A 108,416-nucleotide genomic window follows, 5' to 3' on the forward strand; every position below is an offset into this window, starting at 1 on the left:
CCTTCATGCGCTTCTGGGCATCATAAATCTCGGCATCCATCTCGAATTTGTCGGCGACCGGCTTGAAGCCTTCGACCAGCTTCTGCTGGTTGATCCCTTCCTCGGAGATGAAGGAGACCCGCATGAAGAACTTGCCGGTATCGAGATCGTCGAACTGGCTGGAATCAACGATGTTGCAGCCTTGATCGGCCAGATAATTCGCTATCGCCGCAACGATCCCGCGCGTCGATTGGCAGGATACCCGTAGAACATATTGTTTCATCTTATATCGCCCGATTGAACATCATGAAACGCCGCTCGGCGATGCCTATCGACCGCCTTCGGCAAGCAGCCGGAGAAACGTCTGCAGTTCCCCCTCGTCGATCACGACGAGGTGCCCTTTTGCCGGATAGACGCCCGAGCGGACTTCCTCGGCAAATTCCCGGAACGCGGCGGTGCGCTCATTCTGCAGCCGGTCATATTCGGCCGCAAAATCGCGATACACCTTGGCATGACGCGGCCGGTGCCCACGATTGCTGCCAAGCACGTCGTCGGCAAACAGGTATTGAGCATCGCATCCGCTTCCAGCGCCCATGGAAATCATCAGCATCGACGTCACCCTGCTGATCGCGGCGGCGACATCGCCAGGCACGACTTCGATCTCCGCGGCGAAGGCGCCCGCCTCTTCAAGCGCCTTGGTCTGGCGCCAGATTTCGAAGGCGCTTGCAGCGGTCTTACCGACGGCGCGGAAACCGCCCGTCCAAGTGGCCTTGGACGGAATGAGGCCGACATGGCCACAGACCGGAATGCCTTCGTCCCGCATCCGCCGGATCGTTTGCAGCCCGGCGGCGCAATAAACGGCATCCCCGCCGGCCTTCAGCGCCTTAAACGCTTCCCGCATATATTCTTCCGCCGAAACGTAATCGCCATATTCGAGCCCAGGAATGGCAAAGGGGCTCGGGGCCGCCTCACGGAATGCAGGCCCGAGCAGCGCCGGCGGCACGGACAGCATATCGATACCGGCCTTTTCCGCTGCTTCAGCTTCTTCCAGCGAGGTCACGCGCAACATGGTGAGCTGCCGCTGTCCCTTGAGTGCCAGGAGATCGGCGACCGTTGCACGATTGTGTTTTTTCATTGGAAACTCCTTGGGTAAGGGCTCGTCAGGCAGCAAGAAGCGATTTGAGTTTGACGTTACTCGCCGTCAGCGCTTCCGGATCGGGATGAGCGCGGGCTGCTATCAGCATTTCGGCCAGACGGATGTCGCGAGCGACGGCATTGCCGCGACCGATCCCGCTGGCTGCAAGCAAGCGGCCGGTCTCATCGAGATGGAAGAGGATGAATGCCTCCTCGCCAAGGTCACGCCGGAGCATCGTCGCAGCGCCGTCCGCCAGGCCGGCAATCTGCAGCGTCAGATCATATTGATCGGACCAGAACCACGGCACGGCGGAGATGCTGTTGCCTTCGCCCAGCAGATTGGCCGCGGCCAATGTTCCCTGTTCCTGCGCGTTGCGCCAGGATTCCAGGCGAACCCGCCGCCCGCCATAAAGCGCCACCGGAAAGGAACAGCAATCGCCGGCGGCGTAGATATCGGCTGCGGAGGTTTCCAGCCGCTCGTTGACGGCAATGCCATTGTCGAGTGCAAGGCCTGTTTTTTCGGCAAGCGCGACATTCGGCTGAGCACCGATGCCGATGAGCACGAGATCAGCGGAGATTGCCTCGCCGCTTGCCAGGCGGACAATCGCACCGGCCGCGCCATCTTCCACTGCCGCAATGGTTTCGCCGCAGCGAATGGCGACGCCTTCGCTCCGATGACGTTGCGTTATCACCTCTGCCACCGCCTCCGGTACGCCCCGCTTTAGGACACGCGGCAGGCCCTCGATCACGGTGACGTCGGCGCCGAGTTTGCGCGCCGTCGCCGCGAGCTCGAGACCGATAAAGCCGCCGCCAACAATGGCAATATGTCGACCGGGGAGAAGCGCTGCCCGCAGGGCCGAAGCGTCGGCGTGGGTGCGGAGCATCCGAATGCGCTCGCTGGTTCCTGGAATACCCGGAAAACCGCGCGCGGATGCACCGGTCGCGAGCAGCAATTTGTCGTAGCTGAGCTTTTGCCCGTCTGAGAGTGTGACGACTTTGCCGGCCGGATCGATGTCGGTTGCATGCGTGGCGAGCCGTAGGTCGATGCGCTGATCGGCGTAATGTTCCAGGGCGGCCACGAACTTCGGCTCATGGGCGAGGGCAAGGCTCTCCTTCGACAGCGGCGGACGTTCATAGGGCGCAACCGCCTCCGCTCCGATCAGAGTGATGGCGCCGTCGAAGCCCTTCTCCCTGAGCGCAAAGGCGGCGCGGGCGCCGCACTCTCCTGCTCCGATAATGACAAAATGCAGCATGGCTTTTCCCTCAAAGTGCAATAAACACGGTGCCGTCTTCGACCTTGACCGGATAGGTTTTGAGATTGATGCAGACCGGAGCGCCCTTGGCCTCGCCGGTTCTGTAGTCGAAGCGGCCGTTGTGCTTGGGACATTCGATGATGTTGTCCATCACCAGCCCGTCGGCAAGATGGACCTGCTCATGCGTGCAAAGGCCGTCGGTGGCAAAATAGTCGTCTTCCGGACTGCGATAGACGGCGAAGGTTCTGCCGCCGTGGTCGAAGCGCATGACGTCCTCCTCGTCGATCGCATCCGCCGCGCAGACTTCGATCCAGTTGCCGCTCATTCCTGCCTCCCTGTATATGCCGTTGTATGTGCCGTTCCTGGCTGTTGTTATTGTTTGCTGTTCTTGCCTGCTGTCATTGCGCCGCTTCAGCCAGCGTATTGTGGAATTCCTCTCGATAGGGCCGCGCCGTTGATGGCAATTCCCGCTTCAGGAAATAATCCTCGTTGCGCAACTGCCGCAGGAAGGCCGGGATCATTTCGCGGTAGCCCGACCAGATGGAGGGGTTCGGCTTCGGCAGATCGTGTTTGATCATCGCATGCAGCTTCGGCAGCGCATGATAGGGCACCATCGGGAACATGTGGTGCTCGACATGGTAGTTCATGTTCCAATAGATGAAGCGGCTGACCGGGTTCATCAGYACCGTGCGGCTGTTCAGCCGGTGGTCGATGACATTGTCGGCAAGCCCGCCATGCTGCAAAAGGCCGGTCAAAACATGATGCCAGGCGCCGTAGAGCCKCGGCAGGCCGATCAGCACCAGCGGCAGCAGCGAACCCATATAAAAAGCRGCSGCMAAGGTTACGACATAGATCGCCAGCCAGATGCGGGCRATGCGGATCGCCTTCGGCTGCTCCTGCTCGGGAATRAAGGTCTTTTTCAGCGGCGCTGACGATGCCGAAGGCATTACGGATCATGTCGAGCATCGCATAAAAGACATCGATGATGCCGAAGAAGTTCAGGATCAGCCGCAAAAGATCCGGCGGCCGCATGACGGCGATCTCCGGATCGCGGCCGACGATGACGGTGTCGGTGTGGTGGCGGGTATGGCTCCAGCGCCAGGTCACCGGATTGCGCATGATCATGAAGCAGGCGATCTGGTAGACCGCATCGTTCATCCAGCGGGTCTTGAACGCCGTGCCGTGSCCGCATTCATGCCAGCGGCTGTCGGAGGCCGAGCCGTAAAGCACGCCGTAAGCCAAAAAGAAGGGGACGCAGAGCCAGGAGCCCCAGAAAGTGATGCCGAGGCCGGCCAAGACCGCCATGCTGCCGAGCCAGATGATCGTGTCGCGGATGGCGGCGTCATCGGAGCGCTGCATCAGCGCCTTCATCTCCTTGCGGGCRATCTCGCTATGATACCACTCGGCCGCCGCCAGSCCGGTTTCRACGGCCTGCCGGCCGCTCGGCCCGAGCAGGCTRTARTCGCGTTTGATGGTCTCGGTCATTCCTGCCTCCCGCGATGCGCAAGGGCGCGCCGCCTCTGATGAGCAAGAGGATAGGTCGAGTTTTCGCTTGCCTCAATGCGGCAATGATGGAATCTATCATATTCCATCAATCCTCCATCTCATTGATGATGGAATACCTCAGGACCCACCATGCGCCGCCCCACCATCTCCGACCTCGCCAAAGCCTCCGGCGTCAGCGTCGCCACCATTGATCGGGCCTAGAAATCAGCCTGGAAGCAACCGGCGGAAGGCAGCGGCACCTGATTTGGGTCGGGCAGACACTTCTTCCTTCAAACATCCGGTGATAGAATTCTATCATTCTGGCGAAGTGGTTGTGATCTAGATGGCGTCCAAAATGGACAACCCGCCGCGATTTCCGACGAGCCGATATTTTCTTGGGAACCTTTTTCTCTCAACTCCATCCAATGGCCAGTTCCGACACGGGACCAACGGATCGAAGGATGGCGTTGCCTCCGATATTCGCTCCGGATCACCAACGAACGGGAGAAAATCATGTTTAAGCATATTCTTACCGCGACCTTCTTGCTCGGCCTCGCCGGCACTGCAGCAATGGCCGCCGAGACAAAAATCACCGATCCGCAAATCGCTCATATCGCCTACACCGCCGGGCAGATCGACGTAACGGCCGCTGAGCAGGCGTTGAAAAAGAGCAAGAATCCGGAGGTAGTCGAATTCGCCAAGACCATGGAGCGCGACCACAAAAGCGTGAACGAGCAGGCATTGGCGCTGGTCAAGAAACTCAAGGTCACCCCTGAGGACAACGACGTCAGCAAGTCGCTGAGTGCGCAAGCCAGCAAGGAACTCACCAAGCTCGATGCCTTGAACGGCAAGGCCTTCGACAAAGCCTATATCGAAAATGAGGTCGCCTATCACAAGACGGTCAACAACGCGCTCGCCAAACAACTGATTCCGTCGGCAAAGAACGCCGAACTCAAGTCGTTGCTGGAGACCGGCCTTACTCTCTTCAAGGAACATCAAATGCATGCGGAACATCTTGCCGCGACGATGAAATAAAACGGCAATGAGCGCGATGAATAGAAGGCATGCGCTCGCGGTTGTCGCGGGGTTGCTGGCGATGACGGTCAGCACGGTGGCAAAACCAGCCGAATATCAAATCGCCATCGCGAATATGAAATTCGGCTCCCTGCCTGCGGCGCTGCACGTCGGCGACGTGATCGTCTGGCGGAACGATGATATATTCCGCCATACGGCCACCGCGCGCGATGCCAGTTTCGACGTCGACCTGCCACCCAAGTCGCAAAAGAAGATGACGATCGAACGCGCGGGAGCCGTGAAATTCTACTGCCGTTTTCATCCGACGATGACGGGAGAACTGAATGTGCAGCCGTGAGGAACGAGAGGAGCCGAGATGATAGCCGCGCCCGCCGCAACCAAGCGACATCAGCCGGATCCCTCTTCCTATTCGGAAGCCGAACTCATCGCTCGCGCCACAGCGGGCGATGAGGATGCCATCAGGGTCATTGTCCAGCGCAACAATCAGCGCCTTTTCAGAACGGCGCGCGCTATCGTCGGCAATGATACGGAGGCGGAGGACGTGGTGCAGGCAACCTATGTGCAGGCCTTCATCAATCTGTCGGCCTTCCGCGGGAGTTCAAAATTATCAACCTGGTTGACGAGGATTGCGCTCAACGAAGCGTTGGCCCGGATGCATCGACGGCGCGATTTTACCGGGCTTGAGGAGATCGACATGCAGAGCAAGACGTCCGGCGGCGGTTTGTTATACTTCCCCTCCTCGCTGGCGTCAGCCGATCCGGAGGCTGAACTGGCTCGAAATCAGACGAGGCACCTGCTGGAACACGCGGTCGATGCCCTGCCGGACGAGTTCCGCACGGTCTTCATTCTGCGCGACGTGGAAGGTTTCAGCACGGAGGAGACGGCATCCCTCCTCGGCATCAAGCCGGAGACGACCAAGACGCGGCTGCACCGCGCCCGCAAGATGATGCGGCTCTCGATTGAAAAGCAGTTTTCCGGAGCATTCTCGGCCCTCTTTCCCTTCGATGGAGCGCGCTGCGCTGATATGGCCGATCGTGTGGTTACAGCGCTCCGCACCATACATGGCGGGAAACCTTCCGCGTCACCGCCAGGCGAAATCACTCGGTAATTTGCCGGGCTGATTGCCCGAGGCGTCGCAAGAGGGTGGCAGATCAGGACTTGGGGTTCACATGCGGCCTGCCGAGAAATGTCATCTCCTCGTGCCGCACTTTATTTTCATCATCCAAAATTGCGCGCCATATGCGGTTACCCAGTCGCAGGGAAAGGCGCTTCGTTCCCTCGTGATCTTCGGTACCAACCTCTACCGAAGAGGTGACAGAGCCGCGCTGCATATGGCGGCGAAACTCCGCGAGCGACAAACCGAACCGATCGGCGATCTCAAGGGAATCAACGATAAAATCCCCGTTCTGCGCCCGCTCGACAAACATTTGCTTCATCCCTTCACCAATAGACGCAGCCATATATCAAAACGAAATGGAGAACGATCTTTTATTGTCATTCTTAAAACAGAAATTATAGTTGACGCCCGCGAGCGGCTCCAATCGTTCGAAAATCAAGCGTGGAAAGCGCCGTTTGCCCTTCAATCCGCGCATCTCACCGAGACCTGCCCCAATCCAAAAGGCATATATGTCGATGATCAAGGACTTCAGAACGATCGCAGCCGTAAACGGGATCGCAAGCGATGCTGCCTTCGGCGCCGTGAACCCACCGCTCTATCTGTCGAGCAACTTCGCGTTTCGAGAATTCGAACACCCGCAGGCCTACGAATATTCCAGAACCTCCAATCCGACACGCGATCTCCTCGCCGATACATTGGCGAAGCTGGAAGCCGGTGCCGGGGCTGTTGTGACCTCATCCGGAATGGCCGCTGTCAATCTTGTCCTCAGTCTGCTGAAGCCGGGAGACCGGGTGATCGCGCCGCATGATTGCTATGGCGGCACTTACCGACTGCTTGGCGCCCTAAGAGACAAGGGCCATTTCGACGTGGAATTTGTCGATCAAAACAACGATGAAGTGTTGACCTCAGCCTTGAAGCGCGGCGCTTCCCTGGTCTTGGTCGAGACGCCGAGCAACCCGCTCATGCGCGTCGTCGATATCCAGGCCATTTCCCGGCACGTAAAATCCGCGGGAGCGCGGCTGGTGGTCGACAACACCTTCCTGTCACCCGCTCTGCAGCGACCCATTGCGCTTGGTGCCGACGTCGTCATCCATTCGACCACGAAATATCTCAATGGACATTCCGATGTCGTCGGCGGCGCAGTCGTTGCGGCACATTCGAAGGACATCGAGGATCTGAAAGGCTGGGCGAACATGCTCGGTGTGACGGGATCGCCGTTCGATTCCTATCTTACCCTTCGCGGCATCCGCAGCCTTTTTGCGCGCCTCGAACGGCAGCAGACCACCGCCGCAGCCGTCGCTCGTTTCCTCGCGGAGCGTCCGGAGGTCAGTGTCGTCCATTATCCCGGGCTGACCAGCCATCCCGGCCATGAACTTGCAACACGGCAGCAACTCGGCTTCGGCGCCATGTTGAGCTTTGAGCTCAACGGAGGGATCGAAGCGGTACGCCGCTTCGTGGCAGGGCTGACGGTCTTCACCCTCGCCGAATCCTTGGGCGGCGTCGAAAGCCTCGTCGCCCATCCGGCCAGCATGACCCATGTCGGCATGGGCGAAGAGGCGCGCCGCGCCGCCGGCATCAGCGAAGGATTGCTGAGGGTGTCGGTCGGCCTGGAAGCCGAAAAGGATCTGCTGTCGGATCTCGCCTTCAGCCTGACAAAAATCGGATAGTCCGGGCAACCGCTCCCTTCCGATGAAAGGCTCGCCAGAAGCACGTCAATATCCGACATCTACGGCGCGCGCATCTTCGCGGCAAACGCAAATCTCGGCACGATGGAGACAAGCTGCGCCGACAAAAGCGATATCACTGAAATCAATAGTAAGAAGCCTCCGATGTAGACCAACGGGGGCACATGATCGCTATTGACGAAGTGCGCATATATCTCCGTAAAGCCCCGATGACACATATAGATCGGATAGGAGAGATAACCGAGAAAGATACCAAGCGGCTGAAGCTTCTTCGGAATTTCCAAAAACGTGCCCGCAAGGACGATAAGCGGCGAAATGACGACGCAGAACAGCAGTGCAAATTTGAGCGAATAGGTCGGCAGGAATAACAAAACGAAAATCAAGAGGATCGGCAGGATCGCAAAATAGGTACTCGTGGGCGGCCTGTCCTTCTGAACCCTGAATATGATCATGCCGACGGTAAAGGAGAAAAAGACGCGAGCAAGACCGCCGTCGACCGAGCGCCATTCCCAGCCGAGGTCGAGGGACCCGTGCCGGACTACGGATGCGACGAGACAACCAAGTGAAACAGCAGCGAAAAGAGCCAGATATCGCGTTTTCATCCGGAAAAGCATCAGGGCGAATACCAGATTGACGAGCAGCTCCCAGAACAGCGACCAGGCGGGCCCGTTCAAAGGATATAACGGCCACAAATCCGTCGCGGATCTCGTCAGAAAGCTCGGGGATGGCAGCATGAACAGGGTCGAGATCAAGCTTGCGAACAGATCGCCGATGGTGTCGCCCGACGATTTCCAATGGGCCAGCAGTTGCACCAATCCGTAGAAGGTCCCGAGTATGAACAAGGGATAGAGGCGGGCGTAGCGAGCTTTCATAAAGGCTGCCAGCGGCATGCCGCCTGCGAGCTTTTCACTATAAGCCCTTGCAATGACGAAGCCGCTGAGAACGAAGAAGAAATCAACCGCGACATAGGCCAAAGGCGCATCGGGTCGTTGAAGATGATAGACAACGACCGCAAATGCCGCCAGGCCGCGCATCGCGTCAAGCGATGCATATCGGTGGCTCGTTCGCCCCTGAACCGGGCGCCGCGGCCGCTGCGCTGAGATGGACTTAGCGCCCTCTCCCGTCGCTGATAAATCGGATACCTCCACCGCCGGTCACCATTTCGCGTTGTTGGCGCCGGCGGCACCGAAAAATTCGCTGCGCAGGCCGCGATCGAGCGGACGAACGCGCCTGAGATTGCGAAGAAGCTGACGAGGTCGCCGAAGCGCACTGGTATTGAAGAAATAGGTCGAAAGGAGACTAGAAGACTTGCTGTGCGCGCCGCTGTGCCCAACCCTGTAGATGGCGCCGCGAAACGGCAGCGCCTCGAGCGGCGTGCCGCGGTCAGCCAATATGTTTCCGATACGAACATGGCTGCCCAGCATTGACTTCACATAATCCACATCGGCAGCCTCGAGTGTCGCCGGGAGATCATAGAGACGCGACTTTATGATCAACGATGTGCCGCAATAATTTGCGAAATCATCGTAATGCATGAGCAGTCGGCCGCCTTCGTTCCAAAGATAGCCCTTGTCGATCTTCCAGCCGTTCGCTTGGGGATGTTTGGCAACGTAACTGACGATGTTGGCGCTGACGAAATCGTCGTCGTCCACGATCATGAAAAACCGTGCGTCCCGGGCCGAAAGCATGCCGCTCAGTACGCGGCGCCCCTTGTCCAGGCGGAACGCGTCGTAGACCTGCTCTCTGTCTGCGCTATCCAAATCATGGAGCTGGTTCGGCGGAAATGTCACGCGCGCAACGGAAAATTGCGGCGGCAGATCCGGCAGGTCCGCGCCTTCGTTTGCAACGATCACGGCACTCCAGTCAGGATTGGATTGGCCGGCAATCGAGGCCATGGTCTGGGACAAGCGCTCCTTCAGGGCCGGCCAATCCTTCGCATTGGCCTGGTGTCGAACCGGAATGATGAACGTAACGAGTGGCATAATTCCCTCTTTTGCGGTCACATCAGCCCTGGCGCATCCGGCAGGGGCATTGGAATGGACAATCGGTTCATTCGCTCGGCCGCGGTGCCGAACGCAGGTTCATGATGGCTAACTGTGGCGCCGCCGGAGCATTGTCTTTACCAGGAAAAGAGCTCGCTCCCGGCAAAGGGTGAAGATCAGGCCTGTGTAGACGATTGCGCCGATTAGGATTTCGATCGCCAGGCGCGCGGCGGGGGTCCAGGCCTGCAGCAATGCCGAAGCGCCGAGCACCGCAGCCAGCATTCCGACATAGGCAGCAATAGGTCTTAGAAACTGGGCAAAATAGTTTCCGACGCTGAGCGCAATAAGGCGGGAAACCATCCAAAGCGTCACGGGCCAAAGCAGCAGCACTTCGAGCATCAGCGCGAAGACGATGGTGGTGACGCCATATGGATAAAGCAGCAGCACGGTGACGATCGTGACGATGTTTCGAACGAGCTGGTAGTAGAACCACCAGTCCGACCTGCCCTGGCTGGTAATCAAAGATGCCTGGACAACGCCTATTCCGCTCATCAATCCGATGACGCAGAAGAACCGCACCGGCCAGATCGCAGCCGCCCAGTGTTGTCCGAAAATCAGCGGAATGGCGTCGTCGGCCACGGCGGCAAGACCCATGAATGCCGGAAACGACACAAGCGAGCAGCCAAACGTTGCCATGAGGAATGCCTCACGGACCTTGTTCTGATCGTGCTGCAGCGACGACAGCAGAACGTGCGTGACCGAGGTCAGACCCCCGGCAACGACGTTGTTGATCATTTCGAAAAGCCGACGGGCGAAATTATAGATGCCGAGCGCGGCCGGGCTGACGAGCGTGCCTATGATGAGCTGATCAAGGCTCATGGACTGAAGGAAACGATTGCCGGACGCAAATACGCCGTAGTGCAGCAGTTCGCGAAGACTGCTCCACCTGATCCGCAGCCCCGGCAGCCAACCTGCGCCCCAGAAGGCGGCCGCGCATGCTGCGACAGGCGCCGCGATCTGCGCGATCGCCAGCGCCCAGAGGCCGAAACCGGCAAAAATCAACGCCAGACACACCAGGCCGGATACGACGGTGGCGATTGCGGTGCGGACGGCGGCAAGATGAAAGGACATCGTGCGGCCGATAAGGGCGTTGGGAACGACGATCATCATGTCGAAGAAAATCTTCAAGCCGACAATCATCAGCAGGCCGACGATTTCTTTATGGCCTAGGGCCTGCGCGATGTAGGGGGATCCTACGAAAAGGATGATGTAAAGGATTGCGGCCGATGCGAACGACAGCCAGAACACAGTATCGAGGTGGCTCTGTCGAATGGTCTTCTGTTGGATCAACGCTTCGCCAAATGCGGTCGGCCCAAGACCGGCGGCAAAGCTCACGATACTGAAGGCCAGCGCCACCAGGCCAAAATCCTGCGGCAGCAGATATCGCGACGTGACGATGAAGACGAGGCTGTTTAACGCCGTCGGTATCAGCGTGTCCAACGCCGACCAGAACGCCCCTTTCAGCGCCGCGCCAGACCGGTTCTCGCTCAGGTGCTCGAAGACGATTTCGTCCGACTCGAGAACAGCGCTTCCCGTTTCCCAGGACGACGGAGGTCTCAAGCTTTCATCCGATTCATTTGCGATGTTACAACTCCATCTGCTTCCCGCCGGCGCGAGCCGTGCGAGGTCACGAAAAAGCTGTGGGCTCAAATGGCGCCGAAATCGAATTGGTCAAGCGGACTTTTTGCGCGACGCAACGCATTTCGTGTTTTTTTGCTGCAACGCACATTCTGCGGCCGCATCGAGAGACGAATTGCCCTTCCCCACTATCTGCAGAAAGGCGTGGTCGTCATGCCATGCCTCAGGCGACCAATGGCGTTGCACTTTTGCTCGGCAGGAGACGCGCCATAGCGCTCAGAAGGTCGGTCTGCGATATCAGGCCAAGAACACGGTGGTCGGCGTCCACGACAATCACCGCATGCGTGCGTCCATCGGTCAGAACGGGCAATAGGGATAGTGCGGGATCGGCTGCGTCTGCCACGGCCGGCTTCGATATCGCGCCCGCGATGCTGCCAATGCTTTCGGAGAGTTCGCGCAAACCGATTGTACCGACCAGCCGACCTTTCGGGTCCTTGACCGGCAGCGTGCGGATATTGTGCTTCAGAAGAAGATGCCGTGCATGATCTGGCTCGGCGCCCTCGCCGATAGCGATGACGTCGCGCGACATGATATCGGCACAGCTTATATCCCCATGCGACCGCACCGCTGCCTGCAGTTCGACCTGCCGCAGCAAGCGGCTGAGATCCGCCCGATCGATGTCGAAGGTCTCGTCGAGCGCTGCGAGAGCGGCATCGACATCTTCTTCCCGGAAGCCCACACGCAAGACAGACGGAAGATCACGCGTCTGATGGGTATTCTCCGCCGGCTTTGCGACGACATGCGGATAGTTGCGCTTGGAAAATTTATGAAACAGCAGCCCGAGGCCCACAAGTATGCAGGAATTCAAGGCCACCGGGACGAACGGAAAGAAGAAACCCCAGCCCGCAACGACCGGTCCGCCGAGAACAGCAGTCAAGGCTGCGGCGCCGCCTGGCGGATGGAGGCATCGGGTGAAGGACATGGCGCCAATTGCAAGCGAGACGCCGACCCCAATTGCGATAATCGGATCATGAATGAGATAGGCTGCGATGATTCCCATCATGGCGGAAATGGTATTGCCGCCAATGATCGACCATGGCTGGGCAAGCGGACTGGACGGTACCGCGAAAAGAAGCACCGCGGATGCGCCCATCGGCGCGACGATCAGCGGAAGATGGGGTCCTTGTCCGAAAAGATAGCCGCTGATGACGCCGGTAAGGCCGATGCCAATCAAGGCACCAAGACAAGCCATCAATCGTTCGCGCAAGGTCGCCCCGGCAAGAATCGGCGAAAACAAGCGGAAGCGGCTCGGTCCCATCTTGCGGGAGTCAGGATGCTGCATGATAAAACCAGTTTTATGAAAGAATGGTTGTGAGTGGAAAAGGCGCGCCGGCTAGTTTGTCACCAACCTTATATCCCGGCTCTTTGCGGCGCTGAGGAGCTCGTGGAACGCTTCGAACGCGGTTGGCCGATCATTCCTGCGATAGATGAGGATCGTGTCGACTGATCCCAGTTGATGGGTCGGAGAACTCGCGGGCCAATGCATGAGATCGAGAACCGATTTCGGCATGACACCCGCCGCGCTCCCGGTCGCCACGCTGGCAAGGATCGCATGGTAGGAGCCAAGTTCCGTTGTCTGCAAGCCACTCGATTTTCGTGCCCAGTTTTCGGCAATCTTTCGATAGGTGCATCCGGGTTCCAGGGCGGCCAGCGACCCGACCCGCAAGTCGGCGGCGGATTGAATGGGCGGATGCCCCGACGGCAAGACGAGCAACAGATCCTCGACAAAGACGGGTTCTACCTCCAGCCGCTCAAGTTCGGCATTAAAATCCGCATCTTCGTCAAGCATCGTGCGGGGCGGACGGGCGATCAACGCGCAGTCCAATACCTCGCCAAGAACGTCCCGGGTGAGCTCACGCGATGCACCCAATGTCAGATGAAGCGACACATCGGGCCATATCTGATTGAATTGGGTCAGCGCTGCCGGCAATCGGCTCGCCGCCGTGCTCTCCATGGTTCCAACGCGCAATGTGCCCGAAGGCCGCAGAGGTCTGACAGCTTGCCGGGCTTCGAGCGCCAGCGCCGCTAGGCGATTGGCATAGACCAGAAACGTCTCGCCTTCTCGCGTTAGCGTCATCTTCTTGCCGTCGCGGCTAAAGAGCAGGACACCAAGACAATCCTCCAACTGCTGAATCCGTGTCGTTACATTCGACGGCGCGCGGCCGACGGCTTTGGCCGCCTTCGTTACGCTGCGGTCGCCGGCGACGGCGAGGAATATCTCGATCGATGAAAGGTCCAAAAAGATCTCGATTCAGGAATTAAATTACCATATCGTTCCCTATATAAAAATCATTGCCGCGGCTCAAGCGGGTTTTCACCTCAATCCATCAAACGAAAGGGGTAAAGAGCGGATGACAGGGTCCGATCGATCAGAGATGAACGAAGCACCCCATGAATACGCCTCACCGGCATGTATGCTGCACGAGGTCGATCCCGCTTATAGTGGCATTTCGCCGCGCTTTGCGACAAAGGCAGATGTCTTTGCCTGGCGAAAGATACAACGGCAAAGGCTGATCGATGAGCGCAAGTCATTGCCGGTGGCCGATCGCGAAGACTATACGCGCGCGATTGCAAGCCATCTTGACCGGATCGTCACCGACGTTGCCGGTAAACACATAAGCCTGTTCTGGCCATTTTTAGGGGAACCCGATCTCAGGGGATGGATGGCGTGCTTGACGGCTCGTGGCGCCATTTGCCTGTTGCCTGTGGTGGTCGCGAAAGCGGAGCCCCTGCGGTTCCGATCGTGGAAAATGGGCGAACGGCTTGAACGTGGAGTTTGGAACATCCCGGTGCCGGCGGACGGCACGGAAGCTGTTCCGGACATCGTCATAGCGCCGCTCGTCGGCTTCGACGCAGGATGCTTCCGGCTTGGTTACGGGGGCGGCTTTTTCGATAGAACATTGGCTTTTCTCAACCGCAAGCCCCTTGCCATCGGCGTCGGCTTCGAGTCCCAGAAGATCGACACCATTCATCCCCTTGCTCACGACATCCCCATGGATGTGGTGGTCACGCAAACGGCAGTGCGATACCGATGAGCTTTGATGCCGGCTATCACTTCGATTGGAATGCCGAACATAAAGGCAGGTAGACCTTCAAACAGGCAGTGATACATCGCGGCATCCCATTTACCTTTGCAAACAGGCGTTTCTCGCCATTGGCACATGGATTGCTTCTCTAGGCTCGACACCAGAAGAGGCGATATTTCATGTGGCATATTCTCCCCTCCCTGCTTTTGAGCATTTCTCTTGGACTGAGCTGGAACAGGTTCCTGCTCACGTTCACGAGCCGAACCGAGCGTCTTCAAAACCAGATGCCGGTAACGATTGTCGCCGCTGCCGTTAGCGTGTCCGCCCTCGCCCTCTCGATCGCCGATAAAGGATTTCTGCTGGGAGGAATGATTGTCCTGCTCGGTCTGGCACTTGCGACCATCAGCAAGGGTCTCCCGCATCCCGTCATCATAGTCGGACTTTCGGCTGTCAGCCTCGCCGCTTATCTGCAGTTCACGCTGCATGCTCTTTAACGGGGCCATCCCGCACCGTCGGTCGCAGCTTTCATGCTGAGTGAACAAAGCAAATGAGGTCGCGTTAACGGCGTGAACGAATTCGATACGGAAGCCGAGCGCGATGGGAAAAACATTCAAGGTTGGCGATCATGTGAGCTGGAATTCCGAGACGGGTCGCGTAAGCGGAACGATCACCAAGATTCACACCCGCGATTTCGATTATAAGGGCCACACGCATCACGCCTCCGCCGACGATCCGCAGTATGAGATCAAGAGCGATAAAACCGATCATATTGCTGCGCATAAAGGTAGCGCGCTTCATAAACTGCCGAAATGAGGTTTTCCGTTCGCTAAGTTAGGCTGACGCGACATACGGATGGTGCATCGGCAGCGGCTTCTTCGCCAGCTCATCGCTTCACGGTGCTGCCGGTCGAAGGCTAATGATCGCCTTCCAGGCTTGCGGCGATTAAATCCCGGTGATGGCGATGGACCCGCAGCATTTCGTTGAAAGCTGCCAACACTTCTTCGGCTACTTCCGTGTCGAGATGCCTGATGCGGAGCTTGGTAATGATTATCTCCTGGTCCGAAATGTGCTGCTCACCTTCCGCGATATGGCGCTCGGCCATATCAAGATCGGTTTGCGTGTAGGCCATTTCACTTCCTCAAGGGAGCTGCATCCCTGGGGGTGCAGCGGGTTTTGATTGAGGCGCACGATGGCTAGATCGACAGACAACGCGCGCCCCGCTTTTCTGACAACGGTTGAAGAAGCATGGATAACTTTTTCACACATTGCCGCCAGACGCGGCAGGGAACGTTGGAATAAGGCGCATGGCGTATTCCCTGCCGCGCTTTATAGAGAGTCGCCGTTGATTGAGTGGAAAGGGCGCGAGGTCAACGGCGGCTCTCTGACGGCCGCTTGATGGAGCGGCGCGTTGGCGATTCGAGGGACGAGCTCGCCGTGCACCGAACATCCGGTCGCTTCGTTTGTTCCCCACCGTGCATGCGATTTTACGCGCCATAACGAGGCTGAATTCCCACTGCGTCTTCCGATCTTGGCATCGAAGTCGGGCATCTCCTGGAACGCTGTGTTTGCCGAAGCGTTCAGCAAATCACTACCTGAGGAGTTCCCATGTCCCCCACTAAGTTCGTTTCCGCCTCTGATCTCGAACCTCGCAAGGGTAGCCCCAGCCCGAGATTGAGCGAAGACGAGTTCAAGCGACGCTTCCTGAACCAATTTCAGGGCCCCGCTTACGGCCAGCTACAGGTCGAGCTTTGGAAACTCGCATCCGCTGCTTGGGACGCCTACGCACATTCAAGAAAGAGCCCGAAGACCAGAAAGGCCGGCCCCGGCTTCGCCGATCCCAGCTATGATCTGGCGGTGGACTGGCTGGCGGCGCGGGAGGCCGTCGGCAATGCGCAGCAGCGGCATGATGACCCGAACGGCCCGGTCCGCCTCCTCCTTATCAACGGCTCCTCGCGCAGCGAACACACCTGCCCGGGCGAGGTGTCCAAAAGCTACCGGCTGATGGAAACCGCAAAGGCGGTCCTCGAACTGCAGCCCCGCGCCAACATCGAGATGCTCGATCTCAGCCGCTTGGCTTCCGAATATGGTCGACAGATCCATCCGTGCAAGGCCTGCTTTTCGACTGCGGCAGCCCTCTGTCATTGGCCTTGTTCCTGTTATCCCAACTATTCGCTCGGCCAGATCCACGACTGGATGAACGATATCTATCCGATGTGGGTCGAGGCGCATGGCGTCATGATCATCACGCCGGTTCACTGGTACCAGACCTCCTCCCCCTTGAAGCTGATGATGGACCGGCTCGTCTGCGCCGATGGCGGCAACCCGGATCCCACAAGCACTCACGGCAAGCACGCCAAGGAGGCTAAAGAACTGGAAATGAAAGGCTGGGCCTATCCTCGGCATCTGGCAGGCCGATTGTTTTCCGTGATCGTCCACGGGGACACGGAAGGCGCTGAGAACGTGCGCAGAAGTCTTGCCGATTGGCTGAAATCGATGGAACTCGTCCCGGCCGGCCCGCTTGCCGAGATCGATCGCTACATTGGCTACTGGGAGCCCTATGCGACGAGCCATGTGGCCTACGAAAAAGATCAGGCAATCCAGGAAGAAGTTCGCAACGCCGCTAGGACACTTTACGAAGCCGTCGCAGCCAAGCGTCAGGGACATCAGATTTCCGCCGGCGCCGATCTACCGCAATCGCGCCAGAAGTAGCCGACATGAATAGCTATGTCGTTACGCTCTTCATATTCGGCATCGTCGTGCTGCTGACGGCATGGCTGCCGATGGTCCTTAGGCGCAGGCCGCTCTCGTTTCCGATCTGCTGCGTCGCGATCGGGATACTTCTTGCATGGTCGCCATTCACGCCGCTGCCCCGCATGAACCCGCTCGAGAGCAGGGCGCTGGCGGAGCATCTCTCCGAATTCGTCGTGATCGTGGCCCTCATGGGTGCGGGATTGAAGATCGACAGACCGTTAGGCTGGGTAAGATGGGCAATCACCTGGCGGCTTCTCGGCATCGCCATGCCGCTTTCGATCTTCGCAATTAGCCTGCTTGGATGGAGCCTTCTCGGACTGGGAGCAGCTTCGGCGCTTCTGCTGGGGGCAGCACTCGCGCCCACGGACCCGGTGCTCGCCGCCGATGTTCAGGTTGGCCCGCCGCAAACGGGCGAGGAAGATGACATCAGATTTGCCCTGACATCCGAAGCAGGTTTGAACGACGGCCTGAGCTTTCCCTTCGTCATGGCCGCCATCGCCATTGCCTCCCAATCGGCTTCCGACTCCGGTGCCGGATGGATCTGGCACTGGCTCGCCGTCGACGTGCTCTGGAAGCTGGCTGCAGGGATCGGCATGGGCTGGATTGTCGGTCGGATCCTTGGATACCTGACTTTCAAGGTGCCAAAGGCGGGACGCATTGCCAAGACCGGAGATGGATTGGCTGCGCTCGCCTTCACATGTCTTGCCTATTCCGCAACGGAACTCGTTCACGGCTATGGCTTCGTCGCTGTTTTCGTAACGGCGCTCACTTTGCGCAGCGTTGAAAGACACAGCAGCTTCCATGGCGAGCTTCATGATTTCGGAGAGCAACTCGAGCGGTTGCTGATGATGCTCCTGCTTGTCTGTTTCGGCTCCGTTATTGCCGAAGGGTCGCTGCTGTCGCACGTCGATTGGCGGATCGTTGCCGTTGCCGTGCTGACCTTGGCTGTCGTCAGGCCGATGTCGGGATGGATCAGCCTGATTGGTGCCGTGCAGCCGCGTGCGGAAAAGGCGATCGTCTCGATCTTTGGCGTCAGGGGCCTCGGCTCGATATATTATCTTGCCTATGCTTCCGGAAAGGCTTCATTCGACCAGATCGAGGTGGTCTGGGATACGGTTTTTCTGATTATCCTGATCTCCGTTGCCATCCACGGCATAGCTGTCACGCCGGTCATGGGATGGATCGACCGCGAGCGAGGCGTCGACAGCATGCGACCCATGGGACGGCAAAGCCGTTGATCACCTCATGGCAGCGCCGGTCAGCGCCGCCTGGATTTCCTGTGCGCGGTGAAGGTGATGGAGAACGATCGGAAGCGTGGCAGCCGCGAAGCGCTGCATCTCGGCGTCCTCTCCCATCGATATTTCCCATGCCAACAATTGCGCCATCTTTTGATGATCGACGATCTGCGTCTTGATGTAGGCGACGTCATAGGACCTGTCGCTCAGCTTCTCCAATCGGTCGCGCGCGGCGGCATGGTCGGGATCCAACTCGTCCGGCAGTGGGATTTTCGCGTCGTCAGAAAGCGCCTTGAGCTTGCCATTGGCGTCGGTATGATCTCTGACCATCATATTGGCAAACTCTTTGACGGCATCGTCCTTTGCCTTGGCCACAGCCATCTGTCCAAATTCGACCTCGGCCAAGCCGCCCGCGGCCGCCAACTGGGCAAAAAGACGATCCTGATTGTTGGTCTGATGCGGTGCCGGAACGCCGGGCTCGGTCATTCTCGTATCTGCGCCCATTCCCGCAGGATTTCCGATCTGAGCAAGTGCAGGGCAGCCGCATGAGATCAAGGCGGCCAACGTAACGACATGGCGGTTCATGGCTTTCTCCACGGTTCCAGCTAAAGCGTCAGCATATATGCGACGAGATCGTCCTTCTCCTGCTGATCAAGCTTGACGCCGAGCACGAGATTGAAGAACTCGACGGTGTCGGCAAGCGTCATCAGCCGGCCATCGTGCAGGTATGGCGGCGAGTCCTTGATGCCCCGCAGCGTAAAGGTCTTGATCGGACCGTCCGGAAGAGCAACGAAATCATTGACGGTCTTGCCGACGGCGTAGAAGCGTTCAAGCTTCAGGTCGTGCATGTTGTTGTCCATGAATGCCGTTTGAGGGATATGGCATTCGGCGCAGCGCCCCTTGCCCATGAAGATGCGCTCGCCCGCGAGCTCGCGAGGTGTCGCGACGGCGGGATCCAGCTTGCCAAACGGATCAAGTTTAGGCGCGGGCGGAAAATCGATGATGTTCTGCATCTGCGCCATCATGGCGACCTGATTGGTGCGGTCCGGAAGATTGGCACCCTTGCGCGTGGCGCTGACATGATCGCCGTTGAAATAGGCGGTCCTTTGTTCGAATTGCGTGAAGTCCTCGACGGAACGCAATGAGCGCTTGGAACCATGGATCTGCTGGTTGAACAGCCCGCGCAGGCTTGTCGTGTCAAGCCGGAAGCGATCTGCCTGCGGCCGTACATCGGGAGTCAGATGGAAGGCGGCATTGGTATGGAAGTTGGCGTGACAGTCGAGACAGGCAACGCCCATGCTTTGGTCCGCGACCTTCCTGTCTTCCGTCTGATTGAACTCTTCCTGCGGAAACGGCGTCAGTAAGAGCCGCAGCCCTTCCATCTGCACCGGCGTGATGATGCCGTTCATCAGTTCGTAGAAGTTCTTGATCGTCAGCAATTGTCCCCGCGAGACATCGCCAAGCTCGGGATGGGTCGTAAGGAAAATGGGCGGCGGGAACTCGGGCGTCAGATTGTCCGGCAAATCGAAGTCGACGTCGAAACGGCGCAGATCCCTCATCTCCTGCGCGTGAATTTCATCGATCTCCCGGTTTGGGAAAACCTGCCCGCCGGTCGCCTGCTTCACATGCGGCAAGGGCATAAAGCCCTCCGGCAACAATCCCTTGGATTTGATATCGGCCGGTGTCATTGCAGCCAGCCCGTCCCATGTGACGCCCTCCGGCAATTTGACCCGCACACCATCCTGAACCGGTTTCATGCCTCCGGACATCATCACGCCGCCCATCGGTCGATCCGAAAGGTCGTAGCGCCTCTGCAGAAGATCGGCCTGGCGCTGCATAACCGCCGGTTTTTGCGCTTCATCGATTTTCCGTGCTTCGGAAAACGGCAGTGTTGGAAGCGGTCGATACGTTGCGTCGGGCGGTAGTGGGTCCGAAAGGGCACCGACGCCGACCCCAGCTACAGCAACGATCGCCAGCGGCACCGAGGCCAGCGCAATCAACTTTCCAAAAACGCGCATGTTCCCTCTCCTCCCCTTCATCCGGATCGCAATGTGCAGATCGCAAACGCGTGCGCAGATCAAAGACGCGGCCTCGAACTTTTCGCGCGGAGAAATGTTCCATCTCGAGCGATAACTCGGCAGGCGTGCAGAAAGCTCATGAATGATTTCCAGATAAGTTCACCAGAGGCTGGCTTGACGTCATCAATCATCGCGCATGCGGGCCTATCGGCGCCGTGCCCGCGATCGGCTTTGCCAAAGCTTCGAAAACGGCCGCCTTCGCCAGTGGAACAGATGCTGTATCTCCGCCGTTGTTGACACATCGAGATACTGGCTCCGGCGCAAGGGCGGTGAGACGCCGACAGGCTCAGCTCGCTTGCCTCCCCGGATGAAGCAACGGTTAAATTAAGCCACAGTCGCCGCTGCGTGCCAATGAGCGCCGACTGCCTGCGCTGCAGATGCGAAGAGGATGGAACCATGTCCAATGTTGTCAAATCAGGGGGAACCGACCCTAACAACGCCACCAGCAGCACGACTTTCGGCCGGTCAGTCGAAAGCCAGGCTCAGATGGAGGATGCCCAGCTGAAGGGCGCATCGACGGTCGGTGAACCGCTTAACGTTTATCGCCTGGTCCCGATCGCAGCGCCCGACGACCCCAATTGGCAAAACGCACCCTCGCATGGGGAGATCGTAGTGGCCGCCCGTACTGCCGGGGATGCGCGCATCGTCGCGGCGGCGCGTGAATTGGACTATATGGAGGTCGATTCAGCGCCGGCCGAGGACGTCAGTACGGCGAATGCCAGCGCATTCCGCAGCGAAAAGCTCTATACGGTGGTGGAACTCGAGCACGGCCGGCACGACTTGCGCCGCGGCATTCTGGCGGGGCAAGTGCGCACGGATAATATCAAGCCGACACAGTCATAAGGTCGCAGATGTCCTTGCGGACAATCAGACGACGGTCGTAACTGGCGGTCCGCACCAATCATTAACAGCTCAAGAGCTGGAGTAGCCCGGCTTGCGGCTACCCGATGCTGTACGGCGAAGCGATCACCAGAATTTCACACCAAGCCCGACGATCACGGCGTTCTGCTTGAGATCGACGTTCACGCCGCTGATATCCTTGCTCCCGAAGTCGGTGTAGCGGTATTCCAGGCGGCCGAAGACCCGATCGGTGAAGGCATAGTCAACGCCGGCACCAACCGTCCAACCGTTGAAGGTCTTGGTGTCTTTGCTGCCCGTATCGACAAATCCCCGGGTCGCTTCCCAGCCGCCTGTCGCATAGATCAAAGCACGGTCGAAGGCATAGCCAAGACGGGCGCGGACCGAGCCATCGATGTCCGTTCCGACCTCGACGCCAGGTGCAATGGTATCTTTGTTCCAGTTGTAATTCAGGTCCCCTTCCAGGCCGAGCACAACATTATTCTCAAATTGCCAATTGTAGCCGATGAAGCCCCCAACCAGGCCGCCGCTCAGATCTTCAGACCCGCTTGCGCCGGGAATGCTGAAATCACCATTGACCCAGTTGCCGCCGCCGCGAATACCCGCATATGGACCTGTCCAAGTGAAACCGACCGGCGTTTCAACGGCAGGCGCTTCCGGTGCCTGTGTGACAACATCGGCGGCCGACGCCGCACTGAAGCTGACGATACTGGCAATCGCGGTGGAGATGAGTAGCTTATGCATCGGTGTATCCTCGGTTTTGTTATGGAACCGGATATAGGTCGGCACCGTCGAAAAACTGTAGCAAAACTATCACACTTTAGGAATGAAGCATATTATCGCTGAAGCATTCTGCCCACATCGTCACCGCACTGCCGCACGGGCTTGGAACATTCTCCGTGGCTACAGGTTCGAAATTGCAACCACAGGAGAGCATCATGAAAAAGATTGCCATCACCGCCGCCGCTTTGCTGTTTGCAGCGCCTGTTCTCGCTCAATCGACCACGGAAAAAAGCGGCGCCAATTCGCCGGCCCCGAAAACTCAGGATTTCGTCAATAAGGCAGCAACAAGCGACATGTTCGAAATTCAATCCAGTCAGCTTGCGCTCGAACGCGCCGATGACGCGACAAAATCATTCGCACAGCAGATGATCACCGACCATCAGAAAACCACGAACCAACTGAAGCAGCTGGTAACGAGCGGCAAGGTAAAAGCGCGCCTTCCAACGACCATGTCTTCCTCTCAGCAGAAGATGCTCGTTAAACTCAAGGGCCTTCAGGGAGCCGACTTCACCAAACAATATCATTCGGAGCAGGTGTCGGCCCACAAGGAGGCTGTCGATCTCTTCAAACGGTATGGCAACAGCGGCAAGAATGCCGATTTAAAGACCTGGGCGGCAAGCACGCAGCCTGCTCTGGAACACCATCTGCAGATGGCGCAGGATTTGAATAAATAGTCCATATGTAAGCGGTATATCTAGATATGGCGCTCACGTTCGTAGCCTGGTCGTGATTGACTCCGACTGTCAGGATTTCGGACGGCCATGTCATGGCCTTCCGTTGCAGACTAGTCTCCGATCCGTTATACAACCTAAGTCGGAAAAGACAGACTTGGTAGTGAGCCCAAGTCTTTCGGTACTGAAGCTCTGGCCTCACGCATGAGGCTCCATGACGAATATCAGGCGCACCCAGGCGTCCAATTGTTTGTACGCAAAGTTCTCAAATGTAAGAAGCGCACCGGTCGAACATCGACGCTGGCGCAGTTTATGCTCAACCGCCACTCGAATCTTTATGATGTCGTAACTGCGAGAGCCGGCTCCGGAACAAAGTTAAACTTGCGAGGTTTGAGGCCGCCAAAGGAAGGACGCTCGCGATGGATGGCTTGCAAGTGCCGAAATGTGCGCTGGCGCGCGCTTGCCGCGGCTCGATCCTGGGCTTGTTCAGCCTCGGTCTTGCCTCCTGTTCGGGGGTCTTAAACCCGGTCGGCCCCGTTGGCGAGGGAGATGCTCAAATCCTGATCAACGCCACTGCGGTGATGCTGGCCATCGTCATCCCGACTATCATACTCGCCTTCTGGATGGCATGGCGCTATCGAGCAGCGAATACCACGGCGGAATACCTGCCTTATTGGTCCTATTCCGGGCGGATCGAAGCCGTCGTCTGGTCCATTCCAATCCTGACCATCATGTTCATCAGCGGTCTGATCTGGATCGGCTCCTACCAGCTCGATCCGTTCAAGCCCTTGCCGTCCAAGACCGCACCCATCGAGGTACAGGTCGTATCGCTCGACTGGAAATGGCTGTTCATATACCCGCATGAGGGGATTGCAACGGTCAACCAGCTCGTGATGCCGGCAGGGACGCCGGTCCATTTTTCCATCACTTCGGCGAGCGTCTTCAATGTCTTCTTCGTGCCGCGCCTTGGCTCGATGATCTACGCCATGCCGGGCATGGTTTCGCAATTGCACCTGCAGGCCGACGCTCCGGCGGAGCTCTGGGGCACGTCAGCCCAGTTCTCCGGCGACGGCTTCTCCGACATGCAGTTCCAGGTGAAAAGCGTGCCGGATGCGGACTTCAAGAATTGGGTGGATAGCGTCCGCAGTTCCGGCGCGACGCTCGACCAGGCCGCCTATACCAACCTGATGCAGCAGACCCAGCGCGTGCCGCCCTCGACCTATCGAGCCACGGATCCCCAGCTTTTCAATGCCATCGCCACCCAGAAGATCCCGCCGGGACCGGGACCGGAGCCCGAAGCGCCCGGGCATGCGGGACGTGAAGTTTTCACCGGCGGAAAGGATTGATCATGTTCGGCAAGCTCAGCCTTTCGGCAATCCCCTTGTCTCAGCCTATTCCGTTGATCACCTCTTTCGTCGTGATCCTCGTTGGCATCGGGGTGCTGATCCTGATCACCGTAAAAGGCTGGTGGCCGTATCTCTGGCGGGAGTGGATCACCAGCGTCGATCACAAGCGGATCGGCGTCATGTACTGCCTGTTGGGCATCGTGATGCTGATCCGTGGCTTCGCCGACGCCATCATGATGCGTACCCAGCAGGCGGTGGCAATCAACGCGCCCGGCTATCTGCCGCCCGAGCACTACAACCAGATCTTTTCCGCCCACGGCACGATCATGATCCTGTTCGGCGCCATGCCACTGGTGCTCGGTTTCATGAACTTCCTTGTGCCGCTGCAGCTCGGCGTCCGCGACGTGGCTTTCCCGACCTTCAACTCGGTCGGTTTCTGGCTGACTGCAAGCGGCGCTCTTCTCGTCAATGTGTCGCTCTTCGTCGGCGAATTCGCCCGCACCGGATGGTTGCCCTACCCGCCGCTCAGCGAAACGACCTACACGCCCGGCGTCGGCGTCGACTATTACCTCTGGGCCGTGCAAATTTCCGGGGTCGGCACTTTGATCACCGGGATCAACATCGTCACCACGGTGTTGAAAATGCGGTGTCGCGGCATGAGCTATTTGCGTATGCCGGTCTTCTGCTGGACCGCTCTCGCGGCAAGTCTGCTGATCGTCGCCGCTTTTCCGGTGTTGACCGCTACACTCGCCATGCTGACTCTGGATCGCTATGCCGGCTGGCACTACTTCACGAACACCGCGGATGGAAATCCAATGATGTTCGTGAATCTGATCTGGGCTTGGGGACACCCTGAAGTCTACATCCTCGTCCTGCCGGCCTTCGGCATCTTTTCCGAGATCTTCTCGACCTTCTCCGGCAAGCCGCTGTTCGGCTACCGATCGATGGTCGCGGCCACCCTCTTCATCTGCGTTGTCTCGATGATGGTATGGCTGCACCACTTCTTCACCATGGGCGCGGGCGCTGCTGTCAATACTTTCTTCGGAATCTCTTCAAGTATCATCGCCGTCGGGACCGGGGTGAAGATCTACAACTGGATCTTCACCATGTATGGCGGCCGTGTGCGCTTCGAAGTCCCGATGCTGTGGTCCATGGGCTTCATCTTCACGTTCATCATCGGAGGCCTGACGGGCGTTCTGCTGGCGGTCCCGCCGGCCGACTTCCTGACCCACAACTCGATGTTCCTGGTGGCGCATTTCCACAATGTCATCGTAGGCGGGGTCGTGTTCGGGGTCTTTGCAGGTCTGGAGTTCTGGTTTCCAAAGGCTTTCGGATTTCGGTTGCACGCGGGCTGGGGCAAGGTCGCTTTCTGGCTCGCTTTCATCGGCTTCTGGGTGACGTTCACGCCCCTCTACATATTGGGTTTGGACGGCATGACACGGCGCCTGCAGCACATCAACTTCCCTGAGTGGGCACCTTGGCTATACGTCTCCGTTGTCGGTATCGCCATTCTTATCCTGGGAATGATCTCGCAGATTGTGCAGCTCGTCGTCAGCATCCGCGACCGCGAGAAGCTGCGCGACGTTTCGGGCGATCCGTGGGACGGCCGTTCCCTGGAGTGGGCGACTCCCTCACCGCCTCCATTCTTCAATTTTGCCGTCACGCCGAATGTTGAAGGTGAGGAAGCCTATTGGGGCATCAAGCTGCGGGCCGTGGAAACCCAGCAGTTGTCTCCCGAACCAAAGTATGAACCGATCGAAATGCCCCTCAACAGCTCCGTCGGCATTTACACGGCGTTTTTTGCCACGGTCTTCGGCTTTGCGATGATCTGGTACATCTGGTGGCTCGCCATCGTGGCTTTGGTCGCCGCCTTCGTGGGATTCGTCGTGTTCGCCTGGCGTGACGTTCACGAATTCGAAGTACCGGCGGATGAGGTGGCGCAGGCCGAACGCGCCCGGCGGGCTGCGCGCGAAGCGCTCCTTCAGCGCGTTTCCCAGCAGGGGGCGCTGTCATGACAGACACAGGATTACCAGCCAGCGTCGAAGCTGTCAGACGCATTCGTGAAGACCCTCACCGGCTCGGCCATCGAGCCCATGGAGCTGAAGAACCTGTCGAAGGCGCCGGACATGGCACGACCGGACCGGCCCACAAACGGATCATCGTGGGTTATGGCTTTTGGATCTATCTGCTCAGCGATATCGTCTTGTTCTCCTGCTTTTTCGCGGCCTTCGCGGTGCAGCGGGGAGCAACCGCAGGCGGCCCGACGATCGAACAAATCGTCGATATCCGCAGGGTCGCCCTCGAGACCGCCATGCTGCTGCTGTCCAGCTATACCTGCATGCTGTCGTTCGCCGCCGCCAACGCCAGGAACCTGTGGCGGACCCAGATCTGGTTGGCGGTCACCGGGCTACTGGGGCTGATATTCGTCCTTCTCGAGCTGCAGGAATTCGTCGAACTGGCCAACAAGGGATTTACCCCGCAGCGGAGCGGGATGCTGACGTCGTTCTTCGGCCTGGTCGGACTGCACGGACTGCACGTCACCCTCGGCGGCCTCTGGCTCGCGACGATGATGGCACAGATCCAGGTCAAGGGCTTCCGCAGGGAAATCATGCACCGGCTGATCTGCTTCAACCTCTTCTGGCACGCCCTAGACATCGTCTGGATCGGTATTTTCACAATCGTCTATCTGATGGGAGCCGGCGCATGAGCAACTTTGAATCGGATCCGCACCTGCGCACCGGCATCATGGACCATCGGGAAGATCATTCCCCGGGCGACGAACCCCTCGAGGACAGCGGCCATTGGATCCGCAACGCGAATCTGGGCCTTGGATTCTCCATCGTTCTCACGGTCGCCGCCTTCCTTGTCGCCGGCTCCAATCTCATCTATGCCCCGGCTATTCCCGTGGCTCTGCTCGTGCTCGCCATTGCGCAGATGGGCGTGCATCTGGTGTTCTTCCTCCACATCACCACCGGTCCGGACAACACCAACAATGTGCTGGCGCTGGTCTTCGGCGTTCTGGTGGTCTTCCTTATCGTCATCGGATCAATCTGGATCATGGATCACCTGCACGAGAACATGCAGCCCGTGCCTATGGAGCAGATGATGCAGATGCAGCAATAGGCGTGGAACCATCGGTCAAGGTTCACCTTTGGACGGAAATAGTGGAGCGCAATAAGAACATTTGCGGCCGCTCGCAGTTGGAGTGCCGACGCTCTCGACAGCAGCCCCCATTTCATTGACCATGGCAATATGTGATTGGCGGCAAACATGGGATACAGCCCGCAGATATTTGCAGTCCTGCTAGCCGCTGCCATAGCGATGAACGCCCTTGCGCTCTTTATCGGAGTATCGCCTTAGGGGCCGGTATCCGCGTTGAAGCCCTTCTGGTTGCCAATGCAATTTCCGCCGCCAAGCCGTTTGCCGCGGCGCTCCAACTCAAGCCTCGCATGCGTGCCGGAAACAGGGCTCGATTAGCGGGGTCTCGAAACCGCAGCCCGATGTTGCGACGGCGTCTGCCCGAAAGTGCGCTTGAATGTTCTTGTGAACTGCGACGTGTTTTCGAAGCCGACATCCAGCGCCACCTCGATAAGAGGCGCCTTCGAGCGTGCAAGGATCGACTTTGCTCGCTCCATGCGGACACGGTTATAAGCTTTGGCAGGAGACATTCCCGTTTTTTCGAGGAAGATTCTCTCCAGTTGCCGCCGTGACAAACCGACCTTGGCAGCCAGCTTGGGGATCGGCAGGCTACCATCTACGAACTGTTCCATTGCGATCATCGCCGCCTTTACGCGGGCATCGTCATAGTCTTCGTACAATGGACGACGGGGCTGTATATCCGCGGTCGTTCGGGCCTTCTCGATCTGAAGGACCTCCAGCGCATTTCGCTCCGCGTCACGGCTGATGTATTTCCTGACGAGCAATGCCGCTAGGTCGGCGGCGCTGCTGCCGCCTGCGCAGGATCCCCGCTGGCGATCGAGATTGAACAGTCGGTCGGAACGGACCTTGAGATCAGGAAAGCGCTCCCGAAATCCCTCGTAATGCAACCAGCTTACACAGGATTCGTGCCGCTTCATCAGGTCCGCCGCGGCGAGAATGAACGACCCGGTGCACACGCCGATCAGCGGCACCTTCTTGGCGTCCGCTTGCTTGAGGTATGCGTAGGTCGCCTCGTCGACAGGGTTTTCGACGGTCAAAAGGCCGCCGACAACCACAATGTAGTCGAACCTCGACGGATCGACGAGGTCCGACGTCGGGGCAACCTGGACGCCGCAGCTTGAGGTGATGAGGTGCCGCGTGCTGCCGAGCACCTGCCAGTCCGCAAGGACCCTTCCGGAACGATCCTGTTTGTCGCTTGCGAGCCGCAACGTATCCACGAAGAGCGCGAAGGCGGACAATGTGAACGACCGCGCCAGGATGAATCCTACCTTGAGACGGCTGGCGGACGTGCTGGCGTCATCGTCCGGCCGATATTTCTCAGGCATCTTTCTATCCCCCCCTGCCGCTTCTGAAGACCACGAAGACTTTATCGGATCTGGAAGCCGTATGCGAGCGGATCGCGATCGTCGACAAAAATCGTGTTGTGGCCGATAACGCGCGCCCAGCCTCCGACGCTCGGAAGGATGCCCTGATAAGCGCCGATGTTAACGTCCGCTTCGATCCGGCCTTCGAAAATGGTTCCGATCAGGCTTTCATGACGATATTTCGATCCGACGGCCAGATGTCCCTTTGCATGCAATTGCGCCATCCGCGCCGACGTGCCGGTGCCGCCCGGCGACCGATCGATGGCCTTTTCGCCGTAGAAGACTGCGCAGCGGCCATCGGAGACATCGTTGACCGGGCGATCGCACCATATCGCGTGATGGACCCCGCGAATACGGGGATCATCCGGATGGATCGGATCGCATATATCTGCAAGAGCCTCCCTGAGTCTCTGGCTGCAGCCGACGATGTCAGCGGCACTCATCCCGTCGAGACCGCTCCAGTTTTCCTGCGGCTCCACGACGGCATAGTAGTTGCCGCCATAAGAAATATCGACGCGCAGACGTCCCATGCCAGGTACGTTCACTTCAACGTCCGCTTCGTGAAGATAGCTCGGAACATTGAAGAGCCGGACGGAATCGACATGGTTTCCACTGGTTTCAAAGGTAACGTCGACTCTCCCGGCAGGGGTTTCGATCGAGAGCTTTCCGGGTTCACGCGGTTTGACTAGGCCTTCCTCGATCGCGGCGGTCACGAGCCCGATGGTGCCCGCCCCGCACATCGGCAGACAACCGCTGACTTCGATGAATAGGACTGCAATGTCGCAATCGTCGCGATAGGCCGGATATATGATCGCGCCGGACATGATGTCATGTCCCCTCGGCTCGAACATGAGCGCCTTGCGGACCCAATCATGATCTCGAAGGAACATCTCGCGCCGCTCGCCCATTGGTGCGTGCGCCAGAAGCGGCCCGCCGCCGGCAACAAGCCGCACGGGATTTCCGCAGGTGTGGGAGTCGATGCAGAAGAAGCTGTGACGCATTCTCAAAGTCTTTCCGCTTAGGCGCTCTTGGCCGGTGAACGTGCGCGTCCCTGAAGCGCACCTTTTGAAAGCCTGTCGAGCAGGATCGCGATGGCAACGATGGCGAGCCCGGCGCGCAGGCCAAGACCCATTTCCATTCGGGTCAGGCCTCGGGTCACCTCGGCACCCAACCCACCGGCCCCGACAAGCCCGGCAAGGACGACCATCGCCAGTGAAAGCAGAATGCACTGGTTGAGGCCGACAAGCAGGGTGGGCATTGCAGACGGTATTTCGATCTTGAGCAGGATCGCACGCGGCGGTGCGCCGGTTGCCTGGCCGAGTTCGAGAAGATCCCTCGGCACCTGATTGAATGCCAGCGTCGTCAGACGAAGCATCGGCGGCACGCCATAGATGATCGTGGCGATGATCGCCGGCACGCGGCCGAGACTGAAGATCATGACAGCCGGGATGAGATAAACCCACGGCGGTACCGTTTGCATGATGTCGAGCACCGGCCTTATGGCGACCTCGAAGCCTTTGCGGCGCGAAGCAAGGACGCCGAGAGGAAAGGCAATCAACACCGAAATAGCGACCGCCACCGTTACCAGTGCGAGTGTCTGCATAGACGCAGCCCAAAGCCCCGCCACAAGGCAGAAGGCAAGAGCGACGGCTGTTACTACAGCAGCTCTGATGTTGATCGCGAAGGCGACGATAAGGCCTGCAGCGACAATGAACGCATAGGGAGGCGGGTAGAGCAGCGCCGATTCCAAAGCGCCAAGCACTGCCTCGACTAGCTTGGTAACGGCGTCGAAGACCGGATGGAAGTTGGTGTTCAGCCAGTCGACGGCAGGAGCAAAATATAGACCGGGTGAGAACCGAAGGAGGTCGAGGTTCATCTTGCACCTACCTTGGTGCGGCGGGCCGCACTCTGTGTCAATCTGTCGAGCACCATGGTTAGAATGACGATCGCGATCGCAGCGTTGATCGACGTCGCCATGTCGAGCGTGCGCACCGCGCCGTAGATGGTTTCGCCGAGGCCGCCGGAACCGACGATGCCGGCGATCACCACCATGCCGAATGCCATCATCAAGCTCTGGTTAACGCCTGCCATCACGCTTGGAATTGCAAACGGCAGCCGGATTTTCGTAAACATCTGCCATGGGGTCAGACCGCTTGCCTGGCCGAGTTCGATAAATGCGGGCGGCGTCATACGGATGCCGAGCGACGTCAAGCGAATGGCAGGGGGCGCTGCGACGACGAAGGTCGCAACCAGCGCGGTTGCGGGGCCAAAGCCAAGAAGCGCAATGGCAGGAAGAAGGTAGATATAGGGAGGCAGCGTCTGGATGAGATCGAGGATCGGCTCCAGAAACCTGTCAAACCACTGCAAAAACCCGGCGACAATCCCCAGCGGGATTCCGATCATCAAGGCGAAGATCGTGGCGGTGGTGACGAGAGCAAGGGTGCTCATGGTTTCGTTCCAAAGACCCATGACCGCACAGAAGAAGAGAGCCAGGCCGGCGAGAAGACCGGATCCGAGGTTGATCAGCCGCCAACCGAGCAGCGCTCCGATAATCGCAATGACATAAAAAGGCGGCAGTTGAAGGAGCCAGAGAACGCCGTTGTAAGTTCCCTCCAGAGCCGCCCTTAGTGGGTCGAACAGCCAGTCGCCGTTGTCGCTGATCCAGCCTAGTGCGTCGTCGGTCCAGGCATCGAATGTATCCGCAATGACCGAGATGTCCATTTGCGTCCGTCCTCTCAGGCTGTCACATGTGGTTGCTCTGGGGATCCGGCGACACCGCGAAGCAGCCCGCGGGTCGTGACCACGCCGACGATGGAACCATTATCGACGACGGCCAAAGCATCACGCTCCGATTTCATCGTGAGATCGATGAGCTCGCCGATATCGGCTTCCGGAGTGGTTTTGAGGAGCGTATTCACGTCATGCTGTGGCTGCAGGCTCGTATATTCTGCGATCGGCTGCATCATCGAATGCGCCTTGACGAGATGAACCCTGGATATGCCCGCGACGAAATCGGCGACATAAGCGTCGGCGGGCTTCGTGACGATCTCTTCTGCGGTTCCGACCTGGACGATGACGCCGTCCTTCATGATGGCGATCCGGTCACCAATACGGATCGCCTCTTCAAGGTCATGCGTGATGAATACCGCGGACTTGCCGAGCGATTTCGTAAGCTGCCGGAACTCGTCCTGCAACTGGCGGCGAATGAGCGGATCAAGCGCGCTGAACGGCTCATCCATGAGAATGATCTCGGGATCGGCGGCCAATGCACGGGCAAGGCCGACACGTTGCTGCATGCCGCCTGACAGTTCCGAAGGATATCGCGACGTCCAGTCGGAAAGGCCGACCTTGTCGAGCGCCGTGCGCGCCGTTTTGTTGCGCTCGTCCTTTCGCACGCCCCGGACTTCCAAGCCGAATGCGGCATTTTCGAGGACCGTGCGATTGGGGAGCAGGGCCACGCTTTGAAAGACCATGCCGATGTTCCGCGCACGCATGTCGCGCAGTTCCGCAGCATTGAGCCGGGCAATCTCCTTGCCCTTGATTGCGATATTGCCAAGGCTCGGCTCGATAAGCCGGTTAAGGAGGCGAACCAAGGTTGATTTGCCGCTTCCGGAGAGCCCCATGATGCAGAAGATCTCGCCGCGGCGGACCTGGAGGCTGGCATCGGCGACACCGACGACGCAGTTGAATTCGTCCAGGACCTGCTTTTTGGAAAGGCCGCGCTCTGAAACGGCTTTCACGGCAGCCGGAGCACGGGCGCCGAATATCTTCCAGACGCTCCGGCAATCGACCAGGATTTCGTTGGCGTTATTCACGACAGTGTTCATTGCGTTCCCCGAGGGTCAGTCCATTGCCGACCTGTTTGTGCTCGTTGAGAGATGCGGGCCGCCAAACGGCGACCCGCCGTTCACATCATTCGCTCTTGATATTCTCCCAGCGCTTCAGGAGGTCGGCATGGCTTTCGATCCAGGCTTTGACGGCGTCATCCATCGTCTTTCCGTCGCTGACTGCGCCATTGATCGCGGTGATATCGGCAAGCGGCACATAGACGCTGGCGATGACTTCGCGGGCATGGGGGTGTTCCTCGGAAAACCCCTTCTTGCCGATCCAGTAGTAGCTCTGCGGCGGCGGGAAGATACCCTTCGGATCCTTGAGGAACTTGACCGGGTATTTCTGCATCATCCAGGACGGTTCCCAGATCGTGACAGCGACCCATTCCTTGCGGTCGATCGCCGACTTCAGCGCAGCGGTCATGGCGGCAGTGCTGCCTTCGACGAGCTGCAGCTTGAGACCGTATTGCTTGACGGCATTGGCAGCGTCGCGCATCAAACCCGAGCCCGGCTCGATGCCGACGATTTTGCCGCCGAACTTGTCGGCATTGTCGTTCAACTGATCCATCGAGTCGATCGTCACATAGTTCGGTACGGCGATCGCCTGGTACAGACCGTGCGAGACAGGCGAGATCTTCTCAAGACGCTTCTTGTTTTTCTCCCAATAGTCCTGCGCTACATAGTCGGTCTGAGATGCGAGGATCTGGATATCGCCCTTGCTGAGTGCTGCATAGGCAATGCCCCATTCGGAGAACGGCACGACCTTTACGGTGTAGCCGGCATCCTCAAGCACTTTTTTGGTGATCCCGGTGATCGGCGTCAGATCTTCCCAGGACATCGTGCCCACGGTAATGCTCTTCTCTTCCGCATGCGCGGAGAATACGGTCATTCCGACCATCGCAGCGGCGCAAAGCGCCTTCCACAAAGCCTTCATTATTCTTACTCCTAGTTCTCGTTCCCATTCTTCTAAAGATCAGCGCTTGGCCCGATCCTCATTATTGCGCGGCGACGGATCATCCCTCGCGGCCTGCACGCAACTCCTGAAAGCGGATGACCGAATTCGCGCCGAGCCATGCGATCGGCTCGGGCGGCAGCTTGCTCGGCTCCGGTTGGTTTCTGTATTGGTCGAGTTCACGGCTATTGGCCCCAGCCGCCAGATCGGCAGCCATCATCCCGGCCAGCGTGCTCTTGACGGTGCCAAGACCATTTTCGCAGCACGCGGAATAAAGCCCTTCTTCGACCTCGCCAAATGCCGGCACATGGTTTCTGCTGAGGCACAGCGCGCCGGCCCAGCTATATTCCATCGGCAGGTCTTTCAGCCCGGGGAAGCGGGCATCGAATGACCGGCGCTGTTCGGCGGCTATGCCGGCAACCCGCCTGTCCGACACTCGGAGGTTCGGATCGTATGTAAACCGCGTCCTGACGACGATCCGCGACAGTCCATTTGTGGTGATCTTGCGAAGGGTCGCGCCCATCGGATCGGCCGGCAGCAGCGCCCAGCGGTCAACGCCGGAAACCTCGCCTCCGAACTCGTTCTGGGAGAAGGCGGCGGTCATGGACGCGTAGGTGAAGATATGCATTAACCGCCCGCGGAAGTGGCCGAAGCTCTCAATATGGCCGTTCACACCCAGAATGACCTTCGGTGCGGACACGGAGCCGCGGTTTGACCTGGCCTTCCAGACCTTTCCTTCGCGCGAAAGTTCCAGCACCGGCGAATGTTCGTAGAGACCGACTTTCGATCGCAGGCCGCGCGCAAGGCCGCGGATATAATCCGCCGGCTGGATCATCACGGCCCCTGGCGTATAGAGCCCTCCTCGATAATAGTGCGAGCCGGTCATTTCCCGCATCTGATCGGCATCGAGGACGCGATAGTCTTCGCCAATCTTCTCGAGGGACTTTCTGTAGTTCTCGTTAAGCCCCAAGCCTCGGTCCGACGCGGCCGCGTTTATCTTGCCCGAGGGATCGAATGTTTCCCCGGATAGGCCATACTCGGCCGCGACATCAGCGGCAAAGGCAATCGCCAAACGGTTATGTCTGATCTCTTCCTTGGTGGACTGCTCGTCGGCAACCGAGTACTCGCCGGATGAGAGATTATGGGGAACATCGATCATGAAGCCGGAATTCCTGCCGGCTGGCCCCTTTGCGAGTTCACGAGCTTCAAGAACAACGATCTTGTCCTGCGGCCGCAACTGCGAGAGGCGCCGCGCCGCCGATAGCCCGGCAAATCCTGCGCCGATGATCAGCCAGTCGGCGGTGACGTCGTGATCAAGCGCCACAGCGGGATAGGCGCGTTCGCTGATCGCCTCCCATCCCGAAACGCCGGTATCGATCGGCAAGCGCTTGATCACATGTCGGGTCATCGGATGGCCTCATCCACGGAGCGTTCCGAAACATCGATCCAGATGGTCTTCAGTTCGCAATAGTTGTCGTGGGCAAAGATCGACTTGTCGCGGCCCCCGAAGCCGGACTCCTTGTAGCCGCCGAACGGCGTGCTGGCATCGCCTTCGCCGAAGCAGTTGACGGTGACGAGACCCGCACGGATCTCCCGCGACACGCGGATCGCATTGCGCAGGCTGCCCGTATAGACCGACGCCGTCAGGCCGTAATTGGTGTCGTTGGCAAGCGTGATGGCTTCGCTGAGGGAATTGAATGTCGTAACCGACAGGATCGGCCCGAAGATCTCCTCCTTGAAGAGGCGGCTGGCGGGTGTGACGCCGTCGACGACCGTGGGTTCGATAAAGACGCCGCTTTGTGTTTCGCCGCCAAATGCCACCGTAAGCTTCTCGCTCCTCACGTCATCTAGGAACGAGCTCACTTTTTCAAAATGGCTCTTGCTGACCAGCGCACCGATGCGGTTTTCCGGGTCGAGCGGGTCGCCGGTCTTCCATTCGCGCATATAGGCGCCAATTCGCTTGAGGAGTTCGTCCTTGATGCTGGCGTGAACGATGAGGCGCGACGAGGCGCTGCAGTTTTCGCCCATGTTCCAGAAAGCGCCGTTGACCACCTGTTCGGCGACGAGATCGAGGTCTTCGGCGTCTTCCAGCACGACGGCCGGGTTCTTGCCGCCGCATTCGAGCACGACCTTCTTGAGGTTGGAATCGGCAGAATAATGCAGGAAGCGACGGCCGGTCGGGGTCGAGCCGGTGAAGGCCACCATGTCGACATCCATGTGCAGGCCGAGCGGCTCGCCGACCTCCCTACCGCTGCCGGTGACGACATTGAAGATACCGGCCGGAATGCCGGCCTCATGGGCAAGCTCTGCGACACGCAATGTCGTCAGCGTCGTTTCCTGGGCGGGCTTGACGATCACCGAGCAGCCTGCGGCGAGTGCCGGCGCGATTTTCCAGGCAAGCATCAGCAGCGGAAAGTTCCACGGCAGCACGCATGCGACCACACCGATCGGTTCACGAACGACCATCGCCAGTGCATTGGGACCAACGGAATTCGTATTGTCATAGAGCTTGTCGATAAGCTCGGCATGCCAGCGGATCGTGTGGATAGTGTCCGGGACATCGACGGTCTGGCACTCACGGACCGGCTTGCCGCTGTCGACGCTTTCCAGGACGGCGAGCTCGTGGCGGTTCTCTTCCAGCAGCTTTGCGAACTTCAGCAGCACTTCTTTGCGCTCGCCCGGGGTCCGCTGACGCCAGCGGCCATCGTAGAAGGCCTGCTTGGCCTTGGCGACCGCATGGTCGACGTCGCTGGCGTCGCAGGCCGCGATCTCGGCTAGCAAATCGCCAGTTGCCGGATTGGTGGTCTTGAACGTCTTGCCCGAATTGGCCGGGCGGAACGTCCCATCGACGAAAGCATTCGTCGGGAACTGCAGGCCGGCGGCGATCGCCTTGTATTCTGCTGCGGTCAAGGGTTCATGCATAGTTGGCTCCCGCGGTGATCTGGGCGACCGTGCGCTTCAGCGTCGCAACGACGGTCTCAAGGGTTCGCTTTTCGTCCGTGGTCAGGCCGCGCAGCGGTGCGCGGACCGGACCGGCCTTCAGGCCCATAATCTCGCAGCCATGCTTGATCGACTGCACGAACTTGCCGCATTCGAGGAAATCCATCAGCGGTAACATGGCGGTCATGATCGCCCGGCCCTTGTCGAAATTCCTTTCGAGGACGCAGGCCTCATAGAGCGCGACATGCTCGCGCGGCAGGAAGTTGGAGCCGGCGCAGACCCAGCTCTTGGCCCCCCAGGCAAAAAATTCCAGCGCCTGGTCGTCCCAGCCGCAGGAGAGCGCAATATGCGGAAACTTCCGTGCCAGCAGATGCAGGTTGCCCATGTCGCCGGAGCTTTCCTTGATCGCCTTAACGTTCTTGGACTTGCCGACGCGGGAGAAATATTCCTCACCCATCATCACACCCATGCGGGCGGGATAGTTGTAGAGCATGATCGGCAGATTGGCCGCGCGATCGACGGTCAATGCATGAACCGCGTTTTCCTTCTCCGTCGGCAGTGCATAGGGCGGCGACGACACCAGGATGGCATCGGCGCCGATCTCCTTTGCCGCCTTTGCGTATTCCACGGAATCTTCGGTGCGCGTCGCGCCGGTGCCGATGACGAGCGGCAGCCGGGTGCCGATCACCTCCTTGGCGTAGGCGGCAAGATCGAAGCGCTCCTGGCAGCTCTGGGCGTAATATTCGCCGGTCGATCCGCCGACGATGATGCCATGCACGCCAGCCTCGATCAGCGACTCCAGCACCGCCGCAAAGCCCTTCCTGTCTATCTGCCCATCCGGGCTCAGCGGCGTCACCGCAGGCGTATAGATGCCTTCAAACTTCACGATGATTTCTCCAATGATTGCGCACTCGGACCGCCGATCAGCGCGTCCGCCTTAAGTCCTTGTGGTGCTATGAACATTTCCATGTTCTCGCGGGACAGCTCCCAGTGCTCGAAGACCAGATCGACGACGGCGTCTTCGTCTTGAGCACCTAAAGCCTCGATGAAGCTGTCATGGTGCTCTACCGCCACCTGCAGGCGGCGCCTCATGTCCTGGTTTCGCGGACGGAAGAACGTGTGCCCGATGCGTGCGTGATCGATCAGGAGTCGGCCGAGGCTCGGCTGCAGATAATCGTTCGCCGACATCTCGCCGAAGATTTCATGGAAACGGTTGTTCTCAAGAACCATCGTAAACGCATCCATGTCCTTGCTGGCTTGGCGAAAACGCTCCTGCGTCTGCTTGAGGTCAGTAAGCTGCGATTGTTTGAAGTTCTGTACCGCGAGCCGGCCGATCGCGGCGTAAATCATCGGCGCCACCAGGAAGAAATTCCGCAGTGTCGCGTGGTTCATCGGAATGACGCGTGCCCCACGGTTCTCGCGAATATCGATATAGCCCTCCCCCGCCAGACGCCGGAAGATGTCCCGAACCGGGGTGCGCGAAAGGCCATAACGCGTGCTGAGGCTTGCCTCATCGAGATCGGCATCCGGATCCAGCTCCATCGTCAGGATTTGACGCTTCAGGTCTTCGTAGAGGCTGCTCTTAACGGTCTTCGCCATGGGAAAACTCCGGTCCGCTTCTTCCTGATGATGGGGATCATGGCACGCGCCTTCGTTTAAGTCAACAATTGTGTACTTTATGTACACAATGAAAATGCATGCAAAATACAATTCTGAAAGGATGCGGGGAACCCGCGCCAAAGGCGAATGCTCGATCTCTGCTGGCGTGAGAGAACCGGCTCCGGTGTTTAGCAGGATGGGTTTCATCATCGCGCAGCCGCCAGGCTTGGCGCTCGCTCTTTAAATAAATCCTAGGCTTTTCTGAACTTTAGAACCTGCTGATCGGCGCCAGGTCCGGAGCGCAGTCATCGCAAGGAACTCCGCCTCACGGGCTGCGTTAACTCGCGACATGCCTCATGCACGAGAAAGAGCCCCATGGCGATCCGCGGTGAGCAAGGCCTTCATGAGATCAATTAATTTCGGAAAACGCCCTCCGACTCTGATTTTGATCGGCTTGCTGCTTTACGCGGGTGTTGCGACATCGGCTTTGGCGGCGAATGGAGAGAAGGCCGCCACGCCCTCCGAGGGCCTTTTCCTGACGCAAATTATCATCCTCGTCATTGTTGGGCGATTGCTCGGCGAACTTATGGTGCGCATCGGGCAGCCGTCGATAATGGGCCAAATCATTGGCGGCGTATTGCTTGGTCCGTCGGTTCTCGGGGAAATTTTCCCTGATGTTCAGGCCATGCTGTTTCCAGCTGGCGAAGCGCAAAAGAGTATGATCAATGCGGTGGCGCAGCTAGGCATCCTGTTTCTGCTTCTGCTGGCGGGCATGGAGACCGATTTGGGGCTGGCGAGACGGATGCGGCGCGCGGCATTTGGCGTCTCGTTCGCGGGCATCGCCGTTCCTTTCGTCGCGGGCTTTGCGCTTGGCGAACTCCTTCCGGCCAACCTGCTTCCTGACCCGGAGAAAAGGCTTGTCGCCTCACTGTTCCTCGGAACGGCGCTTTCCATCTCGTCGGTGAAAATAGTCGCGTCGGTCGTACGCGAAATGGACTTCATGAGGAGGAACATCGGCCAACTGATCGTCGCATCGGCCATCATCGACGACACGGTCGGCTGGGTTATCATCTCGGTCACTTTCTCCCTTGCGGCAAAAGGAGCCGTCGAGCTGCCGACGCTTGCAAAGAGCGTGATTGGCACCCTTGCGTTCATGGGCGTAAGTTTCACGATCGGACGACGTATTGTGTTCGAAATCATCCGCTGGACGAACGATCGATTTAAAAGCGACCTGCCGGTCCTCAGCGCCATTGTCGCGATCATGGGCGTCATGGCGATCATCACCAATCTAATCGGCGTTCATACGGTATTAGGCGCATTCGTCGCCGGAATCCTCGTCGGACAATCGCCCATCCTGACACGTCAAATAGACACGCAGCTTCGAGCGCTCACGACGGCTTTGTTCATGCCGGTATTCTTTGGCCTCACCGGTCTTCAGACGGATCTCACCGTCCTGCAAAATTCAGAGATTTTATTGCTGGCGGGCGGCTTGATCGTCATCGCCAGCATCGGGAAATTCGGCGGCGCATTCCTCGGTGGCCGTTTTGGAGGCTTCTCGAATTCGGAAGCCATTGCGCTTGGCTGCGGGATGAACGCCAGGGGTTCCACCGAGGTGATCGTTGCTTCCATCGGACTTTCCGTCGGCGTCCTTGATCAACGCTTGTTTTCCATCATTGTGGCGATGGCCGTCGTCACAACGATGATCATGCCGCCGACTTTGAGATGGGCGCTTGCGCGGCTGCCGGTTCGGGCAGAGGAACAGAACCGGCTGAAGAGCGAGGAATTCGAAAAGGCGAGCTATCTCTCCAAATTTGAACGCATATTGCTGGCGGTCGATCGCTCCGGAAATGGCAACTTGGCCTCCAGAATATCCGGATTGCTAGCCGCGATCCGGCAGATGCCTGTAACCGTGCTGCGCATTGACGATGAAACAGGGCGTGAGCCGAGCGGCGAGCCGTCGAATGCAGACGGAGTCGAAGCATTTGTGGACCAAGTCAGGGCAACGGCCACGAAAGCGGTGGCGCAATCGGATACCGATGTTGCCACACCCGCAGACGTCCACGTCACCGGAAGAAAGAAAAACGGCGATTTAGAGCGAGCACTTTCCGAGAGCGCCGAACAAGGACACGACCTGATGATCATCGGGGCGGAACCGGCCGTTGCCGATGCCGGAGGGCTCGACGAGCGTTTTACAAAGATGACATCTTCGTTTCAGGGCACCGTAGCCATCACCTTCAGCAGAGGGTGGATACCGGAAAACGACGACGAGCTTCGCATCCTCGTTCCCGTCTCGGGGACGGAACGCTCCACCCGCGCCGTCGAGTTCGCTGCGGCAATCGCAAAAGCGGGGGGCTGTGACATGGCGGTCGTCTACGTCACCGATCCACAGCAGCTTGTCCGGATGCCCCGCCTCAGCGATATGAGCGATCGTCACGACGAAGCCTTCAAACGGGTCGACGAAATTGCCGCATATTATGGCCTCGACATTCGCAAGGCGGTTGAGCGAGGAACATCGCCGGAGCTGGCCATATTGCGAAACGCAAGGCGCCGTCGCGCAAATCTGATTGTACTGGGCGTCAGCCGGCAGGCGGGCACAAGGCTTTCCTATGGAGGGATTGCCAATTCGCTGATCGATGCGGCCGACAGATCGATCGTCGTCGTCGAAGCTGAAAAATGACATCGCGATCGCAATCTTTCTTCCCCACACTGACGATCTCTCGTCGCGCAGTGATCCCTTCGGCGACGTCGCAGTCAACGCCGCTTGGTACCGCATGACGCCCAGGCGCATCTTTTGGTCGGGTCAAGCGTTACCGCAAAGCGATGGGCAGTCTGACGGAGTAGCCCGATGAGAAAACGTGTCCACGGTGGCGGACCGCAACACACGCATTCCTTATTTCGAATTGGCAGCTTTGCGATTGCCGCCTTGCTTGTGACCCGTGCATTGGGGAAGCGAGCACATGTCGAGACCGCGTCTGCAAATGCCGCTGACCACGAGTTCCATCCGGAGCTGGGGCGACGTGCAGCCGTTCCGGAGCACATACCGCCCCGTGGCTTGCGCGATGTGTTCTGGCGTGTCGTCCACGAAATCAGTGACGATCGCATTTCGCTCGTTGCGGCAGGCGTGACCTTTTACCTTCTACTTGCCCTCTTTCCGGCGCTTGCAGCACTTGTCTCGCTCTATGGCTTCTTTGCCGATCCCGCGAGCATAAGCGAGCATCTGCGCTCGCTCTCCGGCCTCCTGCCGCCCGGCGCCTTTGACATGATCGCCGATCGACTGAACGATCTCGTCCAGCGGCGAAGCGGGACGCTGAGTGTTGCGTTGCTTCTTGGTTTGGGGGTGGCCTTGTGGAGCACGCATAGCGGAACATTGGCGATCTTCGACGCGATGAACATTGCTTATGAAGAAACAGAAAAGCGCGGGCTGGTCCGCCTCAATCTCGTCGGGCTCTGTTTCACGCTCTGCGCAATACTGGCGGCGATCTTGGTCATCGGATCGGTCGCCATCATGCCGCTGCTTCTCTCTCTTCTTTGGCTCGATCAGTGGAAGGAGAACCTCGTGCTAATTCTGCGCTGGCCAATCCTGTTGATCCTCATGATCATTGCGGTAACGGCAATCTACCGGTTCGGTCCGAGCCGCGAACCCGCGAAAGTTCGATGGCTCACCTGGGGTGCTGCCCTGGCAACCATTGGCTGGATCGCCATGTCCTTGCTGTTCTCTGTCTATCTCAGGAATTTTGCAAACTACGACGCGACCTATGGCACGCTTGGCGCCTTGATCGGTTTTCTGATCTGGATCTGGCTGTCCGTCGTGATCCTGTTAGTTGGGGCGGAAGTCAATGCGGAACTGGAGCATCAGACGGCGGTCGACACGACGGTCGGCCCTGCACTTCCCATGGGAAGTCGCGGCGCTGAGGTCGCCGATACGATTGGTAAATCGTCCGCTTGAGAGGCAACGAAACAGGCGGCCAATGCCGCGGTCCAAATGTCTGGATTGAGCCGCAAAAACCTGCGTCGCGGCCGGTTTGTCCCGAGCTTGATCACGCAGCCGCAGAAAATGCTTAGCGGCTTTCAAAGAAAGGAAGAAGGGAATTCGCAAGATCTACCGGGTTCTCTTCCGCGACATGGTGGCCGCTGTCGATGCCGTGGCCTTGAACGTCCACTGCCCAGGAGCGCCAAATTTCCCTGGGATCGCCAAAGAAGTCTTCGAGATCGTCGCGTATCGACCACAGACAAAGCAGTGGGCATTCAACCCGCCTGCCCTCGGCGCGGTCTTGCAATTCGTGCAGGCGATCGACGGTCAACCCTGCCCGGTAATCCTCCACCATTCCATGGACGACAGCGGGATCGTGGATCGCCGTCATGAGATCGGCATAGGCCTCCCGACCCATCAAATCAGGCTTGATCGCATTATACCAGGCCGTCGGATCAGCATTGATCGCCCTCTCGGGCTTCTCCGGCTGGGCAAAGAAAAACCAGTGGTACCAGTCACGCGCAAAGCGCCAATCGATCCTCTCCAAATGTTCGATGATCGGAATGCTGTCGATTACTGCGACCTTCGTAACGGCATCAGGATGATCCATCGCCAAGCGGAATGCCACATAGCTTCCGCGATCGTGCCCGGCGACTGCAAACCGGTCATATCCCAGCCTTCTCATGAGTTCGATGCAATCCCCAGCCTTGGCGCGCTTTGATGAGTTACGGCTGTCGCTTGTATCCAAAGGTTGGAACGACTTGCCGAAACCTCTGAGATCGGGGCATACCACTGTGAAATGAGGGGAAAGAAAATCGGCGATCCGGCCCCAGGTCATATGGGTTCGGGGATGGCCATGTAGAAGCAGCAGCGGCGGACCGTATCCTCCGTAGCGAACACGCAGAGCGCCAGTCCCGACGTCGATCATGTCGAGTTTCATTCCATTGAACATGAATGTCCCCGCGTTTGAAAATCGGGATGCCCAAGCACTGGATTTTTGAACTGTTGCGGACGGTTCTTAGAGACATCGAACGCACATCCTTCACTTGAAATGCATGCGCCGAGCCGTAGTTCCAACTGGGGTCTTCCTTCGCTAAACCGCTTGTCAGTTGAGAGGTGGGAGTCTATATAGTCATTATAGTCACTCTAGTCATGAGGCAACAATGCGGCCGTCTTCACCAAGCGAGGAAACGTGGACCGTCGCCAGCGCGAAGGCAAAACTTTCCGAGGTCATCGAACGCGCGCAAGCGGTGCCACAGACGATTACGCGGAACGGCAAGCCAAGTGTGGTTGTCGTCTCCGCCGAGGAATGGCATCGCAAGACTGCGCGTAAGGGGACGCTTGCCGAGTTTCTGATGGAGTCGCCCCTGCGTGGCGCCGATCTGGACCTAAAACGTCAACGCGACGACCCACGTGATCTTTCGCTGTGAGACTTCTTTTAGACACCGATGTCCTGTCCGAGGTGACAAGGCCGCGACCTGATGCACATGTCCTGCGATGGCTTGATAGCCTCGATGAGGATCGGTCATTCATTAGCGTCATCTCGATAGCCGAGATCCGGCGTGGGGTCGCACTGATGGATAGCGGGCGGAAGCGCGACACGCTGGCGGAATGGCTAGCCACGGACCTGCCGCAGCGCTTCGAGCAACGTGTCCTGCCTGTGACCGAACCAGTGGCCACGGCTTGGGGCGACCTGATGGGACTTGCAAAGCGAAGCGGCCGCGGCCTCTCGTCAATGGACGGCCTGATCGCCGCCACGGCGATTGCTTACGATCTCACTCTTGCAACGCGCAACATAAGAGATTTCGAAGGTTTTGGCGTTGAGTTGTTCGATCCCTGGGTCGGATGACATCGCATGGATGTGGGAGTTGATCGGGAATTGCGGGCCGCGTGCCCAGCAAGCACGCGGCCATTCCGCTCGGCCAATGAGGCCGGCACCCGGACAAACTTATTACGCGACGCTCCGCGGCATGCGCGCGACCGACATAAGCGGTTGCGCCACTTGGTCGAGCAACTGCCCTGCATTCTGCTCCTCGCCTAAGGAAATCGTGAGCAGTTGAGCAACGGTCGGCTGCGAAAGCTGCAAAGCCAGATTCCTGGCTGTCGTATAGGCGGCGATCTCGTAGTGCTCGACGCGAAGCGCGGCTCCGATCAGGGCGAGATCGGCAGGGGCATCTTCCTTCTTCTTGCCTTCGGTCATGACCTCCTCGCCTTCCTCGACAAGACCCGCCATGCCCTTGCACGGCTTGGCTCGAGAAGGTGCTCCGAGGATCTTCAGGCATTCGTTGAGGCGTTCCACCTGGGCGTCGGTTTCCTGAAGGTGAGTTTTCAGCAGAGTTTGCAACTGTCTGGAGCGCGCTGCCTTTTCCATGTTGGGAAGGGCCTTGAGAAGCTGCTTTTCGGCATGCAGCAGATCCCGTAGCTCGTCTACCAGCACTTCCTGAATTGCCTCCGATCCTTCCACACGAGCACTTTCCGCGTGAACGCCTGCTCCGCCGTCCTTGGCCGGCTTCATGGCCTGGAAGGCCGGAGCCTCGACAAATTTCCAAGGTTCGCCTTCATTCCACGGGCCCCTCGTATCCACTTCGCCATGGTCTCCTTCTCCGGTGGAATCGTTGAAGAACTGATCCACGAGTTTCGGCGTGGGTGCGATCCTGCCGACACTGAGCGGCGGCTTACCCATGCTCTCCAGAGCAAGTGAGAAAGCTCGCATGTGGGTGATTTCGCGGGTCATCAGGAACTGCAGAGCATCCTTGGTGCCGGGATCGCGACAGAAATTGATCAGCCGCTCATAGACGATCTTGGCGCGGGCTTCCGCCGCAATGTTGCTGCGCAGATCGACGTCGAGTTCACCGGTAATCTTGAGGTAATCCGCGGTCCATGGATTACCCATAGAGTTGAAAAGATTTATGCCGCCGCCGCCGGCGATGGCAATCAAAGGATCGGCCTCGGCCTCCTCCCTGACGGACTTCATCGGCTTCAAATGCATGCGCGCCAAGCAGCCGACGATCTCCAGATGACTGAGTTCCTCGGTGCCGATATCCATCAAAAGATCTTTGCGGCCTGGATCCTCGCAATTGAGGCCCTGGATCGAATATTGCATCGCAGCCGCCAGTTCCCCGTTGGCGCCGCCGAACTGCTCAAGCAGCATATTGCCGAATTTCGGATCTGGTTCATCAACCCGCACAGTGTACATAAGCTTCTTGACGTGATGATACATGATAGCCTCGCTGGACAAAGAATTGCGCCTAACAAGGGAGAGCTCTCGAAGTTCCTCGCGTTTCTTTATTCTTCCAGCCGAAAAAGTTGGCCCGCAGACGCCTGCTGGCGTCAAATGCGAAGGGGAAGATCGCGCAGGCCGCAGCACGACATGCACGGCGGCCTCATCAAAGCCACCATTCAGATCGGCCGCAAGACCGCCAGGCTTCGCGCTTGAAGCTGCAAGCTCTTGTCGGCGATTGCTTCAGTTCCCGTCGCCATCGGATCTGATGTGGTGAGTTCCAAGATCCAGCGCCTGTCATCCGGCAGGTCGAAACTGACGTCTTCGTCCTGAGGATTGAAGAGGAGAAGCACGTCGTCCCACCCTTCCTCGAAGGGCTGGTTGCGCGACAGCCGCAGTCCAATGGTCGTGCTTGCCTCGTCATCCCAATGCTCTTCGGCAAATTCGCCACCACCGGGATTGAGCCACGTAACGATCAAGCCGTCGCGCCAATTCTCCCGTCTGAAGATTGAATGATCCTGTCGCAGGGCAATCAGCCGCTTGGTGAAGGCGCGCAGGGCTTCGGCGCTCTCGTAAGGGTCTTGCCAATGTAGCCAGCTAAGTTCGTTGTCCTGGCAATAGCCGTTGTTGTTGCCCATTTGGCTGCGGCCGAATTCGTCGCCGGCAAGCAGCATCGGTGTCCCATGCGAGAGGAACAGGGTCGCCAGGAAATTCCGCTTCTGACGCTCTCGCGTCGCATCGATGCCTTCGTCGTCGGTTGGCCCTTCCGCACCATAGTTGAAACTGCGATTGTCGTTGTGGCCGTCCTCGTTGTTCTCGCCATTCGCCTCGTTATGCTTGTCGTTGTAGGAGACGAGGTCGTTAAGGGTAAAGCCGTCGTGGGCCGCAATGAAATTGACGCTCGCCCATGGTCGGCGCCCGCGCAGGTCATAGACATCGCCCGAGCCGAGGATGCGCGCGGCAAACTCTCGTGTCGTGCCCGGGGTACCATTCCAGTAGTCACGGATCGTATCACGATATTTGTCATTCCACTCTGCCCAGCCCGGCGGAAAGCCGCCCACCTGATAGCCGCCGGGGCCGATGTCCCACGGCTCGCCGATAAGCTTGATTTTGGAGAGGACCGGATCTTGGCCAACCGCATCGAAAAAGCCGCTGCGCTGGTCAAAACCCTGCGGTTCCCGACCGAGAATGGTGCCGAGATCGAAGCGGAAGCCGTCAACCTCCATCTCTTCGGCCCAATAACGAAGCGAATCCGTCACCATCTGCAGTACGCGAGGGTGCGACGTATTGATGGTGTTACCGGTGCCCGTGTCGTTGATGTAATAGCGAGGCGTGTCGGGCATAGTGCGATAATAGGAAAAATTGTCGATGCCTTTGAACGACAGGGTCGGGCCGAGCTCGTTTCCTTCGGCCGTATGGTTGTAGACGACGTCCAGGATCACCTCGATACCGGCATCATGGAAGGTGCGCACCATTTCGCGGAAGCCTGCGAAACCTCTCGGACCGTAGTAGCGGGAAGCCGGGGCAAAAAAGGCGAGCGTATTGTAGCCCCAGTAGTTGCTGAGCCCCTTGTCGAGCAGGTGACTGTCGTCGGGAAAAAAGTGGATCGGAAGCAGCTCGATCGAGGTAATGCCAAGGCTCTTAACGTAATCGACGATCGCTCTTTGGCCGAGCCCATCAAACGTACCGCGTAGCTCCTCCGGAATCGCCGGATGCAGCATCGTCAGTCCCTTGACGTGAGACTCGTAGAAAATCGTCCGCGACCAAGGGACGCACGGTTTTTGGCTTGAAGCCTTGTCTTTCCCGTTGAAATCGACGACGCGGCACTTGGGCATCGCCGGCGCACTATCCGTCTCGTCGAAAGATAGATCCTTCAGTTCGTCATCCAGAATGTAGGCGAAATTCGCTTGTGACCACGCCACATTGCCCACAAGCTCGCGGGCGTATGGGTCGACGAGCAACTTGTTCGGGTTGAAGCGATGCCCGCTCTCCGGATCAAACGGTCCATGGACGCGATAGCCGTAGAGAGCACCGGGCTGCAGGCCTGGAACATAGCCATGCCAGATCTCGTTGGTAAATTCCGGCAGGACGATCCGCTCGATTTCCTGCTTTCCGGTCTCGTCGAAAAGACAGAGTTCAACCTTCTCCGCATAGGCGCTGAAAAGCCCGAAATTGACGCCCTCGCCGTCATAGTTGGCTCCCCGACGCGTGAAATCGCCCGGTTCGGCTACGTATCGTTTTCCGTCCTGTGTCATGGAAGCCTCTTTGTTGGTGCAACCACAAACACCGCAACGTGACGCTTTGTTCCGGCGATATGAAGGCTGCGAATTAGCCGGCAAGCTAGTCGGGCGTGACGAGAAACGAGATGGGGTGATCTTCAAACAACCGCGCTGCCGAAATATCGCCCGTAGGCAGCGATTTACCCGTCAGCAGATCGCGCGTTTGCCGGCCGAACCGTGGCGGTATTGATACGACCGTGCCCTGCCAGTAATCAGATCCGGTCCTGCCGGCATCGACCAGCCGCGGGACGATCGTGATTGCCGCCTCTTTCTCGCGAGTTCGCGCGAAGGCGACGAGATTGTCAGACCGCTCTCCTTTGACCTCAAGCGGCAGATAGCCGCCCTCGAGAAAGAGTTCGGGATGGCTGTTGCGGTGGCGCAGGACGGTTCGGATGATCTGGCGTTTCAGGGATATTGCCCACGGCTCTTCGAAGGGCGATTGATTCTGCCACGTTCCGACGGGCCGATGATCGATTGGCCGTCTGTTATCGGGATCGACCATGCTGAAGTCGAGACCCTCGGCGCCCTGGTAGATATCCGGAATGCCGGGGGCCGTGAGCTTGATCAACACCTGAGACAAACTATTCAAGTAGCCGAGCTTGATAAATGGCCGCATCGTCTTTTCGAAGTCGCTCATGAAGCCCTGGTTTTGAGGCGAAAGCAAAGCGCGGGCATAATCCACCACCGCCTTTTCATAGGCGGGCTTTTCATCCATCCAATCGGTTCGCAGCTTTGCCTCGCGCATCGCCTTCAGCACATAGGCAGCGAACCGATCTTTCAGTTCATCCCTATCGCTTTGCTCAATATCGGCCGGCCAGATTCCGGCGAGCGCCTGATACAACATCCATTCGACATTCGGTTCCGGCGCCGGTCCGTCTGGAAGATCGGTGCGAAAGGCCGCATTCAAAGCACGCCACCGCGCAACACCTTCGATCCAGACCTCAGGGTGCTGCGAAAGGCTGTAGAGACGTGCACGCGCGTCTTCTCCGCGTTTCGTATCGTGCGTCGACGTGGCGGAAAGCCCATGAGGCTGGCGCTTCATTCGGCCCGCCATCGATTGGTGGAAGGCCGCAACGCCTCGCGGCAATATCGCGGGTTCGCCACCCACCTCATTCATCGCGATAAGAGGCGTGTACCGATAAAATAGCGTGTCTTCGACAGACTTTGCCATGACCGGACCGCTGAGTTGCTGAAATCTCGCGCGGAACTCCACAGCCTGGTCATCGGCGATTTCTCCACGCAACAGGCTTTCTATCGCATCCAGCGCCTCCACTGTCGGTAATTTGGTGCGCGCCTTATCGACGGCGTTACGAACGACTGCTTCATCTTCCGCAGACAGGCCCCCGCGGTAGCCATAGGTGCGATAGACCGGAAATGCGGCCAACAGCTCCCGAAGCGCCGAGGATATCTCCGATTCGGTCAGCCCAGGAAAGCTCAAATGAGCGAGCTTGCTCAGACGAGCTGTCTCGCCTGCGAAATTACGCTCGCTCATCAGGAGCTTCGCGTTGCGCAAACCAGTCGGAAAATCGGCATGCTCGTTGTCGACGATCTGGTACGCCGCTTCGATTTTTTGCAGGCCATCTCCTGCAACGAAGAGGTCTGGCATGGCGGAGATGAATTCGTATCCGGTGGTTCCGGACACGGGCCAGTTTGCCGGCAAGATCTCGTCAGGACCAAGGATCTTTTCGACGACGATGAACGTGTCGGCACCGACCGCGCGCCGCAGCCGTTCGAGGTAGGTTTTGGGATCCGCCAGCCCGTCGATATGATCGATGCGCAAACCTTGAACTTGCCCGGAACGGACCAATTCGATCGTCAGCCGATGGGTCGCTTCAAAGACCCGCTCGTCTTCCACCCTTATGCCGATCAGCCCTGCGACCTCGAAGAAGCGGCGATAGTTGAGGTGCCGAGCGGCATCCTTCCAATACAGCAACTGCCAGTACTGCTTCTCGATCAGCTCATTCATCTTGGCTGCATCCCTCGAGAAAGCCTGCAGTCGCTCCGCATTTCTTCCTGTCTGCGCCATCACAAAGCTGGCGCTGTCTTCGGAAAGCGGGAAGCAATTGTCGAAATAAGCCAATTGCAACAGATCCTCGGTGGCATCGTAGCGCAGTTGAAGCTCACCAGCAGCGAGAGCTTCTTCGACGGGCTTTCCAAGCTGCGGCAATGTCAGCTTCTCGCTCCAGTCGATGTCGAAATAGCCTGCGTAGACGCTCTTCGGCCCGTGTCGCAGAACATCGCGCCACCAGACGTTTTCCAGCGAGGCGGCCATGTGGTTCGGAACGATATCGATGATGAGGCCGAGCCCAGCTCTCTGCAAAGTTGCCGTCAAGGTGTCGAACCCTTTTCGGCCGCCTATCGTCGGATCGATCTCGTTTGGATCGGTGACGTCGTAGCCGTGCGTCGAACCCTTCGTGGCGGTGAAGATCGGCGAGGCGTAGAGATAACTGATGCCGAGGTCTTTCAGATAAGGAACAAGCTCGCTCGCCCGCTCGAATGTAAGATCGCCGCGAAATTGCAGGCGGTAGGTGGAGGTCGGAACACGCATGGCTTTCCCTTGCATAAGAATGGCTTCTATCAACGGAGCCGAACAAGATCTGTTCCGGCGCAGGAACACTCGCCGACAAGATGCGTTGGAGAATCCGCAGAGTTTGAAGCGACTGACATGGAGGCGATATGCAAGACAGCTTCACCTTCGGGCCCGATATCAAAGCGCTTAGCGTCACATTCCGGCTATGGGCGCCATTGCAGGACCGCCTGAAAGTCAGGATCGAGCGCCGCGGCGAGTGGGAGATGCGACCGCAGCAAGACGGTTGGCATGTTGCCGAAGTCGCCGAGGCACGGCCGGGCGATCTTTATAAGTTCATTCTTCCCGACGGCACAGAGGTGCCGGATCCAGCCTCCCGTTTCCAGCCTAACGATGTTCATGGCCCGTGCGAATTGATCGATCAGGCGTTCGAATGGCGCGTGCAGCATTGGAACGGCCGGCCTTGGGAGCAAATCTTCATTTACGAGCTGCATGTCGGAGCCTTTACGGAAGCCGGCACTTTTCTGTCGGCCATCGAAAAGCTGGATCATCTGCAGCGGCTCGGGATCACTGCGATACAGCTCATGCCGCTCAGCGATTTTCCGGGTCGATACAACTGGGGCTATGACGGCGTTCTACCTTATGCGCCGGATAGCAGCTATGGCCGCCCCGAAGATCTGAAGATGCTCGTTGATGCCGCCCATGAGCGCGGCATCTGCGTCTTTCTTGATGTCGTCTACAACCACTTTGGACCGGAGGGAAACTACCTGCCGCTCTATGCTCCGATCTTCAATGACCGGCACAAAAGCCCTTGGGGCAACGGCCTCAACTATGATGGCGAGGGTAGCCGCTGCGTTCGCGATTTTGTCATTGAAAACGCGATCTACTGGTTAGGTGTCTTTCGCATGGACGGACTGCGGTTCGATGCCGTTCACGCGATGAAGGACGACAGTGATCGCCATATTCTCAAGGAGCTGGCAAACAGTGTCAGGCAAGCGTTTCCCGAACGCCACATTCATCTCATCCTTGAGAATGAGGACAATAATTCAGATCTTTTGGCCCGCGACCCTGATGGCAAGCCCCAGGACTTCACGGCTCAATGGAATGACGACATCCACCACGCGTTTCACGTCGCGGCGACCGGCGAGACCTTTGGCTACTACCAGGATTATGCTGATTATGGAGCGCATCTCGGCCGGGCGCTTGCCGAGGGCTTCGTCTTTCAAGGGGAACATATGGGCTATCGAGGGCGATCCAGAGGATCGCCCAGCGCCGGTCTGCCGCCAACGGCCTTCATTTCATTCATCCAGAACCACGACCAGATCGGCAACCGGGCAATGGGTGACCGCATGGTTGCGTCTCATTCGATCGATGCCATGAAGGCAATAGCGGCGATTTATCTGCTCTCGCCGCAAATCCCGATGTTGTTCATGGGCGAGGAATGGGGGACCACCGCACCCTTTCCCTTCTTTTGCGATCTCGGGGAGGAGCTGAACAGCAAGGTGAGACTTGGCCGCAAGGAGGAACTGTCGCGCCTGCCGGGCTTCGATGCAGAGGACGCGCCCGACCCGACCAGCGAGGCCACGTTTCGAAGCGCCAAGCTGCCTTGGGACGAGCTGGAAAACGACAATGGTCTCAACGCGTATTATGAGCGGCTGATAACCCTCAGGCGCGAAAAGATCGTGCCGCTTCTCAAGCACGCGCAGGGTCATTCCGCCGTCCACAACGAGGATGGGCCGTTGCTGCGGGTTACGTGGCGGCTCGGCCAAGCAACTCTTGGTCTTGTTGCCAATTTGTCGGATAAGGCCGTTGCCGCGGCAATTCCCGCCGAGGCACAGACATTCTTTCAATCAGGGAGCATCTCGACCGGTCAAATCGGCGCTTGGACGGTCTCCTGGGGTCTTGTCGAACATTCAGAATGAGTGACCGATATTCCCGATATCGTCGGCTTCAGGTTTCAACAGTGCTTCAACGCTTCGGACAGGCGGTGACAAAGCTGGTTGTCTTACGGTGGCGGTCGATCAGTCTGCGCGCGAGTTGCAGGCCGCTCTTCCCATCGGAGAGACCGACATCTATCAAGACTATGTCCGCTCTCGGGGCATAAGCGGGCGCTTGCTCCACGGTGGAAGCCGGACCGAGGGTGGCGAGACCGGCATCGGCCGCTATCGTCTTGAGCTGATGAGCAACGATCGCCTCGTCTTCTACGATCAGTACCTTCATATTCATCCTCCACCTACTTCAAGATGAAGCTTTATGCTTTTTCTGCCACTGGAACATATTTTGGTGGCTGCAGTTGCGTTCTCCGCGACTGCGATCAATCATAAGTGTCATGCGGCTTGCTGTCAGGTCGGGAACTCCGGGCTTGCGCCGACGTTAGGAACGCTCGGGAGGATCGGCCATGACGGACGAAAGAACAAATTGGATCAGCGCTCGCGCTTATGATCTGTGGGAACGAGCTGGGCGCCCCCAAGGCAAGGATCGAGAGCACTGGCTGCAAGCTGTCGCTGAACGCGAAATGATGGAGCAAACGCGAGCATCGCATGATGGTGCAGAAGTGCTTGCGCGCTATGCCGGGACTGCCCAGATCAAAACTTCAAAACCGAACCGCCGCCATAAGGTTGTGATCGTCGAGGATGAATCGATCCTAGATCTCAATGCTGCTCGCCGCCAACGGAATAGGCCGGCGGATGGCATGCCGGCGCCGAGCGGAACGACCTCAGTTAAATATAGGGTCGGCAAGAAATAAAAAGCATCTCCGTTGATTAGCCGCCAATCATCAGCTTGACGACTTCCTCATGTGTCGTTTCGCTGATCTTGCGCTCTCCCGCAACGATACCTCGGCGAAGGACGACGATGCGGTCGGATACGGCGAAAATATCCTGCAGATTGTGCGAGATGAAGATGACGCCGCGGCCCTGTGCCTTCAGTGATTTGATCAATGCCACGACCTTGCGCTGTTCCGGCACACCGAGCGCTGCGGTCGGCTCGTCCATGATCAGAATACGGGCATTCCAATAGACGGCACGCCCGATCGCGACTGCTTGGCGCTGGCCGCCGGAGAAGTTGCTGACCGGAGCATCAAGCCTTTTCACGTGGAAATCGAGCTGCGCCATCGTGGCGCGGGCAGCGTCCGCCATCGCCTTGCGGTCGATGACGGGCAGGAAGCCGAAGAGCTTCTTCATCGGTTCGCGCCCGAGGAAGATGTTGGAGCCGATCGTCAGATTGTCGGCGAGCGCCAAATCCTGATAAATCGTCTCTATTCCCTTTTCCCGCGCATCCTGCGGAGAGGAGAAGGTGACCGGCTGCCCCTCAATCAGGATTTCACCGGCCGTTGGCGGATAAACGCCCGAGATTGTCTTGATCATCGTCGTTTTGCCGGCGCCATTGTCGCCTGCCAGCGCTACGACCTCGCCGGGGTGAACAACCATGGAGCAATTGTCCAAGGCCTGCACGGCGCCGAAATAACGCGACAGATTCCGGACTTCGAGAAGAGGCGCTGCGCTATTCATCCTGTTTTGCTCCGCTGAACCGGCGCTGCGCCTGGTCGATGAGCACCGAAATGATGATGACGATACCGACGGCGATGAACTGCCAGAACGGCTCCACATTCATGAAAACCAAACCGTACTGTATGACGGCAATGACCAGCGCCCCCGCAATGGTGCCGATGATCGTGCCCGAACCGCCAAACAGGCTGGCGCCGCCGATGACGACTGCAGCCACGCTGTCGAGCAGCAGCGGTTCGCCGGCCTGGGCCGCACCGGCGGTGAAGCGGGCGGCATAGAGCGCGCCGCCGAGACCCGCGCAGATCGCCGAAAGCATGTAGAGCCGCAAAAGATGGGATTTTATATCGATGCCGGCCCGCCGTGCCGCCTGTGCATTGGCGCCGATCGCATAATTATGCTGGCCGAAACGTGTCTGGCTCAGCAGGTAATGCATGATCACTACGAAGACCAGGGTGACGATGACGAGATAGGGAACACCGTAGAAGCGGCCATTGCCGAGCTCGGCGAAATAGGAGTTCTTGACCGGCACGGTGGTGCCGCCGGCAAGAAGAAACGCGGTCCCGCGCGCAACGCCGAACATGCCGAGCGTGCCGATGAATGGCGGAACCTTAAGACGGGAAATCAGAAGGCCATTGATGCAGCCGGGCACCGTGGCGGCAGCCATTGCGACGAGTATGCCGAAGACCATGGCGATAGGCAGCGGCATGTAAAGGCCGACCATGTTGGTGACATGCGCGGCAACAACAGCAGCGAGACCCATGATGAAGCCCGTCGAAAGGTCGATACCACCGGATATAATGACGAAGGTCTGACCGATGGCGAGCAGAAGCGGTGCCACCGCAAAAACGGCGACCGACTGCCAGTTGAAGGCCGAGCCGACAAAGGTGCCGCCGAAATCGACACGTGCCCAGATCTCGAAAATCACGATCAACGCAGCAAGGAAAAGCCATGCGCGCAACTGTGCGATGCGATTGACGATGGTTTTTGCTTGATCGCCGTGGTCCGCCTCAGGCGCCACGTGTTGGTCCGCCTCGCGGGCCTCGATATTGTCGATGCTCATAAATCAACCCGAACTCGAGCGAGGACGCAAACACACCGCCCCACTGGTCCCTCTACTATGGTCAAGGATGCGCCTCGCCCTTGAGCGAGGCGCAGACATCATCCGATCAGTCGGAGTAGATGAATTTCGCGACGTTCTTGTCGGCGACATTCGACTTGTCGATGACGGTGAAACCGGTGCCGATGGAGGTCGGGATCGAGTTGCCGGTCAGATGGGCGTAAGCTGCCATCACGCCGAAGTAGCCGATTTCCGCCGGATGCTGTGCAATCGCGAGATCAACCAAACCGGAATTGATATTGTCGACGATTGTCGTCGGTGCATCAAAGGCAACGACGCGGATCTTGCCCGTCTGGCCCGCCTGCTGTACCCCGTTTGCGGCGCCCAGAGCGGAAAACAGATTGGCACCGAAAACGCCGTCGAGGTCTGAGTTGCGGGCGTAGACGGCCTGAAGCTGCGACGCGGCCTTGTTGGCATCGTCGTCATTGTACTGTGTTTCCAGGACGGTGATGTTCGGATATTTTTTCATCTCGTCCTTGAAACCCTGCTCGCGCTGGTCCGTCGTCGAGATGCCGGGTTTGACGTTTGAAACGTAGACCTTGCCTTTTTCACCGACAGCCTTTGCAAGCGCCCGCGCCGCTATTGCCCCACCGAGAAGGTTGTCGGAGGCAATGTAAGAAAGCGGAAAATCGGCGTCGCCACTGCCGGTTTGATAGACACCGGTGCCGATGAACGTATCGACGGTGATGACGGGGATACCCGCATCGACGGCTTTCTTCAGCGGCTGGATCAACTGATCTTTATCGGTCGGCGCAATGAGGATGGCATCCGGTTTCTTGGCAATGACGGCATCGAGAACTGGAACCTGTGTGACTGGGTTGAAGTCGGATGCGCCTTGGAACATGAGCTCAGCACCCACCGCCTTCGCGGCGGCTTCGGCGCCTTTGCGCATGGTGATATAAAAGGCATCCGTCGTCAGACCCGGAATGAGGGCAATGGTAAATTTCTTGTCTTGTGCCTTGACGCTTCCGGCGACAGCCGAAACACCGGTGGCAAGCGTCGCCACAGCCGTGGCCTTGAGAAATGAACGGCGCTCCATAATTTCCTCCTCTTGAAACCAGACCTCCCCTGTCCGGCGCAATGGATAATCAGCGGCTTACCGCGGGCCGTCAAGTAATTTTTTTCTGTAAATAATTTCTACTATCCATTTGAAATTCCTAATTAATCAGAGGGATTGGCAAAGCATCGGACTCTGCCGCCGACGAGATGTCGCACGGCGGTTTCAAGTCAGGTCGAGCTTTTGTCGGCCGCCTAGGAGGCGGCTATTTTTCATGTCTGACCAAATACCTTCGAAATCCAGGCAGTGACGTCGTCCATATCCGGTTCCTTCGTTTGGTCGACGATCATCGATGGGCCGCATTGCATGGGTTCGGCGCGATCCGCGAGCGCCACCAGTTCTGGTATGTATTCAGCCCCAGGATGACCAGGCAGCCTGTCTTTCAAGCGACGGCCATACCGGTCCCCGGCCACGGCGCCAGGGACCTTGCACCAAAGTTCTGCGACGCGATCGACGCCAGCTCCTTTGATGTAGGCTTCCAGCACGGTTTTGGGCTGAAAGCCGAACCATGCGTCGATAATAAAGGTGGACCCAGCGGGGGCCTCGCGAATTGCGGACCAAATAGCCTGATAACTTGCCTTCCCCAGTGTCCGATTGAACTCTCGGTCGACGCCGCCAATGTGCTGCAGGAAGGGATCCTTGATGCCATCGAGGGAAAGGACCGGCCATCCGGTGCGCTGCGATAGCAATTTGGCGAGATGGCTTTTGCCCGACGCCGGCACACCGTTGACCAGCACAACATTCTTTTCTGTGCAACCGAAAGTGCCTGAAAACGCCGACAGGCCAGCGCCGATGACACCTGCGTCATCTCGGAGTTTGGCCGGAAGGATCGTCGGGCGAAACCATGGCGCCACGGCCGGAAGATCTGCGAGGGCTTGCACAGCGTCGGAGCCGAGGCCCCCTCCCAATAGGATGACTTCCGGATCCATGGCAGCAGCTATGTTGTCAAGCGCTATACGCAGGGGTGCTGCCCAAGCGTGTAACACCGCCCTGGCCGGCGCATCTCCGTTCTTCGCCATTTCAAAAATGTCGGCAATGGATGCGGCCGACAGCCCAGCTTCGTTTATATGCCGGCGCAGCGCCGTTCCCGAGCTGAAGGTTTCGACGCAACCGCGTCTGCCGCACGCACATTCCGGACCATCCTCTCGAACGCAGATGTGACCGAACTGCCCTGCAGTCCTATGGCCGTGATAGATCCGCCCATCCTGGGCAACCGCGCCACCGATCCCGGTCCCTATCGTCAGCATCGCGACGCTTTGAAAACCCTTGGCAGCGCCGATACTCATTTCGGCTATGAGGGCCATGCCGCAATCATTCTCGATGACGACCCTCTTGCCAAAACTTGTCTCCAACTGATCGACGAGGTCCATGCCGGCCAAATTCAAGATGCCGCCGGACAGGACCGAACGGTTTGTAATGTCGACACGGCCGGGAATGCCGACGCCAAGACTAACGACATCAGCCGTGTCGAGTTGTTTTACCATCGCCTCAACGCGCTCGAAGACCTGCCGCGGGTCGGCCGGTGTCCGCTCCGACAGCTTTTTGAGGATCTCGCCTCGCTTGGAGACGAGAGCTGTGCGAATATTCGTGCCGCCAATGTCGACGCCAATGGCTAATTCAGACATCTGCTTTCTGGCCCTGGTCGGACTTAATGCCTTTGAAATGTGCTGATATCACCGCTTGAATTTCACGTAGCCGCGGAACAGCAACCGTTTCCAACCGGTCCCTCGTGATAGAACGATCGAGGGAGATGCAGTCTTTCCATAAGGATCTACCGGCGATGACGCCGGACGCGCCGTTGCGCATGGCATCCTCCACCTGTTGCAGGAACGTCGAGTGGTCGACACCGGCCGACAGTACCGCCCAAGGCACATCCCCAGCAACCTTTGTGACTTCCGCGCAGGCTTCGGCAGTTCCAGGATAGGGAATCTTTAAAACCTTCGCCCCGCAGTCCAGGCAAATCTTGCTTCCGCCGACGACGAGCGACGGCAACTTCGCCTTATAATCCGCTTCATCTTCGTCATCGAACCTGTATGTCAGGAATTCGACGACCAACAGCAGGTCCTCGCGGGCGAAATCCTCGATGCAGTGGCGCAGGATTTTGATGTTGTGGCTATTCGCGTCATCGCGGTCGGCGCGGAGATAGACCATGATCTTGCCGCCAGTGGCGCCGAGCTGACGGACACGGCGGGCCGAAATGCCGGAAACCAGCTTGGAAAGGCGATATCCTTCTGGCGAGGTGTCCCAACCTGAGGCATCCAGGCCGATCAAAAGTGCGGTATCGCGTCTGATAATCCGGTCGTCGACCAATGCCGGAACAGCACAGATCGGATCGACGAGAACACACGAGGCCTTGCTAGCAAGGAACATGGCGATATCAGCCTTCGTGTCGCCTAGGGTCTTGTCGGAGATAGCAGCTTGTTCCTGTGGATCGCTTGCGAGCAGGCTGCGCATGCCGCCGCGCTGATCGCAGGCGATAACCATCATGGCTCCGTCATGGCCGCAAATCTGCTGGTAACCTCGCATTTCGGCTGTCGTCAATCGCGACATCTAATCCTCCCTTTAGCCCGTCCCCAAACCGGATGCGAAAGCGCGTCCCATCCCAAAATTTGAAGGGATGGCAGCGAAAACATGGAGAGCGCTCATGAGCCTGCATAATCGTTGCGAAACCGGCTATTTTGAGCGATAACACCTCACGCGCCCAATGTGTAACACATTGCAGAAAGGAATTTCAACCTGAATTCGTCTCAGTCCCAGGAGCCTGCAACGAACCGTGCATTGCTGCATACCGTTGCGAAGCTGCATTACCAATCCGATATGTCGCAAGTTGATATTGCTAAAAAGCTTGGATTATCAACGGCTACTGTCTCGCGGCTGCTCCAGAAAGCGCGCTCGGCCGGGATCGTTCGAATTGAGGTGATCGATCTTTCCCCGTCGGAGGATCTGGGTGCGGCGCTTGTTGAAGGCCTGGAGTTACGCAGCGCCGTCGTGATCGAAACGCCATCGTCAAACATCCTCAGCGCGCTTGCCCCACCGGTCGGAACAATGCTGCAGCAGGCTGGATTGCGATCGGGTTCGACGCTTGGTATCGGCTGGGGACGGGCTGTTCGCGAAGTTACCTTTGCAGGCCTGCCACAGTTGCCGGGCATTGCAACCGTTGCCCTCAATGGGGGAATGCAGCAAGCAGCGCCGCATTTCCAAATCAACGAGTTCGTGCGTCAGGCCGCCGAGCAGATGGGCGGAACTCCGCATTTCCTGCACGCCCCTTACATTTCATCTTCGGAGCTGCGCAACGCTTTCCTCGCCGATCCCACGGTTCAGCAGGTAACGTCGCTGTGGAACAAGCTGGATGCCGCGATCGTCGGCGTCGGCCTAACGCACGTTGCCAATCCATCCGAAGCGACGGCAGCCCTTCCCGGAGAAAAGGCGCTCAGCCATGCGGCCGGCGATGTTCTGCGCCACTATGTTACCGAGGCGGGCGAAATTCTTCATTGGGATGGCGAGGAGCGTATGATTGCCGCCAACCCGCAGCAATTGCGGCGTATTCCCTTGTGCATTGCGGTTGCGGCAACACCTGCCAAGGCGCCCGGCATCATCGGCGCTGCGCGGTCGGGCATGATCAACGCTCTGGTGACGGACGCAAATACTGCCCACGCCATTCTCGATCGTCTATCCGCCGCCGACAAAAGTTGAGAACGGTCTTCGGCAACGCCTCGCGCCGCCAGCTTCTTATGGCTTGTATTTACGCGTTAATTTATATGTTTTCGCGTGCAATATTTTTGCGTGACACAAAGCTCAAAAAACCTTGCTTGGAATTTACGTTTACCAGTTGCGCGTCCTTCCACGCAGACGCATCATTGGCGAGTACACTGATTTGAAAATGGTCGATTCTTGATGGAAAAGCTGACGCATAAGACTATGGAGGACTTTGCAAAGTCCTGCGGCGTCTCTCGCCCAACCCTTTCCAAATATTTTGACGATCCGACGAGCGTGAAGCCGGCGACGCGCGCGCAGATCGAAGCCGCGCTTCGTGCGTCGGACTATCAGCCAAATCTTTACGCTCGAAATCTCAATCGAAAGAGGACCCGCAATGTCGGCATTCTCGTTCCGGCCCTCACCGACCCTTTTTACACCGAGATGGTCAACCGGCTGGAATTGCGGCTGCGGGATGAAGGTTATTGGCCGATCGTGATCTCCTCGCACGGCCTGCCGGAACTGGAGGTCGAGGCCGTCAGCACCATGCTGTCATTGAAGGTGGCAGGTGCGATCGCCGCCCCGCTCGGGCAGAAATCCGATCCGCGCGCCTTTGAAAAACTCACACAGAATGTTCCCCTCGTCTATTTCGATACCTACATCGAGGGGAACACGCCATTCATCGGCAACAATAATTACCAGAGCGTCTCGACCATCGTGGAATATCTCTGCCGATCAGGAGAGGCGCCGGTCTATTTCGACATTCCCCACGTCAATCATAACTCCCCGGAGAGGTTGGCGAGTTATATCGCCACGATGGAGGCTTCTGGCCATGCGCCCAAGGTAATCAAGTCCATTGCCGCCTATACATGGGATTTCGAGCGCGTCGGCTACGAGCAAATGGACGCGATGCTCAAAGCGGGGAAGCCGTCATTCAAGACTATCCTCTGCGCCAATGACCGACTTGCCTTCGGCGTGATGGCTGCCGCTTTTGCCCATGGGCTGAAGGTCGGACGCAAGAACGGCGACGATCTGCGCATAGCGGCTCATGACGACCATCCATTGAGCCGCTACACCTGTCCGCCGCTGACGACGATGGCGCAGGATTTTGCGTCCATGACGGCACGCAGCGTCGACACGCTGCTGAAGGTTCTCGGAGATACAGACGCGCCGGTTCAGACGATCGCAGACAAAGTCTCGCTGGACGGGATGCTGGTCATGCGGCAATCGGCGTGAAGCGGCCCGTCTCTAATCGGGACTCCCTTCAAAGCTCCGCCACACCGTAACCGCCTCCTCCACCGCCTGCCGCGCGGCGGATATGAATCTTCCCATCGACACAAAACCATGTATCTGGTCCGGCCAAAGGCGCGCCACGACCCGAACCCCACCCGCCTGCAGCCGCCGCGCATAGGCGGTGCCTTCGTCGACGAGGATGTCGTGTCCGGCCGTGGCAATGAATGCCGGCGCTACCGCGGCAACAGTTTCAGCCAGCAAGGGTGAGACCCTCCAATCCGCGACATCGGCTGGCGTGCGGACGTAATGGTCGCGAAACCATTTCATCGTCGCCGCTGTCAAACCGAAGCCTTCGGCGTAGCGGCGATAGCTGTCGGCCGTCTGGCTGGCATCCGTATTGGGATAGAAGAGCAGTTGCGCAGCAATTGGCGGGGCATCGCCTGAACGCGCCATCAAAGCCAGCACAGCCGCAAGATTACCGCCTGCGCTGTCGCCGACAACCGCGATGCGTTTGGGATCGATGCCGAGATCCGCGGCAGCCTCGGCCATGAATTCCAGCGCCGCGGCGCAATCCATCAGTCCGGCGGGAAACTTGTGCTCCGGTGCCAGACGATAGTCCGGACAGACCACGGTGCATTTGGCGAGGTTGGCGAACCATCGGCAAATCTCGTCATGCGAGTCGAGATTGCCGATCACCCAGCCGCCGCCATGAAGGTAGAGAAGACCCGGACCATTCTTGGAAAGGGATCCGATGCCGCGGTAGATGCGCACGGTGATCGGACCGTTCGGGCCGGTCATCTGGCGATCTTCTACGGAAGCAACCGCCTCCCGCGCGCCCTGAAGCGCCGGGCTGCCGGCACTATAGGCAATGCGGGCCTCCACGGGTGTGCCGTCTTCAAGCGGCCGAGCCTTCACCGCCCTACTGATATCGAGAACGAATTGCGCACCTTCGTCGAGATATTCTGTCACACCACACCTCCGTCCGCCGATCAGGCGAGAAAACTGCGCGCTTCTTCTTCGCCAAGAAGAGGCGGCCGCGTCAAGCTGCCGCCGACGCTGACCGACTGCCCGCTTTGGCCGGAGGCGAGAATAGCCTCCATGATCTCAAGCACATGGAGAGCCAGTTCCCCGGATGCGCGCGGCGGCCTGTTTTCCGCAAGTGCGCGTGCCAAGTCGGCAACGCCGAGCATGCGGTAATTTGCCCGGTCCGGCGCGGCAAACGGCCAGTTTCGTTCGCCGTAAGGTTCGCCATCGCTTTCGAAATTGCGCCACTCGGCCCCTCGCTCCGACAGAGAGACCGTGCCGCCGAACGTATCTGGATCGGGCAGGCGCAGCGAGCCTTCGGTGCCGTGCAACTCGATCGGATGGTTGGAATGGCGAAAGACATCCCAGGATGCGCCGAAGTTGACGGTCGCGCCGGATTGAAATTCGAGCAGCGACAGAACGTTGGTCGGCGTGCCGACCTTGAACCGCGTATTGTGGAAAGGACCTTCCGCGGTTATGAGGCGTTCGTCCTGGCCTTTCGTTGCCATCGCCATGACGCGCACCACAGGTCCGAGCAAATTCACCATCATGGTCAGGTAATAGGGTCCCATGTCGAAAACCGGACCGCCGCCGGGCTGATAGTAAAATTGCGGATTGGGGTGCCAGTGCTCCATGCCGCGTCCCATCATGAAAGCGGTGCCGGTGACGGGGCGGCCTATCGCACCCTCCTCCATCAGGCGGCGCGCCCGCCGGCCTGCCGCGCCTAGGAAGGTATCGGGCGCTGAGCCGAGCAGCAACCCCCGGCTCTTCGCCTCGCCCACCAAAACCCGACCCTCGGCAGCCGATGTTGTCAGCGGCTTTTCCGTGAAGACGTGCTTGCCGGCGGACAACGCCGACATGGTGACGTCGAAATGCACCGCAGGCACAGTCAGGTTGAGAACGAGATCGACCTCGGGATCTACAAGTAGCTGATCGACGCTTACGCTGCGAATGCCGAATTCCCGTGCGCGAAGAGCCGCAGCGTCAGCCGATATATCGGCGCAGGCCCGCAGTTCAATACCGGCAAACAGCGCGGCATTGCGGAGATAGGTCATCGATATGTTGCCACAACCGATGACCCCAACACCAAGTTTTTCCATCATTTTTCCGCTCATTTTTTAAGAATCCTCCCTGAACCGGACAACCGATATGCCCCAATGGGCGAACCGACCCAATGCAGCCGAAAGTGATTTAAAGCATCTTATTTCTTGACGCGCGATAAATTTTTATCAAACATACGCCAATGCTGGCGCGGAGAATTTCGGAGGACGCCAGTTTTTCCTGGGAGGGAAACATGAGCGATTTTAAGAAAGCGCCGGCCGCTTTGAATGTGGCCGAAGGTTCCGTAATGCTCGACCGTCGCCAGTTGCTGCTCGGAGCCGCGGGCGCGGCTACCCTCGGTGTCGCATCAAGTCTTGGAATGCGCACTGCGCGAGCCGCCGATCGCACCGAGATCAGCTTTGCCAGCGCAAGTTTCTTCGGCAAGGAAGGTATCGGCGATCTCGTCAAGGCCTATAATGAGTCGCAAGACCGCATCAGGGTCAAATTCATCGAACTCCCACCGCCGAGTTCGTCGACCGAGGTCTATCAGGGCCTGATCCAGCAATTGGCCCGCCGCAATGGAACGCCCGACGTCTTCAGCCAGGACGTGATCTGGATCGCCGGCTTTGCCGCAGCAGGCTGGGCGTTGCCGCTCGATGAATATTTCCCGAAGGACAAGCGCGGCGATTACTTTCCCGGAACCGTTGCTGCCTGCACGTACAATGAAAAGCTGACTGCACTTCCATGGTTTGTCGATTCCGGCATGTTCTACTATCGCAAGGACCTCGTGGATAAGCATGGCGGCAAGGTTCCAGAAACCTGGGACGACATGGCAACCATGGCGGCCGCTGCCCAGAAGGCTGGCGATGCCAAGTTCGGCTATCTCTGGCAAGGTAAGCAGGCAGAGGTCCTCATCTGCGATGCTGTTGAGGTCATCACCTCGAATGGCGGCTCCATCCTGGCAGCCGACGGCAAATCGTCTGTAATCGGCGAGAAGGCCGCGGTCGAGGCGATCCAGTTCCTTTACGACACGATCAACAAGACGGAGATCAGCCCGCAGAACGTTCTTTCGTGGGATGAAGAGCCTTCCCGGCAGCCCTTCACCTCGGGCGAAGCGATGTTCATGCGCAACTGGTCCTACGTCTATCCGATCGCGCAGGACCCGAAAGCCTCGCATGTCGTCGACAAGGTCGCCGTTGCGCCGCTGCCCCATTTCGCCGGCAGCAAAAGTGCGGCGTGCCTCGGCGGTTATCAGCTTGGCGTCAACGCCAACTCCAAGAAGCGGGAAGCGGCGATCGAGTTCCTGACCTGGATGTCATCTCCGGAAACGCAGACCCGTCTTGCCCTAAATTTCGGCCTCGCGCCCTCGCGCCCCGCAATCTTCGAAAATGCGAAGCTGAAGGCCGAGCAGCCGTTCATGGCAAGCCTTCAAAACGTCTTCACCGGAGCCACGCCCCGGCCGATCACTCCGCAATATGCCAAGGTGACGCTGGCGCTGCAGTCCAGCATTTCCAAGGCTCTGGTCAGCGGCAATGTCCAGGCTGAGCTCAAGGCTGCCGCCGATCAGATCAACAAAATCGTTGCCTGATATGGCCACTACATTGACGGCCCCCGCCGACAGCAGGATGCAAAGGTCAATGGGGGCGCTTCCGAGCGCCCTCTGGCCTTGGCTCCTGCTGTTGCCGGCCTTCATGTCGCTCGGATCGGTTTCCTTCTATCCGATCATCAATGGTGTCTATCTTTCCTTTACCAACCGTTCCCTGATTACGCAGGACAATGATTTCGTCGGCTTTGCCAACTATCTGCAATTATTGGCGGACCCGCCGTTTTGGAATGCCTGGTGGCATACGATCTGGTTCACCGCCGCCTCGACGGGGCTCGAGACGCTGATCGGCCTGGCTATGGCACTGATCCTTTGCGAGCATTTCAGCGGCCGCGGTATCGTCCGCGCGGCGATGCTCGTTCCCTGGGCTATGCCAACCGTCGTCACCTCGAAAATGTTCGGATGGCTGTTCGACGGACAGCACGGCATCATCAATTTCATCCTGCTCCACCTCGGTTTGATCGATCAGAATGTGAACTGGTATGGCGCACCCGAAACCGCCCTGACGACGATTATCCTTGCCGATGTCTGGAAAACGACGCCGTTCATGGCATTGCTCCTGCTAACCGGCCTTCAGACCGTTCCGAAATCGTTGATCGAGGCCGCCCGTATGGACGGCGCCGGGGCCTGGACGATCTTCTGGAATATCCGGCTGCCGCTGCTGCTGCCGACCCTGCTGATCGCCGGTCTTTTCAGGGCGCTGGATGCATTTCGCGTTTTCGATCTGGTCTATGTGCTGACAGGCGGCGGTCCGGCCGATTCCACGGAAACGCTTTCGACGCTCTCCTATAAAGTGCTCTTCTCGACACTGCAGTTCGGCTACGGTTCGGCCGTTTCGACCGCAATGTTCATCACCGAAGGCGTGATTGCGCTGGTGTTCTGTCTCTTCCTCGTCAGGCAGCTAAGGAAGACGACATGAACGGCAGTCGCTCCATCGTTCAGAGTGTCACGATCTATGTTGGCGCACTTCTCATCCTCGTCTGGTCCGCGGGCCCGTTCCTGTGGCAGTTCTCCACGTCGTTCCAACTTGACAAGGCACTGACAGAAGGGACGCCGTCGCTCATCCCGCATCCCTTCACGCTGGAGCATTATTACAATGCCTTCGTGGAAAAGGGCCTGCACCATTATGTCTTGAACTCGCTTATCGTATCGCTCGCGACCACGGCTCTCTGCCTGATCGTCGGTTCGCTTGCCGCCTTTGCGCTGTCCCGTCTCGATGTGAAGGGGCGATTTGGAATTCTCATGGTCATCCTGTCGGTCTCGATGTTTCCGCAGATCGCGCTTGTTGGACCGCTCTATCTGATCGCGTCCGATCTTGGCCTTCTGGATACTTATCGAGCCCTGATAATCACCTATCTGGCGCTTGGGCTGCCGCTCGTGACCTGGGTTCTGTTCGGCTATTTCGAAACGCTGCCACGGGAGATCGACGAAGCCGCGCGCATGGATGGCGTGGGGGTGATCGGCCTGCTTTGGCATATCATCCTGCCGATGTCCCTTCCAAGCCTCGTGACCACGGGCCTGCTTGCGTTCATCACCGCCTGGAACGAGTTTCTGTTCGCGCTCGCCTTCACTTCGGACAGCGACAGCCAGACCATTCCGGTGGGCATCGCCAATTTCACCAACCAATACTACGTGCCCTGGGGAGACATCGCCGCCGCGTCAGCGGTCGTCACCGTGCCACTGATTGTTTTGGTCCTCTTCTTCCAACGGCACATTATCGAAGGCCTGACGCAGGGTGGAATCAAGGAATAATGACATGACCAAGGATTTGAAGGTCGGCTGCCAGACGTTCACATGGGAAATGCTCGGCGACGCTTGGACCGGAACGCCGGACGACCTGCTCTCGGCGATTTCGGCCGGCGGTTACTCGGGCATCGAAATTACCAACACGATGATCGGCTATTACGGTACAAAGCCCGGCGAATTCGCCAGGGCTCTGGAGGATAAGGGGCTGCAGCTCATATCCTTCGCCTTCGGCTCAAAAAGCGGCTTCACCGTTGCCGACGCGGTGGAAAAAGATTTGGCGACAGCGCAGCGCTGGATCGATTATGCCGCACAATTTCCGGGCGCGCTCATCTCTATCGGCTCGGCCACCATCGTCTCCGAAGGGCCACGCGACGACAAGTTCGCCATCGCCGCCGAATTCTACAATCGCGCCGGCGCGCTCGGCAAGGCATCCGGCGTCGAGGTCGCCGTTCATCCGAGTTCGCATCACAACACCTTGCTGTTCAACCGAGCCGACTACGATCAGATCTTCGCATTGCTCGATCCCACACTGGTCGGCTGGGTTCCCGACACCGGCCATATCCTGCGTGGACATGACGATATCCTCGACACGATGCGCACCTACCGGGATCGCATTCGCTATCTGCACCTGAAAGACGTCGACGCACACGGCCGATGGGCAATGCTCGGCAAAGGCGTTCTCGATACGGCCGCAGTGATCGACCTCGTTTCACAGGCACCGCGCTTCATCGGATGGCTGGTGTTAGAAGAGGAATCCGAGACGGCCGCGGCTGACCCTGCCGCAGCCGTAAAGGCGAACCGCAAAACGATGCGCAGCTACGGCGCTTAAGGAAGAACATCATGATTGAGAAGGAAAATCGTCGTCTTCGCGTGGGGGTCCTCGGCTGCGGCCCGATTGCCCAGTTTGCGCATCTGGAATCCTGCGTGAAGGCTCGAAATGCCGATCTCTACGCAATCTGTGACGCGGCGCCCGATCTGCTTGCGCGTATGGGAGCGACCTACGAGCCGCAGAAGATGTTTGGCGACTACGACCAGATGCTGGCCGACCCCGATCTGGAAGCGGTCATAGTCGCCACCTCGGACGCCTATCATGTGCCGATGTCCATCAGGGCGCTTGAAGCCGGCAAGCATGTGCTCTGCGAAAAGCCGATCGGCGTTTCGGTCGAGGAAGGGGAGCAGCTTACCGAGGCCGTCAGGCGCTCCGGCAAAATCCTGCAGGTCGGGCACATGAAGCGTTTCGATCCAGCGCTTCAGGCCGCGCGCAACTTCGTTCACAATGACATCGGCCAGATCTTCGCGCTGAAGGCGTGGTATTGCGATTCCACCCACCGCTACACCAACACCGATGCCGTGCAGCCACTGCCGGTTACCAGCAAACTTGCGCGAAAACCGGCCGGCAATCCGAAAGCCGATCTCCGGCAATATTTCATGCTGGCGCATGGTTCGCATCTGGTCGACACCGCCCGCTTCTTCTGCGGCGATATCGTCGCCGTGCGCGCCCGCCTTCTCGAGCGTGCAGGCGCCTATTGCTGGTTCGTGGAAACCGAATTCGCCAATGGCGCCCTCGGTCATCTCGACCTAACGGTCGCCGTCCGCATGGATTGGCACGAGGGTTTCCAGCTTTACGGCGAAAACGGCTCCGTTCTCGCAAAGACCTTTAATCCCTGGTACTTCCGCTCCAGCGAAGTCGAAATCTTTCATGAGAAAGATGCAACGAGCAGGAAACCTCTCGGTGCCGATGGGCATTTTTTCCGCCGTCAGCTCGAAGGCCTTGCCGATACAGCGCTGAAGGGCGCGCCAATGCGCGGCGCCGATGTCGAGGACGGTATCGCCTCCATCCGCGCAATGGTGGCGATCGCACGGTCCGTGGAGACTGGCGAGCGCGTCGAACTCGCGACCGTGACGGGAGCCGTCTGATGCAGGTCGGGATATTCGCCAAGACGTTTCCAGGAACCGATCCTTTGAACGTGCTGTCGGCGGCGCGCCACAGCGGCTATGCCTGCACGCAGTTCAATTTCGCCTGCTGCGGGCTGCCTCCCATGCCGGATGCCGTGCCCGAAGCCGCCATGACGGCGATCCGCGCGGCGGTCCACGCAACGGGCGTGTCCCTTGCCGCCTTGTCCGGAACCTACAATATGGCCCACCCTGACATGACGGTGCGGCAAAGAGGTCTCCGCCAACTCGCGGTCATCATCGAGATGGCGGAGGCACTTTCCATCCCGATCGTCACGCTCTGCACCGGCACGCGCCATCCCAGTGATCAATGGGCGCATCATCCTGACAACGCTGATCCCTCCGCCTGGGCCGACATGGCGGCAGAGATGTCGAAAGCGCTGGCGCTGGCAGAGGACCATGGCGTCGATCTCGGCATCGAGCCGGAGCAGGCGAATATCGTGCGATCGGCTTCAGACGCCAAGCGGCTGATCGAAGAGATGGGATCGAGAAGGCTGCGCATCGTCCTTGATCCGGCCAATCTTTTCGAAAGCACAACGCCGCTTGAAGCCCGCGCCATTGTCGAACGCGCGGTCGAGACCGCAGCCGGGCACATCGCCATGGCACATGCCAAGGATCGTTATGCCGACGGACGCTTTGCTACCGCCGGCCAAGGTATCGTCGATTTTCCCGATTTTGTCGCACGGTTGAAAGTTGTCGGTTTCGATGGTCCGCTCGTCACGCACGGACTTTCGGCAGCCGAAGCCCCCAGCGTCGCTGCCTTTCTCAGGGAATTGGTCTGATGGACGGAAGCGCGGCGTTCATGCGTGATGATGCCAGCCTTTCCGTTTTCGACAGCGGGCGAGGGTTGCCGGTCCTCTTTCAGCACGGCCTCGGCGGCGATGAAGCGCAGGTCGCGCAAACCTTTCCAAAGGGACAGGCGCGGCGCATCACGATCGAGTGCCGCGGACATGGTGCTTCGTCGCTCGGCGACATCAGGCCCTTTTCACTTCGGATATTTGCCGAGGATGTGCTGGCCGCCGCGACAGATCGCGGATTCGAACGCTTCGTTGCCGGCGGTATTTCCATGGGGGCAGCAATTGCCCTCTACCTCGCTCACCACTACCCGGAGCGCGTCGCAGCGCTCGTTCTCGTCCGTCCCGCCTGGGCCTTTGCCGCCGCGCCGGCCAATCTGGAGCCGGTCCGCCTTGTTGCGGCTTTGCTCCGATCGCATCCGATCGAGGAAGCCCGGGAGCGCTTCGCCGGTTCCGACATCGGCATGCACATACGCGCGAACGCACCCGACAACTTCGCCTCACTGCTCAGCTATTTCGACCGGCCGAATGCGGTCGATTTTGCATCCGTGCTGGCCGATATCGCGGCTGACGGTACGGGGGTGACACCGGAGAAGGTTGCTGCCCTCGCAGTCCCTACCCTCCTTATCGGCAACGAACAGGACGCGATCCATCCGCTGGCCTGTGCGCAGACTCTTGCCAATACCATTACCGAGGCGAGCCTTGTCGAAGTTACTCCCAAGGCGGCCGACAAGGCGCGGCATTTCGCCGAAGTTCAAGATGCCATCGCTACCTTTCTCGCATCCAAGACGATCCGGAGCCTTTTCCCATCATGACACTCAAGACCCTCTCAGGCCCGGCGGCCATCGCAGCGCTTCCCCGAAACCGGCTGCTCGGCGAATTCTCGCTGTGGTCGGCCGATCTTGCCAACATGGAAGCAGATCTTAAGCGCATAGAACCCTATGCCGACCTGCATCACATCGACGTCGCCGATGCGCGCTTTACGCCGGGATTCCTTTTCTTTCCGGATTTCGTCGCGCGCATCGCAAAGGCAACCGCTAGGCCGATCCATGTTCATCTGATGGTCGAGGCGGAAATCGTCGAAGAGCAAACGCGTCAGTTCATCGAAGCGGGTGCGGATCTCATCAGCGTTCACGCCGAAAACGGCGAAGCGGGTTTGCGCGCCATTGCGCTGGCAAAGGAGCTCGGCGCCGAAGCCGGCGTCGTCCTGCGATTGGAGACCCCCGTTACAGCCGTGCGGCCGTTCATCGACCATGTCGCCTTTGTCACCCTGCTTGGCACATCGATCGGCGTCAAAGGGCAAAGCCTTTCCGAAAAGGCCTGCGATCGTCTGCTCGAAGCGCGCTCGCTGCTGAAACAATCCGGCCGGGAGGATCAGGTGATCCTGGCGGCCGATGGCGGCATTCGCGAGCAGACCGTGCCGCTGTTGCGCGCGGCCGGAGCACAAACAGTCGTGCTCGGATCGCTGGCCTTCGGCGACAAGAACCTGGCCGAGCGGATGGCTTGGCTCCATGGATTGGAGAGCCGGCTTTCGTGAAAAAAGTTGCCCTCGCATTCGATCTCGGTGGGACGGAGCTCCGCGCTGCGCTGGTGGACAGTGAGGGAAGCCTCCTGTCATTTTCCGCCGTACCGACCTATGCGGCGGGAGGACCGGCTGCGGTGATCCAGCAGATCGAGTTGCTGGCGGCCGCCGCGCTAGCGGAAATGCCCGATCTCACTCCGGTCGGGATCGGGATCGGCGCCCCCGGCCCGCTCGATCCGGAGGCCGGTATCGTCATTGCCCCGCCCACCCTTGCCGGATGGCACGAGGTGCCGCTTGCCGACATTCTTTCCAGCCGGTTCGAACTGCCGGTGCGGCTTGAAAACGACGCCAACGCGGCGGCACTTGGCGAATGGCGGTACGGCGCCGGCCGCGGCGCGCGATCGATGGTCTTCGTCACCGTATCGACCGGCATTGGCGGCGGCGTGATCGCCGATGGGCGGACCTTGCATGGCAGGCGCGGCCTGGCTGCGGAAATCGGTCACATGACGATCACGAGCGAAGGCGAGCGATGCTTTTGCGGTGCGATCGGTTGTTTCGAAGCTGTTGCCTCCGGAACAGCCCTTGGCAGGCGGGCAACGGCGCGGACCCGGCAATCCGACGGCTCAATGCTGCGAAGCCTATCGGCCGATGGCGAAGTGACCGGGCGACACGTTGTCGATGCCGCGCGAAATGGCGACGCGCTGGCGCTGGAACTGCTGAACGCGGAGGCTCGCTGGCTGGGGATCGGCTTCACCAATTTGCTTCACCTCTACTCCCCGGACATTCTGGTGATGGGCGGCGGCATATCTCACGGCTTCTACCTTTTGCACGACACCATTATGGCGACGGTCCGCGAGCGCGCCATGCCGGCCTATCGCGACGTACCGACCGTTCCAGCGCAACTCGGGCGTCACGCAGGCCTGATTGGCGCGGCCAGCCTTATCCTCGGAGACGAGACGTCTCATCCTTTGGAAACGCCCCTATAGATGATGCGCCCGTGCAGGACTTTCTCCGGCCGGAGGGAGTCGATATCAGGGTGCGATTCCGGCTATACAACTAACATGTTAGCCTGTATATACTGACAGCTCATCTGGAGGAACGGAACTTGTCTCGGAAATTCGGTCTGTCAGTCGCGCTTACGACGCCCTTCGATACCAGCGGCGATATCGCGATCGGCCCAATGATCAAACAGGCAGAGCTATGCCTTGCGTCTGGATGCTCGAGCGTCACGCTTTTCGGCACCACCGGCGAGGGCTCCTCCATCGGAACGCAGGAGCGTGAAGAGGTGCTCGGCGCTTTCCTGGAAGTAGGGATAACGCCGAGGCAGATCATCGTGGGCGTGATGGCGGATTCCGTCGAAGATGCCGCCGCACAAGCGGGATCGGCGCTGACGAAAGGCGTTCGCAATATCCTGCTTGCACCGCCTTTCTATTTCAAGAACGTCAGCGACGAAGGACTGTTTGCCTGGTTCTCCGCCGTATTCGCCCGGCTGGCGGATAAAGCGCGTGATATCATCGTCTATAATATTCCTTCGATTACCATGGTGCCGCTCTCCGTAGCGCTGATTAGCAGGCTACGCAGCGCCTTTCCCGGCATCGTCATCGGCGTTAAGGACTCCTCGGGCGATTGGCCATATACGGAGGCGCTGTTGAAGGCGCATGGCGATCTCATCATCCTGATCGGCGACGAACGCCATCTCGCCAGGGGCGTCCGCTTGGGCGGTCAGGGGGCGATTTCCGGCATGGCAAATTTCGTGCCCAACGAGGTCCGGCTGATGGCGGAAGAGGGAAAGGATGATCCGCGCGTCGTGGATTTTGTTCCGGAATTGCTGAAATTCCCGGTGACTGCGGCCGTCAAAGTCATGGTAGCACACGTCTCCGGGGATGAAATCTGGCTTGCGGTTCGCCCGCCGCTCGTTTCAATATCCGGCGAGGGGCAGACTCATCTTGCCGGCGCCTTTAATGCACTTTTCAGATCCAAGGCGGCTTAAGCGAACCGGAGAGGTACGGATGGACGGTGTGAACGAGCAGCCGACATTACGGGAAAAAGCCTATGCAAGCTTTACCCATCATCTGCTTGCTCGCGATGTACGGCCCGGCGAGTTCGTCTCGCAGCGCAGGCTTGTGGAGCTCACCGGCCTGCCGCTTGGCGCCATCCGTGAACTCATTCCCCGGCTCGAAGCCGAGGGCTTGATCAAGACCGTGCCGCAGCGCGGACTCCAGATTGCCCATATCGATCTCAATCTGATCCGCGAGGCGTTTCAGCTCCGCATCTTTCTGGAAAAGGAAGCCGTTGCACTCTTCACCCATACGGCTTCGGACGAAACGATCGCTAAACTCTTGAAGCAGCATCGCGATATCGCCGCAGCCATCCAGGCGGGCGATGGCTCTCAGGAGCTTGAGGTCCATGCGCAATCGGTGGACTGGGGCATGCACGATGCCTTCATCGACGCGCTCGGCAACACGATTATTTCGAACGCCTATCGCGTCAATTCGATCAAGATGCGGCTGATCAGCCAGGACCGCTTTCGGATCAACGGACATGTCGGGCCCGTCATGAACGAGCACCTGCAAGTACTTGAGGCGATTGAAAGACGATCCGCGGAGGATGCAGTCGCATCTCTCGTTTCGCACATCAACGGGGCAAGGGATCGTGCATTGAAGATTTGAATGAAACAGGCCGCAAATGAGGAGATTTCGGCCAAAGGAGGAGGATCAGCATGTCATCGTCATTCATCAATCCCACACGCCGCCACTTTATGGCGGGAACGGCAGCCTTGGGCGCGGCAAGCATGCTCGGCGTGCGCACGGCATCGGCAGCGGTGGACTGGAAGCGGTTTTCAGGAACAACGCTGGAAGTCAACCTCGTCAAAAGCCCGCGCAGCGAAACCATCCTCAAATATCTCAGCGAGTTCGAGGCGCTGACAGGCATCAAGGTGAATGCCGAGGCGACGCCCGAACAGCAGCAGCGCCAGAAGACGACAATCGAGCTCAGCTCCGGAAAACCGAGCTTCGACGTCGTGCATCTGAGCTACCACGTGCAGAAGCGCCAGTTCGAAAAGGGCGGCTGGCTCGCCGACATCAGCGGCTTCCTGAAGGATCCGTCCTTGACGGACCCGTCGCTGGTCGAAAGCGATTTTGCCGAGGCAGGCCTAAAGTTCGCCAAGGATTCCAATGGTGTCCTGCGCTCCCTGCCCTTCTCGGTGGATTACTGGATCGTCTATTGGAACAAGGCCCTCTTCGAAAAGAAGGGCCTCACATACCCGCAGACCTTCGAAGAAATGGCCAATGCCGCCGAAGCGCTCACGGACAAGTCGACCAACACCTACGGCTTCGTTGCCCGCGGCCTCAAGAACGCCAACACGCCGGTCTGGACAGCCTTCATGCTGGGCTACGGCATGACGCCGCTTTCGCCGGACGGCAAATTGCGCACCACGTCGCCGGAGGCGATCGAGGCTGCCAAGCTCTATCAGCGCCTAATGACCAAAGCTGCACCTCCAGGCGTCTCCGGTTTCAACTGGGCCGAGTCTCAGTCTGCCTTCCTACAAGGCAAGATCGGCATGTGGTTCGACGGCGTCGGCTTTGCACCGCCGATCGAAAATCCGGAAAAATCCCGCGTCGTCGGTCAAGTCGGTTATAGCGTCATTCCCAAGGGCCCCGCCGCACAGGCGGCCGCCACCTTCGGCGACGGTATCGGCGTGACGGCGGCGAGCCAGAAGAAGGAAGCGGCCTATCTCTTCTGCCAATGGGTCGTCTCGCACGACATGGGTGCACGGCTGCTGCAGGCTGGCGCCGGCGTGCCGTTCCGCCAGTCCGTTCTCGAGGATCAGAAGGTCCGTCAAGGCGTCAAGATGCCTGGGGCCTGGCTCGACGCCGTGGTCGGCTCCGGCAAGGTCTCCGCGCTCGGCCTCCCGGTCATCATACCGGTCACCGAGTTCCGCGACATCTACGGCGTGGCGCTCACCAACATGATCGGCGGGGCAGACCCGGAAAGCGAACTGAAAACTGCAACCGCACAGTTCGAGCCGGTGCTGGCCCGAAGTGAGGGGTAATGGCATCCGTGCACATCGAAGATACTTCGGCGACCACCCCCAAGGCGAAGAGCAAGCCGAAAAATCGGCTTGCTCCCAACTATTGGCCCTTCGTCATTCCGGCCCTGGTGGTCATTGCCGCGGTCATCGTTTTTCCGTGGGTCTTCACCCTATGGATGAGCATCAATAGCTGGACGCTAGGGCAATCCCAAAGCTTTGCGGGCTTTGCCAATTACGTCCGCCTGGCAACCGACGCCCGCTTCTGGGAGGCGCTGTGGCACACGGTGCTCTATACCGGGCTTTCCGTCATCGCGCCGGTGTTCTTGGGCACACTTGCCGCTTTGATATTCGATGCGCAGTTTCCTCTCCGCGGCTTTCTGCGCGGCATTTTCGTCATGCCGATGATGGCGACGCCTGTCGCTATCGCGCTCGTCTGGACCATGATGTTCCATCCGCAGCTCGGCGTGCTGAACTATCTTTTGTCCTTCGTCGGCATCGGTCCGCAGGAATGGATCTACAATCAATTCAGCGTCATTCCGTCGCTGGTTCTGGTCGAGACCTGGCAGTGGACGCCGCTTGTCATGTTGATCGTGCTCGGCGGCCTCGCAGCGGTTCCGCGCGAACCTTACGAGAGCGCTGAGATCGACGGTGCAAATGCATGGCAGAAGTTTCGCTATCTTACGCTGCCGATGATCGCGCCCTTCCTGATGATCGCCGTTATCATTCGCAGCATCGATGCGGTCAAAAGCTTCGACATCATCTATGCGATGACGCAGGGAGGGCCGGGCACTGCCTCCGAGACGATCAACATCTATCTCTACAACACCGCCTTTGCCTACTACGACATCGGCTACGGCTCGGCCATGGCGGTCATCTTCTTCATCCTCATCGTCGTGCTCTCCTTCGTCCTGCTGATGGCGAGACAGCGCGCGAACTGGTCGGATAGGTAGACACTTCGATGAAACGCAAGACGCTCGACCGGATCGGTCTCTTCTTCGTGGCGCTGGTGATGGTGTCGCCCGTCATCCTATTCTTCCTGTGGATGATCTCGCTCTCGTTGAAATACGAGATCGATAATGGCGCCTATCCGCCGATCTTCATTCCAGAGCGCTTTGCCTGGTCGAACTACGTCAAGGTTTTCGAGGAGAACAATTTCTTCCTCTATTTCTGGAACTCCATTCTGGTGACCGGCGCCGCGACCTTGCTCGCGCTACTGATCGGCGTTCCCGCCGGCTACGGCATTGCGCGCCTCAAGGCGGAAAAATCGGCGATCGTCATCATGATCGCGCGAATGACGCCCGGCCTTTCCTTCCTTATTCCGCTGTTTCTGCTCTTCCAGTGGCTGAACCTCTTGGGAACGCTTTGGCCGCAGATCATCATTCATCTGGTCGTGACGGTCCCGATCGTCGTCTGGATCATGATCGGTTATTTCGAAACAACGCCAATGGAGCTCGAGGAAGCGGCCGCCATCGACGGCGCAACCCCGTGGCAGATCTTTCGGCTTGTCGCCCTGCCGATCGCCAAGCCGGGAATCGTCGTCGCCTTCATCCTCTCGGTCATCTTCTCGTGGAACAACTTCGTCTTCGGCATCGTGCTCGCCAGCCGCGAGACGCGCACCTTGCCGGTCGCCGTCTACAACATGCTGTCGTTCGAGCAGGTAAGCTGGGGGCCGCTTGCCGCGGCGGCTCTAATCGTGACGCTGCCGGTGCTGGTGCTGACGATATTTGCGCAGAAGCAGATCGTTGCCGGCCTGACCGCCGGCGCCGTCAAGGGCGGTTGATGGCGAATAGCTTCGATGAAGCTCAGATTAACGCCACCGTCAGGTGTCGTTCATTCCCCCGGAGTTATCTTTGAACCAACGTCGCTAAGGGACGTTGTCACATAGTAAAAGTAACCGGAGGAAACTCATGAACAGGTTCTTCATCGCGTCTGCAATCGCCCTCGCTTCCCTTGCAGCCACAACTCTCCCATCGCAAGCTGCTTCGGTAGTCGTGACGACGGATGGCGGCGGTCCTTATTATCATCATCGCCATCATTACCAAGACCGCGATGACTGGTATTATCGTCATCATCGCCACCACTGCTTTACAAGGGTGGAAAAGGGATGGCACCACGGTCACCGAGTTGTAACAAAAGAGCGAGTCTGCCGCTAATCGCATTGTGTCAGGCCCGACCTAGTGCCGGGCCTGACGTGAAGCCTGTCTGAGCTTTTAAATGCCGCCGATGATGCGTCAGTAGTCCCAGAAGGCTGGTACCCAGCGAAAATGATCGCCATCAATCGCGACCCGTCCGACCGAGGGGAACGGCAGGTGGGTGGCGACGAGTTGTTCGCCGGTCGTCGCCAGCTCCCTCAAAAGACGGACCCGAACGCGGGCGGCCTCTTCGGGGTCGTGTTCGAAGCCATTGTACCAATCGGGGTGCTCGAACCCGACCGCGAACACGGCATCACCGGCAAACATCAGCCGATCGCCGCCGGATGTCACTCGGATCACGCTGTGCCCTGGAGTGTGGCCGCCGGTGCGATGGACGACCACCCCCGGGGCCACTTCGAATTCATCATCGAACAGCCGCAGGTGGCTGCGGTATTCTTCCGCAAACCGCTTGGCTGCCGCTCTGAGCGCGTCCGGGAAGCCCGGCGGCATGGAGACGCGGGAGAAATCGGGCGCCTCCCAGAATTTGACCTCAGCAGCCGCCACGTGGATCCGCAAATCCGGACGCAGCCGCTCCTTCACCCCCTCGACGAGCAGCCCGCCAATGTGATCCATGTGCATGTGGGTAAGCACCACGTCGGTCACGGATCCAAGATCGATGCCGGCGGACTCCAGCCGCCTGATCAACTGCCCGGCCCGCGGCAAGTTCAAGTTCGGGTCCAAACCCAGTCCGGCGTCGAGGAGGATCGTCTGCCCGCCGCTACGAACCAGGACCACGTTCAACGCCCAATCGATAGCGTCAGGCGGCAGGAACATGTCATCCAGCCAGGCGGCGCGAACGGCCGGATCGGCGTTGTGTGCCAACATCGCGGTTGGCAGCGGCAGCACGCCGTCGCTGACCACCAGCACCTCAATGTCACCCACGCGCACCGCGTAGCGCGACGGAACCAACTCTTCAGGCCCCGCTTTACCGGGGTGTGAAGCGGGGTTCATATTCGTCTCTTGCTTACCATCCATTCGAGGTCTTGTTTCTGCCTGCGACATGATGCTCTCCTGTTTTGCGTGATAAGGATGTGTCGCTCACGAGCCACGTCGCGGACTCTATGGGGAAGGCTGTTGTTGATCGAGCTACACCTGGGGATGGAGCGGACTATGCTCTCGGTGGGCTGCCGCGAAGATTTGGCGTGAAGAGGCTGGTATGAAGGCGTAGACGCCCTCGCCCGCCAAAGGGTGCCCCGCGCTCAGCGTTCGCTCGAAGCCGCTCGGCATCCTCGCATCGGTGACACTTTCGAGATGGTCTTTCGAACAGGAAGGATGTCAGGAATTCAGCGCGCTGTTCAGATCATGCAGCCCGACCATCAGTATCATGGGGTCGAACGGCGAAGGCAGGAAGCCGACTGCCTCATAAAAGGCGCGCGCATCATCGGAAATCGCATGCACCAGCAAGCTGCGGATACCGATGATTTCAGCGGCATGGAGCAGGCGCAGCCCTGCGTCGCGCACCAATGCCCTGCCGATACCGCGCCCCTGATAGGACCGGTCAATAGCAAGGCGGCCGAGGACGGCAACCGGAATCGGGTCAGGCATGTTGCGTCGGAAACGACCTGGTGCTTCCGGCTGCTTTACGGCGCCTGAAGCGAGCGCATAATAGGCGATAACGCGGTTACCCTCGCATGCCACGAAGGTGCGCGATGCGCCGCTTGCCTGATTGGCGCGAGCGCGGCGCCGCAGCCAGTCATCGAGTTGAGGAAGGCCGCAATTGAATTCTGCCAACTCGTGATTGTCGGCCAATGGTGCCGGTGCGCTGAGCGTCACGCTTCATCCCATGGGGCTTTGGTCAACATGGTGCGTTTCAGATGCTCATTGGGCTTTGGGGGCGCATCGAGCCGGGCAAGGTACTCTGCATAAAGTTCGGGACTGACCGTAAAGATGGTGCGGTCGAGCAGCACTTCTTCAGCGCGGCGTTCGGAAGCTTCCAGCATGAAATCCGTGCGCGTCTTGCCAAGCAGCTCGGCCGCACGGTCAATCAGGTTACGCGTTGCCGGCTTGATGCGGATATTCAGTGGCACACTGGCCTCTGGATTTTTACTGGTGTGTGACGTGGACATGGCAAATTCCTATTTTCACCCAAGTCTAGCGTAACGACATTATCGTTACAAGGGGATGTGATGCTGTCATTGCGTGCTTTGCTGCGTTTCATGTTCGCCGTCGCCTCGCATGCTGCCCTGCCGGCTCAGATTTCGAGCGGAGTCACTTGACATCTCCCTCAACCTCCGGCTGGCTTTGAAAAGTCAAAATGACGCGGCACGCGAAGCATTTTGATGTTGACTGGGGAGGTCAGCGATTGAACCGTCCGGTCGACCGGCCGGACCAAGGGAGGAGTTTTCATATGCTAAGGAAAGCTATTACCTTACTCACTGCGATTTTCATTGCCGCAGGGGCGGGCTTCATTTCGACGGCATGCGCGCAGGGCAAAACCTATTATTGGATATCGCACGGTTCTCCGGCGGATCCTGTTTGGACCTATTTCCTGGCCGGAGCCAAGCTTTGGGCGGAAGACACCGGTAACAAGGTCAACACATCGTTCCACAACGGCGATGTTCCTGCGCACCAGGAGGCCGTAAGGGCTGCGATTTCGGCCGGGGCTGCCGGCATTGTGACCACCAGCCCGGATCCGGGCAGCCTGGTCCAAGTTGTCAAGGAAGCCAACGCTGCCAAAATCCCGATCATCAACTTCAACACCCCCGATCCGCAGGCAAGCTTCAACGCCTATGTCGGGGGCGACAACAAGACCTTCGGCCACAACTGGGCGCAGTATCTGGTCGACAAGAAACTGGTGAAATCCGGCGACTTCGTCTGGATGCCGGTGGAGGTTCCCGGTGCGACTTACGGCGTACAGGAAGAAGAAGGAATATCCAGCGTCTTCAAACCGCTGAACATCACCTGGGAAATCACGGACTCCACGTTAGACCAGGCTGAAATCATCACCCGCATGTCGGATTACCTCACGGCCAATCGCACGAAGGTCAAGGCAATCATCGGCCTTGGCGACCTCGTAACCGGAAGCATCAAGCGGGTGTTTGATCAGGTAGGCGTAAAACCGGGCGAAATCCCCGTCGTCGGCTGGGGCAACTCGCCCGATACGACGCAGGAAGTCCTAACCGGTTACGTGAATGCCGCCCAATGGCAGGATCCCCAGGCAACCAGCTATATGGCTCTATCGATGGCAGCCATGGCGGCCAACAAAATCCCGCCTGGCTTTAACATCATCACCGGTGCTCTTTATGAAAAGGACAAGGCCGAAATCTACGACAAAATTCTCTCGGGCAAATAACGTCGTCGAAAGTCGTGACTGGCTGCGCCACCCGGTTCAAACCGGGTGGCCCATCCCAATCGGTGGGCACCAATGCAACATTCCCTTGTTCAACGCTTCGTTTCGAAACCCGAATTCGGTCCGCTCGTGCTGCTGGTCCTTGAGCTTGTGATCTTCTGGTCATTCAATTCGGACTTTCTCTCACTTCCAAACATCAGCAACACGCTCTCGTTTACTGTCGAACTCGGGCTCATCGCCTTGGCGATGACCCTGCTGATGACCGCAGGCGAATTCGATTTGTCCGTCGGATCGGTGTTCGGCTTTTCCGCCGTTTTGATGTGGACTGTGTTCAACGGCAATCTGATGCCGCTCGGTGCCGCCTTCCTTGTCACACTCGCGCTTAGCCTGGTTATTGGCTTCGTTAGCGGGTGGTTCGTCACAAAGCTGAATATCCCGTCCTTCCTGGTCACACTGGGTATGCTGCTGGTGGTGCGGGGCACGGCCCTCTATATTACCGACGGCTTTCCCCAGCACACCTGGACAGCCAGCAATAACTGGTTCGCCAGTGTCGTGGCTGGCAGCTTCTTTATCGGCACTTTCCGAATGTACATGTCGGTGCTGTGGTTCGCGCTCGCAGCATTCGCCGCGCATATTGTTCTCACTCAAACGAAATTCGGCAATTGGATACAGGCTTCCGGCGGCAATCCCAACGCGGCGCGTGCTCGCGGCGTCAATGTTAGCCGGACGAAGATCTACTTGTTCATGGTATCTTCGGCCATGGCCTCGCTCGCCGGGGTGATCAGCTCGATCCGTACATCGGCGGCAAATCCGAATAGCGGCACGGGCTACGAGCTCGAGGTGATCGCGATGGTCGTCATTGGCGGAACGGTGCTGACGGGCGGGCGGGGAACAATCATCGGAACGGTGCTCGGCATCTTCATTCTGCGCATCATGCGAAACGGTATCGTGATGGTGGGGGTACCGGGGCTTGCCTACAACATTTTCATTGGAGCGATCATCCTTGGCATGATGGCGCTTCATTCATGGCTTGAACGCCGGCACAACGCGGGAGTGTAGACCATGGCCGAAGACCTCGTTCGGATGGAGAAAATCAATAAATTCTACGGCCGTATCCACGCGCTGCGCGACGTCAGCCTTGCCATCAAAACGCAGGAGGTCGTCGGATTGCTTGGCGACAATGGCGCTGGCAAATCAACCCTGATCAAGGTTCTATCCGGCGCCGTACAGCTGACGAGCGGGGAAATCATAATCAAAGGGAAAAAGGTCGAACTTAAAAACACCGCCGCGGCGATTGCGAATGGAATTGAAACGATTTTCCAAGATTCCGCACTTGTCCCGCAGTTGTCGGTCGCCCGAAATCTCTTTTTGGGGCGGGAGCCCATCAAGGGGAGCCGCTTTTTTGGCCGGCTGGATCAATCCGCAATGAACGCGTCTGCGCGAGACCTATTGAAGCGGGTCGGCATCACCAAGGATATTCCGCCGGAGACCGCGATCGCCGCGCTATCGGGAGGCGAGCGCCAAGCGGTCGCAATCGCCCGCGCCATGCAGTTTGACAGCGATCTGATTATCCTGGATGAGCCCACCAACAATCTCGGCGTTGCCGAAACGCAGGGCGTTCTGCGTTTCGTGCGCGAAGCGCGCGATACCGGCCATTCCTGCATTTTCATCGCCCATAATATCCACCATGTGTTTCAGGTGGTCGACCGCATCATTGTGATGCGGGGCGGAAGGGTTGTCGCAGACGACATCGATCCGAAAAAGACGACAATCGCCCAGGTCGAAAGGATCATTACCGGCGAGGAAATGCTGAACGCCATCAAGGGCTGATTGGCTATCCGCCGTCAGCTATAAGCACCTACCAGCGACTTGACCAAGCCTATGATTTTAAGCCTGGTCCGCTGGTCTTTAATCCTGGAAAATGCGCGGTTCAGTTCGATCCCCTCCCCCGTGGCGAGGAAACCGGCCAGGTCATTCCCGGCGCCGAAAATTTCTTCCCCATTAGTTTCTCGCGGCTCGGCGACGCCCTCGAAGAAAAACGAAACCGGCACGTCGAGGCAATCCGCGACGCTTTGCAGGCGGCTGGCGCCGACCCGGTTTTTACCTTTTTCATATTTCTGAACTTGCTGAAATGTTACATTAAGCCCTTCCGCGAGCGTCGTCTGGCTCATGCCCAGTATGCGACGGCGCATTCGGATGCGTCTGCCTACCTCGACATCTATCGGGCTTGGATCCTTTTTATTGGGCCTCATATAGACGGTTCTCCCTTTCTGGCAGACAGTGCCTCGCGATTTACGACACAGCTATGTTGATGGGAATAAGACTGGTCGCTGCGCCGCGCTGTTGAGTTCCCGCTTACTGCCTACGACGTTGAAAATGTTGACTCCATTTCGGCGGAGGCTTGCTCAATCGAAAGTCTGGTGGTCGAAAAGACCGCCCATCGAACCTGGGGAGTCGATGGGCGGGGGGCTGCTCTGGGAACTACTGTCGTCATGATCGCAGGTCCCACGACTATGACTGCCTTGCCGGATGCCAAACTTCAATGGGATTACGCCATACCATGATCTTGCATCCCGTTTTCCTGCGTATTCGGGATAATATTTGCGTTATGCGAACATAGGGGCCGGCGAGCCCCCAACCGAATGGCCGTCACAACGCCGGCCGCTGTGCAAACAATAGACTCAGCAATGTCCCGATGGCACCTACTTGGCGCCTCGACGCAGTTTCGCCGCATAGGACGGCATCTCACCGTATGAGTGCTGATAGAGCGCTGCAAAACGTCCCATATGGGAAAATCCCCAGTTCCGCGCGACTTCGGCTACTGACAGAGAGTTACCTGGATCTGAGAGTGTTTTGCGCACGCCTTCCAGGCGAATTGTCCGCAGATAATTTAGAGGCGTGGTGTCCTTGAACTGCTGAAAAGCGGCCTGCAGCGCGCGCACGCTTGTCTCCGCAGCCGCGGCTACATCGGCGATAGTCATTGGAGACGAAACGTTGGCATGCATATATTCGATAGCTCTCTTCAAGCGCTTCGGTATTGCGGGAGAGCTGGGTTTTGCCAGCCGCGTAGAATAGTTATTTGGGACAGTCTCCAGCAGCGCGATCATCATCGCCTGCAACAGACGCTCGACGAAGGTCGAGGAGGGCTGATGCTCGTCGCTGACGTCCAGGCAGTTCCAAATGAGATTTCCCAGTGCCATTATCCGCGAACCGTTTGCAGTTGCCAGATCGACGGTTTCGGCGAAATCGATGTCGCCGACGGCCGGCGCATCAAGCAATTCGCTCAATTCACGGATCATGGCGGACTTTTCGAATGCGATGCCGATGTGACTGCGGTCTTCATGAAGGACCAGTCTATCGAAGCGGGACATGTCACCCACAAGGCCCACCGAAGGCTCGGACACGAGCTGCTTGCGGCCCGCGTCGATCGCCATAATCCCTGATGACGGAAGGTAAAGAGCATATGCGTCCGGGCCGCTGGAGAGCGTGACCCTCATTCCGGAATGGCACCGGCCATTCCAGACGCTGCAGCGTCCTACGGCGTAATGCCGGTCTTCCACGGAGATCAAAGAGCCTCTCTGAAGCGGCTCGACCTTCGCAGGCGACAATGTCCTTGCGTAGTGCTCCGTCATCTCGTCGGCATCGGCGTCCACGATCTTGAAGACGGAATGACTGACGTACTTCATGAATTCCCCCGAAAGACCGATCCCAGGAGAGCACTTTCAGCGTCACGCCAACGTCCGAGAAGCACGCGATGGATCGGTTCTTATTGCCCCTGGCTGCTGACCGAAGCGCGACTGCACCCTTGGCAGAGACACTGTTCAATATACTACCTACAATCAGCAATGCTCCCGCCGGCACGCGCGCCTTCATGCTTCACAAGAAAATGAGGGCTTGCCCACATGCATTTGAATTCACTTATGCTTTTCGGCTCCCCTGCAGCGCTGAAAATCTGCTGTCAAAGTGACCTCCCTTCGTGGCACGAATATTGGAATAATGAAAGATAGAAAAAATATAATAGAAGCGGTCAAAATGTGACTTCTGGAATGTATTTTAAGCATTAAATAATGCTGCGCTCATGTAGTTCGGCTCGGGCAAGCATGTCTTGACTATGATTTTGTCGGAGAGCGCTGCATTCCCCACGACGGTATGCGATCAAGGCCCGACGCAGCACCTCCGCGGCCCGGAATTCATTGTCTCCGCCTACCGGGGCGTTTCACTCGGCACGACTTATTCTGGCATTCGGGCTTGCGAGAAAAGGCTTGAAGACCGAGGCGATCTTCGCAAGAAATCCTTTGCTGAACGATTCCAGGACTTCCGCATTGGCATCGTAGTAGAATGAGACTTCCGCCAGATCGTGATTGAATTTCGATACGGTAATCCATGCATCTTTCCACTCACGAATGCCGGCGCGGCGGCATTCGAGTTGCGGAATTTCCAAGGCTGTCTGGTCGGAGCGGGGCGGGGTTCCAGAAATGGCTAACAGGATAAGGTTTGTCTGATTGCCCTTGGGAATCGCAAGAACCATGCAAACGGGCCGGCCTTTTCGTCCTTCCGTTTCTCCCTTGTCGCGTTGCTAGGCCCAGAGATAGGGGTAACGGATCACGGAACCGATGGCCGGGACATCAGCCATTGGCGTCACGCCCTTCGTCTATTAGTCGGTCAAGCTCAGGAACGATCATGGCCGCGAGGTCTGCGGGGGCTTCGTTCGGTCCATAGACCCTGCGCGGATCGCCTCGGCGTTTCAGGGCTTCAAATTCGTCGAAGGTCATGAGAACATACCTTGGCTTACGATGCTGCGTGATTGCGACCGGCTCGCGATCCGCCGCCATGGTCACCGTCTTGATGTCTCGCAACAATTCCACTGTCGAGAATTTTTCCATCGTCACGCTCACTTCGACTTATACAAAATATACAAATTATTCGACTATTTTGCAATCCGCGCAATTTCGCCCGTAGCGTCCAGCGGCGTCATTGAAGGCAGTAACATAGAGACGTTGGAAGGGAAGCACGCGCATGACGTCGCCGACGTGCACACCATGGCACGAGTGTCTCAGCAGACAAGAATCCTTACTTGCAATAACGAGCCTCTTGACGGAATGTTATCGATAACATAGCCTCTTCTCACCTGAACTTTGGGAGGAGCAGGATGGACCACGGAAAGCTGCTCGAATTTTGCGACATCACCAAAGAATTTGGTGGAACGCGCGCATTGTCGAATGTTTCGCTGGATCTGAAGCCGGGAGAAATTCTGGCGCTTCTCGGTGAGAATGGCGCGGGAAAGTCGACCCTCATCAAGACGTTGGCGGGCATCTACAGGCCGGATGGCGGACAGATCCTGTTTCGCGGCAAGCCATATTATCACCGTCCGCCCCGGCCAAACCAGCGCCAGCCGATTGCCTTCATCCATCAGGATCTCGGATTGATTGAATGGATGACCGTCGGTGAAAATGTTGGTCTTGCGCAGGGCTATTCATTGCGAGGCAAGCTGATCGACTGGCGAGCAACCGAACGCCGCACGGCGGAAGCCTTAAAGCTCGTCGGATGCGATTTCGATCCGTCGACGCGCATCCAGGAACTGACTCGAACCGAAAAGTCCCTCGTGGCGATTGCTCGCGCGCTGGCCGTCGAGGCGGATGTTCTCGTTCTCGATGAACCGACGGCGAGCTTGCCGGCCGATGAAGTCGAGAAGCTGTTTGCCGCCATTCGCCCGCTCAAGGACCGCGGCGTTGCGATGATCTATGTCTCACATCGGCTGGACGAAATCTTCAGGATCGCCGACCGCGTCGCCGTGCTTCGTGACGGCCAACTGGTCGGGCAAAAGCCGGTTTCCGACACCTCGCCGGATGAGCTGATCCGAATGATCGTCGGGCGCAAGGCAGACCAGTTCTTCGTCAAGGCCGACCAGACCGCCGGCCCTGCCATCGTCTCTGTAAAAGCTCTTAGCTGCCGCGGCGCCGGACCGGTGTCCTTCGACATTCGCCAAGGAGAGCTCCTTGGTCTTGTCGGATTGAGAGGCGCGGGCCAGGAATTGATCGGGCGAGCCCTCTTCGGCTGCGAACCCTCCAATGGAACGGTCCTGCTGAACGGTGCGAGCCCTGATCTTTCCAGCCCGGTTGCAGCCATGGCCTCGGGTATCGGACTGATTGCCAGGGATCGAACGGAAGAGTCCGTCGCCATGTCCCTCAGTCTGAGGGAAAATACCTTTCTCAATCCCGGCGCATCCGGCAGGGGTATGATGTCCTTCCTGCCGCCGCAGCGCGAGGCCGAAATGGCCTATTCCCTCGGCAGCCGTGTCGGCCTTAGACCCAACGATCAGAACCTTGCGATCGAAGCCTTGTCCGGCGGCAATCAGCAGAAGGTGGTCGTTGGAAGGTGGCTCGCGACGGGCCGGAAGCTGTTGATCGCCGAAGATCCGACAGCCGGCGTGGATGTCGGCGCCAAGGCGGACATCTACAAGCTGATCGCAGAAGCCGTGGAAGACGGGCTGGCTGTGCTCGTCGTCTCCACGGACTTCGAAGAAATCGCTCATATCTGCCATCGCGCCCTGGTGTTCTCACGCGGCCAAATCGTGCGGGAACTGAGTGGCGCCGACTTAACAACACCGGCGGTCATCGCCGCGGCATCCGCGTCCGAAGCGGCCTGAATCAGGGAGGAACCTCATGCAATCGATCGAATCCAATGCGCTCGAACCCACCAGCGGCGAGCTCGCGGGGATGAGCTTTGGCCAGAAAATTCAGCGCCTCCTGCCGGTTTATGGCCTTGTTATTCTCACCGCCTTGCTGATCCTGCTGTTTTCCATTCTGCTGCCGCAGACCTTTCCGACGCTGCTCAATGTGCGTTCGATCATCTCGGACAAGACGATCATCGCGATCCTATCGCTTGCTGCGATGATCCCGATGGCGGCAGGGCGCATCGACCTGACGATCGGTTACGGCATCGTGCTCTGGCATGTCCTGGCGATCAGCTTGCAGACAATGTTCGGCCTGCCCTGGCCGGTGGCCGTCCTGATCGTCATCCTGCTGGGCGCCCTCACCGGCTTCCTCAACGGGCTGCTGGTGGAAATCGCCAAGATCGACAGCTTTATCGCAACGCTCGGCACCGGTACCGTGCTCTACGCCGTCGCTTTGTGGCACACCGGCGGACGACAGGTCGTCGGCATGCTCCCGCAGGGCTTTTATGCGCTCAACGGCACGATGGTCTTTGGGCTTCCGATCACCGGGATCTATGTGCTCGGCCTCGCCTTCATCATGTGGATCGTGCTCGAATATCTGCCGATCGGCCGTTACATCTATGCCATCGGTGCCAATCCGAAGGCGGCCGCTCTGAACGGTATCCCGGTCCGCCGCTTCGTCATCGGCGCCTTCGTGACGTCGGGAACGCTCGCTGCCATCGCCGGCGTGCTGCTTGCTTCCAAACTGCGCATCGGTCAGGCCAGCGTCGGGTTGGAATATCTTCTGCCGGCCCTCGTCGGTGCTTTCCTCGGATCCACGACCATCAAACCCGGCCGCGTCAATGTCTGGGGCACCATGATCGGCGTCATCATTCTGGCCGTCGGCATTGCCGGTATCCAGCAGTTCGGGGGCTCATTCTATGTTGAGCCGCTCTTCAACGGCGTGACCCTGCTCGTCGCCATCGGGATCGCCGGTTATGCGCAGCGTCGCCGCAGCCATGCCGGACGAATGGCTCCGGCACAAAAACCCCAGTTATCGGCGAAGGCGACCGACAACTGAGGATCATCTTGACCTAATTTTCAAAGGGAGGAGACGAAATGAAACGCAGATTTTTCCTGCAGGCGACCACTGGTCTATTGATCCTGTGCGCAGGCCAGGCCTATGCCGATCCGATGGCGGATGCGAAAGCCGTCGTCGAAAAATATGCAACGCCAGTCACCAAATGGGACGGCCCGACCACCGGCCCGAAGGCACAGGCCGGCAAGACCATCGTCGTATTGGCGGGTGACCTCAAAAATGGCGGCATTCTCGGCGTCAGCAATGGCGTCGAAGAAGCGGCAAAGGCCATCGGGTGGCAGGTAAAGGTTCTCGATGGCGCAGGCTCCATCGGCGGACGCACGGCGGCCTTCGGTCAGGCGATAGCGCTGCAACCCGCCGGCATCATCATCGATGGCTTCGATGCCGTCGAGCAGGCGCCCGCGCTGGAACAGGCAAAGGCCGCCAAGATCCCGTTGGTCGCCTGGCATGCCGGCCCGGTCATCGGTCCCGACGACAAGAGTGGCCTCTTCGCCAATGTCAGCACCGATGCGATGGAAGTCTCGAAAGCGGCGGCCGACTGGGCCTTCGTCGATGCCAAGGGTAAGCCGGGCGTCATCATCTTCACGGATTCTACCTATGCGATCGCCATCGCCAAGGCGGATAAGATGAAAGAGGAGATCGAGCGGCTGGGCGGCAAGGTGCTCGAATATGTCGACACCCCCATCGCCGAGACATCCCAGCGTATGCCGCAGCTAACCACCTCGCTTCTGCAGAAATATGGTGATAGCTGGACTCATTCGCTGGCGATCAACGACCTCTATTTCGACTTCATGGGTCCGTCGCTCGCTTCCGCCGGTAAAAGCGGCACCGATGCGCCGATCAATGTCGCCGCCGGCGACGGCTCGCAATCGGCCTATGAACGCATCCGCGCCGGTCAATTCCAGAAGGTCACGGTGGCGGAACCGCTGAACCTCCAGGGTTGGCAACTCGTCGATGAACTCAATCGCGCCTTCGCCGGTGAAAAATGGTCCGGTTACCTCTCGCCGCTGCATGTGGTAACGGCAGACAACATCCAGTCGGATGGCGGCCCGAAGAACACGTTTGATCCGGACAACGGCTATAAGGATCAATACAAGAAGATCTGGGGTAAATGATCCCTTTTCGAATTCGAGAACAGCGCGGCCTTCGGGTCGCGCTGAGCCCGCCGATAAGCAGAAATAACGGCTCTGCATACGACAGAAGGTTCGAACTCTTCGATGATATCAGCCTTCGATGAAAATGAGCGCCGGTGTTTCAAGTAGTGTGCGGACGCGTTGCACGAAGATCGCCGCATTCCACCCGTCAACGATGCGATGATCGAAGCTGGATGAGAGGTTCATCATCTTGCGCGGCACGAACTGAATGCCGTCCCAGACGGGCCGTGTGGCGATCTTGTTGACGCCGATAATCGCCACCTCCGGATAGTTAATAATGGGCGTGGAGACGATGCCCCCGAGCGCCCCAAGCGAGCTGATGGTGATCGTCGAGCCGGAAAGCTCTTCACGTGTTGCAGTGCCGGATCGCGCCGCCTCTGCCAGCCGGTTCATCTCGGCCGCGCAATCCCAAATGTCGCGTGCTTCCGCATGCCGCACGACAGGCACGGTCAAACCGGCCGGCGCCTGTGTTGCGATACCCATATGGACGGCATCATAGCGTGTGACGATGCCTGCATCATCGTCAAAGGTGGCATTGACATTGGGATGGTCGGAAATGGCTTTCACAACCGCCTGCACCAGGAAAGGCAGAACCGTCAGTTTCGGATGATCCGCCTTGCGGTTAGCGTTCATGATGGTTCGCAACTCCTCGAGCGAGGTCATGTCCACCTCCTCCACATAGGTAATGTGTGGAATGCGCGAGGCGGAAAGTGCCATTTTTTCCGCAATTCGCCGGCGCAGACCAGACAATTTAATCTCTTCGGTCGCGGCCTTCTTGGTATAGCCGCCCCTTGGCATTGTAAGAGCGGCCCCTTGGCTCAGGAATTGCTCGATGTCCTCCCGCAGGATACGACCGCCTGGTCCGGTGCCTTGAACTTCTGCCAGATCGACACCGCTTTGCTTGGCGAAGAGCCGCACCGGCGGAGCGGCAAGCGGCTTTTCGGACTGCGATGTCAGAGAAACCGACGCTGTTGGAGCTGGCGTCGGAATCTCCGCCTTCGTCACTTCGGCAGGCGCATCAGAGACCTCGCCGAACCGAGCTCCGCCGCCATCTCCACCCATGTCGATCCGCACCAGCGGAGCTTTTACAGCGATACGCTCTCCGACCTCGCCGGCAAGCCAAGTGACAAAACCGTTGACGGGAGACGGGATTTCTACGGTGGCTTTGTCCGTCATGACGGCGGCAATCACCATGTCCTCGCGAACAGGATCTCCTACTTTCACGAACCACTCGACGAGCTCGGCCTCTGCCACTCCCTCCCCCACGTCAGGCATCTCGATAAGAAATTCACTCATGGCTCAGGCCCCCATGACTTCGGCAAGCGCCCGGCCGAGACGACCCGGACCCGGGAAATAATCCCACTCCTGCGCGTGCGGATAAGGCGTGTCCCAGCCGGCAACGCGCACGACTGGCGCCTCCAGATGGTAAAAGCAATGTTCCTGCACCAGTGCGACGAGCTCAGCGCCAAAGCCGGAAGTCAGCGTTGCCTCGTGCACGACGACACAGCGTCCGGTCTTCCGGACCGAATTGATGATCGTATCCAGATCGAGCGGCAGCAGGCTCCTGAGATCGATCACTTCGGCATCGATGCCGGTATCCTCCGCCGCAGCGAGCGCCACATGCACCATCGTGCCATAGGCGACCACGGTCACCGCCGAGCCTTCGCGCCTAATCTCGGCCTTGCCGATCGGGATTTTATAATGGTTCTCGGGCACCTCTCCGAGATCATGTTTAGACCAAGGCCTCACCGGCCGCTCGTGATGGCCGTCGAAGGGACCGTTATAGAGCCGCTTCGGCTCCAGGAACATCACGGGATCGGGATCTTCTATCGCAGCAATCAGCAGGCCTTTTGCATCATAGGGATTGGATGGCACGATCACCTTCAACCCGCAGACATGGGTGAAAAGCGCCTCCGGGCTCTGGCTGTGTGTCTGACCGCCGAAGATACCACCACCTGTCGGCATGCGCACGACGATCGGACAGGTAAAATCGCGGTTGGAACGGTAGCGGATGCGTGCCGCCTCCTGCGTCAACTGGTCATAGGCCGGATACATGTAATCGGCGAACTGGATTTCGACACAAGGCCTCAGTCCATACGCAGCCATGCCGATCGCCGTGCCGACGATTCCCGATTCGCTTATCGGCGTGTCGAAGCAGCGCGTCTTGCCGTATTTTGCCTGAAGTCCCTGCGTGCAGCGGAAAACACCGCCAAAATAGCCCACATCCTCGCCGAAAACGACGACATTGTCGTCCCGCGCCATCGAGACATCCATGGCGCTGCGCACAGCTTCAATCATTGTCATTCTGGCCATTCTCAACATCCCGCCTTCTGCCGCTGCCGGCTGATGTGCGGCGGCATCTCGGCATAGACACCCTCGAAGATGTCACGCACGGAAGGCTTGCCGCCGGCGCGCAGCGTGCCGTGCTGCTCTGCCTGGCGCTGCGCCTCGATCACCTCGTCCATGATTTCAGCTTCCGCCTGCAAATGCCTCTCCTCAGACCATGAGCCCTTGACGATCAAATGTTTCTTTAGCCTCAGCACGGGATCGCCAAGTGGCCAGGCCTCCGATTCCGTTTTGGGGCGATAGGCGTTCGGATCGTCCGAGGTCGAATGCGCCCCGGCGCGATAGGTCACATATTCGATCAAAGTCGGGCCGAGATTGCGCCGCGCACGCTCGGCCGCCCAACACGCAACAGCATGGACAGCGAGATAGTCGTTTCCATCGACTCGCAGCGCTGGAATGCCGAAGCCAAGGCCGCGCGCGGCGAATGTGCCGGAGCCGCCGCGCGCGATGCCTTGGAAGGTTGAGATCGCCCACTGATTGTTGACGATGTTGAGGATGACGGGCGCCTTATAGGTAGAGGCGAAGACGAGCGCTGAATGGAAATCCGATTCCGCCGTCGAGCCATCGCCAATCCAGCCTGCAGCAATGCGGCTGTCATTCTTGATTGCCGAGGCCATGGCCCAGCCCACTGCCTGCACGTACTGAGTAGCAAGGTTGCCGGAGATGGTGAAGAATCCGTGCTCCTTGGAGGAATACATGATCGGTAGCTGCCGCCCGTGCAGGGGATCACTCTCGTTCGAGTAGATCTGATTCATCATCTCGACCATCGGATAGCCGTCGGCAATCAGAAGACCTGCCTGACGATAGGTCGGAAAATTCATGTCTCCCTTCTTGAGCGCTTTGCGGAAGGCACAACTAACGGCTTCTTCGCCGAGATGCTGCATGTAAAAGGACGTCTTGCCTTGCCGCTGCGCCATCAGCATGCGGGCGTCGAATGCGCGCAGCTTCATCATGTTGCGAAGGCCGGTCAGCAACTCCTCATCGGAGAGCATGCCAGCCCAGGGACCGACCGCCTCGCCCTCACGGTTCAGCACGCGGATGATGGAATAGGCAAGATCACGGATCTCCTCAGATGCGACATCCACTTCTGGCCGCGGCACGGAACCGGCCTTGGCGATGTTGACGTTGGAAAAATCAGGCTCGTCGCCCGGGCGAACGGCGGGTTCAGGGACGTGCAGGGCCAAATGAGAAGAATCCACCATGTCTATTTTTTCCTCCTGCGTCGACCATGCTCCTCTCCTCCAGGAGCAGGCTCGCATCTCGTGCTCACAGGTTGCGGGCGATCACCATACGCTGCACGTCGCTCGTTCCTTCATAGATTTGACAGATGCGCACATCGCGATAGATGCGCTCTACAGGGTAATCGGCCATGTAGCCGTAGCCTCCATGTATCTGGATCGCGTCGGAGCAGACGCGCTCCGCCATCTCCGAGGCAAAGAGCTTCGCCATCGAGGCTTCGGACAGGCAGGGCAACCCGGCATCCCTCAAGGTGGCGGCATGAAATACGAGCTGCCGGGCCGCCTCGATCTGCACCGCCATGTCGGCAAGGCGGAATGCAACGGCCTGATGCTCGATGATCGGCTTACCGAATGCCGTGCGTTCGCGAGCGTAGTCGCGCGCAGCCTCGAAGGCAGCCCGGGCCATGCCGACGGCCTGTGCTGCAATGCCGATCCGCCCACCCTCGAGATTGGCGAGTGCGATGCGGTAGCCCTCACCCTCCGCCCCGAGCCTCAATTCTATCGGAATGTGCATGCCGTTGAAGGCGACCTGGCAGGTATCGGAGGAATGTAGCCCGAGCTTTTTCTCAACGCGGAGTACCTCATAGCCTGCCATATCCGTCGGCACGATGAAGGCAGTGATGCCCTTCTTGCCGGCGTCAGGATCGGTGACGGCAAAGACGATGATAACATGGCCGTTCTTGCCCGAGGTGATGAATTGCTTGGCGCCGTCAAGCACGTAGTGGTCGCCCTCACGCCGCGCACGGGTTTTCAGGTTCGAGGCATCAGAGCCAGCCTGCGCCTCGGTGAGCGCAAAGCCGCCAATCCATTCGCCGCTTGCAAGTTGCGGCAGGAAATGCTGCCGCTGCTCCTCGGTGCCGAACTTCAGGATCGGCACGCAGCCGACAGAGCTATGCACGCTCATAATCGTTGAGCACGATCCGTCACCTGCGGCAATCTCTTCAAGTGCCATGGCATAAGCGACAACACCAGCATCGGACCCGCCGTAAGCTTCCGGTACCAACATGCCGAGCAAACCAAGTTCGCCCATCTCCTTCAATTCTTCGCGCGGGAAGAGGTGCTCCCGGTCCCGCCTAGCTGCGCCTGAGGCCAGGCGCTCGCGAGCAAAGTCGCGTGCGAGATCGCGGATCTGCTGTTGGAGTTCGGAAAAGATCATCGGTTCCTTCCCATTCCGCTCGCGCTGCTCAATTACGGCAGTTGTAACCACCACGGGCCTTATCAAAGAGATAGGGCGCATTTGTTGCGCTTTCCATGCCACCTGCAACGGCAACGGGGGGCTCACAATCAGGTCATGAGCAACGATGGTTGCTTGGTTCCGCCAGCCGAGTACTTTGCTGGCGGTCGTGGCCCGGGCTTGATATTGAAACGAAATGGACGAAAGTGGTTTCGTGCGACGGAAACGGCCGCGCTACAAACAGCGCGGCCGGCTTGTGGCTGCGGCGGTTATTCCGCTGCCATCGGGATAGGCTGTGGATCAGCTTCGGCTTCCGCCTTCGCATCGTCTGCGATCCGGGCAGGTGCCGGGAGCCAGCCCGAGTCTTTGATCTTCCGCTCCGCGATCAAGACGGCTTCGGCCTTCTTGGATGCCGAGGAAACCGCAAGCGCCGCTTTCGGCCCGCGTGCTTCAAGAACCGCCTCCTCAATGCCCCGGCGATTGACGTGGTTGAAATAGCTGTCGGCGGTCGTTTCAAAACCAGTCGCTCATGTTGACTTTGAGAGCACGGCCAAGCTGGTTTGCTTGTGCGATACCATTCCGCCCGTCGGTGAATTTGACCTCCACCGCATTGACGGCGTGGCCGGCAGCGACAGAAGTTCATCGCGGCTCTGCTCAAGGCACCAATCGAACAGGTCCGCCGGGTTGCCGGGGATTTTATGCCCATAGTTTTCCTGCAGGCTCTCGAAGGCGGCTGAGGCTTTGCAATCTTCCGGATGCTTGACCCATTTGCCCATGTGCTCATGGGTGAGCGACAGCTGCAGGACGCTCTGCTCTGACACATACCCACTATAGCTGATCCGCAACAGCATCGCGTGAACGACGGCGGCCAGAGCCACTTCCGGATTGTTCGCCAGTTCCACCCGCAAGGCGGCAACCTCGATCAGGGACTGAGAATGTGCGAATTTCGGAGTGCTGTCCTCAACCTCAGTGGTCCCGCCGCGCGCGTTGACGACTGCACCTCCGGGTTTGCCGTCCTCAATTGCCTCATCGCCCTCATTCTCTTCAGCGTCCTCGATTTCGTCTTCTGTCCTTACGATACCAAGCGCAATTTCCGGTTTGCCGAAGCGGTTGATGAAAATGACGACACCGCTGCGCGCCATGTCATCCGGCAGATAGATTTCCTTCTGTGCAGAGATTTCGTTCAAAGGCTTGTCGATTTCAGCGATGCGTCGATCAGCGTTGTCATCGACGACATCATTGTCGGTAAGGTCTGACAAATTGTCGTGTTCGTCCACGAGCGCTTCGTATTCCGCCTGATCCGCAGCGGAAAGTTCGACCTCCTGCGGGTACATGCGTGGAATGTTGAACATCCAATCCGGGCGCTCGAATGCGGTCTCCACCCATTTCCAATCCTGCTCACGATAGGATGCGGCGACTTCCTCCAACTTCTCGATGGTGAGCCTTCGAGCAATGCGACGTCCAGAGCATAGCCACCGCCTGCTTCATCGAAAAGGTCGCGGCGCACGGCTCCCCCTGCCTGTTCGTAGACGTCTAGCTCGCCGATCAGGACAACGCGCCTATCGGTGCTCGCAACCTCTTCGGTCATGAGCGCGGCCTTGATCCGGTAGGCGCTGCGATCCCATTGAGGCAGAGTGTCCCAGACCTGTTCCTGCCGATCATGGTTATCAGAGACAGTGAACGCCGAAAGCTGCTCGAAAGTCATCTGCCCTTCGCGGTGAAGCTAAAGGAGCTTGGTCGATACTCTCGCGAGGGCCAGACGACGGCGCACGATGATTTCGCTCACGCTGAAATGGGCGGCAATATCGGCGATGGACTTTCCTTCCGCCGCCATAATCGAAAAAGCCTCGAGCTGGTCGACCGGATGCAAGGATTAGGTTATGCGTCAAGTGTCACTTGGCTTGAAGATGCTGATTCTCTAAGCTTTTTCTCAATGATCAACTTTATCACGTGTCTCTTTGGCACTGAAGACGGAAAGCTTGCCGCCTGATCAGGCTGACGGCAAGGCGTCGGGCACTTCTTGCGCATCGCTGGCATCGTCGTAGATCTCTTCGCGTATCACGCGCAGCGTTATCTCGTGCAGATACTTTTGTAGCGCACCCTCCAGCTCGGTCAACTCTGGCAGCAACACTCGATTGACGAAGCCCCGTGACGCGCGGAGCATCACTGTGTTACGTCGCTGCCGCCGATAACGAAACGGTCGCAGCCATATCGCCGGCAAAGCGCCAAAAACAGGTGCCGAGACCACTGGTCAGGAAGTGAGAACCGTTGTTCGATCGGTGGATCGTGGCGAGCGAGTTCCTCGACGCGGGCTCGCACCCGCTGCAGCGCAGCTTCAGCTGCAAGGCGCTCACCGGCAGTTCCGGCGCCAACGAACAACGCCTCGATCTTCCGCAGCTTCTCGCGCAACTGAGACTCACTGGTCATTCTGATCCCCGCTACTGGCTCCAGACCGGGATCCGATCACCGCACACTATCTGCGTCAAATATCCCGACTGCACTATCCAAACCATTTCCCGCAAGTCAATCCGGGCGACACTGATCCTCTCGTGATGATCATGCTCGGCCAGTCAGTCGCTTTCGCGACGGAACCGATAGTCTCCCTTTGATTTCCGCATGGCGGTGGCGATTGCTTTGTTGATCTGGTCGAGATCGCAGGCCTCCGGATGGAACTTTCGGCCGACCCATCGCCGCATATCTTTGTGTTCATCATGCTTTGGATCAAGCCAGGCGTCGAGGAAGTCGGCATAGCCTGAAGTTCCACCAACATCTTCTGGAGGCCCGGAGCGTTTGCCTGCGATACAGCGAGGATATTTTGGCACTCTCCTCGCGCGCGACGCGCTCCAGGCGCAGCAGATGACGCCAATTATCGCCAAAGTCGTATTCGTAGAGGATCGTGAGAGAGTTTTCCTCTGGATCGTAGGGAAAGTGAAGATCGATCATCCTGACCTCGGTGGCCTCGAAGATCTTGCTGTCGAACAGCCCGTCTTCTTCAAACTCCGGCGCGCCGTAAATCAGACCACCGATGTTGAACTGGTGCAGATGACTGTCGGTCCAGCCGAAGGTAGCCTGCAGAACTTCATGAAGTTGAGCGAGGTTAAGTGTCATCGGCAGCTCGAGAACACGGCTGATCTCGGGGTCGATGTCGAGGATATGGACCTCGGCGCGTACGATAAAGCTATCAGGGTCAAACGGATCAAGCATAGCGGGATCATGCCGCGCAGGATGATTACCGGCAATGGATAGGGGACAAATTCTTTCGACAATCATGGTAATCTCCACTGGCAATCGTGGAATGCGTCAGGATTTCGGGCTGCGAGCGAGCAGTGTGGGCTTCACGGCGCGATCGCGCTCAGTGATCAGGCGAGCGTTATGGCGCTTCTGCCGCTCAACCTCCGTTTCGGTTTCCAAGATGCGCTTCAGCAGGACGGCATTTTCTGTCACGATGCGCCGTTCTTCGATCTGCAAGACCTGGATCAGAGCGCGCTGCTGGGCGAGTTTGTCTTCCCAGGCCGCCAGCTTCTCGGGGACGATCTTGCGATTGCTGGCGCGAGGCAACTCGTCGATCACCGAGCGGTGGTTGGTGTAGATGGCGTTGCGGCCTACACGCGCCTCGCGTGCAAGCGTGGCAATGGTCAGACGGTAGGATCGCTTTTGCAGGTCCGGGTGTGTGGGCAGTCCCTTCACCAAGCGCTCCAGAGTCTCCCGCAGTTTGCGGTCCGTCTTGCGCAGACGTTTTTCCTGCGGCGTCAGCGCCGGTGCTTTGCTCAATTTACGCGCCATCGCGATCATCCTTTCCATGATCGAGTTCGCCAAGGATGCGATCGCATTCGGCGATCCGCGTTTCAGCAACCCTGCGGCTGACCGGATCCAGCCGGGGTGATCGAGAAGATCGGCATTGCGATTGCGGCGCGCCTGCCAGACCGGTCGATGCCTGGCCGTGACGGCAAAGTTGGCGCAACTGAGACACGTGCTTTCAGTCCGCAGCGCGGGGTTGGGTCCTTTCTCGTCGCCGAAGCAGGCGGCCGTTTCGGCTCGGTAGACGCAATAGCCCCAGTCGCAAACCCCGAGGTCAGTTTCTTCCATCAGGAAACGGACATAGGCCTGGACGTCGCCGTGGCGTGTGCGCCCGCGGAACTGCGAGCGAGCGGCGATCATCCGTCCGCCCTTGCCGGCAAGCGTCGTCGCCGTCAGCACCTCTTCCAGGGCGGCGCGGGTCTCCTCTTGTGTGTGCCGATCGATCAGGTCGTCAAGCGCGAAGTCGGTTCCGACACATCCGCGATCGGTCATGGCCCGAGTCACATGGCCGAAGTGCGCCTGAAGGGCATGTAGTCCGGTCCGATCGCGCTTTCCGATGAAGCGGGCAAAGGCTTTTCGGCCCTGATGGGTGTTCAGATGCCAGGGTTCCCCCTCGTGCTCCGGCAGGCCAATGAACGGCGCGAACAGATCGTTCAACCGCCGTACGATGGTTACGACAACGGGCAGGTTGATGCGGGCGGCCGGACCGACCGACCCCGTGCTGGCCATCACCAGGAACAGCTCGGATCGCTGGCTTTGTGCCCGCAAACGCGCAGTCAGCTGCTCCATAACTTCAATAGCTCGCTCGACCGGCGCTGGAGCAACCCAACGATGGGCTTCGCCATCGGCGCCGCGCGCCGTCTTGTAGATCTTTCCGGCGAGATAGGCGAAGATCTCGCTGCCATCGCCGGAGGGATGCTGCTCGATGCAGCCGGCCCGAAGTCCAAGGATCTCCGAGACCCGAGCGCCGACCAGATAAGCGATCACGACAAAGCAGGCGTCGTAAATGCGATCGGCAAGATGCCGTACCTGCTTGGAGCTGGTGACAGGTGCTTCATGCCAGGGGGATTCCTCCCCGGCCAGCGTCGAGAAGACGAACGGCGCAATTGCGTCGGTCGCGACGAACCCTGCCTTCGTCTGGCTGATGCCTCTGGCAAGGGCATCGTCATAAGCGGTCTGCGCCAGTGTTTGCAAAGCAATAACATCGGCCGCTGGCTGTTCGATCAGCCGCAGCGCCGCCGAGACCAGCGACACGGCGACCGCATCCGGCGTATAGGGAAACCAGCCACGGTCACGCTGAGCGAACGGCGGCGCGGTCCCCGGGAATGGATCTTCGATTGCCACTTCCGGGAACTTCGCTCCTTGAAGATACAGACGCGTCAGCAGATTGACATAGGTTTGCAGCGTCGCGGCCTTCAGCATCTTGCCCGGTTTGCTGCCGGACGCTGCGCCATCGCCGCCAGGAACCGGTCGCAGGCATCACGGTCGAGATCGGCAAAACACCGGTATCCTTAGCGGATCAGCATCCGCAGCGCCTTGAAGAAAGAGACGATCGTCGATTCATGGACATTGCTTCGGCCTGGAGGTGGGTCCAACTTCAGGCTCCACAGGAACAACTTTGCCGCCTCTCGCCAGTCAGCCCATTGCGGATCGTTGAAGCGGCTGTCGTCGGCCAGGGCAAATCCCCAGTCGAGCGAGAAGTCGCCCGGGTTTGCGCCGGGGCGATGGCCGTCGAGATGCCAGATATCATCCGGCCACACCGAGCGAGCCGATATCCGAAGGGCCGGCCGCATCTGGCCAGCAAGATCAAGTGCAGCGGACGCTTGCATCGTTCACTCCAGCGCCGGAAGGGTTGGCAAAGTCGACATCCGGCGCTCGGCCTCCACATGCAGCGATTGCGGGAAGTCAGGCAGATGTCGTCGGCCAGAATGCGCAGGCTCGGCGCGTACAGAAGCTCAAAAGCGACGAGGATCGATCCGGTCACGTGCACGCTCCAGCTCCGTCTTCGCCTGAAGAATGCGCGCCATGTGATCAGCGTCAATCGGGATGATCAGACCAGGGCAGCGAAGGCATCCGCCAAAATGCCGACACACCCGACCTGCCGTCGATCCCGCCGCTATACCCGCAACCGGATTGAGGCAATCATGGCTGAACGGAACCGTTGCATTGGCCGCCAGCGCAATGCAGTCGCCTCGCACCTGATCGTTGGTGTCCGCCGTCGGACCGACGATCCAGTCAAGTATAAGCTCCTGCAATCGGGCGATGGTCTCGCGCTGGATGCGACGCGTCTGCGTGAATGTCGCCTTGGGTCGAGGGTACTGTCCTCCTACTGAAAATTCCTGGCTTTCACCTTCAACCTGTCAATATGCCGCTCCGGCTCATAGATCTCGCGCGCCTTCATAACAGCCCGCTCGCGCGAATCCGGCGTCCCAGGCGTCCCATGCGCGAACTCATCGCCACGACCGGTCGGCAGCCTGAGTTCACCGTCGGAACAGTGGCTGCCGTGACGATCGCACCACTTACAGCAGCCACGGCGAGGAGCAGCAGGTCCCTCGTCGATTCACGGCGAGTGGGACGCGCCTCTAAAACGCTGCTCCAGAGGGCAAATCCCGCGGCGAGAACGCCTAAGGCATTGCCTTTAGGAACAGAATAGGTGCTCGCATAGTGCGCCCCGGCAAGCGCCGCGATGCCGAAGGCGGTAACAAGCCGGATCCCTTTGATTCGACGATGGCATCCTGGATCCACCTTCTCCAGCCAGCACGCAATTGAGCTCAGCATGGTTCCTCCGAAGACAAAGCCAAGCCTGCCCACTCGCCGGCCTGTGACGCCATTGCCTCACTCTGTGGCCCCTTACGATATTCCCCCATGCGTTGCAGGACAATGTAGAAAGACGGTACGAGCACCACTGCCAAGCATGTCGACACAATCAGGCCGCTGAAGACCGATTGTCGATCGACTTCCGCGGAAGCCGCCGAGCCGCTCGCGAACACCCGCGGCAGGACCCGACGGATTTTAGTGAGACAGGTTTGGCTGCCCGATCGGCAAGTGATACCGGACCATACCAATGCGCTAGTTGAGCCTGGCACCCGTCGATGCATTGAAGGTAAGAACCTTTTCCGGGTCGATGCCGAGCTGGACGATATCGCCGACGGCGACCCTGATTTCGGAAGGAACGATCGCCTGGATATCCGTGTTGCCCACTCTTGCCACGATTTCCTGTTCCTCTCCGGTGGGTTCGACAAGCAAGACCACGCCCTTCACGCCGGCCGAAGCAAGAGTTATGTGCTGCGGTCGGATCCCGTAGGTGATTTTCGTGTTTGGAGCCAATCCTTCTGCCAGCGGGAACGACGTCCCGTCCGCGGTGATGGCGGAGCTCCCCCTGACCTCGGCCTGAAAGAGGTTGATTTCCGGAGATCCTATGAAACCTGCGACGAACGTATTTGCCGGATTGCGGTAAAGCTCCATCGGAGGTCCGAATTGTTCGATCTTTCCGCCGTTGAGCACGACGATCTTGTCTGCCATGGTCATCGCTTCGGTCTGGTCGTGCGTCACGTAGACCGTGGTCTTGCCCAATCGCTGATGAAGCTTCTTGATCTCGCTGCGCATCTTCACGCGCAGCTTTGCATCAAGGTTCGATAGTGGCTCATCGAACAGAAACGCCTTGGGATTGCGGACAATGGCACGCCCCATGGCCACGCGCTGACGCTGTCCCCCGGAGAGCTGACGGGGATAGCGATCGAGCAGTTTGTCCAATCCAAGGATCGCCGCAGCATCGTGAACCCTGCGCTCAGTCTCCGCTTTCGCAGCCTTTGCCAGCTTCAAAGAGAAGCTCATATTCTCAGCGACGGTCATATGAGGGTATAGAGCATAGCTCTGGAACACCATTGCGATGTCCCGCTCCTTCGCATGCATCTGATTGACGACTGTTCCGCCAATCTTGATCTCACCTGTACTGATGTCCTCGAGACCTGCGATCATTCGAAGCAGCGTCGACTTCCCGCAACCGGACGGCCCGACCAGCACCACGAACTCACCGCTGTTCATGCTTAGCGAGATGTCGGAGAGCACGGAGAGTGCGCCGTAGCTTTTACCGACACTTCTTAATTCGATTTCAGACATGATTCCTCCCATGGGTTCTGCGAACCGGTCGCTAAAGAGATTGTAATCTTGTGAGCAGGTCAGGCGCTGTCGCGTGGAATGTAGTTCCAAGGCGAGTAGAACCTCCGGGCTGAAGGTGTCTTGCTCGAGTTCAGCCCGTCGATGAGATACCGGCCTGCCTCTTCGAACGCTGCCCATTCCGGGCCGATCGTCGTCAGGCGCGGTCGGCAGTAATACCCTTCTTCCGCGTTGCCGCAGCCGACGACGGCGATTTGGTCGGGGACGACGATGCCAAGGCGCGAGAGCTCCTCGATGACGGTCACGGCCGTGAAGTCAGACTCGACAATCACGGCTGTCGGACGCCGTTCCCATTCAGCGATTTGACGGGCGCAATCTGCCGCCGCTGATCTTTCGCTGGCACCCGTCAGCACTGAGATCGTCACGTCTACGCCCAGTTGCTCCCTTCTGCGGATCACCGAATCGAGACGAGGGTTCGGTCCCGGAAAGGTGTTCTCAACATAACCGATGTGGCGATGACCCTTGACCACGAGGTCTTCGAAGGCACTCTCCAATGCTGCCGTCAGGCCGTTGTTCAGCACGCTGAAGCGTCCCGGCCTGGCGGTCGAGTGGATGACCAGGCAGTGCTTGGTCATCGATGAGAAGGCTTTCTCGACTTCGATCTCGGTCAAATAGTCGACTTCGGCAACCACACCATCCGCCAGTCCGGCCTCCACCTCACCGAGGATATATTCCAGTTCCTTGATGTTGGAAGCGGTCGATATGATCGGCAGGTATCCGCGTTCAAGAGCGGCTTTCCCCAGCCCGTCGATCATCCTGTCTGCGTAGGGGATCCCAAGCTTTGGCAAGACGACACACAACCTCTCACTCTTCTGCCGCCTGAAGTGCCGGGCAATCTTGTTCGGCACATAGCCCAGTTCTTCGACGGCGGCCCGGATTCTCTCGCGCGCGTCGGGGCCTACTCGTTTGAGGTGCTCGGCGCGACCGCTGAAGTACATGGAAACCGCGGCGGTTGAAACGTTCGCCAGCCGCGCGACATCGCTGACCGTCGCCGATTTCTCGACCACCATAGCCTCGGCATTCTGAGATTCACGCGTATCTTTGCTCATGTCGATGTAATCACAGGTCGCGGCTCGCCCGCATCAATGATCCGCTGCAGAAGTTCGGCCCGCAGGACATTCCGCACATCCGCATAGTCCTGGCGATCACAGAGGTTTTCCAACTCGTACGGATCGTTCTCCAGGTCGTAAAGGTAGGTTTCCTGGTAGCGCGGAGAATTCATGTCAGCCGATCCACTGAGGTCGCCGGCAGTGACTTCATATTTCCACCGCCATGTCCGGAGAGCCCGCCCGACATGATGCTCGCTGATCTGTATGAACACGTTGTCGTCCGGGGTGGATGTCCGCCGCAAGATCGACTGGCCCTGCATCTCGGTGGGAATTGGCAAGCCTGCGGCGTCCAGAAGTGTTGGGGGCAGGTCGATGAGGCTGACGAGTCCGTCGTAGGGGCCGCGATTCATCAGGCCCGGCCCGTGGAAGAACGTCGGGACGCGAATGGAGGCTTCGTGGCAGGATCGTTTGTATTCGCTGTTGCGGGTCTTGAAATGGCACCCGTGGTCAGATGTGAATAGGATGATCGTATTGTCGAGTTGCTTGGAACTGATCAGGGAATCGATCAGCCGTCCCAGTGCCTCATCGAGGCGCTGGACCATGCCCATGTAACCGGGATAGTGCTCGTTGGAGGAACCCTGCAGCGCCTGCAAATCGGGCGGCAACTGCATGTTCTTGCGGATACGATCCTCGTAGCCGACGGGGGCCGGATAATCATCGAATTCATTCTGATGGTGCGGCTCGAGGAAAGAAAGGAAAAGGAAGAAGGGCTTGTCCTTGGGCTTGGTGACGTAGCGAATAGCAGCGTCGGTGAGCGCGTCTACGCGATAGCCGGGCAGCTTTACGGCTTCCTCGGCGTCGTCGAACATCGTGGTATCGTAGGCATAGGACGTAAACTCGAGAATATTCGACGCCAGCCAATGCTGGTAGCCACCGCGCTGCGCGAGAGGCACTGGATCTTGCGAGGCCAGATGCCACTTCCCGATATAGCTTGTCTCGTAGCCGCCTGCCGCAAAATGGTGGGCCAGGGTCTTCTGTCCCACTGGAAGCGGGATGTCGTTGCGGAAGCAGCCCGTGGTGGTCGGATAGCGGCCGGTTTGCAGGGCGGACCGGGCTGGGCCGCAGACGGGTTGGCAGGTGAACGAGTTGGGAACGAACATTCCTTCCGCCGCCAGGCGGTCGAAGTGGGGGGTCAGGCTCAGAGGATTGCCATGGAGACCGACGCTGTCCCATCGCTGCTGATCCGTGAAAAAAACAATTACGTTTGGTGAACTGCTCATAAAATGCCTCTGCTTCCTATTTCATACCGGAAGTCATGACCGACTGGACGAAGTATCGCTGCATAAAAACGAACAGCAGCAAGCTCGGGAGGAAGAGAATGACACCTCCTGTCGCGGTCAGATTCCATTGAGTAAAGAATTCCGAATTGAAGAGTGTCAGTCCGGTGGTGATCGGGCGCATCTCAACCGAACTTACGGCTACAAGAGGCCATAGGAACTCGTTGAACTGGAACACAAAGGTCAGGAGAGCAAGTGTCGCCATCGGCGGGCCGAGTTGCGGCAGGACGATCGACCTGTAGATCCTCCATTCCGAAGCGCCGTCCAGACGCGCGGCATCAAGAAGGTCTATCGGTATCGGCCGAATGAACTGACGCATCATGAAGATGCCGTAAGCGCTCATGGCAAAGGGCATGATCAGACCCTGATAGGTGTTAAGCCAGCCAAGTTCCGCCGTCAGGATGTAGAGGGGGATCATTCGGATGAAGAACGGTAGCATCAGGGTCGACAGCAGTGTGCCGAACATCACACGGCTCCCGGGGAATTCGAGCTTTGCGAAAACGTAACCGATGAGCGGATCAAATAGCAGGTGAAGGACAGTGATCCCGCCCGCGATCACGAAGCTGTTGATGATGAAGCGGGCAAAGGGTGCCTTTTCCCAGATTGTTATGTAGTTGGAGAACTCCAGCACCGATGGGATCAGCACCGGTTCTCCGCTGAGCAGGTCCGCGTCACTCTGGAGTGAAAGCGACACCATATATAGGAACGGAAAGAGCGCGAGGATCACGAAGACGGCGAGAATGACGTATGTGACCAGCAGAACGCCTTTTGAGGTTTGAGTTGCAGGAGCCATTAATACGCGACCTCGCGGTTAAGGAAGCGGAACTGCAATGCAGTCACGATGAGGATTACGACCAGCATCAGGAACGAGAGCGCTGATGCATATCCGATGTCGAGTTCGACAAAGGCTGTTTCGAATACATGCAGGGCATACAGCCGCGTTGCTTCGGCCGGCCCGCCGCTTGTGAGAAGATAGGGGGCGGAGAGGTCTTGGAGATGCGCAATCATGCTGATCACGGCAAGGAAAAGGGTCGTTGGCGTCAGAAGGGGAATGGTGATCTTCATGAACTTCTGCATCCGCGACGCACCGTCGATTTCAGCCGCCTCGTATAGGTCCTTTGGGATCGACTGGATGGCAGCGATGTAAATGAGCATCGCGTAGCCGATATCCTTCCAGACCGTGACGGCAATGATCGTCGGCAACGCCGTGGAAGGAGTACTGAGCCAATTCTGCATCGGCAGCCCCAACTGCAGCAGGACCGCGTTGAGCATGCCCGTGTAAGGGTCGAGAATACTCTTCCACATCAGGGCGACGATAACGAACGAGATGATGTACGGAAAGAAGATGACAGCCCTGATCGTGGTGGCAGCCTTGATCGGGCCGGAGAGGATCGCGGCGAGACACAAAGCCGGAACCAGCGTGCCGACGGTCCCGCAGACTGCGAAGATAGCTGTCCGGATAAACGCGTCTCGCACACGCGAATCCGTGAGCGCCTTAATGTAATTGTCGAAGCCCGTGAACTGTGAAGCCCCAATCAGCGGTTGACCGCGAAAGAAGCTGGCCCAGAGCTCGACTGCGATTGGATAGAAGAAGTACACGGCGAAGTAGAGGATCGCCGGCGAAAGCACCATGTAGGCAAAGGTTGCCTGCCTGCCGTTTCGGCTTCGAGCGTAATACATACCGACGATCTCCGGTTTCAGGAAAGCTTACTTCTTCGACAGCTCAGCGTTGGACTTCGCCGCATAGTCCGAGAGAACTTGTTGTGCTGGCTTGTCGTTGTAGAGAATGTCCTGGACCGCCGCCTTGAAGAGATCCTGGACCGTCGCATTCTTGCCCGTCAGGGCAAGGTCTGCAGCCGGATCGACCGCATAAGGCAGGCATTGGCTGAACTTGCTCAGAACAGGATCTGCCTTCACCTTTGGATCGGCTGCCCAGGATTTGCGCGGCATGGTCATACCATTCGCCACGGAAGCGGCCAGTTCGGTATCAAGCGCGACGAAGCGTTTCAGGAGATCCCAGGCTTCGGCGGGGTGCTTCGCCTCCTTCGGAATGAACAGGCTGACGCCACCAGCGAATGTGGCCTGCTTCTTTTCGGTAAGGGAAGGTGCGACTTCCCAGTGGAGCTTCGGGTTTCCAGTCTTGATGGGAGCCACGTCCCAGGGGCCTGTCAGTATCATGGCTGCGCGACCCGATGTGAAGAGCTTCTGCGGCCCCTCGTAGTCGGCACCAGCCACCGGGAGGATCGCGGCCTTGTCCTTATGGATCAAATCCGACACGAACTGTAGCGCCTTCGCGGAATCAGGACTATCGAATGCGACCTTGTTGGAAGCCTTGTCATACAAGGCGCCGCCATTCTGATAGATCCAGGGAACGAAGTAGGTGGCGACCTGGTTTGGAGCAAATCCAATTCTGCCGTTTTTCGCGACGGCCATGGCAGCGTTTCGGAACTCTTCCCAGTTTGCCGGAGGTTTGTCGATGCCCGCGGCCTTTAGCAGATCGACGTTATAGAGGAGGGTGGCGCATGTGAGGTGCATCTGCACCCCGTAATACTTGCCGCCTATCGAGTTTCTCGAGACAGAGAAATCCTGCCAGTCGTCCGGATAGCCCATAGAGCTTCCATCTTTCGCGACATAGTCGTTAAGAGGAAGGATCTTGCCCTGTAGAGCAAACTCCGGGACCCAGCCGCCTGGATCGGCGACAAGATCAGGCACGTTGCCGACGGACATGTCCGCGACGATTTTCGTCCGCATGTCCGGCCATTGGAACCTGCCCCACTCGACAGTCCAACCCGGATGATCAGCTTCGAATTTTTGGATCACATCGGCATATGCCGGATATGCGTGACCCGCATTCCAATAGACCTTCAGGGTCTCGGCATTGGCGGGAGCGTAGAGTGCGAGAGTGAGTGCGGTCGCAGTGGCGCAACGGGTCAGCTTCATTTGGTCTCCTCCTACAGAAGCCTGATGATCGGCGCTGGCGCTCCTCCTCCGGAACGCCCACACCCTGCAAGTTAATTGATTAACTTGCTCTGGTTAATTGATTAACTTGGGCGAGGCGCCCTTGTCAATACGTTGAGTCACTTTCGATCGAATGCCACCCGGAAACCAATGTGACCAGTGGTGGAATCGCCCGTAGTGCCCATTCTGGCGGCGATGCGATAGCGGTGGCAGTACGAGGCGTGGCAGAGAAAGGATCCGCCCTTGAGAAGCTTCTTCCCCTCCTCCTTCGCTGCCCTGTTTGCAGCGACAGCTTCTTTACGCATTGAGCGGATGCGAAAAGCGTCGGCGGTCCATTCCCAGCAATTGCCAGACATATTGTGGAGGCCGTAGCCATTTCGTTCGAACGAGATGGCTGGGGCGAGTCCCGCGTAGCCATCAGCACCAGAATCGTGCCGCGGGAAATCCCCCTGCCAGATATTGCAGGGCGTGAAGGCTTCGGTTGGATGTTCATCGCCCCAAGGATAGATCGGCTCCCTAAGACCGCCGCGCGCAGCGTGTTCCCACTCGGCTTCCGTTGGCAGGCGCCCTCCGACCCAACGCGCATAATCCGTCGCATCCTGCCAAGAGACATGAACTACCGGCAGGTCGTCTCCAGCAGATGTTTGCGGGCCGAACGGAGCAGCCCAATTGGCTCCTTCGATCCTCCTCCACCACTCTGCGCCGACGACGCCCTTAGTCGGGATGCTTCCGTCAACAAACGTGTAGAAGACGTAGGACCAGCCGAGCCGCTCAGCCTCCGTCACATAGCCGGTCTCGCGGACAAATCGAGCAAATTCGGCGTTGGTCACGGCTCCGACCGAAAGACGAAAATCTTCAATTTGCACTGTTCGGACCGGTCCCTCGCCATCAAAGGGAAGCAGGGGCTTGCGCGTGCCAACCAGCACCCTGCCTCCCGGTATTTCCCGGGTGTCGCAAGGCTGAGGAGTGATAGCGGGCTGGACGGCGACCTCATGATCTGAGGAAGCTCGCTTGCTCGATTTGGCATCAAAACTACAGCAACTCATAATTTGACCTGTCGAACCTAAGCTGGAACGCCCGTATGGCTATTTCTAACTTCTAAACCGACTCGGCCGCTCGATGTCCACCAGCGAAAATGCATATCGCTCGCCATTCCGCCATCGGGCGATCGTCCGAATGCTATGATCGTTCCTTTGGCTAGGCTTTTTTATGTTTGCCACCCGTATCGACAGATGAGCCTCTCGGAAGCAGACGCCGGTCTGACCTATTTTCATTCCTGAACGCGAATTGCGAATGTGGCCGATGAAGGTCGAGATAGGATGGTCCAGGCAAAGCCCGGGCGCGTCGCAGCACGTGCTCGGGCATGCTACTGGGTGACGATTTCGCCGAAACTGCCATCGTTGGCGCTCGACCCGGACGCCGTCCGGAGTTACGAATACTCCGGCAATTCGGCGCCCTTCAAGGTTGAAGCCGGGACGAACGCCAGAAGTGTTGCGGCAGCGATTAGCAATATCCCGAATGCAAGAAGCGGAAGCGGGATCAATAATCCGGCCAATCCGCCGCCGCCGACCGCGCTTAACGACTCTGCCCCGACCTGCAGCGCCTGATTGTTGCCCATCACGCGACCTTGCCGTTCCCCGGAGACGGTATTGGCAAGCAGCGTCGGGCATGCCGCAAGGG

General features: G+C 58.6%; 107 protein-coding genes and 2 pseudogenes. 45 read left to right on the forward strand and 64 right to left on the reverse strand.

Annotated features, from left to right (window positions below; translation table 11 throughout):
* The 5 genes and pseudogenes from QDY28_RS18595 to QDY28_RS18615 form a co-directional block, all read right to left on the reverse strand.
* The coding region (locus tag QDY28_RS18595) for an ACT domain-containing protein (protein ID WP_331383136.1) at positions 1-262 on the reverse strand (262 nt) is incomplete at its 3' end.
* A gap of 45 nt (positions 263-307) precedes the next feature.
* Positions 308-1,114 (reverse strand): 3-methyl-2-oxobutanoate hydroxymethyltransferase, encoded by an 807-nt coding sequence (locus QDY28_RS18600; protein WP_331383137.1) that lies wholly within the window; start codon positions 1,112-1,114, stop codon positions 308-310.
* A gap of 25 nt (positions 1,115-1,139) precedes the next feature.
* Positions 1,140-2,366 (reverse strand): NAD(P)/FAD-dependent oxidoreductase, encoded by a 1,227-nt coding sequence (locus QDY28_RS18605; protein ID WP_331383138.1) that lies wholly within the window; start codon positions 2,364-2,366, stop codon positions 1,140-1,142.
* A 10-nt stretch (positions 2,367-2,376) separates the two neighbouring features.
* On the reverse strand, positions 2,377-2,691 hold the full coding sequence (locus QDY28_RS18610; protein WP_331383139.1) for a MocE family 2Fe-2S type ferredoxin: 315 nt from the start codon (positions 2,689-2,691) through the stop codon (positions 2,377-2,379).
* A gap of 73 nt (positions 2,692-2,764) precedes the next feature.
* Positions 2,765-3,851: pseudogene (locus QDY28_RS18615) on the reverse strand (fatty acid desaturase family protein).
* Between the two features lie 513 nt (positions 3,852-4,364).
* Between QDY28_RS18615 and QDY28_RS18620 the strand changes: the two are divergent.
* From QDY28_RS18620 to QDY28_RS18630, 3 genes are read left to right on the forward strand one after another with little or no spacing between them, the layout of a single operon-like run.
* Positions 4,365-4,886: a DUF4142 domain-containing protein gene (locus QDY28_RS18620; protein WP_331383140.1), complete on the forward strand. Its 522-nt coding sequence runs from the start codon at positions 4,365-4,367 to the stop codon at positions 4,884-4,886.
* 16 nt (positions 4,887-4,902) lie between these two features.
* Complete coding sequence (locus QDY28_RS18625) at positions 4,903-5,223, forward strand: cupredoxin domain-containing protein (protein ID WP_442967558.1); 321 nt, start codon at positions 4,903-4,905, stop codon at positions 5,221-5,223.
* An 18-nt stretch (positions 5,224-5,241) separates the two neighbouring features.
* Positions 5,242-5,994, forward strand: a complete 753-nt coding sequence (locus QDY28_RS18630) for an RNA polymerase sigma factor (protein ID WP_331383142.1) — start codon at positions 5,242-5,244, stop codon at positions 5,992-5,994.
* A gap of 43 nt (positions 5,995-6,037) precedes the next feature.
* On the opposite strand, the gene QDY28_RS18635 is transcribed toward QDY28_RS18630, so the two are convergent.
* Entirely contained in the window at positions 6,038-6,313 is a 276-nt protein-coding gene (locus QDY28_RS18635) for a DUF6522 family protein (protein WP_331383143.1), read from the reverse strand.
* 199 nt (positions 6,314-6,512) lie between these two features.
* Here QDY28_RS18635 and metB point away from each other — a divergent pair, with 199 nt between their 5' ends.
* Positions 6,513-7,670 carry a cystathionine gamma-synthase gene (gene metB / locus QDY28_RS18640; RefSeq protein WP_331383144.1) on the forward strand — a complete coding sequence of 386 codons (1,158 nt, stop codon included), beginning with the start codon at positions 6,513-6,515 and terminating at the stop codon, positions 7,668-7,670.
* Between the two features lie 59 nt (positions 7,671-7,729).
* Here metB and QDY28_RS18645 read toward each other — a convergent pair whose 3' ends face one another.
* The 5 genes from QDY28_RS18645 to QDY28_RS18665 all read right to left on the reverse strand — a co-directional run bounded on the left by QDY28_RS18645 (position 7,730) and on the right by QDY28_RS18665 (position 13,607).
* The gene (locus QDY28_RS18645) at positions 7,730-8,791 is read right to left on the reverse strand and encodes an acyltransferase family protein (protein ID WP_331383236.1); all 1,062 of its coding nucleotides are present in this window, start codon (positions 8,789-8,791) and stop codon (positions 7,730-7,732) included.
* A gap of 51 nt (positions 8,792-8,842) precedes the next feature.
* Positions 8,843-9,670, reverse strand: coding sequence for a galactosyl transferase (locus QDY28_RS18650; protein ID WP_331383145.1), 828 nt, complete (start codon positions 9,668-9,670; stop codon positions 8,843-8,845).
* Between the two features lie 108 nt (positions 9,671-9,778).
* Entirely contained in the window at positions 9,779-11,290 is a 1,512-nt protein-coding gene (locus tag QDY28_RS18655; RefSeq protein ID WP_331383146.1) for a lipopolysaccharide biosynthesis protein, read from the reverse strand.
* Between the two features lie 241 nt (positions 11,291-11,531).
* Positions 11,532-12,650, reverse strand: coding sequence for an HPP family protein (locus QDY28_RS18660; protein ID WP_331383147.1), 1,119 nt, complete (start codon positions 12,648-12,650; stop codon positions 11,532-11,534).
* Between the two features lie 51 nt (positions 12,651-12,701).
* Positions 12,702-13,607, reverse strand: a complete 906-nt coding sequence (locus QDY28_RS18665) for a LysR substrate-binding domain-containing protein (protein WP_331383148.1) — start codon at positions 13,605-13,607, stop codon at positions 12,702-12,704.
* On the opposite strand from QDY28_RS18665, the gene QDY28_RS18670 reads away from it, so the two are divergent.
* On the forward strand, positions 13,540-14,403 hold the full coding sequence (locus QDY28_RS18670) for a 5-formyltetrahydrofolate cyclo-ligase (RefSeq protein ID WP_331383149.1): 864 nt from the start codon (positions 13,540-13,542) through the stop codon (positions 14,401-14,403). The two genes, QDY28_RS18665 and QDY28_RS18670, sit on opposite strands and share 68 nt — an antisense overlap.
* On the opposite strand, the gene QDY28_RS18675 is transcribed toward QDY28_RS18670, so the two are convergent.
* Positions 14,349-15,008, reverse strand: coding sequence for a hypothetical protein (locus QDY28_RS18675; protein ID WP_331383150.1), 660 nt, complete (start codon positions 15,006-15,008; stop codon positions 14,349-14,351). The genes QDY28_RS18670 and QDY28_RS18675 overlap by 55 nt on opposite strands.
* Between QDY28_RS18675 and QDY28_RS18680 the strand changes: the two genes are divergently transcribed.
* The gene (locus QDY28_RS18680; RefSeq protein WP_331383151.1) at positions 14,992-15,207 is read left to right on the forward strand and encodes a DUF2945 domain-containing protein; all 216 of its coding nucleotides are present in this window, start codon (positions 14,992-14,994) and stop codon (positions 15,205-15,207) included. The two genes, QDY28_RS18675 and QDY28_RS18680, sit on opposite strands and share 17 nt — an antisense overlap.
* A 100-nt stretch (positions 15,208-15,307) precedes the next feature.
* Here QDY28_RS18680 and QDY28_RS18685 read toward each other — a convergent pair whose 3' ends face one another.
* Positions 15,308-15,523, reverse strand: a complete 216-nt coding sequence (locus QDY28_RS18685; protein WP_331383152.1) for a hypothetical protein — start codon at positions 15,521-15,523, stop codon at positions 15,308-15,310.
* A gap of 476 nt (positions 15,524-15,999) precedes the next feature.
* Here QDY28_RS18685 and QDY28_RS18690 point away from each other — a divergent pair, with 476 nt between their 5' ends.
* Together QDY28_RS18690 and QDY28_RS18695 are read left to right on the forward strand one after the other, a co-directional pair.
* Complete coding sequence (locus tag QDY28_RS18690; RefSeq protein ID WP_331383153.1) at positions 16,000-17,103, forward strand: flavodoxin family protein; 1,104 nt, start codon at positions 16,000-16,002, stop codon at positions 17,101-17,103.
* A 5-nt stretch (positions 17,104-17,108) separates the two neighbouring features.
* Positions 17,109-18,383, forward strand: coding sequence for a cation:proton antiporter (locus tag QDY28_RS18695; protein ID WP_331383154.1), 1,275 nt, complete (start codon positions 17,109-17,111; stop codon positions 18,381-18,383).
* Here QDY28_RS18695 and QDY28_RS18700 read toward each other — a convergent pair whose 3' ends face one another.
* Positions 18,384-18,965, reverse strand: coding sequence for a DUF4142 domain-containing protein (locus QDY28_RS18700; protein WP_331383155.1), 582 nt, complete (start codon positions 18,963-18,965; stop codon positions 18,384-18,386).
* A 20-nt stretch (positions 18,966-18,985) separates the two neighbouring features.
* A complete protein-coding gene (locus tag QDY28_RS18705) occupies positions 18,986-20,398 on the reverse strand; it encodes a cytochrome B6 (protein ID WP_331383156.1) in 1,413 nt (470 codons plus the stop codon).
* Between the two features lie 456 nt (positions 20,399-20,854).
* Here QDY28_RS18705 and QDY28_RS18710 point away from each other — a divergent pair, with 456 nt between their 5' ends.
* The gene (locus QDY28_RS18710) at positions 20,855-21,301 is read left to right on the forward strand and encodes a hypothetical protein (RefSeq protein ID WP_331383157.1); all 447 of its coding nucleotides are present in this window, start codon (positions 20,855-20,857) and stop codon (positions 21,299-21,301) included.
* A gap of 123 nt (positions 21,302-21,424) precedes the next feature.
* Here the strand turns inward: QDY28_RS18710 and QDY28_RS18715 are convergent, their stop codons facing one another.
* Entirely contained in the window at positions 21,425-22,060 is a 636-nt protein-coding gene (locus QDY28_RS18715) for an outer membrane protein (RefSeq protein ID WP_331383237.1), read from the reverse strand.
* A 194-nt stretch (positions 22,061-22,254) separates the two neighbouring features.
* Here QDY28_RS18715 and QDY28_RS18720 point away from each other — a divergent pair, with 194 nt between their 5' ends.
* The 5 genes from QDY28_RS18720 (at position 22,255) to cyoD (ending at position 27,239) form a co-directional block, all read left to right on the forward strand.
* Positions 22,255-22,773, forward strand: a complete 519-nt coding sequence (locus tag QDY28_RS18720) for a DUF4142 domain-containing protein (protein WP_331383158.1) — start codon at positions 22,255-22,257, stop codon at positions 22,771-22,773.
* A gap of 416 nt (positions 22,774-23,189) precedes the next feature.
* Positions 23,190-24,116 (forward strand): ubiquinol oxidase subunit II, encoded by a 927-nt coding sequence (gene cyoA, locus QDY28_RS18725; RefSeq protein WP_331383159.1) that lies wholly within the window; start codon positions 23,190-23,192, stop codon positions 24,114-24,116.
* A gap of 2 nt (positions 24,117-24,118) precedes the next feature.
* Positions 24,119-26,131, forward strand: coding sequence for a cbb3-type cytochrome c oxidase subunit I (locus QDY28_RS18730; protein WP_331383160.1), 2,013 nt, complete (start codon positions 24,119-24,121; stop codon positions 26,129-26,131).
* Positions 26,128-26,823, forward strand: a complete 696-nt coding sequence (locus QDY28_RS18735) for a cytochrome (ubi)quinol oxidase subunit III (RefSeq protein ID WP_331383161.1) — start codon at positions 26,128-26,130, stop codon at positions 26,821-26,823. The genes QDY28_RS18730 and QDY28_RS18735 overlap by 4 nt, the downstream gene beginning before the upstream one ends.
* A complete protein-coding gene (gene cyoD, locus QDY28_RS18740; RefSeq protein ID WP_331383162.1) occupies positions 26,820-27,239 on the forward strand; it encodes a cytochrome o ubiquinol oxidase subunit IV in 420 nt (139 codons plus the stop codon). The genes QDY28_RS18735 and cyoD overlap by 4 nt, the downstream gene beginning before the upstream one ends.
* Positions 27,240-27,589: 350 nt before the next feature.
* Here the strand turns inward: cyoD and QDY28_RS18745 are convergent, their stop codons facing one another.
* The 10 genes from QDY28_RS18745 to QDY28_RS18790 form a co-directional block, all read right to left on the reverse strand.
* Complete coding sequence (locus tag QDY28_RS18745; protein ID WP_331383163.1) at positions 27,590-28,600, reverse strand: GlxA family transcriptional regulator; 1,011 nt, start codon at positions 28,598-28,600, stop codon at positions 27,590-27,592.
* Positions 28,601-28,641: 41 nt separating this feature from the next.
* Positions 28,642-29,640: a 4-hydroxyproline epimerase gene (locus QDY28_RS18750; RefSeq protein ID WP_331383164.1), complete on the reverse strand. Its 999-nt coding sequence runs from the start codon at positions 29,638-29,640 to the stop codon at positions 28,642-28,644.
* A 17-nt stretch (positions 29,641-29,657) separates the two neighbouring features.
* On the reverse strand, positions 29,658-30,515 hold the full coding sequence (locus QDY28_RS18755) for an ABC transporter permease (RefSeq protein WP_331383165.1): 858 nt from the start codon (positions 30,513-30,515) through the stop codon (positions 29,658-29,660).
* On the reverse strand, positions 30,512-31,360 hold the full coding sequence (locus QDY28_RS18760; protein ID WP_331383166.1) for an ABC transporter permease: 849 nt from the start codon (positions 31,358-31,360) through the stop codon (positions 30,512-30,514). The genes QDY28_RS18755 and QDY28_RS18760 overlap by 4 nt, the downstream gene beginning before the upstream one ends.
* A gap of 14 nt (positions 31,361-31,374) precedes the next feature.
* Positions 31,375-32,466, reverse strand: coding sequence for a quaternary amine ABC transporter ATP-binding protein (locus tag QDY28_RS18765; RefSeq protein WP_331383167.1), 1,092 nt, complete (start codon positions 32,464-32,466; stop codon positions 31,375-31,377).
* An 85-nt stretch (positions 32,467-32,551) separates the two neighbouring features.
* Entirely contained in the window at positions 32,552-33,403 is an 852-nt protein-coding gene (locus tag QDY28_RS18770) for a glycine betaine ABC transporter substrate-binding protein (protein ID WP_331383168.1), read from the reverse strand.
* Between the two features lie 79 nt (positions 33,404-33,482).
* Entirely contained in the window at positions 33,483-34,829 is a 1,347-nt protein-coding gene (locus tag QDY28_RS18775; RefSeq protein ID WP_331383169.1) for an NAD(P)/FAD-dependent oxidoreductase, read from the reverse strand.
* Positions 34,826-36,343, reverse strand: coding sequence for an aldehyde dehydrogenase (locus QDY28_RS18780; RefSeq protein WP_331383170.1), 1,518 nt, complete (start codon positions 36,341-36,343; stop codon positions 34,826-34,828). Before QDY28_RS18780 ends, QDY28_RS18775 begins: the two co-directional genes overlap by 4 nt.
* Positions 36,336-37,247: a dihydrodipicolinate synthase family protein gene (locus tag QDY28_RS18785; protein WP_331383171.1), complete on the reverse strand. Its 912-nt coding sequence runs from the start codon at positions 37,245-37,247 to the stop codon at positions 36,336-36,338. The genes QDY28_RS18780 and QDY28_RS18785 overlap by 8 nt, the downstream gene beginning before the upstream one ends.
* Positions 37,244-37,960 carry a GntR family transcriptional regulator gene (locus QDY28_RS18790; RefSeq protein WP_331383238.1) on the reverse strand — a complete coding sequence of 239 codons (717 nt, stop codon included), beginning with the start codon at positions 37,958-37,960 and terminating at the stop codon, positions 37,244-37,246. Before QDY28_RS18790 ends, QDY28_RS18785 begins: the two co-directional genes overlap by 4 nt.
* 403 nt (positions 37,961-38,363) lie before the next feature.
* Here QDY28_RS18790 and QDY28_RS18795 point away from each other — a divergent pair, with 403 nt between their 5' ends.
* A complete protein-coding gene (locus QDY28_RS18795; protein WP_331383172.1) occupies positions 38,364-40,637 on the forward strand; it encodes a cation:proton antiporter domain-containing protein in 2,274 nt (757 codons plus the stop codon).
* 168 nt (positions 40,638-40,805) lie between these two features.
* Positions 40,806-41,906, forward strand: a complete 1,101-nt coding sequence (locus QDY28_RS18800) for a YihY/virulence factor BrkB family protein (RefSeq protein ID WP_331383173.1) — start codon at positions 40,806-40,808, stop codon at positions 41,904-41,906.
* Between the two features lie 112 nt (positions 41,907-42,018).
* Here the strand turns inward: QDY28_RS18800 and QDY28_RS18805 are convergent, their stop codons facing one another.
* Positions 42,019-42,882: an alpha/beta fold hydrolase gene (locus QDY28_RS18805; RefSeq protein ID WP_331383174.1), complete on the reverse strand. Its 864-nt coding sequence runs from the start codon at positions 42,880-42,882 to the stop codon at positions 42,019-42,021.
* Between the two features lie 211 nt (positions 42,883-43,093).
* Here QDY28_RS18805 and QDY28_RS18810 point away from each other — a divergent pair, with 211 nt between their 5' ends.
* Positions 43,094-43,360 carry a type II toxin-antitoxin system Phd/YefM family antitoxin gene (locus QDY28_RS18810; protein WP_331383175.1) on the forward strand — a complete coding sequence of 89 codons (267 nt, stop codon included), beginning with the start codon at positions 43,094-43,096 and terminating at the stop codon, positions 43,358-43,360.
* Positions 43,357-43,779: a type II toxin-antitoxin system VapC family toxin gene (locus tag QDY28_RS18815; protein WP_331383176.1), complete on the forward strand. Its 423-nt coding sequence runs from the start codon at positions 43,357-43,359 to the stop codon at positions 43,777-43,779. The genes QDY28_RS18810 and QDY28_RS18815 overlap by 4 nt, the downstream gene beginning before the upstream one ends.
* A gap of 102 nt (positions 43,780-43,881) precedes the next feature.
* Here the strand turns inward: QDY28_RS18815 and QDY28_RS18820 are convergent, their stop codons facing one another.
* From QDY28_RS18820 to treY, 3 genes are all read right to left on the reverse strand, one after another.
* Positions 43,882-45,150 carry a DUF892 family protein gene (locus tag QDY28_RS18820; RefSeq protein ID WP_331383177.1) on the reverse strand — a complete coding sequence of 423 codons (1,269 nt, stop codon included), beginning with the start codon at positions 45,148-45,150 and terminating at the stop codon, positions 43,882-43,884.
* A 179-nt stretch (positions 45,151-45,329) separates the two neighbouring features.
* Positions 45,330-47,405: a glycogen debranching protein GlgX gene (glgX, locus tag QDY28_RS18825; RefSeq protein WP_331383178.1), complete on the reverse strand. Its 2,076-nt coding sequence runs from the start codon at positions 47,403-47,405 to the stop codon at positions 45,330-45,332.
* Between the two features lie 85 nt (positions 47,406-47,490).
* The gene (treY, locus tag QDY28_RS18830; RefSeq protein WP_331383179.1) at positions 47,491-49,977 is read right to left on the reverse strand and encodes a malto-oligosyltrehalose synthase; all 2,487 of its coding nucleotides are present in this window, start codon (positions 49,975-49,977) and stop codon (positions 47,491-47,493) included.
* 128 nt (positions 49,978-50,105) lie between these two features.
* Between treY and treZ the strand changes: the two genes are divergently transcribed.
* On the forward strand, positions 50,106-51,878 hold the full coding sequence (gene treZ, locus QDY28_RS18835; protein WP_331383180.1) for a malto-oligosyltrehalose trehalohydrolase: 1,773 nt from the start codon (positions 50,106-50,108) through the stop codon (positions 51,876-51,878).
* A 46-nt stretch (positions 51,879-51,924) separates the two neighbouring features.
* On the opposite strand, the gene QDY28_RS18840 is transcribed toward treZ, so the two are convergent.
* Positions 51,925-52,176, reverse strand: a complete 252-nt coding sequence (locus QDY28_RS18840) for a response regulator (RefSeq protein ID WP_442967559.1) — start codon at positions 52,174-52,176, stop codon at positions 51,925-51,927.
* Between the two features lie 178 nt (positions 52,177-52,354).
* Here QDY28_RS18840 and QDY28_RS18845 point away from each other — a divergent pair, with 178 nt between their 5' ends.
* Positions 52,355-52,702, forward strand: coding sequence for a DUF2934 domain-containing protein (locus QDY28_RS18845; RefSeq protein WP_331383181.1), 348 nt, complete (start codon positions 52,355-52,357; stop codon positions 52,700-52,702).
* Between the two features lie 16 nt (positions 52,703-52,718).
* Here the strand turns inward: QDY28_RS18845 and QDY28_RS18850 are convergent, their stop codons facing one another.
* The 5 genes from QDY28_RS18850 to QDY28_RS18870 all read right to left on the reverse strand — a co-directional run bounded on the left by QDY28_RS18850 (position 52,719) and on the right by QDY28_RS18870 (position 58,186).
* Positions 52,719-53,465, reverse strand: a complete 747-nt coding sequence (locus tag QDY28_RS18850) for an ATP-binding cassette domain-containing protein (RefSeq protein WP_331383182.1) — start codon at positions 53,463-53,465, stop codon at positions 52,719-52,721.
* Positions 53,458-54,522, reverse strand: coding sequence for an ABC transporter permease subunit (locus QDY28_RS18855; protein ID WP_331383183.1), 1,065 nt, complete (start codon positions 54,520-54,522; stop codon positions 53,458-53,460). Before QDY28_RS18855 ends, QDY28_RS18850 begins: the two co-directional genes overlap by 8 nt.
* Before the next feature lie 106 nt (positions 54,523-54,628).
* Positions 54,629-55,618, reverse strand: a complete 990-nt coding sequence (locus QDY28_RS18860) for a substrate-binding domain-containing protein (RefSeq protein ID WP_331383184.1) — start codon at positions 55,616-55,618, stop codon at positions 54,629-54,631.
* A gap of 230 nt (positions 55,619-55,848) precedes the next feature.
* Entirely contained in the window at positions 55,849-57,261 is a 1,413-nt protein-coding gene (locus tag QDY28_RS18865; protein WP_331383185.1) for an ROK family protein, read from the reverse strand.
* The gene (locus QDY28_RS18870; RefSeq protein ID WP_331383186.1) at positions 57,254-58,186 is read right to left on the reverse strand and encodes a tagatose-bisphosphate aldolase; all 933 of its coding nucleotides are present in this window, start codon (positions 58,184-58,186) and stop codon (positions 57,254-57,256) included. Before QDY28_RS18870 ends, QDY28_RS18865 begins: the two co-directional genes overlap by 8 nt.
* A 228-nt stretch (positions 58,187-58,414) precedes the next feature.
* Here QDY28_RS18870 and QDY28_RS18875 point away from each other — a divergent pair, with 228 nt between their 5' ends.
* Together QDY28_RS18875 and QDY28_RS18880 are read left to right on the forward strand one after the other, a co-directional pair.
* The gene (locus QDY28_RS18875) at positions 58,415-59,329 is read left to right on the forward strand and encodes a sugar-binding transcriptional regulator (protein ID WP_331383187.1); all 915 of its coding nucleotides are present in this window, start codon (positions 58,415-58,417) and stop codon (positions 59,327-59,329) included.
* Between the two features lie 201 nt (positions 59,330-59,530).
* Entirely contained in the window at positions 59,531-60,565 is a 1,035-nt protein-coding gene (locus tag QDY28_RS18880; protein ID WP_331383188.1) for a LacI family DNA-binding transcriptional regulator, read from the forward strand.
* Positions 60,566-60,577: 12 nt separating this feature from the next.
* Here the strand turns inward: QDY28_RS18880 and QDY28_RS18885 are convergent, their stop codons facing one another.
* A complete protein-coding gene (locus QDY28_RS18885) occupies positions 60,578-61,531 on the reverse strand; it encodes an alpha/beta hydrolase (RefSeq protein ID WP_331383189.1) in 954 nt (317 codons plus the stop codon).
* A 20-nt stretch (positions 61,532-61,551) separates the two neighbouring features.
* Positions 61,552-62,700, reverse strand: coding sequence for a Gfo/Idh/MocA family protein (locus QDY28_RS18890; protein ID WP_331383190.1), 1,149 nt, complete (start codon positions 62,698-62,700; stop codon positions 61,552-61,554).
* Positions 62,701-62,879: 179 nt separating this feature from the next.
* Here QDY28_RS18890 and QDY28_RS18895 point away from each other — a divergent pair, with 179 nt between their 5' ends.
* The 15 genes from QDY28_RS18895 to QDY28_RS18965 all read left to right on the forward strand — a co-directional run bounded on the left by QDY28_RS18895 (position 62,880) and on the right by QDY28_RS18965 (position 76,404).
* On the forward strand, positions 62,880-64,214 hold the full coding sequence (locus QDY28_RS18895) for an ABC transporter substrate-binding protein (RefSeq protein ID WP_331383191.1): 1,335 nt from the start codon (positions 62,880-62,882) through the stop codon (positions 64,212-64,214).
* Between the two features lie 103 nt (positions 64,215-64,317).
* Positions 64,318-65,148: a carbohydrate ABC transporter permease gene (locus tag QDY28_RS18900; protein ID WP_442967561.1), complete on the forward strand. Its 831-nt coding sequence runs from the start codon at positions 64,318-64,320 to the stop codon at positions 65,146-65,148.
* A complete protein-coding gene (locus QDY28_RS18905; protein WP_331383193.1) occupies positions 65,145-65,981 on the forward strand; it encodes a carbohydrate ABC transporter permease in 837 nt (278 codons plus the stop codon). Before QDY28_RS18900 ends, QDY28_RS18905 begins: the two co-directional genes overlap by 4 nt.
* 4 nt (positions 65,982-65,985) lie before the next feature.
* Complete coding sequence (locus QDY28_RS18910; RefSeq protein ID WP_331383194.1) at positions 65,986-66,804, forward strand: sugar phosphate isomerase/epimerase family protein; 819 nt, start codon at positions 65,986-65,988, stop codon at positions 66,802-66,804.
* Between the two features lie 11 nt (positions 66,805-66,815).
* Positions 66,816-67,892, forward strand: a complete 1,077-nt coding sequence (locus QDY28_RS18915) for a Gfo/Idh/MocA family protein (protein WP_331383195.1) — start codon at positions 66,816-66,818, stop codon at positions 67,890-67,892.
* Positions 67,892-68,710, forward strand: coding sequence for a sugar phosphate isomerase/epimerase family protein (locus QDY28_RS18920; RefSeq protein WP_331383196.1), 819 nt, complete (start codon positions 67,892-67,894; stop codon positions 68,708-68,710). The genes QDY28_RS18915 and QDY28_RS18920 overlap by 1 nt, the downstream gene beginning before the upstream one ends.
* Positions 68,710-69,537, forward strand: coding sequence for an alpha/beta fold hydrolase (locus QDY28_RS18925; protein WP_331383197.1), 828 nt, complete (start codon positions 68,710-68,712; stop codon positions 69,535-69,537). Before QDY28_RS18920 ends, QDY28_RS18925 begins: the two co-directional genes overlap by 1 nt.
* Entirely contained in the window at positions 69,534-70,259 is a 726-nt protein-coding gene (locus tag QDY28_RS18930; RefSeq protein WP_331383198.1) for a ribulose-phosphate 3-epimerase, read from the forward strand. The genes QDY28_RS18925 and QDY28_RS18930 overlap by 4 nt, the downstream gene beginning before the upstream one ends.
* Positions 70,256-71,230: an ROK family protein gene (locus QDY28_RS18935; protein WP_331383199.1), complete on the forward strand. Its 975-nt coding sequence runs from the start codon at positions 70,256-70,258 to the stop codon at positions 71,228-71,230. Before QDY28_RS18930 ends, QDY28_RS18935 begins: the two co-directional genes overlap by 4 nt.
* A 119-nt stretch (positions 71,231-71,349) precedes the next feature.
* On the forward strand, positions 71,350-72,234 hold the full coding sequence (locus tag QDY28_RS18940; RefSeq protein ID WP_331383200.1) for a dihydrodipicolinate synthase family protein: 885 nt from the start codon (positions 71,350-71,352) through the stop codon (positions 72,232-72,234).
* A gap of 19 nt (positions 72,235-72,253) precedes the next feature.
* Entirely contained in the window at positions 72,254-72,913 is a 660-nt protein-coding gene (locus QDY28_RS18945) for a GntR family transcriptional regulator (RefSeq protein WP_331383201.1), read from the forward strand.
* 50 nt (positions 72,914-72,963) lie between these two features.
* Positions 72,964-74,295: an ABC transporter substrate-binding protein gene (locus QDY28_RS18950; RefSeq protein WP_331383202.1), complete on the forward strand. Its 1,332-nt coding sequence runs from the start codon at positions 72,964-72,966 to the stop codon at positions 74,293-74,295.
* The gene (locus tag QDY28_RS18955) at positions 74,295-75,224 is read left to right on the forward strand and encodes a carbohydrate ABC transporter permease (protein ID WP_331383203.1); all 930 of its coding nucleotides are present in this window, start codon (positions 74,295-74,297) and stop codon (positions 75,222-75,224) included. The genes QDY28_RS18950 and QDY28_RS18955 overlap by 1 nt, the downstream gene beginning before the upstream one ends.
* 8 nt (positions 75,225-75,232) lie before the next feature.
* Positions 75,233-76,054 (forward strand): carbohydrate ABC transporter permease, encoded by an 822-nt coding sequence (locus QDY28_RS18960; RefSeq protein ID WP_331383204.1) that lies wholly within the window; start codon positions 75,233-75,235, stop codon positions 76,052-76,054.
* 221 nt (positions 76,055-76,275) lie between these two features.
* Complete coding sequence (locus QDY28_RS18965) at positions 76,276-76,404, forward strand: hypothetical protein (protein WP_331383205.1); 129 nt, start codon at positions 76,276-76,278, stop codon at positions 76,402-76,404.
* A gap of 101 nt (positions 76,405-76,505) precedes the next feature.
* Here QDY28_RS18965 and QDY28_RS18970 read toward each other — a convergent pair whose 3' ends face one another.
* The 3 genes from QDY28_RS18970 to QDY28_RS18980 form a co-directional block, all read right to left on the reverse strand.
* Positions 76,506-77,441: an MBL fold metallo-hydrolase gene (locus QDY28_RS18970; RefSeq protein ID WP_331383239.1), complete on the reverse strand. Its 936-nt coding sequence runs from the start codon at positions 77,439-77,441 to the stop codon at positions 76,506-76,508.
* A gap of 300 nt (positions 77,442-77,741) precedes the next feature.
* Positions 77,742-78,239: a GNAT family N-acetyltransferase gene (locus QDY28_RS18975; RefSeq protein WP_331383206.1), complete on the reverse strand. Its 498-nt coding sequence runs from the start codon at positions 78,237-78,239 to the stop codon at positions 77,742-77,744.
* Entirely contained in the window at positions 78,236-78,532 is a 297-nt protein-coding gene (locus QDY28_RS18980) for a type II toxin-antitoxin system TacA family antitoxin (RefSeq protein ID WP_331383207.1), read from the reverse strand. Before QDY28_RS18980 ends, QDY28_RS18975 begins: the two co-directional genes overlap by 4 nt.
* 281 nt (positions 78,533-78,813) lie before the next feature.
* Here QDY28_RS18980 and QDY28_RS18985 point away from each other — a divergent pair, with 281 nt between their 5' ends.
* From QDY28_RS18985 to QDY28_RS18995, 3 genes are all read left to right on the forward strand, one after another.
* A complete protein-coding gene (locus tag QDY28_RS18985; protein ID WP_331383208.1) occupies positions 78,814-79,758 on the forward strand; it encodes a substrate-binding domain-containing protein in 945 nt (314 codons plus the stop codon).
* Positions 79,759-79,830: 72 nt separating this feature from the next.
* A complete protein-coding gene (locus tag QDY28_RS18990; protein WP_331383209.1) occupies positions 79,831-80,814 on the forward strand; it encodes an ABC transporter permease in 984 nt (327 codons plus the stop codon).
* 3 nt (positions 80,815-80,817) lie between these two features.
* Positions 80,818-81,585, forward strand: a complete 768-nt coding sequence (locus QDY28_RS18995) for an ATP-binding cassette domain-containing protein (protein ID WP_331383210.1) — start codon at positions 80,818-80,820, stop codon at positions 81,583-81,585.
* Between the two features lie 14 nt (positions 81,586-81,599).
* Here the strand turns inward: QDY28_RS18995 and QDY28_RS19000 are convergent, their stop codons facing one another.
* From QDY28_RS19000 to QDY28_RS19015, 4 genes are all read right to left on the reverse strand, one after another.
* Positions 81,600-82,007 (reverse strand): helix-turn-helix domain-containing protein, encoded by a 408-nt coding sequence (locus QDY28_RS19000; RefSeq protein WP_331383211.1) that lies wholly within the window; start codon positions 82,005-82,007, stop codon positions 81,600-81,602.
* Between the two features lie 450 nt (positions 82,008-82,457).
* Positions 82,458-83,441, reverse strand: coding sequence for an AraC family transcriptional regulator (locus QDY28_RS19005; protein WP_331383212.1), 984 nt, complete (start codon positions 83,439-83,441; stop codon positions 82,458-82,460).
* A gap of 530 nt (positions 83,442-83,971) precedes the next feature.
* Positions 83,972-84,283 carry a hypothetical protein gene (locus tag QDY28_RS19010; protein ID WP_331383213.1) on the reverse strand — a complete coding sequence of 104 codons (312 nt, stop codon included), beginning with the start codon at positions 84,281-84,283 and terminating at the stop codon, positions 83,972-83,974.
* Between the two features lie 97 nt (positions 84,284-84,380).
* Positions 84,381-84,638: a type II toxin-antitoxin system Phd/YefM family antitoxin gene (locus QDY28_RS19015; protein ID WP_331383240.1), complete on the reverse strand. Its 258-nt coding sequence runs from the start codon at positions 84,636-84,638 to the stop codon at positions 84,381-84,383.
* Between the two features lie 266 nt (positions 84,639-84,904).
* On the opposite strand from QDY28_RS19015, the gene QDY28_RS19020 reads away from it, so the two are divergent.
* The 3 genes from QDY28_RS19020 to QDY28_RS19030 are packed head-to-tail and all read left to right on the forward strand — an operon-like array spanning position 84,905 to position 88,621.
* Positions 84,905-86,401: a sugar ABC transporter ATP-binding protein gene (locus QDY28_RS19020; RefSeq protein ID WP_331383214.1), complete on the forward strand. Its 1,497-nt coding sequence runs from the start codon at positions 84,905-84,907 to the stop codon at positions 86,399-86,401.
* A gap of 16 nt (positions 86,402-86,417) precedes the next feature.
* A complete protein-coding gene (locus QDY28_RS19025) occupies positions 86,418-87,488 on the forward strand; it encodes an ABC transporter permease (RefSeq protein WP_331383215.1) in 1,071 nt (356 codons plus the stop codon).
* A 38-nt stretch (positions 87,489-87,526) separates the two neighbouring features.
* On the forward strand, positions 87,527-88,621 hold the full coding sequence (locus tag QDY28_RS19030; protein ID WP_331383216.1) for an ABC transporter substrate-binding protein: 1,095 nt from the start codon (positions 87,527-87,529) through the stop codon (positions 88,619-88,621).
* A gap of 108 nt (positions 88,622-88,729) precedes the next feature.
* Here QDY28_RS19030 and QDY28_RS19035 read toward each other — a convergent pair whose 3' ends face one another.
* The 5 genes from QDY28_RS19035 to QDY28_RS19060 all read right to left on the reverse strand — a co-directional run bounded on the left by QDY28_RS19035 (position 88,730) and on the right by QDY28_RS19060 (position 94,695).
* A complete protein-coding gene (locus QDY28_RS19035) occupies positions 88,730-89,956 on the reverse strand; it encodes a dihydrolipoamide acetyltransferase family protein (protein ID WP_331383217.1) in 1,227 nt (408 codons plus the stop codon).
* Positions 89,957-89,959: 3 nt separating this feature from the next.
* Positions 89,960-90,973, reverse strand: a complete 1,014-nt coding sequence (locus QDY28_RS19040; RefSeq protein ID WP_331383218.1) for an alpha-ketoacid dehydrogenase subunit beta — start codon at positions 90,971-90,973, stop codon at positions 89,960-89,962.
* A gap of 2 nt (positions 90,974-90,975) precedes the next feature.
* The gene (locus tag QDY28_RS19045) at positions 90,976-92,208 is read right to left on the reverse strand and encodes a 3-methyl-2-oxobutanoate dehydrogenase (2-methylpropanoyl-transferring) subunit alpha (RefSeq protein WP_331383219.1); all 1,233 of its coding nucleotides are present in this window, start codon (positions 92,206-92,208) and stop codon (positions 90,976-90,978) included.
* A 64-nt stretch (positions 92,209-92,272) separates the two neighbouring features.
* Positions 92,273-93,400 carry an acyl-CoA dehydrogenase family protein gene (locus QDY28_RS19050; protein WP_331383220.1) on the reverse strand — a complete coding sequence of 376 codons (1,128 nt, stop codon included), beginning with the start codon at positions 93,398-93,400 and terminating at the stop codon, positions 92,273-92,275.
* 545 nt (positions 93,401-93,945) lie between these two features.
* Positions 93,946-94,695 (reverse strand): hypothetical protein, encoded by a 750-nt coding sequence (locus tag QDY28_RS19060; RefSeq protein WP_331383221.1) that lies wholly within the window; start codon positions 94,693-94,695, stop codon positions 93,946-93,948.
* A gap of 347 nt (positions 94,696-95,042) precedes the next feature.
* Here QDY28_RS19060 and QDY28_RS19065 point away from each other — a divergent pair, with 347 nt between their 5' ends.
* Positions 95,043-95,408, forward strand: coding sequence for a hypothetical protein (locus QDY28_RS19065; protein WP_331383222.1), 366 nt, complete (start codon positions 95,043-95,045; stop codon positions 95,406-95,408).
* Here the strand turns inward: QDY28_RS19065 and QDY28_RS19070 are convergent, their stop codons facing one another.
* From QDY28_RS19070 to QDY28_RS19090, 5 genes and pseudogenes are all read right to left on the reverse strand, one after another.
* A complete protein-coding gene (locus QDY28_RS19070; protein ID WP_331383223.1) occupies positions 95,409-95,534 on the reverse strand; it encodes a hypothetical protein in 126 nt (41 codons plus the stop codon). It abuts the gene before it with no gap.
* Positions 95,535-95,581: 47 nt separating this feature from the next.
* Positions 95,582-95,845, reverse strand: coding sequence for a hypothetical protein (locus tag QDY28_RS19075; RefSeq protein WP_331383224.1), 264 nt, complete (start codon positions 95,843-95,845; stop codon positions 95,582-95,584).
* A 143-nt stretch (positions 95,846-95,988) separates the two neighbouring features.
* A pseudogene (locus QDY28_RS19080) lies at positions 95,989-96,633 on the reverse strand (plasmid pRiA4b ORF-3 family protein).
* 85 nt (positions 96,634-96,718) lie between these two features.
* Positions 96,719-98,638 carry an integrase gene (locus QDY28_RS19085; protein ID WP_331383225.1) on the reverse strand — a complete coding sequence of 640 codons (1,920 nt, stop codon included), beginning with the start codon at positions 98,636-98,638 and terminating at the stop codon, positions 96,719-96,721.
* Positions 98,639-98,727: 89 nt separating this feature from the next.
* A complete protein-coding gene (locus QDY28_RS19090) occupies positions 98,728-99,045 on the reverse strand; it encodes a hypothetical protein (protein WP_331383226.1) in 318 nt (105 codons plus the stop codon).
* Positions 99,046-99,360: 315 nt separating this feature from the next.
* On the opposite strand from QDY28_RS19090, the gene QDY28_RS19095 reads away from it, so the two are divergent.
* Positions 99,361-99,549, forward strand: coding sequence for a hypothetical protein (locus tag QDY28_RS19095; protein WP_331383227.1), 189 nt, complete (start codon positions 99,361-99,363; stop codon positions 99,547-99,549).
* A 64-nt stretch (positions 99,550-99,613) separates the two neighbouring features.
* Here QDY28_RS19095 and QDY28_RS19100 read toward each other — a convergent pair whose 3' ends face one another.
* From QDY28_RS19100 to QDY28_RS19145, 9 genes are all read right to left on the reverse strand, one after another.
* Entirely contained in the window at positions 99,614-99,994 is a 381-nt protein-coding gene (locus QDY28_RS19100) for a hypothetical protein (protein WP_331383228.1), read from the reverse strand.
* Positions 99,995-100,285: 291 nt separating this feature from the next.
* Positions 100,286-101,335 (reverse strand): ABC transporter ATP-binding protein, encoded by a 1,050-nt coding sequence (locus QDY28_RS19110; RefSeq protein ID WP_331383229.1) that lies wholly within the window; start codon positions 101,333-101,335, stop codon positions 100,286-100,288.
* A 59-nt stretch (positions 101,336-101,394) separates the two neighbouring features.
* A complete protein-coding gene (locus QDY28_RS19115) occupies positions 101,395-102,441 on the reverse strand; it encodes a LacI family DNA-binding transcriptional regulator (RefSeq protein WP_331383230.1) in 1,047 nt (348 codons plus the stop codon).
* Positions 102,438-103,721 carry a sulfatase-like hydrolase/transferase gene (locus QDY28_RS19120; protein ID WP_331383231.1) on the reverse strand — a complete coding sequence of 428 codons (1,284 nt, stop codon included), beginning with the start codon at positions 103,719-103,721 and terminating at the stop codon, positions 102,438-102,440. Before QDY28_RS19120 ends, QDY28_RS19115 begins: the two co-directional genes overlap by 4 nt.
* A gap of 16 nt (positions 103,722-103,737) precedes the next feature.
* Positions 103,738-104,571: a carbohydrate ABC transporter permease gene (locus QDY28_RS19125; protein ID WP_331383232.1), complete on the reverse strand. Its 834-nt coding sequence runs from the start codon at positions 104,569-104,571 to the stop codon at positions 103,738-103,740.
* Positions 104,571-105,458 (reverse strand): carbohydrate ABC transporter permease, encoded by an 888-nt coding sequence (locus QDY28_RS19130; RefSeq protein ID WP_331383233.1) that lies wholly within the window; start codon positions 105,456-105,458, stop codon positions 104,571-104,573. The genes QDY28_RS19125 and QDY28_RS19130 overlap by 1 nt, the downstream gene beginning before the upstream one ends.
* A gap of 27 nt (positions 105,459-105,485) precedes the next feature.
* Positions 105,486-106,718 (reverse strand): extracellular solute-binding protein, encoded by a 1,233-nt coding sequence (locus tag QDY28_RS19135; RefSeq protein WP_331383234.1) that lies wholly within the window; start codon positions 106,716-106,718, stop codon positions 105,486-105,488.
* A gap of 137 nt (positions 106,719-106,855) precedes the next feature.
* Positions 106,856-107,782, reverse strand: coding sequence for a formylglycine-generating enzyme family protein (locus tag QDY28_RS19140; protein ID WP_442967560.1), 927 nt, complete (start codon positions 107,780-107,782; stop codon positions 106,856-106,858).
* Between the two features lie 383 nt (positions 107,783-108,165).
* A partial coding sequence (locus QDY28_RS19145) for a hypothetical protein (RefSeq protein ID WP_331383235.1) occupies positions 108,166-108,416 on the reverse strand: 251 nt, incomplete at its 5' end.

The organism is Rhizobium sp. BR 362 (assembly GCF_036528765.1).
Classification (GTDB): domain Bacteria; phylum Pseudomonadota; class Alphaproteobacteria; order Rhizobiales; family Rhizobiaceae; genus Rhizobium.

What these genes read in the sequence shown, in the direction of transcription:
- QDY28_RS18600 (WP_331383137.1), bottom strand. Translation starts at nt 1,114, where the DNA reads ATGAAAAAACACAATCGTGCAACGGTCGCCGATCTCCTGGCACTCAAG.
- QDY28_RS18605 (WP_331383138.1), bottom strand. Translation starts at nt 2,366, where the DNA reads ATGCTGCATTTTGTCATTATCGGAGCAGGAGAGTGCGGCGCCCGCGCC.
- QDY28_RS18610 (WP_331383139.1), bottom strand. Translation starts at nt 2,691, where the DNA reads ATGAGCGGCAACTGGATCGAAGTCTGCGCGGCGGATGCGATCGACGAG.
- QDY28_RS18620 (WP_331383140.1), top strand. Translation starts at nt 4,365, where the DNA reads ATGTTTAAGCATATTCTTACCGCGACCTTCTTGCTCGGCCTCGCCGGC.
- QDY28_RS18625 (WP_442967558.1), top strand. Translation starts at nt 4,903, where the DNA reads ATGAATAGAAGGCATGCGCTCGCGGTTGTCGCGGGGTTGCTGGCGATG.
- QDY28_RS18630 (WP_331383142.1), top strand. Translation starts at nt 5,242, where the DNA reads ATGATAGCCGCGCCCGCCGCAACCAAGCGACATCAGCCGGATCCCTCT.
- QDY28_RS18635 (WP_331383143.1), bottom strand. Translation starts at nt 6,313, where the DNA reads ATGTTTGTCGAGCGGGCGCAGAACGGGGATTTTATCGTTGATTCCCTT.
- metB (WP_331383144.1), top strand. Translation starts at nt 6,513, where the DNA reads ATGTCGATGATCAAGGACTTCAGAACGATCGCAGCCGTAAACGGGATC.
- QDY28_RS18650 (WP_331383145.1), bottom strand. Translation starts at nt 9,670, where the DNA reads ATGCCACTCGTTACGTTCATCATTCCGGTTCGACACCAGGCCAATGCG.
- QDY28_RS18660 (WP_331383147.1), bottom strand. Translation starts at nt 12,650, where the DNA reads ATGCAGCATCCTGACTCCCGCAAGATGGGACCGAGCCGCTTCCGCTTG.
- QDY28_RS18680 (WP_331383151.1), top strand. Translation starts at nt 14,992, where the DNA reads ATGGGAAAAACATTCAAGGTTGGCGATCATGTGAGCTGGAATTCCGAG.
- QDY28_RS18685 (WP_331383152.1), bottom strand. Translation starts at nt 15,523, where the DNA reads ATGGCCTACACGCAAACCGATCTTGATATGGCCGAGCGCCATATCGCG.
- QDY28_RS18690 (WP_331383153.1), top strand. Translation starts at nt 16,000, where the DNA reads ATGTCCCCCACTAAGTTCGTTTCCGCCTCTGATCTCGAACCTCGCAAG.
- QDY28_RS18695 (WP_331383154.1), top strand. Translation starts at nt 17,109, where the DNA reads ATGAATAGCTATGTCGTTACGCTCTTCATATTCGGCATCGTCGTGCTG.
- QDY28_RS18700 (WP_331383155.1), bottom strand. Translation starts at nt 18,965, where the DNA reads ATGAACCGCCATGTCGTTACGTTGGCCGCCTTGATCTCATGCGGCTGC.
- QDY28_RS18705 (WP_331383156.1), bottom strand. Translation starts at nt 20,398, where the DNA reads ATGCGCGTTTTTGGAAAGTTGATTGCGCTGGCCTCGGTGCCGCTGGCG.
- QDY28_RS18710 (WP_331383157.1), top strand. Translation starts at nt 20,855, where the DNA reads ATGTCCAATGTTGTCAAATCAGGGGGAACCGACCCTAACAACGCCACC.
- QDY28_RS18715 (WP_331383237.1), bottom strand. Translation starts at nt 22,060, where the DNA reads ATGCATAAGCTACTCATCTCCACCGCGATTGCCAGTATCGTCAGCTTC.
- QDY28_RS18720 (WP_331383158.1), top strand. Translation starts at nt 22,255, where the DNA reads ATGAAAAAGATTGCCATCACCGCCGCCGCTTTGCTGTTTGCAGCGCCT.
- cyoA (WP_331383159.1), top strand. Translation starts at nt 23,190, where the DNA reads ATGGATGGCTTGCAAGTGCCGAAATGTGCGCTGGCGCGCGCTTGCCGC.
- QDY28_RS18730 (WP_331383160.1), top strand. Translation starts at nt 24,119, where the DNA reads ATGTTCGGCAAGCTCAGCCTTTCGGCAATCCCCTTGTCTCAGCCTATT.
- QDY28_RS18735 (WP_331383161.1), top strand. Translation starts at nt 26,128, where the DNA reads ATGACAGACACAGGATTACCAGCCAGCGTCGAAGCTGTCAGACGCATT.
- cyoD (WP_331383162.1), top strand. Translation starts at nt 26,820, where the DNA reads ATGAGCAACTTTGAATCGGATCCGCACCTGCGCACCGGCATCATGGAC.
- QDY28_RS18745 (WP_331383163.1), bottom strand. Translation starts at nt 28,600, where the DNA reads ATGCCTGAGAAATATCGGCCGGACGATGACGCCAGCACGTCCGCCAGC.
- QDY28_RS18750 (WP_331383164.1), bottom strand. Translation starts at nt 29,640, where the DNA reads ATGCGTCACAGCTTCTTCTGCATCGACTCCCACACCTGCGGAAATCCC.
- QDY28_RS18755 (WP_331383165.1), bottom strand. Translation starts at nt 30,515, where the DNA reads ATGAACCTCGACCTCCTTCGGTTCTCACCCGGTCTATATTTTGCTCCT.
- QDY28_RS18760 (WP_331383166.1), bottom strand. Translation starts at nt 31,360, where the DNA reads ATGGACATCTCGGTCATTGCGGATACATTCGATGCCTGGACCGACGAC.
- QDY28_RS18765 (WP_331383167.1), bottom strand. Translation starts at nt 32,466, where the DNA reads ATGAACACTGTCGTGAATAACGCCAACGAAATCCTGGTCGATTGCCGG.
- QDY28_RS18770 (WP_331383168.1), bottom strand. Translation starts at nt 33,403, where the DNA reads ATGAAGGCTTTGTGGAAGGCGCTTTGCGCCGCTGCGATGGTCGGAATG.
- QDY28_RS18775 (WP_331383169.1), bottom strand. Translation starts at nt 34,829, where the DNA reads ATGACCCGACATGTGATCAAGCGCTTGCCGATCGATACCGGCGTTTCG.
- QDY28_RS18780 (WP_331383170.1), bottom strand. Translation starts at nt 36,343, where the DNA reads ATGCATGAACCCTTGACCGCAGCAGAATACAAGGCGATCGCCGCCGGC.
- QDY28_RS18790 (WP_331383238.1), bottom strand. Translation starts at nt 37,960, where the DNA reads ATGGCGAAGACCGTTAAGAGCAGCCTCTACGAAGACCTGAAGCGTCAA.
- QDY28_RS18795 (WP_331383172.1), top strand. Translation starts at nt 38,364, where the DNA reads ATGAGATCAATTAATTTCGGAAAACGCCCTCCGACTCTGATTTTGATC.
- QDY28_RS18800 (WP_331383173.1), top strand. Translation starts at nt 40,806, where the DNA reads ATGAGAAAACGTGTCCACGGTGGCGGACCGCAACACACGCATTCCTTA.
- QDY28_RS18805 (WP_331383174.1), bottom strand. Translation starts at nt 42,882, where the DNA reads ATGTTCAATGGAATGAAACTCGACATGATCGACGTCGGGACTGGCGCT.
- QDY28_RS18810 (WP_331383175.1), top strand. Translation starts at nt 43,094, where the DNA reads ATGCGGCCGTCTTCACCAAGCGAGGAAACGTGGACCGTCGCCAGCGCG.
- QDY28_RS18820 (WP_331383177.1), bottom strand. Translation starts at nt 45,150, where the DNA reads ATGTATCATCACGTCAAGAAGCTTATGTACACTGTGCGGGTTGATGAA.
- glgX (WP_331383178.1), bottom strand. Translation starts at nt 47,405, where the DNA reads ATGACACAGGACGGAAAACGATACGTAGCCGAACCGGGCGATTTCACG.
- treY (WP_331383179.1), bottom strand. Translation starts at nt 49,977, where the DNA reads ATGCGTGTTCCGACCTCCACCTACCGCCTGCAATTTCGCGGCGATCTT.
- treZ (WP_331383180.1), top strand. Translation starts at nt 50,106, where the DNA reads ATGCAAGACAGCTTCACCTTCGGGCCCGATATCAAAGCGCTTAGCGTC.
- QDY28_RS18840 (WP_442967559.1), bottom strand. Translation starts at nt 52,176, where the DNA reads ATGAAGGTACTGATCGTAGAAGACGAGGCGATCGTTGCTCATCAGCTC.
- QDY28_RS18845 (WP_331383181.1), top strand. Translation starts at nt 52,355, where the DNA reads ATGACGGACGAAAGAACAAATTGGATCAGCGCTCGCGCTTATGATCTG.
- QDY28_RS18850 (WP_331383182.1), bottom strand. Translation starts at nt 53,465, where the DNA reads ATGAATAGCGCAGCGCCTCTTCTCGAAGTCCGGAATCTGTCGCGTTAT.
- QDY28_RS18855 (WP_331383183.1), bottom strand. Translation starts at nt 54,522, where the DNA reads ATGAGCATCGACAATATCGAGGCCCGCGAGGCGGACCAACACGTGGCG.
- QDY28_RS18860 (WP_331383184.1), bottom strand. Translation starts at nt 55,618, where the DNA reads ATGGAGCGCCGTTCATTTCTCAAGGCCACGGCTGTGGCGACGCTTGCC.
- QDY28_RS18865 (WP_331383185.1), bottom strand. Translation starts at nt 57,261, where the DNA reads ATGTCTGAATTAGCCATTGGCGTCGACATTGGCGGCACGAATATTCGC.
- QDY28_RS18870 (WP_331383186.1), bottom strand. Translation starts at nt 58,186, where the DNA reads ATGTCGCGATTGACGACAGCCGAAATGCGAGGTTACCAGCAGATTTGC.
- QDY28_RS18880 (WP_331383188.1), top strand. Translation starts at nt 59,531, where the DNA reads ATGGAAAAGCTGACGCATAAGACTATGGAGGACTTTGCAAAGTCCTGC.
- QDY28_RS18890 (WP_331383190.1), bottom strand. Translation starts at nt 62,700, where the DNA reads ATGAGCGGAAAAATGATGGAAAAACTTGGTGTTGGGGTCATCGGTTGT.
- QDY28_RS18895 (WP_331383191.1), top strand. Translation starts at nt 62,880, where the DNA reads ATGAGCGATTTTAAGAAAGCGCCGGCCGCTTTGAATGTGGCCGAAGGT.
- QDY28_RS18900 (WP_442967561.1), top strand. Translation starts at nt 64,318, where the DNA reads ATGTCGCTCGGATCGGTTTCCTTCTATCCGATCATCAATGGTGTCTAT.
- QDY28_RS18905 (WP_331383193.1), top strand. Translation starts at nt 65,145, where the DNA reads ATGAACGGCAGTCGCTCCATCGTTCAGAGTGTCACGATCTATGTTGGC.
- QDY28_RS18910 (WP_331383194.1), top strand. Translation starts at nt 65,986, where the DNA reads ATGACCAAGGATTTGAAGGTCGGCTGCCAGACGTTCACATGGGAAATG.
- QDY28_RS18915 (WP_331383195.1), top strand. Translation starts at nt 66,816, where the DNA reads ATGATTGAGAAGGAAAATCGTCGTCTTCGCGTGGGGGTCCTCGGCTGC.
- QDY28_RS18920 (WP_331383196.1), top strand. Translation starts at nt 67,892, where the DNA reads ATGCAGGTCGGGATATTCGCCAAGACGTTTCCAGGAACCGATCCTTTG.
- QDY28_RS18925 (WP_331383197.1), top strand. Translation starts at nt 68,710, where the DNA reads ATGGACGGAAGCGCGGCGTTCATGCGTGATGATGCCAGCCTTTCCGTT.
- QDY28_RS18930 (WP_331383198.1), top strand. Translation starts at nt 69,534, where the DNA reads ATGACACTCAAGACCCTCTCAGGCCCGGCGGCCATCGCAGCGCTTCCC.
- QDY28_RS18945 (WP_331383201.1), top strand. Translation starts at nt 72,254, where the DNA reads ATGGACGGTGTGAACGAGCAGCCGACATTACGGGAAAAAGCCTATGCA.
- QDY28_RS18950 (WP_331383202.1), top strand. Translation starts at nt 72,964, where the DNA reads ATGTCATCGTCATTCATCAATCCCACACGCCGCCACTTTATGGCGGGA.
- QDY28_RS18955 (WP_331383203.1), top strand. Translation starts at nt 74,295, where the DNA reads ATGGCATCCGTGCACATCGAAGATACTTCGGCGACCACCCCCAAGGCG.
- QDY28_RS18960 (WP_331383204.1), top strand. Translation starts at nt 75,233, where the DNA reads ATGAAACGCAAGACGCTCGACCGGATCGGTCTCTTCTTCGTGGCGCTG.
- QDY28_RS18965 (WP_331383205.1), top strand. Translation starts at nt 76,276, where the DNA reads ATGGCGGCGGTCCTTATTATCATCATCGCCATCATTACCAAGACCGCG.
- QDY28_RS18970 (WP_331383239.1), bottom strand. Translation starts at nt 77,441, where the DNA reads ATGGATGGTAAGCAAGAGACGAATATGAACCCCGCTTCACACCCCGGT.
- QDY28_RS18980 (WP_331383207.1), bottom strand. Translation starts at nt 78,532, where the DNA reads ATGTCCACGTCACACACCAGTAAAAATCCAGAGGCCAGTGTGCCACTG.
- QDY28_RS18985 (WP_331383208.1), top strand. Translation starts at nt 78,814, where the DNA reads ATGCTAAGGAAAGCTATTACCTTACTCACTGCGATTTTCATTGCCGCA.
- QDY28_RS18990 (WP_331383209.1), top strand. Translation starts at nt 79,831, where the DNA reads ATGCAACATTCCCTTGTTCAACGCTTCGTTTCGAAACCCGAATTCGGT.
- QDY28_RS18995 (WP_331383210.1), top strand. Translation starts at nt 80,818, where the DNA reads ATGGCCGAAGACCTCGTTCGGATGGAGAAAATCAATAAATTCTACGGC.
- QDY28_RS19000 (WP_331383211.1), bottom strand. Translation starts at nt 82,007, where the DNA reads ATGAGGCCCAATAAAAAGGATCCAAGCCCGATAGATGTCGAGGTAGGC.
- QDY28_RS19005 (WP_331383212.1), bottom strand. Translation starts at nt 83,441, where the DNA reads ATGAAGTACGTCAGTCATTCCGTCTTCAAGATCGTGGACGCCGATGCC.
- QDY28_RS19010 (WP_331383213.1), bottom strand. Translation starts at nt 84,283, where the DNA reads ATGGTTCTTGCGATTCCCAAGGGCAATCAGACAAACCTTATCCTGTTA.
- QDY28_RS19015 (WP_331383240.1), bottom strand. Translation starts at nt 84,638, where the DNA reads ATGGAAAAATTCTCGACAGTGGAATTGTTGCGAGACATCAAGACGGTG.
- QDY28_RS19020 (WP_331383214.1), top strand. Translation starts at nt 84,905, where the DNA reads ATGGACCACGGAAAGCTGCTCGAATTTTGCGACATCACCAAAGAATTT.
- QDY28_RS19025 (WP_331383215.1), top strand. Translation starts at nt 86,418, where the DNA reads ATGCAATCGATCGAATCCAATGCGCTCGAACCCACCAGCGGCGAGCTC.
- QDY28_RS19030 (WP_331383216.1), top strand. Translation starts at nt 87,527, where the DNA reads ATGAAACGCAGATTTTTCCTGCAGGCGACCACTGGTCTATTGATCCTG.
- QDY28_RS19035 (WP_331383217.1), bottom strand. Translation starts at nt 89,956, where the DNA reads ATGAGTGAATTTCTTATCGAGATGCCTGACGTGGGGGAGGGAGTGGCA.
- QDY28_RS19040 (WP_331383218.1), bottom strand. Translation starts at nt 90,973, where the DNA reads ATGGCCAGAATGACAATGATTGAAGCTGTGCGCAGCGCCATGGATGTC.
- QDY28_RS19045 (WP_331383219.1), bottom strand. Translation starts at nt 92,208, where the DNA reads ATGGTGGATTCTTCTCATTTGGCCCTGCACGTCCCTGAACCCGCCGTT.
- QDY28_RS19050 (WP_331383220.1), bottom strand. Translation starts at nt 93,400, where the DNA reads ATGATCTTTTCCGAACTCCAACAGCAGATCCGCGATCTCGCACGCGAC.
- QDY28_RS19075 (WP_331383224.1), bottom strand. Translation starts at nt 95,845, where the DNA reads ATGACCAGTGAGTCTCAGTTGCGCGAGAAGCTGCGGAAGATCGAGGCG.
- QDY28_RS19085 (WP_331383225.1), bottom strand. Translation starts at nt 98,638, where the DNA reads ATGCTGAAGGCCGCGACGCTGCAAACCTATGTCAATCTGCTGACGCGT.
- QDY28_RS19090 (WP_331383226.1), bottom strand. Translation starts at nt 99,045, where the DNA reads ATGCAAGCGTCCGCTGCACTTGATCTTGCTGGCCAGATGCGGCCGGCC.
- QDY28_RS19095 (WP_331383227.1), top strand. Translation starts at nt 99,361, where the DNA reads ATGGCTGAACGGAACCGTTGCATTGGCCGCCAGCGCAATGCAGTCGCC.
- QDY28_RS19100 (WP_331383228.1), bottom strand. Translation starts at nt 99,994, where the DNA reads ATGCTGAGCTCAATTGCGTGCTGGCTGGAGAAGGTGGATCCAGGATGC.
- QDY28_RS19110 (WP_331383229.1), bottom strand. Translation starts at nt 101,335, where the DNA reads ATGTCTGAAATCGAATTAAGAAGTGTCGGTAAAAGCTACGGCGCACTC.
- QDY28_RS19115 (WP_331383230.1), bottom strand. Translation starts at nt 102,441, where the DNA reads ATGAGCAAAGATACGCGTGAATCTCAGAATGCCGAGGCTATGGTGGTC.
- QDY28_RS19120 (WP_331383231.1), bottom strand. Translation starts at nt 103,721, where the DNA reads ATGAGCAGTTCACCAAACGTAATTGTTTTTTTCACGGATCAGCAGCGA.
- QDY28_RS19125 (WP_331383232.1), bottom strand. Translation starts at nt 104,571, where the DNA reads ATGGCTCCTGCAACTCAAACCTCAAAAGGCGTTCTGCTGGTCACATAC.
- QDY28_RS19130 (WP_331383233.1), bottom strand. Translation starts at nt 105,458, where the DNA reads ATGTATTACGCTCGAAGCCGAAACGGCAGGCAGGCAACCTTTGCCTAC.
- QDY28_RS19135 (WP_331383234.1), bottom strand. Translation starts at nt 106,718, where the DNA reads ATGAAGCTGACCCGTTGCGCCACTGCGACCGCACTCACTCTCGCACTC.
- QDY28_RS19140 (WP_442967560.1), bottom strand. Translation starts at nt 107,782, where the DNA reads ATGAGTTGCTGTAGTTTTGATGCCAAATCGAGCAAGCGAGCTTCCTCA.